Genomic DNA, 115,343 nt, shown 5'->3' with positions numbered 1-115,343 from the left:
GCTGGCCGGGCGCACGATCACCGTGGTGCCCGTCGCCGCGTCGTTCGCGGGGCGGCCGGTCGACCCGGCGGGCCCCCGTATCGCCGCGGCCTTCGAGGGCCGGCAGCGCACCGTGCCGGAGCTGCCCGCCGGGCTCACCCCGACCGCAGTCTCGGTCGGCGATGCCGGCGTGACGCTCCACGCCCGCGCGAAGGACGTCCGGCTCACTCCGGGCGGGTCCGGGCCCTGACACACATCGGGCCATGCCGGGCGAGACGGCCCGGCATGGCCCGATGGATGGTGCGAGGGGAGCGTGCCGTTACTTGGCGACGTCCGCGTACTCGCGAGTGGGCGCGGCGGTGAGCTGCGCCTTGCGCGACTTCTTCATGAAGGCCCAGCCGATGGCGAGCGCGACGGCCCAGCCGGCGCCGACGTACAGGCTCACGCGGGAGTCCGGGTCGTACGCGATCAGGCCGGTCACGAAGAGCAGGAACACCAGGGCGATCCAGCTGCAGACCGAGCCGCCGGGGGCCGGGAACGAGGAGGCGGGCAGCCGTCCGGCCTCGACCGCGCGGCGGTAGCGGATGTGGCTGACGAGGATCATGATCCAGGTCCAGATGCCGGCCGCGGTGGCCACCGAGGTGACGTAGCCGAACGCCTTCTCCGGGACGACGTAGTTGAGGAGCACGCCGATGCCCATGAGGGCCACGGAGACGGTGATGCCGATCGCCGGGGTCTTGCTGGCGGCCAGCTTGCCCAGGACCTTCGGGGCCTCGCCGTTGGAGGCCAGGTCGCGCAGCATACGGCCGGTCGAGTACATGCCGGAGTTGCAGGACGACAGGGCCGCGGTGAGGACGACGAAGTTGACGATGGCCGCACCGGCCGGGATGCCGATCTTGGCGAAGGCGGCGACGAAGGGGCTCACGCCGGGCGCGAACTCCGTCCACTTGACCACGCACAGGATGACCGTGAGGGCACCGACGTAGAAGAGGGCGATCCGCCAGGGCAGCGAGTTGATGGCCTTGGGCAGGGTCTTCTCGGGGTTCTCGGACTCACCTGCGGTGACGCCGACCAGCTCGACGGCGAGGTAGGCGAACATCACGCCCTGCAGGGTCATCAGGCTGGAGCCGATGCCCTTGGGGAAGAAGCCGTCGAAAGCCCACAGGTTGGAGACGGCGGCGGTGTCACCCGCGGCGCTGAAGCCGAAGGTCAGCACACCGAGACCGATGACGATCATGCCGACGAGCGCGGTCACCTTGACCATCGAGAACCAGAACTCGATCTCGCCGAAGAGCTTCACCGAGATCAGGTTGGCGACGTAGAGGACGACCAGGAAGACCAGGGCCGTGACCCATTGCGGGACCGAGGGGAACCAGTAGTTGATGTAGATCGCGGCGGCGGTGAGCTCCGCCATGCCGGTCACGATCCACATCAGCCAGTACGTCCAGCCGGTGACATAGCCGAAGAACGGGCCGAGGAACTCCCGGGAGTACTCCGCGAAGGAACCGGAGACCGGCCGGTAGAGGAGCAGCTCGCCGAGCGCCCTCATGATGAAGAAGATGATCACGCCCGCGAGGGCGTACATGAGGATGAGGCTGGGTCCGGCCTTCGCGATGTTCGCTCCGGCTCCCAGGAACAGGCCCACGCCGATGGCGCCGCCAATGGCGATCATCTGGACCTGGCGGGGACCGAGCCCACGCTCGTATCCCTCGCTCGAAGTTGCCGCGGCCTCATTGCCGTCATGCTTGTCGACCCGCGCTGAGGTCATGGATGCTGCGCCCTTTCTCCATGCTGACCCGCGCCGACTGCGTACGGCTGCGGATCAGGTCCTGATCCCCCCGGATGTGGATGGAGTGCCACCGGCGGTCTGCCGGTCGAAGCGCACCCGGGAACAGGGGTGGCGTCCCCGGGCGGTCGTGAAGATTTATCACGGCCGCAACATTGATCCATTCAGGGCGATGTGACGCACCGCACAGGAAGAAGCGGACAAAACTCATCTGACGCGGCAAAGCGGGGCGAGTGAGTGACGCGATCGTTATCCGGATTTGAGTGTCCGTTGAGCGAACATCGCCGGGCGTCACCGTGGCCCTACGGCATCAGCGTCTCGACGAGCGTCTCCTGGAGCGCACCGAGCCAGAGGTACGCCATCACCATCGGCTTGCGCGGGTCGGAGTCCGGCAGCCGGTACAGCTCGCCGCCCTCGTCCTCGTCGGTGACCTCGAGCCGGGTGCCGATGGTGAGCCGCAGGTCGTTCAGCGCGCCGAGCCAGTGCTGGGAGTCGCCGGCGGTCAGCTTCAGGACCGCGCCGCCCTCGCCCGTCGAGGTGAGCGCATCGAGATTGCGGACGACCGCGAGGGCGTCGCTGCGCTTGCGGTCGCGCAGATCGTTCTCCGTGAAGCGCCGGAACTCGGCGGAGAACTCACGGAGTTCATCGGCGTTGTCGGCGCCTTCGCCCTCCGGGCCGCCGTACGCGTCCGGGAAGAGACGGGCCAGCGCCGGGTCGGAGGGCGGCTCGCTCGGGCCGTCCGCGAAGAGCGCGGCGAGCGGGTCCTCCCCCTTGGCGGGCTCGTCGCCCGGGCCGATCAGCTCCAGCAGCTGGACGGCGAGCGAGCGGAGGATGGAGATCTCGACCTCGTCGAGAGCGACGGCGGCGCCACCACCGGGCAGCGCTTCGAAGTGTCCGGCCATCACTTACGTTCCTGGGAGAGCGTCGCCCACAGTCCGTAGCCGTGCATCGCCTGCACGTCACGTTCCATTTCTTCGCGGCTGCCGCTGGAGACGACCGCGCGGCCCTTGTGGTGGACGTCCAGCATGAGTTTGTGGGCCTTGTCCTTGGAGTAGCCGAAGTAGGCCTGGAAGACGTACGTGACGTAGCTCATGAGATTGACCGGATCGTTGTGGACGATCGTCACCCAGGGGACGTCGGGCTCGGGTACGGCGAAGGTCTCCTCGGCCGACTGGGTCTGCTCGATCTCTAGAGGCACAGTCACTCCACCCATGCTGCCACCCGAGGGGCGCTGTCGCACAAACGACCCCGCGCGTTTCGCGGACATCTCGTCACTCTGACGAGATTGGGGGTAGCATCCTTTGCATGGCTGCGATCCCCGGGGGCCGACCTCCTGTCCCCCGGCTTGCCCGATCGGCGGCTCAAGACGAGAGTGCGAGGTTGACCGTTGTGAACGTTGCGGATCTGGGCCTGCCGGTGGACGTGCCGTCGACCGCGCTCTTCACCGACCAGTACGAGTTCACGATGCTCCAGGCGGCGCTGAAGGCCGGGACCGCCGATCGCCGCTCGGTCTTCGAGGTCTTCACCCGGCGGCTGCCCGAGGGCCGCCGCTACGGCGTGGTCGCGGGCATCGGACGCGTCCTGGACGCCGTGGAGAACTTCCGGTTCGACCCGGGCGTGCTCGGCTTCCTCCGCGACCGGCGGATCGTCGACGAGCCGACCCTCCAGTGGCTGTCCGACTACCGCTTCAGCGGCGACATCTGGGGCTACCCGGAGGGCGAGGTGTACTTCCCCGGCTCGCCGATCCTGCGGGTCGAGGGCTCCTTCGCCGAGTGCGTGCTGCTGGAGACCGTGATCCTCTCGATCCTCAACCACGACTCGGCGATCGCGGCCGCCGCCTCCCGTATGTCGTCCGCCGCCGGCGGGCGCAGGCTCATCGAGATGGGCGCCCGGCGCACGCACGAGCTCTCCGCCGTCGCCGCCTCGCGCGCCGCGTACGTCGGAGGCTTCAACTCCACCTCCGACCTCGCCGCGGGGTTCCGCTACGGCATCCCGACGGTCGGCACCAGCGCACACGCCTTCACCCTGCTGCACGACACCGAGCGGGACGCCTTCCGGGCCCAGGTGGAGTCACTCGGACGGGGGACGACCCTCCTCGTCGACACGTACGACGTCGCCGAGGCCGTCCGTACCGCCGTCGAGGTCGCCGGTCCGGAGCTCGGTGCCGTACGCATCGACTCCGGGGACCTGCTGCTGGTCGCCCACCGGGTACGGCAGCAGCTGGACGAGCTGGGGGCGCGGAACACGAAGATCGTCGTGACGTCGGACCTCGACGAGTACGCGATCGCCTCGCTGGCCGCGGCGCCCGTGGACGCGTACGGAGTGGGTACCCAGCTGGTCACCGGCAGCGGTCACCCGACCTGCTCCATGGTCTACAAGCTGGTCGCCCGCGCCGCCTCCGGCGACCCGCAGGCCCCGCTCACCCCGGTGGCGAAGAAGTCCCTCGGCGGGAAACTGTCCGTGGGAGGCCGCAAGTGGGCCGCCCGCCGGGCCGACGACGAGGGCGTCGCCGAGGCCGAGGTGCTGGGCACCGGACAGGTCCCGGACGCGCTCGCGGACCGGCAGCTGCTGGTGGAGCTGGTCAAGGGCGGCGAGGTCGTCGCCCGTGAGCCGCTGGACGCGGCGCGTGAGCGGCACATCGCGGCGCGTGCGGCGCTGCCCATGTCGGCGGTCCAGCTGTCCCGTGGCGAGCCCGTGATCCCCACGGAGTACCTGTAAACCGCATGAACACCGGATGACCCAGGAGGCAACGACAGCGGTATTAGCAGGCAAATGCCCCCTCCCGCAAGGCGGTTGAAGTCTCTACCCTCAGAACATTGCCGCCGGACCGTCTCCCCTCCTCACCCTCCACCGAAGGACACCCGCCATGCACCGCGCATTGATCGTCGTGGACGTTCAGAACGACTTCTGCGAGGGGGGCAGCCTCGCGGTGGCGGGGGGTGCGGATGTCGCCGCCGCCATCACCGACCTGATCGGTGCGGCCCAGCCCGGCTACCGCCACGTCGTGGCCACCCGCGACCACCACATCGATCCGGGCGACCACTTCTCGGAGCACCCCGACTACGTGGACACCTGGCCGGCCCACTGCGTCGCCGGTACGGAAGGGGTCGGCTTCCACCCGAACTTCGCCCCGGTGGTCGCCAGCGGGGCGATCGACGCGGTCTTCGACAAGGGGGCGCACGCGGCGGCGTACAGCGGCTTCGAGGGGACCGACGAGAACGGCTCGACGCTGGCGGAGTGGCTTCGCGCCCACAAGGTCACCGAGGTCGACGTCGTCGGGATCGCGACCGACCACTGCGTGCGTGCCACGGCCCTGGACGCGGCCCGCGAGGGCTTCCGCACGCATGTGCTGCTCGACCTCACGGCCGGGGTCTCCGAGGAGACGACGGACCGGGCGCTGGAGGAGCTGCGGAGCGCGGGCGTGGAGCTGTCCGGGAAGCCGGTGGTGTAGCCCCCGCGCCTCGGCCCCGGACCGGCTCCAGTGGCCTGTCCGGGGGCCCGGGGCGAAGTCCCTGAGGGAGCTCGAGGACACGGCACGAGGCCGTACGGGGGGTCTGGGGCCTGCCCCCGGTCACGCCCCGCCCGCGGGCTTCAGCAGCGCGCGTATCGGGTGCCACAGCTCCTGCGTCGTGAGGCCCTCGTGCGTGCGCCAGACCAGGCCGTCAGGATGGTGCAGCACCGCCGTGATCTCGTCCGGCGTCGGCGGTTCCGCGTTCCCCCGCAGATAGACCGCCCGCAGGCCCAGATTCCGCAGCCGGGTCAGGGCGCGGGCGCGGTTCGCCGCATGGACCAGGATCCGTACCGTGCCGCCGTCGCCGGCCGGACTGGGCAGGCCTATCGCGACCACGACACTGCCTCCTGGCAGTTTGCAGAAGCCTCCGCCGGGCATGCCTCACGCTCCCCCGTACTCACTGTCAATAAGAACTTCGGTCAGACGCACCTAAACACGATCGGCCGCCGCCCGCTAGAGGGCGACGGCCGATCACGTTCTGACCTGCGACGATGCGCGTTACTTCGCCGAGGGGCCGACCTTCACGGTGATCGTCTGGCCGTTCTTCGGCTCGTTGACGATCGATATCCGAGTGTTGGTGTCAGCAACCTTGACACCGGCGGTCGCGGTCTCCTCGTACCAGTAGACACCCTTGCGGTCGTCGAAGACCGGGTTGCCCTTGTGCGAGCCGATCTTCAGCGCCTCGTCCGCCTTGTGCAGCGTGAAGGCGTCCGAGCGGAAGGTGCTGAAGGTCGAGTCGTACGACTGGATGCGGTTGCGCAGCAGGGTGCCGTCCGCCCACTTCATCGGCTTGGCGTTGGCGTCGATGGGGAGGACCAGGCCCTGGCCCGGGTGCTGGCTGGTGTTGTTGTCCTTCTGGGAGGTGTCCCAGAGCCAGATCAGCAGACCGTTCTGGTACGGGTAGTGCTCGACCCAGCCGTCCTTCGGCGCCTTGAAGCCGAAGTTGTACGGGCCGACCTTCAGGGTCTGGTCGTACGAGACGTACTGACGGTTCTCGGCCAGGTAGTACTGCTCGTACTCGTTGGTGAAGGACTCACCGATGCGGGAGAAGCCCTTCGCGGTCCAGCCGTTGTCGTCACCCTCGGCGTTGTCCGAGAACAGCGGGGCGCCGTCGGCGTTGACGGTGATCGCGTCGGCCGTGAAGCCCTTGCCGCCCGCGCCGCCGTCGGTCTGGTAGCGGAAGCGGACGTCGACCTTCTTGCCCGCGTAGGCGTCCAGCGAGTAGACCAGCTTCTTGTTCCCTCCCGAGGCGCCGGTCAGGGCCGGGGCGTCGCTCGCGTCGCGCGGGATCGCCGTGCCGTCGGCGGTGCCGTCGACGGCGGTCCAGGTGGCGCCGCCGTCCGTCGAGACCTCGGCGTAGAGGAAGTCGTAGTCGGCCTCGATGTCCCACCAGCCCGAGAGCTCCAGGGACGCCTTGGACTTGCCGGTGAGGTCGACGGAGCGGGTGAGGGTGTTCTTGAGGTCGTCACCCATGTTGCTCCACCACTGCTTGGAGCCCTCGGCGGGCTTCACGATGGTGGTGGTGACCTTCTTCTTCGGCAGCTCGACGACGAGGGCCTGCGGGTTCTTGGTGTTGTACTCGGCCACACCCAGCTTGTGGGTGGACTTCGTCGCCGCCTTGCCCTTGGTGTAGTTGAGCCAGCCCAGCTGCAGCTTGTCCCAGGCGGTCATGTCGCCGGGCATGTCACCGATGGAGTCCTGGCCGGTGCCGAGCCACGAGCCGGACGACATCAGGGTCCAGAAGCCGGTGGAGTTGTCACCGCCGCCGGAGGTGTCGTAGTGGTCCGGCAGACCGAGGTCGTGGCCGTACTCGTGGGCGAAGACACCGAGGCCGCCGTTCTCGGGCTGCATGGTGTAGTCGCCGACCCAGATGCCGGTGCTGCCGATCTGGGTACCGCCGGCCTTGTTGTTCGCCGGGCCGGTCTTGCCGGCGTCGGTGCCGTACGCGTACCAGCGGTGGGCCCACAGGGCATTCGCGCCCTCGACGCCGCCGCCCGCCGACTCGTCCTCGCCCGCGTGGACGATCTGGAAGTGGTCGATGTAGCCGTCGGCCTCGTTGAAGTTGCCGTCGGCGTCGAAGTCGTAGCGGTCCCACTGGTCGTACTGGGACAGCGCGGCCTTGATCTGCTCGTCGGTCTTGCCCTTGGCCTTCTGGTCGGCCGTCCAGGCGGTGACGCCGTCCTTGACCGCGTCCCAGACGTTGTTGCAGTTGGACTGGCCGCAGTAGTTCGAGCCGTAGCGGGCCTCGTTGTAGTCGACCTTGACCCAGTCGGAGACCGTGCCGTCGACCGAGTACCGGCCGGAGGAGGTCCGCTCGTAGTAGGTCTTCAGCGAGTGCTTGGGGTTCCCCTTCTTGTCCTTGCCCTCGCCGAAGTACAGGTCCTGGAAGTGCGCCTGGTTGAAGTCCTTCTGCCAGGCGGTGGAATTGTCCACCTTGCGGTCCGGCTCGGCGATCTTGTTGTGCAGCGGGCCGGGCGTACCGCCGTACTTCTTGACGGGCGGCTTCGGGCCCGCGCCGTCCGGGTCGAACATCGTGGTGTCGTCGACCTTGTCGCCGAACTCCACCAGGATCGTGAAGATCTTGTCGGTCTTCTCCCGTCCGAGCTCGACGTACTTCTTGTTGTCGAGCTTCACGACATTGGACGCGCCGCGCTTCTGCACGGTCGCGTCCCCGGATATGACCTGCTCCAGCGCGGCCTTGCGCTGCTGCTCCTGCTGCTTGCTGAACGGGCCCTCGAGGTCGTGGTCGACTCGGGCCTGGTCGTGGCCCTTGTCGTGGCCCGCGCCGGGCGCCGGGTCATGGCGCTCGACGCCGGCGGAGCCGGAGGGCTTGTTCTCGGCCTGGGCCGTGGTGAAGGCTCCGGCCGTCGCGCCGGTCGCGGCCAGAGCCACGAACACCGCGGACGCTCTGATCGCCCGTCGTCTGCTGGTCACTTGATGGTGTCCTCCCCCGCGCGCCGACGAAACCGCGGACCAACGGATGTGGGGTGGGATCCGCGCGCGGCAGCGCGTGCACAAGTGACGACATTTGACCGGAGTTAACGGAGAAAAGACAGACCTTGACTTGCGCAGGCCAACTGCACTATGCAGGAGCGCAGTTCCGGATATCGGACGCGTCTCGGACACACGGCCACATACTCCCCCGGCGACCCTCTCGCGCGCTTGCGATCCGGTCAACAGGCGCACCCAGCAGGTCAGTTCATGAGACGAGTGACTCGATGCGCCCCCAGTGCACCGGCACCGTGGGTTAGGTCACGCTTACTACCGGTTCCTCTCGGGCATCCACCGTCGTAGAGTCGCCAGACAGTGCGACCCGTTGCGACACCACCGAATTGATGCTTCGAGGGACGGAAACCGTCATGCCGCGTCCGACTGCCGCACAGCTCGCCTACGGTTCGGCCACTGTCGTCGTCTCGACCGTCGCCATGCTTCTGCTCTCCCGCACCACGACGGGTATCGGCGTCGCGGTGATCGGGGTCTCCGCCCTCGCGCTGGGCCTGCTGGTCGCCGTGACCGTGCCCCTGCCCACAAAGGCGAAGGCGGCGCGCACGGTCCCTGTGAACCATGCCGCCGCCCTCGCGGGTCCCGCCCGCACCGCGGACGCCTCCGCGGATTCCGCCGCCCGGGTGCCCGTCGCCCACGCCGGGGCCGAGCCCCGCGTCGGCGAGCATTCGCTACGCCGCTGACACCTCCACGGTCTTGGCGGCCTTGTCGTGCAGCCCCTGCTTGTACGGCTTGTCGACCAGGATCATGATCAGCAGGATGATCAACCAGACGAGGCCGACACAGTACGGAATCATGGTCGGCAGCCAGAAGACCACGGCCCGCATCAGCGCGGAGCCGGTGTCCGGAGTGCTCCCGTCGTTGAGCATCGCGACGCGCAGGTTCATCACTTTCTTGCCGAGGGTCTGACCGTTCCGTCTGACCATCAGGGTGTCGTAGGCGACATACGCCACGAGCGAGATGAACCAGAACCCGAACGCGGAGACGGTGAACACATCACCAACGCCGTTTTCCCAGTCGTCAGTATCGGGCCCCGTGGCGAAGAACAAGACAACCCCGAGGATCGCGAGCGGGATGCTGACGATCAGCCAGTCGAGGAAGCGGGCGAGGATGCGCCTGCCGGAGTTCGCGAGCGGCGGCATGCCACGGAGCGGATCGGCCCCGCCGTAGGGGTCACCACCGTAGGCGCTCGCATCGTACGGCGGAGGCGGCGCACCGCCGCCGTACGGTGGACCGTACGGGGACCCCGCTCCTGGAGGAGGAGGCGGAGGTGCACCGTACGGAGGACCCCCACCCGGCGGAGGCCCGCCGGGGGGCGGCTGGCCCCAGGGTGGCGGGCCGCCCGGAGGCGGCGGGGGCTCCTGCGGTCCCTGCGGCTCCTGCGGCCTCTTGCGGAACGGGTCTTCCTCGGGCGGCGGGCCGGGCGGCTGATCGTTGCTCATGGGGGCAGTGCACCCCGCCCGGCCGGGTCTCGCAACGGCTCGGTGCCGTTCGGGGGACCCTCGGGGCCAGAGGGCTGACAGGGCGTCAGCCGGAGTGCGGCCCAGTACGTCAGCCGGCCACGAACGTGTGCGCCGCCTTGTCGTGCCAGCACTGCCGCCACGGCCGGTCGAAGAGGCACCAGAGCACATTGACCACGCCGATGAGGAGCACGCCCAGCACCCCGTGCACCAGCCAGCGGCGCAGCGCGGCGCCGAACTGCGGGGGCCCGTGCGACTCGATGTCCCGCACCTCCAGGCCCAGCAGCTTCTTGCCGAGCGTCCAGCCCCATTTCGCGGTCGGCAGTGCCTCGTACAGCGCTCCGAGTACGAGCAGCACGGCGAACGCGATACCGAACTGGGTGGCGGTCGTACCGTCGAGCAGCCACACGGTGACCGTCTCGCCGGACATCTTCGCCGCCTGGATCTTGTCGTCGATGTGCGTCAGCGCCTTGGAGACGAACGGGAAGGACACCGCTCCGGCGAGCGCGCCCAGCACGACCGTGTCGATCAGCCGGGCCACGAACCGCTTGCCGAGGCCGGCCGGGCGGGCCGCGGCCTGGGCCTGCGCTGCCTGCAGGAAGGGGTCGTTGACCGGGGGCTTCCACGGCACGACCGGCGGTTCATCGGTCTGCTGCTGCGCGAGACGGTGCACCTGCTGGGCCCACGAAGCGGATCCGCCGCCCGCCCCGGCGGACAGCGGCGGCTGCTGCTGCGCGGGGACCTGAGGCTGCGCCTGCTGCTGGACCTGGGGCTGGGCCTGCTGCTGCGGCTGCGGGGGCAGCTGCTGAGCCTGGGGCTGCTGCGGAGCCTGCGGCTGCGGCTGCTGCGGCGTCATCGTACGGATCGCCATCGTGCCCTCGGCTGGCGGCGTACCGCCCTGCGGGCGCTGGGCGCGGATGGTGACGGTGCCGTCGGTGACCGGCTGTGCCTCATCGGCCCCGGCCCCGGACCCGCCCACGCTGCGCACGCCCGGGAGCGCGCCCCCGGTCGGGTCCGCCTGCGCGGCGTCGGAGCGATCCGCCGCCTGGCCGGCCGCTCGGTCGAACCGGACCCCGGGCGTGCGGTCCGCGGCCGGGCCCGCCGTGCGCGGGTCCTGCGCCGCCGCCGCGCCGCCTGCGCGGGAGTCCGGGCGTCCGCCCGCCGCCACGTCTCCGGGCAGCCGGTCCCAGGCCTGGCCGGCGGCCGGGGCCGAACTGTCCGTGCCGACTCCCGGCGCACCGCCCGCGCGGGGGTCCTGCGCAGGTGAGCCCCAGGAGACACGGCGGTCGCGGTCGCCGCCGAAGCCGGTCTGGCGGGAGGCGTCGGCCTGCCAGGCGGAGGAGGGCTCGGGGCGGACGTCGGCAGACGGCTCCGGGTCCTCGTCCAAGAAGACTGGCCCGGTCTCCTCGACCGACGGGACCGACGGAGCAGCCGGGACGGCTGGGGCGGCCGGGGTGCCGGCCGCCACGGCCGAGGGCGGCGGCGACGGCATCGCCTCGCCGTCCTTCGGCGTCGGTCGGCTCGTACCCGGCACCCAGGAAGCACCGTTCCAGTAACGGACATATCCGGGGATGGACGGATCGGGGTAGTAGCCGGGCGTGGGGCTGCCATCGCCGGTTGCCGGGGTTGGGGCACTCATCACCGTGGTCCCGTATCTCCTGGAAGGCGTCGAGGGTATCGAGGGCGTCGACTCAAGGGTCCACATCTATCAGACCGTCGCACGCACCTGGGCCCATCCCGTCCTAAGGACCACTTTCCGGTAACGCTGTGCCCCACCGGCACGCTCATGTGCCATGTCACTGAGAAGTTGATGGCGAAAGTCGCGTAATAGTCGGCGGGGAAGGCGCTCTCTCCCTGCGTGGCCCGCTCCAGGGCCTCGTACCAGGAAAGGAAGTCGCACTCTCATGCACACCGTGGTGGAACGCGAGCTGGAACTCAAGCTGGTGCTGTCGCCGGAGCACAGCACCTCTGTACCGGCCAGGCTGACCTACCGCACGGACGATCCCTACGCCGTGCACATCACCTTTCATGTCGGCTCCGAGCACCCCGTGTACTGGGCCTTCGCCCGTGAACTGCTGGTCGAGGGGATCTTCCGGCCGTGCGGGCACGGCGACGTCCGTATCTGGCCGACCAAGGTCGAGGGCCGCAGCGTCATCCTGATCGCGCTGACGTCACCGGACGGCGACGCCCTGCTGGAGGCACCCTCCGCGCAGGTGTCCGCCTGGCTGGAGCGGACGCTGCGGGCGGTGCCCCCGGGGACGGAGTCGGAGCAGCTGGGGATCGACGACGAGCTGGCGGAGCTGCTCGCGCCGACTCCGGCGGACGATCTGTATCTGCGTGAACCGTGGCCGTCCGACGAGGCTCAGGACGGCGAGGCCTAGTCACGACGGGTCGGACACGGACCAGACGTGATCAGACGTGGATCAGACGTGGATCAGACGTGGATCAGACTCGGGTCGGACGTGAATCGGACTCGGGTCGGACACGGGTCAGGCACGGGGTCGGGCTCGGGTCAGGCAGGTCAGGCAGGTCAGACGTAGGTATGAGTGATGAATTCGATGGAGTGGCCGTCGGGGTCGTCGACGTACACCCCGCGGCCGCCGAAGAGGTGGTTGATCTGCTGCGGTTCGGCGTGCATCGGGTCGGCCCAGTACGGGAGTTCCCGCTCCTTTATCCGGCCGAGGATCTCCTCGAACTCCTCGTCGGAGACGAGGAACGCCAGATGCTGGGAGACGATGTCCGTCTCCGCCCCCTCGTCGAGGTAGTCGAGCGTGACTCCGTTGGCCAGCGGGACGCTGGCGAAGGGGCCGAAGGGTTTCGGCTCGGGTGCGTCGATCAGCTCGGTGAGGAAACGGGCCCCGGCGAAGCGGTCGCGGCTGTGGACGATGGTGTGGTCAAGGCGTGCGGACACGGCTCCTCCTTCTTCATCGTGTCCTTTCACGCTATGCGGGGAGCTGCGTCCGTACCATCGGGCGTTGGTCCTGGTCCGGAGGTCTCAGAAGATCTTGCCCGGGTTGAGGATGCCGAGGGGGTCGAAGGTCTGCTTGATGCCGCGCTGCAACTCGATGCCCACCGGGCCGAGTTCGCGGGCGAGCCACTCCTTCTTCAGTATGCCCACGCCGTGTTCGCCGGTGATCGTGCCGCCGAGCTCCAGGCCGAGGGCCATGATCTCGTCGAACGACTCACGGGCGCGGCGGGATTCATCGGGGTCGGTGTGGTCGAAACAGACGACGGGGTGGGTGTTGCCGTCGCCCGCGTGGGCGCAGACGCCGATGGTGAGGTCGTACTTCTCCGCGATGGCCGCCGTGCCGTCGAGCATCGCGGAGAGCTGGGAACGCGGTACGCAGACGTCGTCGATCATCGTCGCGGATTTGACGGTCTCCAGGGCGGTGAGCGAGAGCCGACGCGCCTGGAGCAGCATTTCGGACTCGGCCGCGTCCTCGGCGGGGACGACCTGGGTGGCTCCCGCCGCCGTGCACAGCTCGCCGACCGCGGCCAGGTCGGGAGCGGGGTCGGGGGTGTCGAAAGCGGCGAGCAGCAGCGCCTCGGTGGTGTCGGGGAGGCCCATCTGCGCCATCTTGTTGACCGCACGGATGGTCGTACGGTCCATGAGCTCCAGGAGCGAAGGGGCGTGGCCGCGCTCCATGATCGCGCAGACGGCTTCGCAGGCGGCGGCCGCGGAGGGGAATTCCGCGGCGAGTACGAGCTGCTGGGGTGGTTGCGGCTTGAGCGCGAGGACGGCTTTGACAACGATGCCCAGGCTGCCCTCGGAGCCGACGAAGAGACGGGTGAGGTCGTATCCGGCGACCCCCTTGGCGGTGCGGCGGCCGGTGCTGAGGAGGCGGCCGTCGGCGAGGACGACGTCGAGGCCGAGGACGTACTCGGCGGTCACGCCGTACTTGACGCAGCACAGTCCACCGGAAGCCGTGCCGATGTTGCCGCCGATGGTGCACATCTCCCAGCTGGAGGGGTCCGGCGGGTAGTACAGACCGTGCTCACCCACGGCACGGGACAGTGTCGCGTTGATGACTCCGGGCTCGACGACCGCGATCCGGTCCACCGGGCTGATCTCCAGGATCCGGTCCATTTTGACGAGTGAGAGCACGATGCAGTCGTCCGAGGCGTTGGCGGCGCCGGACAGTCCGGTGCGGGCGCCCTGCGGGACGACCGGGACGCGCAGGGCGGTCGCGGTGCGCATGATGTGCTGGACCTGCTCGACCGTGCGCGGCAGGACGACGACGGCGGGGGTGCCCGCGTCGCAGAAGCTCGCCATGTCGTTGGCGTACGAGGCCGTGACGTCCGGGTCGGTGATCAGCGCTTCGGCGGGCAGACCCGTGCGCAGCCGTGCGAGGAGTTCTTCCATGATCCCAGCCTGGCACCCGGGGCCATCGGTGTGAACCCGTCCCCGATACGCGTCGCGCCGCCGAGTGTGCTCTTCGTATTGACGGACGAGTGGCGCACAGTGACGCCATGAAGACGCGATATGCGCCAAACATCCGGAATGTCATGGTCGCCTCGTTGGTCGCCGGGGCGCTGGTCGGCGGGGTCATGGTGTTCGGCCCCGACCGGGATGACGACGCCTCACCGCCCGCGGGGGGCGCTGCGGCGCGGGCGATGCTCGCGGCGAGCGTCGGGGCGCCGGCGTCGCTGAGCGAGCTGTCGGCACTGATCGGGGAGCAGGAGAAGTGGCTGCGCAGACACCCGGGCGACGACTACTCGTGGGCGGTCCTCGGTTCGGCGTATGTGGCGCGGGCGACGCTGGCCGGGGACTCTTCGTACTTCCCGAAGGCCCGCAAGGCGCTGAAGCGTTCGCTGACGGCGCTGCCGGGCAACCAGGGCAACGTCGACGCGCAACTGGGGATGGCGGCGCTGGCGAACGCGGAGCGGGACTACCGAGCGGCCAAGCGGTGGGGCGAGAGTGTGCGGGCGCGGGCGCCGAAGCGGTGGACCGCCTATCCGGTGCTGATCGACGCGTACAACGGGCTCGGCGAGTACCCGGCCGCGCAGAAGGCCACGGACAAACTGGTGGCGCTGCGGCCCTCCGCCGCCCCGGCCTTGGCGCGCCGGGCCCAGGTGTACCGCGACCGCGGCCGGCCGGAGGACGCGGCGGCCATGGCGTACGACGCGATGACGCACTCGGGCAGCCCGGCGGAGAAGGCGATGTCCCTGCACCGGCTGGGCGAGCTGGCGTGGGAGCGGGGCGAGCCGGCGGAGGCGGTCGGGTACTACGACTCGGCGCTGCGCATCGATTCCGGGCACCATCCGTCGCTGGCGGGGCGGGGGCGGGCACTCGCGGCGCTGGGTCGCAAGGGCGAGGCGTTCCGGGACTACCAGGACGCGCTGGAGAAGCTGCCGCTGGCTGAGTACGCGCTGGAGGCGGGTGAACTGTACGAGTCGATGAAGCTCGACGGTGACGCGCGTACGCAGTACGCGAACGTGCGCAGGCTCGCGCGGGAGGCGCGGAAGAACGGCGCGAGCGAGGAGCTGACGCTCGCGCGGTACGAAGCGGACCACGGGGACGCGAAGGCTGCGGTGGCCCGGCTCGGGCGGGAGTGGAAGCGCGGGCACCGGAGTGTGTACGTGTCGGACGCACTGGGATGGGCGCTGTACCGGGCGGGGCGGGCGGAGGAAGGGCTGAAGTACGCGAAGCGTGCGGCCGCCGCGCTCGACATGCGGAACGCGCTGTTCTTGTACCACCGGGGCGAGATCGAGCGCTCACTCGGCCAGGACGGCCCGGCCCGGCGGCATCTGGCGGCGGCGCTGCGCGTCAATCCGTACTTCTCCCCGCTGCTGGTGGGGCCGGCGAAGCGGACTCTCGCGGCGCTGGGCGAGCCCGCGCCGGGCGGCCCGGTGGACGTCGAGGGCGAGCCCTGGACGACGACGGAGCCCTCGGAGGACGAGGAGTCCGCGGAGTCCGAGGAGGGGGCGTCCGAGGAGTCTGCGGAGCCTTCGGAGGACGAGGCGTCCGAAGAGGAGTCCCGGGAGGGGGAGGAGGGGGAGTCGTCGAGGGGCTCCGAGTCCCCTGAGGCCGCCGAATCCACGGAGACTTCCGAGTCTCCCGAGTCCTCGGAGTCCGAGTCGTCCCCGACGCCGTCGGCGCCGGATCCGTCGCAGGGCTGACGAACACGTGCCCCCGCCCCGGGGAATGCGGGGCGGGGGCACAGCGCCGACCCCGTCTTGGCGGGGCGCCCCCACGCCCCCGACCCCGCACGCGGGCGGGGCACGCTGCTGTCGGGGTATTCCTCCCGAGCCCCGGACGCGGGCGGGGAGACACGCCGGCCCGAGGGCACGGGGAAGCGCCGGGGAGCTTCCTCCCCAACCTCCGAACCCAGAGACACGCCGGCACGAGGTCGCCGGAATGTGCCAGGAAGCTTCTTCCCAACCCCGAACCCAGACCGGCGAACCCACCGACCCGAGGTCGCCGGGGGGCGCCGGGGGGTATTCCTACCCCCCCGGCGCCCCCCGGCATCGTCACAGCACCGCTGTGCCGATGAGGGCGTTGCGCGGAATGAGCGCGGCGAGTGCGGCCTCGTCCAGGTCCTCCGTACCGGCGGGGCGGACGGGGAGGACCATGTAGCGGGTCTCCGCGGTGGAGTCCCAGACCGTGATGCCGGTGGTGGCCGGGAGCTGGAGGCCGAACTCCGCGAGCACGGCGCGGGGCTCGCGGACCACGCGGGACCGGTACGCCTCGCTCTTGTACCAGCTGGGGGACGGGCCGAGCAGCCGGACCGGGTAGCAGGAGCAGAGCGTGCAGACGATGACGTTGTGGGTGTCCGGGGTGTTCTCGACGACGCGCAGCCGCTGTGGCTGGACTCCGCCGGCGGACAGGCCGAGTTCGGCAACGGCGGAGGTGCCATCGGCGAGGAGACGGGCGCGGAAGGCGGGGTCGGTCCAGGCGCGGGCGACGACACGCGCGCCGTTCGCCGGGGAGGCGCCCGTCAGGAACGCGTCGAGCACCTCGTCGAGCGCGGCGCCCGCGACGAGGCCACGCTCCTCCAGGAGCGTCTCCAGGCGGCGTACCCGGCGGGAGATCACCGCGTCGGTGTGCTGGCCGGTCACGACTGGTCGTCCTCCAGATAGCTCTCGAACAGGTTGAGTACGACGTCGTGGTCGCCCGCGCCCCACAGGTCCCGGGCGGCGAATCTGACCGCGTACACCTGTTCCCGGGGCGCGTCGCCCGTCCCGCGCGCGTTCCGGTCGGCGAGGAGCGCGGGGCCCTCCGGCTCGACGACGGTGCCGTGTTTCCCGCGGGCGTAGCGCGGCAGGCGGGTGTGGTGCGGGGGGTCGTGGTGGACGGTGCGTACGCGCGCGCCGGTGCGGAAGCGGTCAGTCATCGAGCTCGCCCGCCTCGATGACGCCCTTGCGTTCCAGGAGCGTACGGATCGCGAAGAACCAGCGCTCGTAGTACGACGCCGCCAGATACTCGGCCGGTGCCATGGACTCGGCCGCGTCGCGGAACTCGTCGAGGTTGTACACCTTGCGGGCGATGAGCGCGGAGTTGAGCGCGAAGACCCGGGCTTCCCAGTCGGCGTGGAAGGGCTCGGTGTCGTCGGCAGTGTCGATGGGCCCGAAACCCTGCAGGCCTCCGACGTCATTGATCCTGGCCATACGCCGACCATAACGGCCTGCGGCGGTGCGGGCAGGAAAAGCCGTCGGCCTGCTGCTCCACGGGGTCAGGACCGTGGAGCAGCAGGCCGGTGAGGGACCCGGTGCGGGTCAGCGGATCAGCGGGTCACAGGTTTCCGCGCTTCTCCTGCTCGCGCTCGATCGCCTCGAAGAGCGCCTTGAAGTTGCCCTTGCCGAAGCCCATCGAGCCGTGCCGCTCGATGATCTCGAAGAAGACGGTCGGCCGGTCCTGGACCGGCTTGGTGAAGATCTGCAGCAGGTAGCCGTCCTCGTCGCGGTCGGCGAGGATCTTCAGCTCGCGCAGGGTCTCGATCGGCACGCGCGTGTCGCCGACCCACTCGCCGAGCGTGTCGTAGTACGAGTCGGGCGTGTCCAGGAACTGGACCCCGGCCGCGCGCATGGTGCGTACGGTCGCGACGATGTCGTTCGAGGCGAGCGCGATGTGCTGGACACCGGCCCCGCCGTAGAACTCCAGGTACTCGTCGATCTGCGACTTCTTCTTCGCGATCGCGGGCTCGTTGATCGGGAACTTCACCTTGAGTGTGCCGTCCGCGACGACCTTCGACATCAGCGCCGAGTACTCGGTGGCGATGTCGTCGCCGACGAACTCCTTCATGTTGGTGAAGCCCATGACCTTGTTGTAGAAGGCCACCCACTCGTTCATCCGGCCGAGCTCGACATTGCCGACGCAGTGGTCGATGGCCTGGAAGGTCCGCTTGGCCGGGGGCTCGACGATCGGGTCGGCGGCGACGAAGCCGGGCAGGTACGGGCCGTCGTAGCCGGACCGGTCCACGAGGGTGTGGCGGGTCTTGCCGTACGTGGCGATGGCGGCGAGGACGACCGTGCCGTGCTCGTCCTTGATCTCGTACGGCTCGGTGAGGCCGCGGGCGCCGTGCTCGGTCGCGTACGCGTAGGCGGCGCGGGCGTCCGGCACCTCGATGGCCAGGTCGATCACGCCGTCGCCGTGCTCGGCGACATGGTCGGCGAGGAAGCGGCCCCAGTCGGTGGCCGGCTTGATGACGGAGGTGAACACGAAGCGGGCCGCGCCGTTGGTCAGGACGTACGAGGCGGTCTCACGGCTGCCGGTCTCGGGTCCCGCGTAGGCGACGAGCTTCATACCGAAGGCCGTGGAGTAGTAGTGCGCGGCCTGCTTGGCGTTGCCGACGGCGAAGACGACCGCGTCCATTCCCTTCACCGGGAAGGGGTCGGCCTGCCGGGCGGTGTGAGGGGTGTGATCCAGGGTCTCTGTCATGGCGGCAGACTCCCTCCCTTCCACAAGCTGCGCAATAGTTTGTGTATCGACTGGGCAACCTGCTCAGCGTGCATCCGATTTGTTCGGGCTATCTGTACAGGATGACTACTTGTGAGGCTGCTGTGGCGATCGATCATCTGGACGGCAGGCTCATCGTGCTGCTCGCGCGGGAGCCGAGGATCGGCGTCCTGGAGGCCTCCCGCCGGCTCGGGGTGGCCCGCGGCACCGTCCAGGCGCGGCTGGACCGGCTCCAGTCGAACGGGGTCATCCGGGGCTTCGGCCCCGACGTCGATCCGGCGGCCCTCGGCTATCCGGTCACCGCGTTCGCGACGCTGGAGATCAAGCAGGGGCAAGGCGCCGACGTACGGGCCCATTTGGCCACCGTGCCCGAGGTGCTGGAGCTGCACACGACGACCGGCCACGGCGACATGCTCTGCCGGCTCGTCGCCCGCTCCAACGCCGACCTTCAGCGGGTGATCGACCGGGTCGTCGGCTTCGAGGGCATCGTGCGGGCGTCCACAGCGATCGTGATGGAGAACCCGGTGCCGCTGCGGATCATCCCGCTGGTGGAGCAGGCCGCGGAGGACGCCGGCTGACACAAAGTTGCAAAGAACTTGCTGCAACGCTTCCTTTGCAAGGCTTCCTTTGCAGCACTACCTTTGCATCATGCCGGAGCCCGCAGAGCCCACATATCGCCCGCTCGACCCGCGCTCCCTGCGTGGCCTCGCCCATCCACTGCGCATGCGGCTGCTGATCACGCTGCGCCACGACGGGCCCGCAACCGCCTCCCAACTGGCCGACCGGCTGGGCGAGTCCAGCGGTGCGACCAGCTACCACCTGCGCCAGCTGGCCGCACACGGATTCGTCGAGGACGATCCCGGGCGCGGCAAGGGCCGGGAGCGCTGGTGGAAGGCGGCCGACGAGGGGACGAGCATGGACGACGCCCTGTTCGACGACCCCGACCCTGCGGTGCGCGGGGCCGCGCAGCTCCTGATCCACGAGATCGCGACGCTGCACACCCAGGAGGTCGGCACCTGGCTCGGCACCGCACGCGACTGGCCGGAGGACTGGCGCCGGAGCTCGGAGATAAGCGACTTCACCCTGCGGCTGACCCCCGCGCTCGCCCTCGAGCTGAGCGGGCAGCTGCATGAGCTCATCGAGAGCTACCGGGAGCTCGCACCCGCCCCCGGGACCGAGGACGCCGCCCAGGTCCGAATGCATCTGCACTCCTTCCCGCGCGCGGCCGACTGAGCGCCCGACGACACGACCGGCTGACGTGACCGACCGACACGACCGGCTGACGCGACCGACCGAAGGGACCCACCGTCATGCATCCCTACGTCCATCTGCAGTTGCACTCCATACGCGTCGCCGAGCTGGGGTGCGAGGCAGCCGAGTACGCCCTGCGTCCCCGACATGCCCCGATCCGAACGCTACGTGACCGGAAGCTCGTCGAGTCGGGCCTGCGTCTGGTGCAGCAGCAGCCCACGCAGACCGCGCGCATCGCATGAGGGAGCCGGGGGGACGCGGGCCGCTCGCCGGGGTGCTGGCCGCCAACGCCGTATCCATCACCGGGAATTCGCTCACGCTCGTCGGCGTGCCGTGGTTCGCGCTCCAGACCACCGGCAGCCCCGCCAAGGCCGGGCTCGTCGCCTTCTGCGCGACCCTGCCGGTCGTCGTCTCCGCGCTCACGGGCGGCCCGGTCATCGACCGGATCGGCCGCCGCCGCGTCAGTATCGTCTCCGACCTGGTCTGCGCGCTCGCGATCGCCGCGATCCCGCTGCTGCACTACGTGGACGCGCTCGCGTTCTGGATGCTGTGCGCACTGATGGCCGTCACCGGTCTGTTCCACGCACCCGGCGAGACGGCGCGCTCTGTCCTCGTCCCCGACCTCGCAAAGGCTGCGGGCACATCGCTGACCCACGCGAGCCTCTTCGACGCGGTCTCGCGCGGAGCGCGGATGGCCGGGGCGGCGCTCGCGGGCCTGCTGATCGCGTTCACCGGCGCGGAGGCGGTCCTGCTGCTGGACGCCGCGACCTTCTGCGGCTCCGCGCTGCTGGTCTTCGCAGGCGTACGCAGTCTGAGCGCGGCCGATCCACGACCGGCTGCCACGCCGGTCTCACTCGCGGCCTACCGTGCCGAGTTACGGGAGGGCTACTCCTTCCTGCTCGGCAGTCGGCTGCTGCTCGCCATCACGGTCATGGTGATGCTCACCAACGGCCTCGACCAGGGCTGGAGTGCGGTGCTCCTGCCGGTCCACGCCAAGGAGAACCTCGGCGGTGCCGGCCATCTGGGCCTGCTGGTGGCGGTGATGGCGGGCTGCGCACTGCTCGGCGCGCTGCTCTACGCCGCGGTCGGGCACCGCTTCCCGCGACGGGTGCTGTTCACGGTGGCGTTCCTGCTGGCGGGGCTGCCGCGCTTCGTGGTGGCGGCGTTCACGGACAGCACGGTCCCTCTCGCCGCGACGATGGCGGTGGCCGGACTCGGCGCGGGCATGCTCAATCCGATCCTCACCACGGTTCTCTACGAACGGATCCCGGACGGACTGCGCAGCCGGGTCGCGGGCGTGACCACGGCCGGAGTGCTCCTGACGACCCCGCTCGGCGGCCTCGCCGCGGGTTACCTCATCGAACAGACGGGCCTGCCGACGGCGCTGCTGGCGCTCGGCGGGCTGTACTTCGCGGCGACGCTCGCACCGGCCGTGTTCCCGTGCTGGCGCGACATGGACGCGGCTGCGGACGCCACGTCGTCCGAGGAACGCAACGGGACCGACGGGCCCGACAGGACCGACAGCACCGACAGCACCGACAGCACCGACACGCTCAACAGACTCAGCAGGAAGGAACCTTCCCGCCCTTCTCCAGCGCCTTGAGCGAGGCCACGGCGTCCTTCAGCTCCGTGACGGGGATCAGCCGCAGCCCGTCGGGGAGCTCGGCGTCGGCCGCAGCGCACTCGGCCTTCGGCACCAGGAAGACGGTCGCTCCGTCGCGCGCCGCCGCCTGCGTCTTCAGGGACACCCCGCCGACCGCGCCGACCTTGCCGTCGGCGTCGATCGTGCCCGTACCGGCGACGTTGCGGCCGCCGGTGAGATCGCCGCCCGCGCCGTCGCCTTCGAGCTTGTCCACGATGCCGAGCGAGAACATCAGACCGGCGCTGGGCCCGCCGACGTCCGCGAGGTTCAGCGTGACCTTCACGCTGTCCGGATTCTTCTTGAGGTAGCCCAGGGCGGCCTGCACCGCGCTGTCCTGGGACTTCTCCATCTCGGCGGTGTTGTGCTTCTCGATCTCCTCGTCGGACTGCCCGGAGGGGTAGACGGAGTCGTGCGGCAGCACCGCACTGTCCGTACGGAACCAGGCGTCCACCACGTCCCCGAGATCGACGTCCACCGACGGCCCCGTCGCCAGGATCGTCGTCATCCGCAGCGCCCCGTCCGTCTTGCGGACGGGCGCCCCGGTGATCGTGATCACCGGCTTCCCCTTGTCCGTCCCCAGCACATTCGTGGTCTGCCCCGGCTGGGCCACGGTGAACGGCAGCGGCGCGAGCCCCGCGACCATGAGCAGCGCGCCGACGGGCAGGGCGCAGACGGCGAGAGCCCGGGGGCGCGAGAGACGATTGAGGCGAGAGAACACGGTGTCAATGTATCGGTCCCCCCGCAGGGCCCGAACCGACCCCGGTCACGACCAGGACCGGCCGCACCGTTCCAGGCGGGCCCAGGCCGCACCCGGGCCCGAAGCGGTGCCGCGCCCGAGTCCGAACCACGCACTGGCCCCGGGACTCGTCCCGGTCGGGCCGGAGCCCGCCCGGACTCCGTGGATCGCTTGGGGCCAAGGGACGGTCACGGCCCCTCGTACGTACGGGCCCGCACGGGTCCCGGGGCAGCCCTGGGTCAGGTGCCGGTTCCGGGGCCGGGAGCCCGGAACGTCAGCGCAGCGCGTCCGCGACCTCGCGGGCCGCGTCGACGACGCGGGGGCCCACGCGCTCGGGGACGGAGTCCGCGAGCATGACCACGCCCACGCTTCCCTCTATCCCCGTCACCCCGATGAGCGGCGCGGCCGCACCGCTCGCGCCCGCCTCCAGTTCGCCGTGGGTGAGGGTGTACGCGGGCTCGGTGAGACCGCCCTGACGGGCCGCGAGGATCGCCTTGCCCGCCGCGCCCCGGTCCAGCGGATGACGGAATCCGGCCCGGTACGCGACGTGGTAGTCCGTCCAGGTGGGTTCGACGACCGCGACCGCGAGCGCCTCCGCCCCGTCGACCAGCGTGAGATGGGCGGTGGCGCCGATGTCCTCGGCGAGTGAGCGCAGCGCGGGCAGCGCCGCCTCCCGTACCAGCGGATGCACCTGCCGGCCCAGGCGGAGCACGCCGAGCCCCACCCTGGCCCGGCCACCCAGGTCACGGCGGACCAGGGCGTGCTGTTCCAAGGTGGCGAGCAAACGGTAGACGACGGTCCTGTTGACACCGAGCCGGTTGGACAACTCGGTGACGGTCAGGCCGTGGTCGGTGTCGGCGAGAAGTTTGAGGACACGCAGTCCCCTGTCGAGCGTCTGGGAGGTCTCCGCGGTCACGACGCCCTCTCTTTCGAGGTGAGTGACGGCGACGCTCTCGCGGTACAGCGGCACCGGTCCCATCGGCGACGCACGGAGAGGCCGCCGGCAGGCCATGGCACACCGGCTGCGCTCCGCGGCGGCGCTGCCACGGGGCGTTTCATTGCGAGGGAATGTAGCGAGCCTGGTCCGCTCAGCGGAAGACCTCGTCCAGAATCCGGGCGCCAGGACCGTTTGGCACCCTTCTGCGGGCCGTAAGTCCGGATGACCGGGGCTTCACCGGGACCTTTTGGCGTCGGATATAGGCGTCGGATACAGGGGCCCTGCACAGGTGTCCGGTACAGGCGTCCGTGTCCGGTGTCCGGTACAGGCGTCCGCCATGCCGGGAGGGCCCGGACGCGGTCGCGTCCGGGCCCTCCCTCACAGTCGGCGTGGTCACAGCCGGCGTGGTCACAGCCGGCGTGGTCACAGCCGGCGTGGCGGCGTCACCGCATCCGCGTGGCCCACTCCTGCACCTTCTTGATCCGCTCCCGGATCTGCCCCGCCGTCGCCTCCGCGCTCGGCGGTCCCCCGCACACCCGGCGCAGCTCGGTGTGGATCACCCCGTGCGGCTTGCCGCTCTGATGGACGTATGCGCCCACCATCGTGTTCAGCTGCTTCCTCAGCTCCAGCAGCTCCTTGTGCGAGACCACCGGCCGCCGCTCGGCCGGCAGCTCCAGCAGGTCCGCCTCCTCGTCCGGCTTCTTACGGCTGTGCGCGATCTGCCGCGCCTGCCGCTTCTGCAGCAGCAGCTGCACCTGGTCCGGCTCCAGCAGCCCCGGGATACCGAGGTAGTCCTGCTCCTCCTCGCTCCCCGGGTGGGCCTGCATGCCGAACTCGGCGCCGTTGTACATCACCCGGTCGAAGACCGCGTCGGACTCCAGGGCCTCGAAGGGCAGCATGTCCTGCTCCCCGGTGTCCTCGTCCTGCTCCTTGTTCGCCTCGTCCATCTCCTTCTCGGACTCGGCGTACGGGTCCTCGTCCCCGTCCTTCTTCGGCCGGTCGAGCACGTGGTCGCGCTCGACCTCCATCTCATTGGCGAAGCCGAGCAGCATCGGGATGGTGGGCAGGAAGACGGACGCGGTCTCGCCACGCCGCCGGGACCGTACGAAACGGCCGACGGCCTGGGCGAAGAAGAGCGGCGTCGAAATCGTCGTGGCGTAGACGCCCACCGCCAGCCGCGGCACGTCGACGCCTTCGGACACCATGCGGACCGCGACCATCCAGCGGTCCTCGTTCTCGCTGAACTCGTCGATCCGCTTCGACGCTCCCGCGTCGTCGGAGAGCACGACGGTCGCCTTCGTACCGGTTATCTCCCGGATGAGCTTGGCGTACGCGCGGGCCGAGTCCTGGTCGGAGGCGATGACGAGGCCACCCGCGTCCGGGATCCCCTTCCTGACCTCGGTCAGCCGCTGGTCGGCGGCGCGCAGCACGTTCGGCATCCAGTCACCGCGCGGATCGAGGGCGGTGCGCCAGGCCTGCGAGACGGCGTCCTTCGTCATCGGCTCGCCGAGCCGGGCGGCGATCTCGTCGCCGGCCTTGGTGCGCCAGCGCATGTTGCCGCTGTAGCTGAGGAAGATGACGGGCCGGACGACGCCGTCGCCGAGGGCGTTCCCGTAGCCGTACGTGTAGTCGGCGGCAGACCGGCGGATGCCGTCGTTCCCCTCCTCGTACGTGACGAAGGGGATCGGGTTCGTGTCGGACCTGAAGGGCGTACCGGTGAGGGCGAGGCGACGGGTCGCCGGCTCGAACGCCTCCAGGCACGCCTCGCCCCACGACTTGGAGTCACCGGCGTGGTGGATCTCGTCGAGGATGACGAGGGTCTTGCGCTGCTCGCTGCGGTTGCGGTGCAGCATCGGGCGTACGCCGACGCCGGCGTAGGTGACGGCGACGCCGTCGTACTCCTTGCTCAGCGGACCCGCGCTGTAGTCCGGGTCGAGCTTGATGCCTATCCGGGCCGCCGCGGCCGCCCACTGCTTCTTCAGATGCTCAGTCGGCGCGACCACGGTGATCTGCTGCACGACGTGGTGGTGCAGCAGCCAGGACGCGAGGGTGAGCGCGAAGGTCGTCTTACCGGCGCCGGGGGTCGCCACCGCGAGGAAGTCACGGGGCTGCTCCTGGATGTACTTCTCCATGGCGCCCTGCTGCCAGGCACGCAGCTTGCCGGCCGTACCCCACGGGGCACGGCCGGGGAAGGCGGGTGAGAGATGGTGGGAGGCGGTAGTAGTCACGGTCTCCGGTTCGAGGCAGGGCTACGGCGTTACGTACGACAACCGGGCCACCTTACCGGTGCGGCCGCCCCCGCACGGGCCTCACGGGGCCGGTCCGGGACGGGGTGAGACCCGCCTCACAGCCTCCGCCCACGCCGTGGACGGCCGGGCTCACAGCGTGCGCAACACCGCCCCGATCGCCGCAGGATCGGTGAGCTCCCCGGCCGCGACGGCGACGACCAGGTCGTACGCCCGGTCCTGGTCGACGCCCGCCGGGTCGGCGCCGTTGAGGGCGAGGAAGACGGCGGCCGACAGCCAGGCCGTGCGCTTGTTGCCGTCGACGAACGGGTGGTTCGCGGCGATGGCGTGCAGCAGCGCGCCGGCCTGCTCGTACAGATCCGGGTACGCGGCGACCCCGTACATCCGTGCCCGCGGCCGGTGCACCGCCGACTCCAGCAGGCCGCCGGCCCGTAGCTCGGGCGGATGCCCGCCGAAGGCGATCCGGGCGATGCCGGTCACCTCGCTCACGGTGAGATGACGCGTCTGGCTCGTGGTCTGGTGGGTCATTCGCCAAGCCTCCTCAGCAGACCCGCGTGCTGCTGCGCCAGCCGCCCGGCCAGCGCGGCCAGCCGGTCGCTCTGCACCCGCAGATAGTGATGCACCGCATCGTGCGCGAGCTCCTCCGCGCTCCGGTCCTGTGCGTCCGCGAGATCGTGGAGCGTGTCGCGTTCGGCATCGGTGAGGATGATCGTGAGCTCGTGCATGGCCCGATGCTAAGCGCGGCCCCGCGCCGCCGCGCGGCGAGTTCCGCGACGGGCGCGGTGACGTACTCGGTTGCCAGGGCCTGTCTTTTGGATCGGGCCGGATCAGCGGGTGCGGTGGTGGAGGCGCGTCGCCACCCATGCGCCGAGCAGCGCGACCGCCGCCATGGGAAGGAACACCGCGGCGAAGGCGGCCGGGTGGGACGCGGTCGCGGCGGCCGCCGTACGGGCGCCGGCCGCCCCGCCGCCGAGGGCTGCGAAGGCCGCGCCGCCCGCGGCCAGGAGCAGGACGTTCGACAGGCCGTCGGAGATCTGGAGGGCGGCGGAGTTGGTGCCCGCCTCCTCCGGGGCCGACAGCTTCAGCAGCAGGACGCTTGTCGACGACATGACCAGGCCCATGCCGAAGCAGCCCCAGCCCCACGCGACGCCGACGATCCACACCGGAACGGACGCGATCAGCACGCTGGGCGCGGCCGCTATCGCCGCCGCGACGAGCAGCATGCCGGCCACCACCAGCCGCTCCCGGTACGGCTCCAGTCGCGGCCTGGACTGGACGAACGACCCCAGCGCCCAGGTCGCCCCGCCCACCGCGAGCGACAGCCCGGCGAGCGTCGGCGACAACCCTCGCTGGGCGACCAGCATCAGCGGTACGAACGACTCGGCCGCGATGAACGACCCGGCCGCCACGCCCCGCAGGAGCACCACCGACGGCAGCCCGCGCGCGGCGCGGTACGTGCCGCGCGGCAGCAGACCCAGTGCCGCGGGTACCAGGAGCGCGGCGCCCAGGGCCCCGGGTACGAGCGACAGCCACCGCAGGTCCTGGGCCGCGTACTGCAGCAGCCCGGCGCCCAGTGAGATCCCGAGGGCGAGCCGGATCCGCCGCGCGTCGAACGGCGCCGGGGGCGCCGTCGGGTCCACGGGCCCGGACGCCCGCCGCCGTATCGCGGGCAGCGCGAGCGCGAGCGGGACGACGACCAGGACCGGGATGCCGATGAACACCCACCGCCAGCCGAGCTGTTCGGTGACCGTTCCGGATGCGAGCGGCCCCACCACGGACGGGATCACCCAGCTCGCGGCGAATGCCGCGATGATCGGCGGCCGCAGCCGCTCCGGGTAGGCGCGGCCGATGACGACGTACAACGCGACGATCACCAGCCCGCCGCCCAGCCCCTGGATGGCGCGTCCGCCGATGAACTGCCACATCGTCGACGCCGCCCCGGACAGCAGCAGCCCGGCGGCGAACGCCGAGATCCCGGCGGTCAGCGCCCCGAGCGGCCCGCTCCGGTCGGCCCACTGCCCGGACAGCACCATCGCGAACAGGCTGGTCGTGAAGTACGCGGAGAACGCGAACGCGTACAGCCCCACCCCGTCCAGCTCCCGCGCCGCCACCGGCATCGCCGTCCCGACGGCGGTCGCCTCGAACGCGATCAGCAGGACGACGGAGACGATGCCGATGCTGAGGGCCCGGTAGCTGCGACCGAGGACGCCGCCGTCGTCAGCGGGGTCGTCGACGCTGACGTCGAGGTGGCGCGGTTCGAGGGCTGTCATGCCCCCAGAGTAAGGGGCGTCGCGCTGGTTGGCCCCTGTCGCGGGGCGGGGCCCGGGTCGTCCCTTGGTCCTACCGCCGCTGGCTTACGACCACGGACAACGACCCATGACCTGCGAGCCATGACCACGGTCACAGGCCACGGTCACGGGTCACGGGTCACGGGTCACGGGTCACGGGTCATGGTCACGGGTCACGCCGACGGGCGCGGCTACGGGCCACCGTGAACGGCGTATGGCAGTCGTATTGCAGCCCTGGCGCCGCCCTTTCGCGGGGCCCGGGCCGCCCCTACGGTCAATGCATCGAGGAACACACGACCGTGTGCCCGAGTGGTTGAGGGGCTCGCCTGCAAAGCGAGTTACGTGGGTTCGATTCCCGCCACGGTCTCTGACGCGGCCCCCACCCCCAGGCCCGCAACTGACGACAGCAGGCCAAGGGGCGCCGTGCCGCCGGCCCCTCCCCCGCCCGCGCACCCGCCCGCACCCGCCTCAGCAGCCCCTCAGTAGGCTCCTGTTGCTCAACAGCAACAGAGGGGGATTCGCACATGGAACGACCACGCCTGAACTCACCGCGTGGTATCGGCCCGTATGCGCTCCTCACCCGTCTCGATCCTCCGGGTCCGTACGATGCGTACGTCCCTCACCGTCGCTTCATCGCGCGACGCACCGACGGAGAGCGCACCGTCCTGCTCAGCACTCCGCTCCCGGGCGCGGATCCGGCCCGCTTCGCGGTCGAGGCCGAGGCGTCGCAGCGCCTGTTCGGCCCGTGGGTCTCGCCGGTGGCCGAGCTCGCACCGCCGGGAGAAGCCCCCTGGTACGCGTCCCCGTACCTGCCCGCGCTGCCCCTGCCCATCGCACTCGCGGTCCACGGCGGGCCCCTTCCGGAGCAGTCGGTGCGCGCGCTCGGCGCGGCGGTGGCCGAGACACTCGCCACCGCCCACGCCCAGGGCCTCACCCATGCCGGTGTCTCCCCGGCCGCCGTGCTCCTGACGGGCGACGGCCCCCGGCTGACCTGCTTCGGCGCGGTACGGGCCGCCGCACCCGACGGTGAGCCGCGCGCCGGTCTGCCGGGACTGGAGCCCGGCAGCCTCGCCCCGGAACAGGCGGCGGGCGGCCGCCCCCGCCCACCCGGCGACATCTACGCCCTGGGTGCGGTGCTCGCGTACGCGGCCACGGGCCACACCGTCCCCGAGCGCTCCGAACTCCCCGCAGCCCTCCGCCCCTTGGTCTCCGCCTGCCTGACCAGGGACCCGGCGAACCGCCCCACCGCGCCCGCCGTCCTCACCGAGCTGGCACCCCCCACCCCGCACGCCACCGTGCTCACGTCCGCGGGCCCGCTCCTCACCCCCGGCTGGCTCCCCGGCCGCATCGTCGCCGCCCTCGCCCGCCAGTCCGCGGAGATGCTCTCCACCGAAATCAGGACGCCCTGACCATGCTCTCCCCACTCACCCACGACGACCCCCAGCACCTGTCCGGGTATCTGCTGACTGCCCGCCTCGGCAGCGGCGGCATGGGCACGGTCTATCTCGCCCGGTCCTCAAGCGGCCGCACCGTCGCTCTCAAGACCATGCACGCGGCCATCGCCACCGACCCCGCCGCGCGGACCCGCTTCCGCCTGGAGACCGACGCCGCCCGCATCATCGGCTCCCAGCACGGCGCCGCCGTCGTCGACGCCGACCCGCTGGCCGAAACCCCCTGGCTCGCCACGGAGTACGTACTCGGCCCGCCCCTCGACGAAGCCGTCTCGCTCTGCGGTCCCCTCCCCGAGCCCACCGTCCGCGCCCTCGGCGCCGCGCTCGCCGGAGCGCTCGGCCAGCTCCACTCCTCCGACGTCGTACACCGCGACCTCAAGCCCTCGAACGTCATGATCACGGCGTACGGTCCCAAGGTCATCGACTTCGGCATCGCCCGCGCGGCCGGCGACGACCGTCTGACGCGCGTGGGCGCGGCGGCGGGCACCCCCGCGTTCATGTCTCCCGAGCAGGCCACCGGCCAGGAGCACACCCCCGCGGGCGACGTCTTCGCCCTCGCCGGCGTCCTGGTGCACGCGGCCACCGGCCACGGCCCCTTCGGCGCCGGCCAGGCCGCGGACCTCCTCTATCGCGTGCGCTACGCCGACCCGGACCTGACGGACGTACCCGCGTCTCTGGCGCCGCTGCTCCTGCGCTGCCTCGCCAAGGACCCTTCGCAGCGCCCCACCACGGCGCAGCTCGCCGCCGGACTCCACGACGGGCGCGGCGAGTTCGCGGATCACCTGCCGGACGCGCTCCTCGCGGAGATCGCCCGGCGGGCGACGGAGGTCTGGCAGTACGCCCCTTACCGGCTCCCGGCCCCGGACGTGGCGCCGCTCCCCGAGACCGTCCCGGACACCGGGTCAGCCGCCATGAGCCGGCGCAGGCTGCTGACCGTCTCCGGCGGATCGGCCCTCGCGCTGGTGGCCGCCGGCGCCGGCGCCTGGTCGTGGCTCCGCGGCCCCGGGGACCGAGGAGGCGGACCCGGCGGCGGCTCCGGCGGCGGCACGGCGCTTCCCACGGGCGCACCGTCGCCGGACCCCCTTCCGACGACTCCCGCGGTCGAGCGCCAGGCCTGGGGCAGGCGCGTCACGCGCACGAAGGGCAGCCAGGCGGTGCTCGCGCCGCTTCCGGCCGGTGAGATCGTCGCGATGGCGACAGGCGACGGACTGCTCGGGCTTGCGGCATTGAGCGGTGAGCGCCGCTGGCGCGTGGGGGCGGTGAAGGATCCCCGGCACGTCCACACGGACGGCAAGCGGATCCACGTACTGCTCCCCGGCGGCGCACACGGTCATCGGCTGTCGCTCCACACCGTCGATCCCGTCGGCGGCCGGACGTCCCCCGCCGCCCCGTTCGCGAAGTCCGCCGCACCCGTGCAGCAGGCCGCGCTGCTGAGGGTCGCCGACGGCACGGCGTATCTCGCCGCGGCAAGGGCGGGGAGCACGGGGAGCTGGAGCGTCGCGGCTTTCGACGTCCGTACGGGCAGGGAGAAGTGGAGCTCGCCCCTGCGTGCGTACGACCTCGGGAGCGCCGACGACCTCATCGTCACCGCCCTCGCCGGCGGCCGGCTGATCCTGCGCCGGCCGGCGCAGAACGGCGGCGGCCTCGACGTCAGCGCCCTGGACGTGCGGACGGGCAGACGGCTGTGGGCGACGACGGTGCCCGGGGAGAAGACCGGAGACGCCGCGCTCGCGCCGAACAGTCTCGCCGCGGACGACAAGCACGTGTACGTGGGTGGCCGCCGCCTCCAGGCGCTCCGGCTGAGCGACGGCGCCGTCGCCTGGACGTTCGGAGCGGGCCGCCCGGCGGGCTCGTACGGCACGCCGGCCCTGCGAGGAGGAGTGGTGTACGCGGCGGAGAAGGACATGGGCGTCGTGGCTGTGGGCGCCGCCGACGGGAAGCTCCGGTGGGCGGCGGAGACCGGAAGGGCTCCCGAGCCGACGGTCCCGCCCGCCGTGAACGGCGAATACGTCTTCGTCACGGCCGGCGGCAGCGTCAGCGTCGTCAACCTCCGCACCCACGCTCAGGAATGGGCCTTCTCCAGGAGCTCACGGAGCCTCACCCTCCACGAGTCCGCCAAGCGCCTCGTCCTCACGGACGGCGAGGAGGTCATCGCCGTCAACCTCACCTTCAAGTACCCCGCGAACCCCTCATGAAGGACTCTCGGATGAACCCTCTCGGCCCCGGCGACCCGCTCCGGCTCGGCCCCTATCGCCTCGTCGGAGTGCTCGGTGCCGGGGGCATGGGCAAGGTGTACTTCGGCCACGACAGCCAGGGCCGGGCCGCGGCCGTCAAGGTCCTGTTGCCCCAGCTCGCCCATGACCAGCACATGGTGCAGCGCTTTCTGCGCGAGGCGGAGGCCGCTCGGGCCGTCACCGGCCAGGGTGTCGCACGGGTCCTGGCCGCCCAGACCGAGGGCGGCCGTCTCTGGATCGCCTCGGAGTTCCTCGCGGGACCGACCCTGGAGCAGGCTGTCGCCGCCTACGGGCCGCTCCCCGACGAGGCCCTGCGCGCCCTCGCCGCCGCTCTCGCCGAGACACTCCGGACCATCCACGCCACCGGCCTGATCCACCGCGACCTCAAGCCCGCGAACATCGTGCTGACCTCTTCCGGCCCGCGCGTCATCGACTTCGGCATCGCGCGACCCGAGCACGGGCTCACGCTCACCACCACGGGCCAGGCCCCGGTGACGCCCGGCTTCGGCGCACCCGAGCAGGTGCTGGGGCAGCGCGTCGGTCCGGCCGCGGACATCTTTTCCCTCGGGGCCGTCCTGGCTTACGCGGCAAGCGGTGTACGGGCGTACTCCGGTGGCCATGTGGCCGCCGTGCAGTACGAAGTGGTCCACGGGGAGCCGGACCTGAGCCGGGTCCCGGAACCGCTGCGCCCGCTCATCGGCCCGTGTCTGGCGAAGGATCCCGCGTTGCGGCCCTCCCCCGATCAGATCCGTGCGGCCTTCGCTCCGCCGCGGCGCCCCGAACGGATCTGGCGGCAGGGCCCGTTGGCCACCGACATCAAGCAGCGGGAGACCGGCGCACAGCAGTGGTCGACGCTCCCCGGCACGGTCGTCGCAGAGCCTCCCGGCCGCCGCAGGTTCCTGACCGGGCTCGCGGCCGGAGCCGCCGTAATGGCCGCCGGAGGCGGCACGGCCGCCTGGCTGATGAGCGGCGAGGAGGAACCGAGCGGCCCGTCACCGAAGAACAGCGCGAAGGCGGCTCCCGCGGGAACACGCGCCTGGGGTCCGCTGGCGGTCGCGGATCCCTGGAGCCCTCCCGCACTCGCCGTCGACGACGTCGTGGTCTTCGGAGCGAAGGACGGAGGACTCGTCGGCCACGGGGCGGGCGACGGCCGGAAGAAGTGGGAGTCGCCGGACATCACCCCGTCCTCGGAGTTCTTGGTACTGCCCGGCGGTCAGATCGTGGCGGGAGACGCCGGCGGCGCGGTGCACGCCCTCAGCCCGTCGTCCGGCAAGGAGCAGTGGTCCGCGGAGATCGAGGCCGCCACGCTCCTCGCGGCGAACGACGAGACGCTGTACGTCCTGACGCGCGGCAAGAAGGTCCGCGCCCTCGACACGAAGACCCGCAAGGTCCTGTGGACCGTCCCCACCGTGTTCGGCTTCGGCTATGCCACCGCGAGCGGGAACCACCTGATCCTTCACTCGCACGAGGGGCACATCACCGCACTCGACGCCCGCTCGGGACGGCAGGTCTGGGAGCGGCGCAAGGCGGGCGGCTACGGCGCGATGCCGGTGATCCACGGCGACACCGTCGTCCTGGGCGGCGGACCGCTGCGGGTGGTCCGGCTCCAGGACGGCAAGGACGTGTGGACGGTCCGCGCCGCGCCCGACGGCTCCGACTGGTCCACTCCCACCATCGACGGGGATCGCCTGTACGTGGCCGCATCGTGGACGCTGCACTGCCGCCGCCTCAGCGACGGCGCGAAGATCTGGGCGACCGACATCAGGGGCGTCCCCCTGCTCAGCACCGGCCCCCAGATCCTCGGGGACTACGTCTGCGACGTCACCGGCAAGGACCCCAAGTCGTTCGACGCCGTGGCCCTCCACAAGGACACGGGCAAGCAGGCCTGGACCCACCCCCAGCACAGCACCAAGTCCCTGAAGCTGACGTCGGACGGCAAGCGGCTGTTCCTGCTGCAGAACGAGACCGTGACGGCGGTGACGGGAGGCGTGTGACCGTTGCGGGTCGTAGGGGTGCCCCCCGGCCCGTGCCAAGACGCCACCGGCCGCGGCTCGAGCCGCAACGCGGATCTCCCGCTACGCGTTCGGCGCAGCCACCGCCGCCTGTGGCCGGATCGGAAGCCGGTTGACGGGCCGGCCCGTCGCCGCGCGGACCGCCGAGGCGACGGCGGCCGGGGAGGTGACGACCGGGACCGCGCTCGCGGCCTTCGCACCGAAGGGGGCCACCACGTCGCGTTCTTCGACGAGTTTGACGATGCGGATGTCCGGTGCGTCCAGGGAGGTCGGGAGGGCGTAGCCCGTCAGGTCCGGGTGGCGGACCAGGCCGCGGGCGGTACGGAGGTTCTCGGTGAGGGCCGCGCCGACGCCCTGGGTGATGCCCGCCTCGATACGGGTGGCGAGCTGGGCGGGGTTGAGGACGCGGCCGACGTCCTGGGCGACGGCCATTTCGACGACGCGTACGGAGCCGAGTTCGATGTCGACGTCGACGACCGCGCGGATCGCGCAGAAGGCGAGGCCGACGAAGGCGTCGCCCTGGCCGTGGTCGTCGAGCGGCTCGGTGGGGTGGGGGCGGCACTGGGCGGTGGCCCAGAGTTCCTTGCCGTCCATCGCCTCGGTGACCGTCGTGGAGAGGACACCGTCGTACGAGGTGATCTTGCCGTCGGTGATCTGCAGCAGCTCGGTGGACATGCCGAACTTGTGGGCCAGGGGCTGGAGGAGCTGAGTGCGGACCATCTTCGCGGCCCGCTCGACCGCGCCGCCCGAGACCCAGGTGTGACGGCCGTGCGTGGCCGGTCCCGCCGGGGGCTGGTCGGTGTCGACCGAGGCGACGTGGACCTCGTCGATGCCCAGCGTCTCCTGGACGATCTGGCGGGCGAGGGTGGCGAAGCCCTGGCCGGTGTCGACGGCCGCGCAGATGACCGTGGCGACGCCGTCGTGGACCTTCACAGTGGCCGTGGAGACCTCGTCCGTGCCTTCCGCGCCGAGCATGTGGACCATGCCCAGCGCGTAGCCGACGCCGCGGCGCACCGCGCCCGGCTCGCCCGCGCCCTCGGGGCCGCCGGGCAGGAGCCAGGCCTCTTCGGGGGCGTCCTTGGGCAGGGCGGGTAGCGGGAAGTCGCGGACGGCCTGGAGGAGTTCGGCGACCGGCGCCGGGCAGGTGACGGTCTGGCCGGTGGGGAGGATGTCGCCGGTCGCGAGGACGTTGCGGAGGCGGACCTCGGTGGGGTCCAGGCCCAGCTTCGCGGCCAGTTTGTCCATCTGGGCCTCGTACGCCGCGCACACCTGCATCGCGCCTTCGCCGCGCACATGGCCGGAGGGCGGGTTGTTGGTGCGCACGGCCCAGCCCTCGATGAAGGCGTGCGGAACGACGTACGGTCCGCAGGCGAAGGCGACGGCGGCGGCGAGGGACTCGGAGGAGGAGTCGGCGTACGCGCCCGCGTCCAGCAGGATCTGCGCCTCCACCTTCACCAGGCGGCCCTCCGCGTTCGCGTGGTGGCGGTAGCGGAGCAGGGTGGGGTGGCGGTGGGCGTGGCCGAGGAAGGACTCCTCGCGGGTGGCGGTGAGTTTGACCGGGCAGCCGGTGCGCAGGGCGAGCAGCCCGAGCGGGATCTGGAAGCCCGGGTCCTCGCGGTCGCCCGTCGCGCCCGGGACGCCGGTGACCACCACCTTGACCTGTTCCGGTGAGAGTCCGAAGCAGGCCGCGGCCAGGTCCCGGTCCGTGTGGGGGTCGGTGGAGGCGGTGTAGAGCTCGACGCCGCCGTCGGGGCGGGGCACGGCGAGGCCGGCCTCGGCACCGATCGGGGCGGGGTCCTGGCGGCCGATCCGGTAGAGGCCCTCGACGACGATCTCGCCGGCCGCGTCCGGGTCGCCGAAGCTCAGCGGGATGTGGCGGATCAGATTGCCGTCGGGGTGCAGCGGCTCGGCGGCGAAGGCCTTCTCGGGGTCGGTGACCGGTTCGAGGATCTCGTACTCGACCGAGATCGCGGCCGCGGCGAGACGGGCCGTGTCGGGGTGGTCCGCGGCGACCGCCGCGATCGCCTCTCCGTGGTGGCGGACGGTGTCGGACGCGAAGACGGGGCGGTCGGCGATCCGGCGGCCGTACGCCGCGTCGCCCGGGACGTCGGTGTGCGTGATGACGGCCCGCACGCCCGGCATGTCGGCCGCGGCGGAGGTGTCGATGGCGGTGATCCGGGCACGGGGGTGCGGGGAGCGCAGGATCGCGGCCCACAGCAGGCCCTCGGCCCACAGATCGGAGGCGTAGGGGAACGTGCCCTCGGTCTTCGCGCGCGCGTCCGCCGGGGGGAGGGAAGCGCCGAGGCCGTGAGCGATCGGGGCCTCACCGCCGAAGGCAGGGGAAGGTTCCTGCTGGGGGCCGTCGACCGCCGGGGTCGCGGTGGCCGCGTCGTTGCTCACGCCATGCCTCCGTCATGCGGGTGGGGCTGCACACTACCGGCGCCCGGAGGTGCCTGGTGCGGGATGCGGGCCCCGTCATGAGTCGCTTCACGGGCCTCGTCGCCGCTCTCGGCGGCGGCTGCCGCGCTCGCCTCGCGCTCGGCGACGACTTCGCGTACGGCGTCGATGGCGCCTCGGTAGCCGGAGCAGCGGCAGAGGTTGCCGCAGAGGGCCTGGCGGGTCTCGAGTTCCGTGGGGGCGTGGTTGCCCTCCAGCAGATCGTGGATGGTCATGGCCATGCCGGGAACGCAGAAGCCGCACTGGACGGCTCCGCACCTGGCGAGGGCCCGCTGGACGTCGGACGGTTCGCCGTCGGTGGCCAGGCCCTCGACCGTACGGACCTCGGAACCGGCCGCGGTGGCCGCGGGCACCAGGCAGGAGGCGACGAGCCGGCCGTCGACCTGGACGTTGCACGCGCCGCACTCGCCCTGCGAGCAGCCGTCCTTGGCACCGGCGAGACCGAGGCGCTCGCGCAGCACGTACAGCAGCGACTCGCCGATCCAGGCGTCCGTGACGGGGCGGTCCGCCCCGTTCACGCGCAGGACGTACGAGGTGTGGGGGTGCTCGTCGTTCGGGAACCCGGCGGGGGCGGCGGGAGCCTCCGCGGTGTCCGGCGCCGCGTCGGGGGTTCCGGGGGCCGGCATCGCGGCCTCGGAAGCCGGTCCGGGGGCCGGCGCGGGAGCCTCTTCGTGCTGCTCCGGGGCGGGTACGGCGTCCGGCGCGGCGGCCTCCGGCTCGGCGGCGGGCTCCGTCACGGGCTCCGCGACCGGCTCGGCCGGCGCCTCGGGCGCGGCGTACGTCCCCGTCGCCCCCGTGGCCCAGGGCGCGGGCGCGCCGCCCGGCAGGGTCGCGGGGTAGGCCACGTCCGGGATGGGCGTACCGGCGGCGGGCGTGGCGCTTTCCGGAACGGTCGGCCGCGGCGTCGTCGCCCATGGGGCCGTCGCCCCACCCGGCAGTGTGGCCGGCGGAGTGCCACCGCCCCACTGGGACGCCAGCGCGGAGGTGGTGAACTCGCCCGACTCGTCGGGGATGTCGCCCTGGGCGACCGGGATCGTCCACTGCCCGGTGAGTTCGCCCGGTGTACCGGCGGCCGGGGCCGAGCCGGGGACGAAGGTGGCGTCCGCGGCCGGGTCGACGGCCTCCGGGAACGTCCACTGCCCTGTCGCACGGGGGTCGTGGGTGGTCTGTGCGTCGCTCCGGGACTCCGGCGCGGGCTGCGGCTCCTGCGCGGGCTCGGGCCAGTGGTGCACCTCGCCGCCCTGCGACGCCTGCGGCGGCACGGTCCAGGTGCCCGTCGCCGTGGGGTCGGCCGCCGCACCCGGGGTCAGGGGCGGGATCTGGGGCGGCACATAGCCGTGCCCGGGCGCCGCGAGCGGGGCGTCCAGCGCGTCCTCGGGCGGCAGCTGGACGAAAGCGGTGGCGTCGGCGTCGTACTCCCCGCCCGGGATCGGCTGCCAGCCACCGCCCTGCGGAGCGGGGTTCCGCGACGCGTTCTCTTCGGAGCTCATGACAGCGCCCTCCCCAGTGCTCGTCGGGCCAGTGCGGCGACCACGCGCCGCAGATGCAGGACGGCGGGCGGCAGCTGCTCCTCGCCCTGTGGGTCGGGGATGCAGGCGGCCGCCACGTACTCCCCGAACGCCGCCAGCGCCTCCGGCGCCAGCCCGCGCTCGCCGTCCCAGTCGATCAGCGAGGCGATCCAGCGCTCGGCCTCCAGCGGGCGCAGCGGCATCGGCGCGATCGCGCCGACCGCGCAGCGCACCCCGCGGCGCGCCGGGTCGAGGACGACGGCGACGGACGCCGAGGCCCGGCCGGGGCCGGTGCGTCCGGTGGCCTTGAGAAACACCTGCGGGGCGTGCAGCAGCGGTACGCGTACGAAGCCGATCAGCTCGGCCGGGCCGAGCATCTCCCGGCCGGCCAGCAGGTGGGAGACCGGGATCTCACGACGGGCGCCGCCCGGTCCGGCGATCACCAGGTCCGCCTCCAGGGCGGCGAGCACGGGCAGGGTGTCGCCGGTGGGGGCGGCGGTGACGATGTTGCCGCCGAGCGTGCCGGCGTTGCGGATCTGCGGCGGTCCCGCGGCGCGCGCGGAGGCGGCGAGCGCGGGGATGAGCGCGGCGAAGTCGGGCCGGCCCATCCGGGAGTGGGTCAGGCCGGCGCCGAGGAGCGCGTGACCGTCCTGGTACTGCCAGCCGCGGAGGTCGTTGATACGGCCGAGACCGACGAGACCGGCGGGCCGCAGCCGGCCCTTGTTGACGGCCGCCATCAGGTCCGTACCGCCCGCGACCGGCACGGCGGCAGGCATGGCGGTGAGCGCCGCCACGGCCTCGTCGAGCGAGGCCGGCAGCGTCACGGACTGCGCCGCCTGCGGTGCGTGAGTGGTCAACCCAGCTGCCCCTTCCCGGTGTCCCGGCTGTCCCCCTGTGATGCCGTACCGTACGTGCTCACAGCCCGGACTTGGCAACTCTGGCACATCTTCCGGGCGGACCGATGCGAGGGTCCACGAAGGACGCATCCGTCCCGGACATCCCTACGAAGGGGAATCGTCCGTTTTGCTACGGCGTAGCAGTCACGTGCGGATTGCCGCTTTTATGCATTCCTTGTGTGACTTTCCCCTGTGGCCCACCACAGTCCCAGGGACCCGCCCGCGGGACATCCCCTTGCGGCCGGGCTCACACGTTTGGGGGCGCCCCCTCGATCGGGCGTCCGAGACAGCCTGTCATTCCTTTGGGGGCGGGGCGCATCTGCCACGGCAACGGGCCCCCCGGTGGCCGGTAGTCGACGCCCAGCGCGTCAAGCCGCTGGTAGTGGGACGACATCCGCCGCTCGAAATCGGCGAAATCACGGTCTGCCGGGGCGGGGAGCGCGGACCAGGCGACCTCGGCGAAGGCGGCGAGGCGAGGGAAGACCTGGTAGTCGATGCGGGAGCGGTCCTGCATGACCTCGGTCCAGACGTTGGCCTGGGTGCCGAGGACATGGGCGGCCTCGGCCGGGGTCAGCTCCGGCGGGACGGGCTCGAAGCGGTAGACGTCCTCCAGCGTGCGGACGTAACCGATCGGCATGGGTTCGTCGGCACCTGAGGCTTGGCGGTGGTCGAGGTAGACATGCTGCTCGGGGCACATGACGACGTCGTGACCCGCCCGGGCGGCGGCGATCCCGCCGCCGTATCCGCGCCACGAGGAGACCGCGGCGCCTTCCGCGAGCCCGCCCTCCAGGATCTCGTCCCAGCCGATGAGGCGGCGGCCGCGGGCGCCGAGCCAGCTGTCGAAGTGCCGGATGAACCAGGACTGCAGCTCGTCCACGTCGGCGAGGCCGAACTCCTCGATGCGGGCCTGGGCGGCCGGGGAAGCCTTCCACTGGTCCTTCAGGCACTCGTCGCCGCCGATGTGGATGAACGGGGAGCCGGCGGCGGGGAAGAGGTCGAGCACCTCCTCCAGCACGCCCTCGTAGAAGCGGAGGGTGTTGTCGGTGGGGGCGAGGACGTTCGGAGTGACGCCCCAGGTGTCCCAGACGGACAGCCCGGCCGTGTCGATGACGTCGGTGTTGCCCAGTTCCGGATACGCGGCGATGGCGGCCTGCGAGTGGCCCGGGATGTCGATTTCCGGAACGACGGAGATGTGCCGCTCGGCGGCGTACGCGACGATCTCGCGGATGTCGTCCTGTGTGTAGTAACCGCCGTGCGGTTTCTCGTCCCACAACTCGGAGGCCCGGTGGCCCCATTTCGTACGGGAACGCCACGCGCCGACCTCGGTGAGGCGCGGATGGCGCTTGATCTCGATGCGCCATCCCTGGTCGTCGGTGAGGTGGAAGTGGAAGACGTTGAGCTTGTGGGCGGCGAGGAGATCGAGGTAGCGGAGGACGTCGTCCTTGGGCAGGAAGTGGCGGGCGACGTCGAGCATGAGGCCGCGCCAGCGGAAGCGGGGGGCGTCTTCGATGACAACCATCGGTACGTGCCACTCGCGCCGGGGTGTGACCGGTGCCCGGCGGAACGCCTCGGGCCCCAGCAGCTGACGGAAGGTCTGAGCACCCCAGAAGACACCGGCCGCGCTGCCGCCCTCGATACGGATTGCGTATCCGTCGATGAGGATGCGGTACGCCTCGGGTGCGAACCCGGGGGCGATGCTCAGCACGATGCGGTTGTCGCTGTCGCAACCGTCCGGCAGGGGTAGCCCGGTGGCCGCCACGACCGTGGAGCGCAACCAGCGCGCGACGCCCTCCGTACCGGACTGCGCCTCGATCTCGGTCTCCGCGTCGAGTGGGTACAACCCGGGGCCGGGCGACACCCGTTGGAAGCTTTGCGGGGCCGGAACCAGATCCATCTCTTTCAGCCTTTCGCCGCACGGAATATGACACCCGCTTCCCTTCGGTCTCCAAGCGGAAGCCGGGGCAAGGCGCCAGAAAGCTGGGGTCCGAGCTGGGACAAGCCTCCCTACCACGGCCCCCTGTTCACCGAGCAGAGATCTGCAACCTATCGCGCATTCGTGTGTACGTACGGCTATCGCAGCAGCATTCGCACAGCACGCAAGTAACGTGACACAGCAAGTCGAGGCCGAAGCAGTGATACGAGCCGACCGCCTCGACATCCGATTCCCCACAACGCGGGAAAGCACAAACCCCTTCGGCATGCCGGGACCACCCACATGCCTGCGTCTCAACCACTCTGTCGCACGCTCACGGACCCGCCCTTCGGCCTCCTGTAGGGGGTGTGGGCCTTGTGTGACCAGCCCGAGTCGTCACGATCACAGATCAGAAGGAGGTGCAATCGATGACTACGTTCGATGCAGGACAGAAGACCCACTCCGGGGTGCTTCCTCAGCCCCGGACCCTGGAACCGGCGTCAGCAGACTTTCCTGGGAGCAGGAACGAACGGGGCGCCGGGGTGCGGGCGACTGCACACCCGGTGTCGGACATGGGCGAGGGGAGATCCCGCAGACCGGCACCCGGTCTGCGGGGCGTCACCCCGGCACGCACGTGCCGGGCGAGGGCCGTGAGGCCCATCCCGTCGTGTTCGTCCTCGACAAGCACAGCACACCGCTGCAGCCCACCACCCGGCAAGGGCCCGCAAGCTCCTCAAACAGGGCCGGGCCGTAGTCGCCCGGCACACCCCGTTTGTCATTCGTCTCAAGGATCGCACCGTTGCCGACTCCCAAGTCAACGGCGTGGAAATAGGTATCGACCCCGGCAGCAAGCGCACCGGGATCGCCGTCTTCACCGCCCGGCACGGCACTCGGCGGGGTCTGTACGCGATCGAACTGACCCACCGGGGCAGACAGATCCGGGACAAGCTCACCGCCCGTGCCGCCTACCGGCGCGGGAGACGCTCCCGAAATCTGCGCTACCGAGCGCCCCGCTTCCGCAATCGCACCCGCCCCAAAGGCTGGCTCCCGCCGTCCTTGCGGCACCGGGTGGAAACGACGATGTCGTGGTGCACACGGCTGGCTCGCTGGGCGCCGGTGACGGCGGTACACGTGGAACGCACTGCGTTCGACATCCAGGCCATGGCGGCCGGAAGGCCCCTTGAGGGAGTCGAGTACCAATACGGCACGCTCCATGGAACGGAGGTGCGCGAGTATCTCCTCGCCAAGTGGAGGCGCAGATGTGCCTATTGCGGTGCCACCGGCGTGCCGCTGAACATCGACCACATTCACCTGAGATCGAAGGGGGGCTCCGACCGCGTCTCCAACCTCACCCTCGCCTGCGTCTCCTGCAACCAGACCAAGGGCAACCGCCCCATCGAGGACTTCCTCGCTCACCGACCCAGGCTGCTGGCCAAGATCCTCTCGCAGGCCAAGGCGCCCTTACGAGATGCCGCTGCTGTCAACTCCACTCGCTGGACGCTGTGGCGGTCGCTCGAGTTTGCATTCCCCACGGTCAACGCGGCCTCCGCGGACGAACCAAGTGGAACCGCACCCGAACCGGCCTGCCCAAGACTCACACGCTCGACGCCCTGTGCGTCGGCCACCTCGACGCGGTGCACCAGCATCCCCGCGCGCTGCTTGTCATCGAGGCCAACGGCCGAGGACGCTACCGACGCACCGACCCTGACCGTTTTGGCTTCCCGCGCAAGACCGACCCTCGCACCAAGCAGATACACGGCCACGTCACCGGCGATCATGTTCGCGCGGCCGTCCCCACAGGAAAGTACGCCGGAGCCCACACGGGCAGAGTCCTGGTCCGCACCACCGGAAAGTTCGATATTCGCACGCCTCGCGGGCGAATCCAGGGAATCCATCATCGTCACATCCGCACCCTCCAGCGCGGCGACGGATATGCCTACGGCGTCCGCCGCGAGGCCGAGCATTGAGTAGAGGGAGCGCAGTGCTTCCAAACCGCAACGGCCCCCGGGGCGCGCCGCAGCGCGCCCCGGGGGCCGTCCCCGACGGGAAGGACCGGTTACTTGTCCTTGCCGCCCTTGTCCTTGTCGCCACCAGGGCCCATGGACTCGTAGATCTCCTTGCACATCGGGCAGACCGGGTACTTCTTGGGGTCGCGCCCCGGAACCCAGACCTTGCCGCACAGCGCCACCACGGGAGTGCCGTCGAGGGCGCTCGCCATGATCTTGTCCTTCTGGACGTAATGGGCGAAGCGCTCGTGGTCGCCGTCGCCGTGCGACACCTGCGGTGTCGGCTCTACGAGGGTGCCCGTACCTGTCCCGCGCTCGGGCTCAAGAGTGCTCATAGGTGCCAAGGGTACTGAAGGGCGGCGGGATCAGTTCAGCGAAGGGTCGTCCGGATACGTCGCGACCATCGCGAGCTCACTGCGCTGCCGCCGCAGGACCGACCGCCACAGCGATTCGGGCCGCGGCGAGGACACGTCACCGGGCTCGGACTCGACGACGTACCAGGCGCCCTCGGTCAGCTCGTCCTCCAGCTGGCCGGGGCCCCAGCCCGCGTAGCCGGCGAAGATCCGCAGCGAGCCGAGCGCCGCGGCGAGCAGCTCCGGCGGGGTCTCCAGGTCGACGAGCCCGATCGCCCCGTACACCCGCCGCCAGCCCAGTGGCCCCTCGTCGCCGGGGATGACGGCGAGGCCGAGCGCCGAGTCGAGCGAGACGGGGCCGCCCTGGAAGACCACGCCGGGCTCGCCGGCGAGGCCGGCCCAGGGCTCCAGGATGTCGCCGACGCCGACCGGCGTCGGCCGGTTCAGGACCACGCCGAGTGAGCCCTCCTCGTCGTGGTCGAGCAGGAGCACCACCGCGCGGTCGAAGTTCGGGTCCGCGAGGGCCGGAGTGGCGACGAGCAGCCGCCCTGTGAGGGAGGACACCTCGGTCATGCGACACATGATCCCGCATCTTCGCCCTCCGCGGGGAGCGGGCGGCGGAGTGTGAGCCGACGCAGCTCAGGGCGCACCGCGGCAGCGGGAGCGCGCGGCGGGTCCGGACGGGCGGATGGTGACCGTCCGCACGTGCACCCAAACGGAGCGTATTGTGCCTGATTCATTTCGCACGAGGGTCCCCCCTTGGCCTTACGGGAGTGGGGTAGTCGCCCCTTACGCTTAGCCCCTGGCCCCTGCCCGACCTCCCCCTCGCTCCGCTGGGGGGGACCCCCTCCGGAACGCGAGATACATGACCGGCACAGACGATGTACTGCTTGTCCACGGCGGAACCCCGCTCGAGGGCGAGATCCGCGTCCGAGGCGCCAAGAACCTGGTGCCCAAGGCTATGGTCGCCGCGCTGCTCGGCAGCGAGCCGAGCCGGCTGCGCAACGTTCCCGACATCCGCGACGTGCGGGTGGTGCGGGGGCTGCTGCAGCTGCACGGTGTGACGGTACGCCCCGGTGACGAGCCCGGTGAGCTGGTGCTCGACCCGACGCACGTCGAGAGCGCCAATGTCGCCGACATCGATGCCCATGCGGGTTCCTCGCGGATCCCGATCCTGTTCTGCGGCCCGCTGCTGCACCGGCTCGGCCACGCCTTCATCCCCGGTCTCGGCGGCTGTGACATCGGCGGCCGGCCGATCGACTTCCACTTCGACGTGCTGCGACAGTTCGGCGCGAAGATCGAGAAGCGGGCGGACGGACAGTACCTGGAGGCTCCGCAGAGGCTTCGCGGTTGCAAGATCCGGCTGCCGTATCCGTCGGTCGGCTCGACCGAGCAGGTGCTGCTGACGGCGGTGCTGGCGGAGGGCGTCACCGAGCTGTCGAACGCGGCGGTGGAGCCGGAGATCGAGGACCTCATCTGCGTACTGCAGAAAATGGGCGCGATCATTTCCATGGACACCGACCGGACGATCCGGATCACCGGTGTCGACCGGCTCGGCGGCTACACCCACCGGGCGCTCCCGGACCGTCTCGAGGCCGCGTCCTGGGCCTCGGCGGCGCTCGCGACCGAGGGCAACATCTATGTGCGCGGCGCGCAGCAGCGCTCGATGATGACGTTCCTCAACACGTACCGGAAGGTCGGCGGCGCCTTCGAGATCGACGACGAGGGCATCCGCTTCTGGCACCCGGGCGGCTCGCTCAACGCGATCGCCCTGGAGACGGACGTGCACCCCGGCTTCCAGACCGACTGGCAGCAGCCGCTGGTGGTGGCCCTGACCCAGGCCGCGGGCCTGTCCATCGTGCACGAGACGGTGTACGAGTCCCGGCTGGGCTTCACCTCCGCGCTCAACCAGATGGGCGCGCACATCCAGCTGTACCGCGAATGCCTGGGCGGCTCGGACTGCCGCTTCGGCCAGCGCAACTTCCTGCACTCGGCGGTCGTCTCCGGCCCGACGAAGCTCCAGGGCGCGGATCTGGTGATCCCGGACCTGCGCGGCGGCTTCTCCTACCTGATCGCCGCGCTGGCGGCGCAGGGGACCTCGCGGGTCCACGGCATCGACCTGATCAACCGGGGCTACGAGAACTTCATGGAGAAGCTCGTCGAACTGGGCGCGAAGGTGGAGCTCCCGCGCGGCTCCGTCGTCTGAGCCAGGCTCCGTCTCCCCGGGGCGAGCCCCCGGCCTTCTTCACCCGGCAAGCGCCGGACGGCCCGGACAACCGGGCGGTCCGGCGCTTGCGGCGTATTCGGGGCTCCGTCCCCGTGCCCCCGTGCCCCGTGCCCCGTGCCCCCGCCGGGGCTCCGCGCGGGACCCGGCGCCCAAAACGCCAGGCGGGGCCGGATTCGGGGCCTGAGCACACGGCCGAAGCCCGTACAGGCCCGCCGGAGGCGGCCGGGGCCCGCACAATCGCCGTACGGCTCATTTGAGCCCCTCCGGCGATCGAGTGGGTCCCCCACGCCCGCCAGGGCGCAGGGCGAGACCGAGGCGCGGGGGTTCGGGGGCAGAGCCCCGGGAAAACGAAGGGGCGGCCACCCCGGTCCGGGTGGCCGCCCTGTCGCTCATGGACTTACTTGCCCTTGGCGGCTTCCTTGAGCTTCGAGCCCGCGGAGACCTTCACGCTGTAGCCGGCCGGGATCTGGATCGGGTCGCCGGTCTGCGGGTTACGAGCGGTGCGAGCGGCACGGTGGGTGCGCTCGAAGGTCAGGAAGCCGGGGATGGTGACCTTCTCGTCGCCCTTGGCGACGATCTCGCCGACGGTCTCGGCGAGAGCGGCCAGCACGGCGTCGGCGTCCTTGCGGGTCACCTCGGCGCGGTCGGCCAGCGCGGCCACCAGCTCACTGCGGTTCATGTTGTTACTCCCGTGTTCTTCTTGCCTGTGAGGCGTGAGATCGAAGCCGATGCTGCCAGGGCCCTCGGACAGTCCCCGGACCCGGGTCTGCTGTCAGACCCTCGCGCCCAATTGAGCATCCTGCCCCCACCAGCGGCGGGAAAGCCAATCCGGCACCCTCCGGAGTCACACGAAAAGCGCCACTGCCTCGTCGTGGTGACGTTCCGTCGACTCCATGGAAACTCCTCGGAGCCAGAGGCCGCCGTCCGTGCTGCGCGGCCGGGCGGTCGCGGGCTCATGGTCCGCCACCCTAGAGGGGCGTTCCTGACCCCGCGACTCGCGACGCGCCGCCGTCAGGCGGACGTGGGGCCCGTCACAGCTGCGCCCGCCGCCCTTGCGGCGTCCCGTACGGCTCCGGCGACCGCGCCCGCGACCTTTTCGTTGAAGACCGACGGGATGATGTAGTTCGGGTTGAGCTCGTCCTCGGTGACGACGTCCGCGAGCGCCGCGGCCGCGGCCAGCATCATCTCCGTGTTGACCGTACGGGACTGGGCGTCCAGGAGTCCGCGGAAGACGCCCGGGAAGACCAGCACGTTGTTGATCTGGTTGGGGAAGTCGGAGCGGCCGGTCGCGACAACTGCCGCCGTCTGGCGAGCGATTGCCGGCTCCACCTCGGGGTCCGGGTTCGCAAGAGCGAACACGATGGCGCCCTCCGCCATCGCCGCGACGTCGTCGGCACCCAGCACGTTCGGAGCGGAGACGCCGATGAAGACGTCCGCGCCGCGCACCGCCTCCCGCAGGGTGCCGGTGACGCCCTCGGGGTTGGTGTTGTCGGCGATCCAGCGCAGCGGCGACTCGGCCGCGGCGTCGACGAGGTCCGCGCGGCCCGCGTGCACGACACCGTGGATGTCGGCGACGACGGCGTGCTTGACGCCCGCCGCGATCAGCAGCTTCAGGATGGCCGTACCCGCGGCGCCGGCGCCGGACATGACGACCCGTACGTCGCCGACCGCCTTGCCCACCACACGCAGCGCGTTGGTCAGGGCGGCGAGCACGACGATCGCGGTGCCGTGCTGGTCGTCGTGGAACACGGGGATGTCGAGGGCCTCACGGAGCCGCGCCTCGATCTCGAAGCAGCGGGGCGCGGAGATGTCCTCGAGGTTGATGCCCGCGAAGCCGGGGGCGATCGCCTTGACGATCTCGACGATGGCGTCGGTGTCCTGGGTGTCCAGGCAGAGCGGCCAGGCGTCGATGCCCGCGAAGCGCTTGAAGAGGGCCGCCTTGCCCTCCATGACGGGCAGGGCGGCCTTCGGGCCGATGTTGCCGAGGCCGAGGACGGCGGAGCCGTCCGTCACGACTGCGACGGAGTTGCGCTTGATGGTGAGGCGCCGGGCGTCCTCGGGGTTCTCGGCGATGGCCATGCAGACGCGCGCCACACCCGGCGTGTAGACCATGGAGAGATCGTCACGGTTGCGGATGGGGTGCTTGGACTGCATCTCGATCTTGCCGCCGAGGTGCATCAGGAAGGTCCGGTCGGAGACCTTGCCGAGGACGACGCCCTCGATGCCGCTCAGCTTCTCGACGATCTCGTCGGCGTGCGTGGTGGAGGTTGCCGCGATGGTGACGTCGATACGGAGCTTCTCGTGGCCGGAAGCAGTGACGTCGAGTCCGGAGACCGAACCGCCGGAGGACTCCACGGCCGTGGTGAGCTGCGAAACGGCGGTTCCGCTCGCGGGCACCTCCAGCCGGACCGTCATCGAGTACGAGACGCTGGGCGCCGTTGCCATGGCCGAGTTCCTCTGCTTTCCCTAGCTTCGTTGCTGCGCCGCCCCGGCGGTGGCCGGGCAGGGCCCTCCGATGTTCGCACCTACCTGCGAGTAGCAGGTAATAGTGGTCGTTTTGTTTCTGGAAACTGTTTTCCACCATACGAGAAGTTGCGGGGAAACAGAAGAGGAAACAGAAGAGGTCCGCGTCGCCGATGGGCGACACGGACCTCTTCTTCACACGAACTGGGTGGCACCGACCCGCCATGCTCGCCTCGCGGCAAGTGGTCCCTCTAAGGGACGAAGGTTGGGCCCGGGGGCTTGGATCGAGCCGGTGCCACACACAGGCTAACAAAGACTCCCAGAAGGTGATTCCCGTACGGCGAGTTGACCGCGGATCGGTCCCGGCGGCGGGCCCGGTCAGTCCCGCAGCAGGTCCGGGATCCCGTCCGCGTCCGGCTCGTCGCGCTTCCCCGACACCACCGTCAGCTGCTGGGTGGCGCGGGTCAGCGCCACGTACAGCACCCGCAGCCCGGCCGGGGACTCGTCGGCGATCTCCGCGGGCGAGACGACGACCGTCGCGTCGTACTCCAGGCCCTTCGCCTCCAGCGAGCCGAGCGCCACCGCGCGGTCACCGAGGTCCGCGAGCCAGCGGGCGGCCTCCGCGCGCCGGTTCATCGCGACGACGACGCCGACGGTGCCGTCGACCTCGTCCAGCAGGCGCTGGGTCTCCTGCCGCACGGTCCGCTCCAGATCGTCGCGTACGACGGTGAAGCGCGGCCGCAGACCCGTCGAACGGACCGCACGTGGCGCGTCCATGCCGGGCATCGCGAGCATCAGCACACGGGCGGCGAGCTCCGCGATCTCGGAGGGGTTGCGGTAGTTGACGGTGAGGTCGAAACGGCGGCGCGGGCGGGTGCCGAGCGCCTCGTCGCGCGCCTCGGCCGCCTCGTCCGGATCCGACCAGGACGACTGCGCCGGGTCGCCCACGACCGTCCACGTGGCGTGCCGGCCGCGGCGGCCGACCATGCGCCACTGCATGGGCGTGAGGTCCTGCGCCTCGTCGACGATGACGTGGGCGTACTCGGTGCGCTCCGCGGCCAGCCGCTCGGCCCGCTCGCGCTGGGTCTCCTCGCGCTGCGGCATCAGCTCCTCCAGACCGGTGAGATGGTCCAGCGGATCGAGTTCGCGCTTCTTCTTCGGGCGGGCGGGGGTGCCGAGCAGTGTCTGCAGCTCGTCCAGGATCGCCACGTCGTGCACGGACAGACCGTCGCGTCTCAGGCTGCGCGCGACCCTGCGCACCTCGCCGGGGTTGAGGATGCGCCGCGCCCACCGGCCGAGCCGCCTCTCGTCCGCCATCGCGTCGAGCACACCCCGCGGGGTGAGCTCGGGCCACCAGGCGTCCAGGAACGCGAGGAACGCGTCCTCGGAGGTGACGTCCTCGTCGAAGGACGAGCGCAGCTCGGCCGCGAGCTCGGGATCCGTGTGCCGGGTGGCGGCGCCGGACTTGGCGTACAGGGCGTCGAGCAGAAGCCTGCGGGCACGCGGACGCAGCAGGTTGACCGGCGCGGTGCCGCTCAGTGCGTTCTGCCGGATGCGCCGCAGCTCGTCGGCCTCCAGCTCCAGCCGCCGCCCGAAGGCGACGACCCGCAGCCGGTCGGTCGGCCCTGCGGGCGACGCACCGCCGGTGCCCGCTCCCCTCGGCTCCTCACCGAAGGCGAGCTGCCCGTCGGCGCGACCGGCGCCGCGCCGCGCGTCCCCGGGCTCCAGCGCCCCGCGCGCCGCCTTGCGCAGCACCTTCAGCATCCGCGAGGAGCCCTTGACTCGGGCGACCGCGGGTTCGTCGTACGTCGTGGCCTCGGCCCCGTCGACCAGGGATCCCACCGCGCGGATGGCGACCTGACCCTCCTCCCCCAGCGAGGGCAGCACGCCCTCGGTGTAGGCGACCAGCAGCGGCGTCGGGGAGACGACCAGGATGCCGCCCGCATACCGCCGCCGGTCCTGGTAGAGCAGATACGCGGCGCGGTGCAGGGCGACCGCCGTCTTACCGGTGCCGGGCCCGCCGGACACCTCGGTGACGGATGCGGCGGGGGCCCTGATCACCAGGTCCTGCTCGGCCTGGATGGAGGCCACGATGTCCCGCATGGTGTGGCTGCGGGCCTGGCCGAGCGCGGCCATCAGCGCGCCGTCGCCGATGACGGGCAGCTCCAGACCGCCCAGGGAGGCCTTGAGTTCGGGGCGCATCAGATCGTCCTCGACACCGAGGACCCGGCGGCCCTTGGAGCGGATGACCCGGCGGCGCACCACCCGGCCGGGGTCGACCGGGGTGGAACGGTAGAAGGGTGCGGCGGCCGGGGCGCGCCAGTCGATGACCAGCGGCGCGTAGTCGGAGTCGAGCACACCGATGCGGCCGATGTGGAGGGTCTCCGCGATCTCGGCCGTGTTGTCGTCCCGTACGGCGTCCTCGGCCGGCTCCACCGAGGTGTACGCGCCGTCGGGGCCCTTCTTGCCGTGCTTGCCGCGCAGCAGGTCGATACGGCCGAAGAGGAAGTCCTCGAACTCGCTGTTGAGCCGGTTGAGGTGGACACCGGCCCGGAACACCTGGGCGTCCCGCTCGGCCAGCGCGCCGGGCGTACCGACCTGGCCGCGCTTGGCGGCGTCGTTCATCAGGAACTCCGCCTCGTGGATCTTCTCCTCGAGGCGGCGGTACACCTGGTCCAGATGTTCCTGCTCGACACCGATCTCGCGGTCACGGACCGTGTCGGCTGTGGTACCAGCGGCTTCCTGCGCGGCCACCGAGGCCCCCTTCTGACGTGCACTGGGCAGCCGTCAACCGTACGCGAAGGGGGCCGTTATGTCAGGCGGCAGGACCGGGGCCTTGTCTCAGGCGCCGACCTCCACCAGGCGCTTTCCGTCGAAGGTACGGACCTCGAAGTGATCGATCTCGTTCCGGTCCATCGCCGCTCCGCCATGGATGTACAGGGGATTCTTGCCCTGTTTGTCTGTACTGTCCGGAATGCCGTAGCCCCACTTCGGGACGGCCCAGGAGGTGACGACCTCCTCCTCGCCGGTCTTGGAGACGGCGATCAGATTGCACTTGAGCGGACCCTTGACGTTCTTGAGCTCCAGGACGGTGTGGGTGCCCCAGCCCTTCTTCTCCATCCCGACCGTCGCGCTGACCTTGGTGACCGCGTCCGTGGCCTGGACCTTCTCCTCCATGTGGTTGAAGAAGGCGTCCTCGGCGGGGCTGGTCGGGTGGGGATCGGCGACAGTGCTGCCGTGGTCGTCTCCCTGGGTGGCCACCACGGCGACGGCCGGGCCACCGATGATCAGGGCCACCGAGGCCGCGATCATGTACATGCTGCGTCGGCGCTTCTGAGCGCGCTTGACGGCCACCTCGTCGACGAGCCGGTCCAGCAGCTGGGGGCTCGGCGCGGTCGGAATCACCGGGGCAGGCCGGCGGGACGGCGGCTCCATGAGAGTGCTGGTGAACGGCAGAACGTTCGGGTCCGGCGGCGCCGACCGCTGTCCGGGCGGTTCGGCGAGCATCGCCAGCATCGGCTCCATGCCCGCGAACTCTTCGAGGTGGGCGGCGCAGATGTCACAGCCCGCCAGATGAGCCTCGAAGGCGGTGGCTTCCGCGTCGTCGAGAATGCCGAGGACGTACGCCCCCGCGGTTTCATGGACCGAGCCCTCTTCGGACTGTCCGAACTGGTCCTGCCTGTTCATGCCGTGACCCCCCTCTCCTCAAGAGCGAGCTTCATGGAACGCAATGCGTAGAACACACGGGACCGGACGGTCCCGCTGGGTATGCCGAGCGTCTCGGCCGCCTCATTGACGGTACGCCCTTTGAAATACGTCTCGACGAGTACTTCCCTGTGCGCAGGGGTCAAATCATCGAGCGCATCCGATAGCGTCATCAGCCACAACGCCTTGTCGATCTCGTCCTCCGCGGGCATGACCTCCAGCGGCGACGGGTCGACCTCCTGCGGCCGGGCCTGCCGGCTGCGGTGACCGTCGATGACGATGCGCCGTGCGACCGTCACCAGCCAGGGTCGGACAGAGCCGGTGGCCCGATTGAGCTGACCGGCGTTCTTCCAGGCACGGATGAGCGTCTCCTGCACCACGTCCTCGGCCCGCTGGCGGTCGCCGGCGACGAGGCGCAGCACGTAAGCGAGGAGGGGGCCGGCGTGCTCCTGATACAACGCGCGCATCAACTCCTCGTCGGGAACGGAGGTGCTGGTGCGCGGCGTAACAGCTCGATGCCGGGCCCTGCCTGAACGGTCATCGGCCACGGCGGCATCCTTGCGCACCTGAACCTCCCGGTCGAGACCTTGTCTGATGTCTGACTGCTTCCTGTCTTCCATCTCTACGGAGCCAGCCGGAGATCCACTCAATGCGACCGGGAAATTTTTCAAGATCTTTCAGGGCGGTCCGCGGACGGGCCGGGGGACGGGACTGCGGAGGGCCCGCCAGGGGCGTCCTCACATACGGGCAACTGCCGTGCGGCGGCGGTGCCTTGCGACCCGCTCGCGGTTGCCGCACACCTCGCTGGAGCACCAGCGGCGGCGGCGTCCGCGGGAGGTGTCGAGATAGACGCGCCGGCAGTTGTCGCCCTCGCAGCGGCGCAGCCGGGCGCGGGCGACGGGGTCTGTGAGCAACTCCACAGCGTCGCGGGCGACTGCGGCGAGCATTGCGGCGCACTCGGGCCGGGCGAGCGGGGCGCGGACGAGGACGCCGTCGTCGTCGCGCACGGCCCTGAGGGCGGGCGGGGCGGAGTCGGCGGCGAGCGCGTTGAGCCGGTCGAGCGCGGCACCGGGGATGCCGGTCGGCCCGGTGTCGATCTGTTCGTGCACCAGGAGGCTTACGCAGTCACGCAGTTCGGCGAAGCGGTCGACCCAGTCCTGGCCGACCGGGTCGAGCGGCGTGCCCGCGGGCAGCAGTCCGGCCGCCGTCAGCCACTGGCCGAGCCGCTCGGGCCGGTCGAGCGGTCCCGGGCCCGCGGCGGGCTCTGCCGTCGCCACCAGGTCCAGACATACGCGCCCGGAATCGAACCGCCACTCGTACGAGCCGATGCCCATGAGTTCAGAGTGCCCCCGACGAGGCGCCGTCGGAACCCCTCAGACCGGAGGTGGATCGTCATGCAGGATCCGCTGGAACAGCCGGTGGTCTCGCCACTCGCCGTCGATGTGGAGATACCGGGCGGCGATCCCGATGACCTCGAACTGCGCCTTCGCGAGGACGCGTTGCGAGGCGGCGTTCCCGAGCAGGGTCGCGGCCTCGACCCGATGCAGCCCGAGCTCCTCCCGGGCGGCCCGGCACACCTCCTCGACCAGCCGCGTGGCGAGGCCTCGTCCGGTGTACTCGCCGTCGACCCAGTACCCGAGATGCGCACTGCGGAACGGTCCGAGCGCGACCCCCGAGAGCGTCGCCTCCCCGACGATCCTGTCCCCGTCGAACAGATGCCACCGGTACGCCCTCGGGTCGGCGAGCCGCGCCGCCTGCGCCGTTGCCGTGTAGAACGACTCGGCCCTGCGCGGCTCCCACGGCCTCATGTACTCCCGATTACGCGCGAAGGCCTCGGCGAGCGCGGGCGCACGGTCACCGGCGCCCGCATCGGCCGCCCCCACGGCGCGGATCTCGATCATGCTCGTACGGTAGCCCCGAACGCGCCCGACGGCGTGCCCGGTGGACAGCCGCGCCACGTGCGCGTGCCGCCGCGGCCTCGGCACGGCGGCGGTACGAGGCGGCACCGCGGCGGTGCGCACGTTGCCGCGGCGCCGGTCAGGCGTCCGCGTACTTGGTGTCGGCCACCGGGTCCAGGGCCAGGCGGTAGCCGCGCTTCACCACCGTCTGGATGAGGTTCGGCGTGCCGAGGGCGGTGCGGAGGCGGGCCATGGCCGTCTCGACGGCATGTTCGTCGCGGCCCGCGCCCGGGAGGGCGCGCAGGAGGTCCGCACGGGAGACGACCCAGCCGGGGCGGTGGGCGAGGGTGTTCAACAGGGACATCCCGGCCGGCGGGACGGGACGCAGCTCGCCGTCGATGACGACGGCGTGGCCACGGATCTCGACGCGGCGGCCCGCCACCGGCAAGGACCTGGCCCGCGAGGGCAGTTCGACGCACAGCAGCTGGACGAGCGGGCCGAGACGGAAACGGTCCGGCTGGACCGTGTCCAGGCCGTGCGCCTGGAGCGGCAGGGCGGTGACCGGGCCCACGCAGGCCGGCAGGACATCGTGGCGCAGGGCGTCCAGCAGTTCCGGAAGCAGCCCGCGGTCCTCGGCACGCGAGAACAGCGAGGCCGCCGCCGGGGCGCTCGTGAACGTCACCGCGTCCAGCGCCCGCGACACCGTGGCGTCGAGCAGCCGGTCCAGCGGACCCAGCTCCTCCGGCGGCATCCACCGGTAGACGGGTACGACGACGACCTCCGCGCCTCCGGCCCGCAGCGACTCCACGAACCCGGGGAGCGGTTCGCCATGCAGTTGCAGGGCCACCCGCCGGCCCGCGACACCCTCCGCGAGAAGGCGGTCGAGCACCTCGGCCATCGACTCGGAGTTCGGCGACCACTCCTCCGTCAGCCCCGCGGCCCGGATCGCGCCCTTCACCTTCGGCCCGCGGGCGAGCAGTTCGACGCCGCGCAGACAGTCGAGCAGGTCCTCACCGCAGCCCCACCCGTCCGCCGCCTCCACCCACCCGCGGAACCCGATCGCGGTGGTGGCGACGACGACGTCCGGGGCGTGCGCGATGAGCTCCTTGGTCGCGGCGAGAAGCTCGCCGTCGTCCGCGAGCGGCACGATCCGCAGGGCGGGGGCGTGCAGCACGGCCGCGCCGCGGCGCTGGAGCAGCGCACCCAGTTCATCGGCGCGCCTGGCCGCCGTGACGCCGACCGTGAAGCCCGAGAGCGGAGCGACCGCTGCGATGCCGTGCTGTTCGTCGTACATGCCGACCGAGCCTGGCAAGGAAGCGTGACAGGCTCGGTTCGGCTGCATTTCCTCGTCGTTACGAGGCACTCCAGGTCACACCTCGGCGTAGCTGAGCTGCGGCTTGGTCTCCGCGGCCGCGGTGGGCGGCGTCGCGGGCGCGGGCCGGCGAAGGTATACCGCCCAGGTGACCGTGAAGCACACCCCGTAGCAGGCGAGGAAGGCGACGAACGCCCCCGTACCCGTACCCGCGGTCAGGAACGACTGGCGGAAGGCCAGGTTGATGGCGAGCCCGCCGAGCGCGCCCACCGCACCGATCAGCCCCATCGACGCCCCGGACAGCCTGCGTCCGTACGCCTCCGCCGCCTCGCCCGTCATCCCGAGGGCGAGCGCCTTGGCCTTGAAGATGCCGGGGATCATCTTGTATGTGGAGCCGTTGCCGAGTCCGGAGAGGATGAACAGCCCGATGAAGCCGACGAGGAAGACCGGCAGCGACTCGATCACAGAGGCGTAGATGACGACACCGGTGGACGCGGCCATCGCGGCGAACGTCCACAGCGTGATCCTGGCCCCGCCGAAGCGGTCCGCGAGCGACCCGCCGATCGGCCGGATGAGCGAGCCGAGCAGCGGCCCGATGAAGGTCAGCGACGCGGCCTGCAGCGGGGTCCGCCCGAACTGGGTCTGCAGCACCAGGCCGAAGGCGAAGCTGTAGCCGATGAAGGACCCGAACGTCCCGATGTAGAGGAACGACATGATCCAGGTGTGCGGGTCCTTCACCGCTTCCTTGGCCGCTCCGGTGTCGTTCTTCACGGGCGCCAGGTTGTCCATGAACAGCGCGGCACACAGCGCGGCGATCGCGATCAGCGGGATGTAGACGCCGAGCACGATCCGCGGGTGCATGGCGCCCGCGGTGCCGATGACCAGCAGCCCGACGAGCTGCACCACCGGGACGCCGATGTTGCCGCCGCCCGCGTTGAGCCCGAGGGCCCAGCCCTTCTTCCGCAGTGGGAAGAAGGCGTTGATGTTGGTCATGGACGAGGCGAAGTTACCGCCGCCGACACCGGTGAGCGCGGCGACCGCCAGGAAGGTCCCGTACGACGTTCCGGGCTCCATCACCACGTATGCGGCGCCTGCCGGCAGCAGCAGCATCAGCGCGCTGAAGATGGTCCAGTTGCGGCCGCCGAAGCGGGCGACGGCGAAGGTGTACGGCACCCGGACGACGGCTCCGACCAGGGTGGCGGTCGCGATCAGGAAGAACTTCCCGGCCGGGTCCACTCCGTACTGGGGCCCCATGAACAGGACCATGACCGACCACAGGGTCCAGATGGAGAAGCCGATGTGCTCGGAGAGCACGGAGAAGATCAGATTCCGCCGGGCGATCCGCTCCCCTTCCTCCTTCCAGAAGGTCTCGTCCTCGGGGTCCCACCGCTCGATCCACCTGCCGGCCATGGCTCGCCTCCACTGCTGCTCCGGGTAGTGGATCCGACGCTAGGGACGGCGGGTTTCAGCGCCGTGCCGTGAGGTGACCGGTGTGGAACCTTGCTCTCACCCGGGGCTCAGGCGGGCTGTGAGCGCTTTTCCCCGCGGGGTGCGCCGTTCGGCCAGAGCCGGGGCTTCCGCTTGGCCGCGAGGTCCTCCGCCCAGCCGAAGAGAACGATGCACACCGCGATCAGCCCCCAGGCGAGGATCAGCACCGGCACCCAGCTCTCCAGCAGCCAGGGGACACGCTGCTCCAGGACGCCGATGCTCCAGAGCTGGTCCCACATGGTCGCGGCGATGAGGATGCAGACGTTGTGCCAGAGGTAGACCGTGACCGCCCGTGAGTTGAGCAGCGTGATCGTGCTGTCCCAGCCGCGCAGCTTCGCCGGCCATTCGGACCAGGACGGGCTGATGTGCAGCAGCAGGAGCACCGAACCGAAGGACCACAGCGCCTGCGCGAGCGGAATGCTGTCGAGGTCGAAGTCTGTGCGGAAGCCCTCGTGCAGGGCCCACCACAGGCCGACGGCCATGATCGCGGGCGCGATGGAGGGGACGATGTAGCGGGGCAGCCGGCGCAGGATGCCTTCCTGGTGGGCCATGCCGAGGATCCAGCAGGCGCCGAAGGTGCTGAAGTCGGTGAGCGCGGAGCCGATCCGGCCCGGCACGGAGATGTACTCGAAGGCGAGGGCGGCGGAGAGTGCGAGCGGCGCGAGCAGGGTTGCCCAGGGGAGCTTCCGCAGCGCCCACAGGAGCAGCGGCGACAGCATGACGTACCAGAGGTACGCGCGGATGTACCAGAGCGGGCCTGCGAGGTCCTCGGCCCACGACTCGCCCAGGAAGCCCGGGACGCCCGCGAGCTCACCGGCGAACGGCGGGTCGCTGACGGGGATGATCCAGAACAGCAGATGGGTCCACCACCAGCCGGGGTGCCCTTCGGAACCGGGCCCCCAGCCCTGCAGCACCATGCCGGTCACACCGAACGCGCCCAGCACCCACAGCGGGGGCAGCAGACGGCGCATCCGGCCCCGGATCACCTGGACCGCGGGGCGCTTGAGGGAGCGGGCCATCAGGTTGCCCGCGAGCGCGAACATCACGCCCATGGACGGGAAGACCAGCGGCAGCCAGGCCCAGCCGACCAGGTGGTAGAGGACCACCCGGAAGAGGGCGAGGGCGCGCAGCAGGTCGAAGTAGCGGTCGCGTCCCGGCGCGGCGGCAGGGGCCGCGGCCTCCGGGGGCTTCCTCCTGTGGCGGGCGGGATGGAATTCGGTCGTTCCGGTCGTCACGCGACAGGCCTCCGGTCTTCACTGCTCCGCCGGGGGCTCGGTATCGAGCCCGGCGCCTCCACCGCTCCCGTCCGGCGGAGCTTCTGCCAGCGAAGCCGGCCGCCGGTGAGTGCGGTGATCCAGGACTGCAGCAGCACCACGTACATGAGCTGCCGGTAGAGGATCTGCTGGAGGGGCAGCGAGACCAGATGCGTCATGCGTTCCTTGTCGAGCCGGAACGCGTACGCGGCGCAGACGACCTGGACGGCGAGGACGCCGAGCCAGGCGGCAATGGTCTTCTGGGTGGGGCCGAAGACCAGTCCGTACAGCAGGAAGACATCGATGAGCGGGGCCAGCAGCGGGAACAGCACCATGAAGAGGGAGACCAGCGGCAGACCGACGCGTCCGAAGCGGCCGGACGGGCCGCTCTCGATCACGGCGCGGCGGTGCTTCCAGATCGCCTGCATCGTGCCGTACGACCAGCGGTAGCGCTGGGACCAGAGCTGCTGGACGGACTCGGGGGCCTCGGTCCAGGCGCGGGCCCGCTCCGCGTAGACGACGCGCCAGCCGTCGCGGTGCATCGCCATGGTGATGTCGGTGTCCTCGGCGAGGGTGTCGTCGCTCATGCCGCCGACCCGTTCGAGCGCCGAGCGGCGGAAGGCGCCGACCGCGCCCGGAATGGTGGGCATGCAGCGCAGCATGTCGTACATGCGACGGTCCAGGTTGAAGCCCATCACGTACTCGATGTGCTGCCAGGCGCCGATGAGGGAGTCGCGGTTGCCGACCTTGGCGTTGCCCGCGACCGCGCCGACGCCCGGGTCGCCGAAGGGCTGCACCAGTTCGCGCACGGTGGACGGCTCGAAGACCGTGTCGCCGTCCATCATCACGATGATGTCGTGGCGAGCGTTGCGGATGCCGTTGTTGAGGGCTTCGGGCTTGCCCGAGTTGACCTGGCGGACGACGCGGACATTGGGCAGCCACATGTCGTCGACGAGGTCCGCGGTGCCGTCCGTCGAGCCGTCGTCGATGACGATGACCTCGATCGGATGGTCGCTCTCCATCAGCGAGCGCACCGTGTTCTCGATGCACTCCTTCTCGTTGTACGCCGGGACCAGCACCGTCACCGGTTCGGTGACGGCCGGCCCCCAGCGGAAGCGGCGCCGACGCACCTTGCGGGCGTGCCCGAAGGAGAGCAGCAGCATCAGCCCGAAGCGGGCGAAGACCAGCACACCGATCACGGCGAGGCCGACGGTCAGAGCGGCGGTGGTCTGCTCCGAGAAGGCGACGGCGGCGACCCACGCCTTGCCCTTCCACAGCTCGGGGCCGGTGACGGGGGTGTGGGCGCTGGGGGCGCCGAGGGCCTCGGTCAGATTGGCGAACGTGTAGCCGCGCTTCTGCATGTCGGGCAGGAAGCGGTCGAGTGCGGCCACGGTCTGGGAGCGGTCACCGCCGGAGTCGTGCATCAGCACGATGGAGCCCTTGGTGCCCTGGGGCGTGGCGCGCTTGATGATCGCGTCGACGCCGGGGCGCTTCCAGTCCTCGCTGTCCGTGTTGTTGAGCGCCGTGATGTAGCCGCGGCTGCCGATGTACTGGGTGACCGGCCAGGACTTGTTGTCGAGGGCGGCCGAGAACGACGAGTACGGCGGCCGGAACAGCGATGTCCGGATACCGGCGGCACCGGCGATCGCCAGCTGGTTCTGCGACAGCTCCCAGTCGATACGCCCCTGCGTCTGGTACGCCAGATCGGGGTGGTTGAAGGTGTGCAGCCCCACCTCGTGGCCCTCCGCGACCATCCGCTCCACCAGATCGGGGTGGCGGGAGGCCATGGTGCCGGTCACGAAGAAGACGGCGTGCGCGTTGTACTCCTTCAGTTTGTCGAGGACCTTCGGCGTCCACACCGGGTCGGGGCCGTCGTCGAAGGTCAGCACCAGGTTCTTGTCGGGGACGCTGAGCGCCTTGGGCGCGCCCGGGGTGCGCGCGTCGATGACCGGGCCGCCCTTGAGGATCTGCCGCGGTACCTGTTCGCTGCTGTCCGGGGGCCGTACGCGGTGGTCGGCGAGGATCTCACTGTGCACGTACCCGCGCAGCATCAGCATGGCGAGCAGCGCGACCAGGAACACCGAGGGCAGCAGGTAACGCATGGGGAGCCTGCGCCGCACGGTGACCGGTCTGCCGCCGGGCCGCTGACGGGCCCGCCTCCCGGTGGGGGTCATCTACGGTGCGCCTTCCCCGGCCAGCTGCTGGCCGCCTTGCTCCACCGGTGGGCCGGTGGGTTCTTCCGTCGGTGCTGTCGCGCTGTCCGTGGGCTGGGGGGCCGACGGCGTGGGCTCCTGCCCCCCGGGGCCCGGCGGAGGGGCGGACACGGTGGGCTTCGGGTCGGTTGTGGCGCCACCGGCGCCGCCGGTGGTGGTCGCCGCGCTGCTGCCCGGATCGGCCGTGGTGCTGGGCCGCCCGCCGGTGAGCGGGTCGCCGGGGGAACCCGTGGGCCGCGACGGGATCAGGACGCCCGCGGTGTCGGTGGGCCCGGGGGCGCCGGGTGTGCCTCCGGGTACGGCCGGATCGGAGGACGTGCCGGTGGGGCCGGGCGACTCCCCGACGACGCCGCTGTTCTGCTCGTCCGCGGGGCCGGGGATCAGCAGCCACGGCGCGTCCGAGTTGCCGCCCATGAGGGCGACGAGGAGCGTCACGGCGTAGCCGGCGCAGGCGATCGCCAGAACCCATCCGATACGGCGGAACTTCTTGCTGCGCCGACCGCTCTCGTCGACGAACACCGGTCCGTCGGAGCCCTCTTGAGGGGCCGGCTGGGCCGGGAGCTCCGAGAGCAGACGCCCGAGACCATCGAGCTGAACGGTGACCTCGTTGGGCTCGTGGCTGTGCCCTGTATGGGCGTTTTCTCGCCAGTTTTCCACTGCAGTACGCACTTCCCCCACGGAACGGAGAGCGGGTGCGCGCACGACTGAACCGGACACTTGCCGTCGGACCGGGCCCCCACCCGACCCAAGCGCCCCCAACCACGATGCACCCGGGCCATGAATGTAGCGCACCCCGATGACTGCCGCGTCCCGATGTCAGTTGTTGTCCGGCATGAGACACCGGACCGTGACAAGAGACCGGTCCGGATCGGGAAGCCAGCTGCCGGGGGGCATTTCCAGCCAATCCTCTGCCGCGGCCAGTTCGCCCGCGGCGGCCCGCAGGGCGTCGAGGCCGGGGTGCTTCAACCCCCGTCGCCACACCAGCGACACCGGTGACAGCGGTACGGGGTCGACCAGGGGCCGTACGACCATGCCCGGCACCGGGAGGAACTCCCTGCTCGCCAGCACCGACCACCCTCGTTTGTGCACGACCCGCACGAACTCCTCCTGCCCGTTGATCTCCGGGAAGGGGTCGGCCATGACGATGCCCCGGCCCTCGAACAACCGGGCGGCCAGATCGGTCCACTCCGCGGTCGCCGCGTTGCCCGCGCCCGCGTAGAGGGTCTCCCCCGCCAGTGCGCCCAGGGGCACTTCAGCACGTGAGGCGAGCGGATGGTCTTCCCGCAGCAGCACGGCCATGCGTTCGTACCGCACCGGCTCGTGCGCCAGATCGGCGCGCACCGCCGGGTCGAGCCCCGCGACCCGTCCGTAGGAGACATCGAGCCGTCCGGCGAGGATCTCGGCGGCGGCGCCGGTGAGGCCGCTGAGGTAGCGGGCGACGAACTCCAGGCCGGGGGCCGCCCGTCGGGCCTCCGCCAGCACCCGGTAGCCGGTCCCCACGGGGGCGCCGACGTCGACCAGCAGCGGCCTGGCCGGATCCGCGAAGGCGGCAGCCAGCTCGTCGTGGGCGTCGAGGACCCGACGGGCGCACGGCAGCAGCCGCTCGCCGTCCGCCGTGAGCGTCACCTGCCGGGTGGTCCGTACGAACAACTCGGCGCCCAACTCGCGCTCCAGCCGCCGGATGTCACGGCTGAGGGCCTGCTGGGCGACGTACAGCCGAGCCGCTGCGCGGGTGAAGTGCAGTTCGTCGGCGACGGCCAGGAAGGCACGCAGCAGCCGGGGTTCGAGGTCTCGGGACACGGACACGGCGACGAATTTACAACAGGGGTGCGTCAATGGGCTCCGAACAGGTGTTGGACCCGTACGGGCCCCCGCGGCGAGCCTTGATCCATGCCGCAGAACACCTCACCCACGATGGCCACCACCGGTGGGACCCTGGTCCTGGCGCCGGGCTTCCAGGAGCCGGACCACCCGCGCCCGCCGGGCCCGTACACCCGTCTCTTCCGCACTCCCGGAGCGCGGGCCTTCACCGCGGGGAACCTCATCGCCCGCCTCCCCATGGGGATGTTCAGCGTCAGCGCCGTGATCATGATCGCGGGGGCGCGTGGCTCGTACGCGCTCGCCGGGGCCGTCACCGCGACCGGCCTGGCCGCCACGGCCGTCGTCGCCCCATGGACGGCGCGGCTCGTCGACCGGTACGGCCAGGCCCGTATCGCCGTCCCCGCCACCGTGCTCGCGGTGCTCGGATCGCTCGCCCTGCTGCTGTGCGTGCGGTACGACGCGCCCGACTGGACCCTGTTCGCCGCGTACGCCGCCACCGCCACCACACCCAACACGGGCGGGATGTCCCGGGCCCGCTGGGCCCACCTCCTCAAGCGCGACCCCGGTGCCCTGCACACCGCGAACTCCTTCGAGCAGGCCGCCGACGAGCTGTGCTTCATGCTCGGCCCGGTGCTCGCGGCCCTCCTCTGCTCGGCGCTGTTCCCCGAGGCCGGCACGCTCGTCGGTGCCGTACTCCTGCTCACGGGCGTCCTGGTGTTCGCGGCCCAGCGCGGCACCGAGCCACCGGTCGCCCCGCGCGTCCTCGTGGGCTCGCCCGTCCGTACGCCCGGAATGGCCCCGATGCTCGCCGTCTTCCTCGCGACCGGCGCGGTCTTCGGCTCGATGGAGGTCGTCACGATCGCGTTCGCGGACGGCCCGGCGGCGGGCCCGGTGCTGGCCCTGCAGGCCGCCGGCTCGTGTGCGGCGGGGCTGGCGTACGGCAGGGCCCGCCGCGGCGCCGGACTGCGGACGTGCCTCGCCGCGATGACGGCGCTGATGGGGCTGCCCCTGCTCGCGGCGACCGCGACCGGCTCGCTCGTCGCCGTCGCGGGTGCGCTGCTGATCGCGGGGATGGCGACGGCTCCGACGATGGTGACCGGGATGGGCGTGATCCAGCGGCTCACCCCCGAGGCCCGGCTGAACGAGGGAATGACCCTCGCCGTCACCGCGCTCCTCGGCGGTATCGCGCTGGGCTCGGCGACCGGCGGCTGGACGGTGGAGCACGCGGGCGCGGCGTACGGCTACGGGATCCCGGTCGCCGCGGCGGCCACCGCACTGGCGCTGGCGAGCATGGCGAAGGCCCGGCTGCCGTGACGGCTGCCGGGCCTTCGCCCACATGGGGTGCGGGGGTCCGTGGGCACACCCACGGTATTCCTCCGTTTGTGGAGATGGCGGGAATCGAACCCGCGTCCAACGGTGCAGAATCAGGGCTTCTCCGTGTGCAGTTCGCTGCGATTTTCTCGGCCCCGGAGATCACGCGAACAAGTCTCCGACGGGCTCAGCCACTGTTTGATTTCCCTCCAGGCCCCGTGACCGGGCTTAGAGGTTTAGTTCCCTAGCTGATGCCAGGATCCGGGTCGGGAACAGCCCCGGGCTGACACTTCGCAAGTCGCTACTTAGGCAGCGAGGGCGAAGGAATCGCGCTTGGTGTTGGCGATTATTGGTTGCGACATATGGTTTACGAGATCATTGCCGCTTCCTCGACACGCTTCCCCTGCTTCGACAGCCGCTGTCGAAACCGATCATCCCCATGTTGAGTTAACAAACGTGCCCCCTCTGGGAGGGCACTTGCCATCGTACGTGACCAACGCACGAGGGTGCCAGCCTATTCCCCGCGACAGGGGAGGTCAGGCCAGGGTCGGGCCACGGTCAGGCGCGCTGACGGCGCCGTGCCGCCGACATCGCCCGGTCCGCCTCGCGCCGGTCCTGCTTCTCCCGCAGGGTCTGCCGCTTGTCGTACTCCTTCTTGCCCTTGGCGAGCGCGATCTCGACCTTCGCGCGGCCGTCCTTGAAGTACAGGGCGAGCGGCACGATGGTGTGGCCCGTCTCCTGGGACTTGGCCTCCAGCTTGTCGATCTCCACCCGGTGCATGAGCAGCTTCCGCTTGCGCCGGGCGCTGTGGTTGGTCCACGTGCCCTGGCTGTACTCCGGCACGTGCACGTTGTGCAGCCACGCCTCGTGCCCGTCGATCTGGACGAACCCGTCCGCGAGCGAGGCCCGGCCCTGGCGCAGCGACTTCACCTCGGTTCCCATCAGCACGAGACCGCACTCGTAGGTGTCGAGGATGTGGTAGTCGTGCCGCGCCTTCTTGTTCTGCGCGATCAGCTTGCGCCCTTTTTCCTTAGCCATAGTGCGGTCATTTTCGCACTACGAGCCGGTGCCGAGGCCACTCAATACTGTCTGGGCCCGTTCCTCGGCCCGCTCGCCGACCGAGAGGTCCGGCGTGATGCCCCGGCCGTCGACGTCATGACCCGCCGGCGTGCGGTAGTGACCGACGGTGAGCTCGGCCACGGACCCGTCGGGCAGCCGCTCCGGCATCTGGACCGAGCCCTTGCCGAAGGTGCGCGAACCCACGGTGACCGCGCGGCCACGGTCCTGGAGGGCTCCCGTGACCAGCTCGGCGGCGCTCATCGTGCCGCCGTCGACGAGGGCGACGACAGGCCGCTCGGTGTCCCCTCCCGGCACGGCGTACAGCGCCTTCTGCTCACCGCGCACCTCGTACGTGGCGACCAGGCCGCCGTCCAGGAAGGCGGAGGCGGCGGTCACGGCCTCGGAGACCAGGCCGCCGCTGTTGCCGCGCAGGTCGAGCAGGACGCCGGCGCCCGCAGGGGCATCCCTGACGGCTTCCCGCACCCGCGCGCCGGTGCCCTTGGTGAAGGCCGCCACCTTGATCATCACGGCGCCGGCCGTGCCGTCGCCGATGCTCCGGACGGTGACGGCCTCGGTGGCGAGCCTGGCCCTGCGCAGGGTCTCGTTCCAGGCGCGCTCGCCGCGCTGGAGGCCCAGCACCACGGACGAGCCGGCCCCGGCGGCCTTGCCGTCCCCGCGCAGCAGGGCGACGACCTCGCTGACCGGGCGTCCGTCTATGGCCGCGCCGTCGATCGTCCGCAACTGGTCGCCGGTCCTGATCCCGGCCCTGTCGGCGGGCCCGCCGCGCTGCACACGGGCCACCTCGACCCGCCCGCCGGCGCCACGCCTGGCCGACAGCCCGACGCCCGTGTACGCACCGTCGAGCGCCCGCGCGAACTCCTCGTACTCACTCTTCTCGTACACCGCGCCCCAGCGGTCGCCGCTGCGGCTGACGACGTCCTCGGCGGCCTTGGCGCCGGACTTGCCGTCGGCCATGGCTTCGGCGGCGGCCCGCGCGACCTCGTCCCGGTCGACGGTCGCAGCGGCCGCACTGACACGGGACGGGGGCAGTTCGTCGCCCACGCGGGGCAGCAGATCGGTGGCCGCGGCAGTGGCGAGGACGCTCGCGAAGACCAATGTCAGGGCCGCTCCGTGGCGGGATCCACGGGGCATCAAGGGTGATTCGGGGCCCGGCATGGCGACCACTCTAGGACAAGCGAAGGGCGCCGTACGGCGGTTGACCGTACAGCGCCCAGGGCGCTTGTCACACCTTCAGGTACTTGCGCAGAGCGATAAATGCGGCCATGGCGGGCATCAGCAGACCGATCGCGAGCACCAGCGGAAGCTTGGTGATCACGGCGTCCCAGCCGATGAAGTTGACCAGTTGCATCTTCTCGGAGAGCGCCAGACCGTTGTCGATCAGGAAGTACCGGCCGACGAGCAGCATCACACAGGCCACCGCACCGCCGAGCAGCCCCGCGAAGGCGGCCTCCATGATGAACGGCATCTGGATGTAGAAGCTGGACGCGCCGACGAGCCGCATGATTCCGGTCTCACGCCGACGGCTGAACGCAGAGACACGCACCGTGTTGACGATCAGCATCAGCGCAATGACCAGCATCAGCCCCATCACGAACAGGGCCGCGATGTTCATGCCGTTCATCAGGTCGAACAGGTTCTGCAGGATGTTGCGCTGGTCCTGGACGGACTGCACACCGTCCCGGCCGGCGAAGGCGGTGGCCACCACCTTGTACTTCTCCGGGTCCTTGAGCTTGACCCGGAACGATTCCTGCATCTGGTCCGGGGTGATGGTGGCGGCGATCGGGGTGTCGCCGTACTGCTCCCGGTAGTGCTTGTACGCCTCGTCGGCCGTCTCGTGATGGATGGCCTCGACGATGTCCATCTTGTCCAGGTCGGCCTTGATCTGCTCCTTCTGCTGAGCAGTGACCGCGCCCTTCTGGCACTTGGCAGCACCGGCACCGGACTCCGCGTCGTTCTTGTTGCAGAGGAAGATCGAGACGTTGACCTTGTCGTACCAGAAGTCCTTCATCGTGCTGACCTGCTCACGCATGAGCAGCGCACCGCCGAAGAGGGCGAGCGACAGGGCGACGGAGACGATGACGGCGAAGGTCATCGTCAGATTACGGCGGAGACCGACGCCGATCTCCGACAGTACGAACTGGGCGCGCATGGGGAGTCGTTCAGCCTTTCAGTGCTGGTAGCCGTAGACGCCGCGCGCCTGGTCGCGTACGAGACGGCCCTGCTCGAGTTCGATCACGCGCTTGCGCATCTGGTCCACGATGTTCTGGTCGTGGGTGGCCATGACCACGGTCGTACCGGTCCTGTTGATCCGGTCGAGCAGCTTCATGATGCCTACGGAGGTCTGCGGGTCGAGGTTGCCGGTCGGCTCGTCCGCGATCAGCAGCATCGGGCGGTTGACGAACGCCCGCGCGATGGCGACACGCTGCTGCTCACCACCGGACAGCTCGCCGGGCATACGGTCCTCTTTGCCGCCGAGACCGACGAGGTCGAGGACCTGCGGCACAGCCTTGCGGATCTCGCCGCGCGGCTTGCCGATGACCTCCTGCGCGAACGCCACGTTCTCCGCGACGGTCTTGTTCGGCAGCAGGCGGAAGTCCTGGAAGACCGTGCCGAGCTGGCGGCGCATGTGCGGGACCTTCCAGTTGGACAGTCGCGCGAGGTCCTTGCCCAGGACATGCACCATGCCGTGGCTGGCGCGCTCCTCGCGCAGGATCAGCCGCAGGAAGGTCGACTTTCCGGAACCGGACGAGCCCACGAGGAAGACGAACTCCCCCTTTTCGATCTCCAGGGAGACGTCACGCAGGGCGGGGCGGTTCTGCTTGGGATAGCTCTTGGAGACGTTGTCGAATCGGATCACGGGTGCACCACGGTCGGCCGGGAGTAGGTGTGCGTGACATTACGCGACTGGCGAAGGCGAGCGTAGTCACCGTACGGAGTTGCGCGTTTTGTCCGTTCCGAGGATCCTCCCGGACGCCTTACGGAACGGGTGCAATCCGGCGGGGCGCGCCGAAACGCGCGGGAGCTGGCACAGTGGTACGGGAACGGATGCGTTTCCCGGAGCGTTGCGCGGAGAGGAACGCAGAGCAACACCAAGGAACGCCGAGAGAGCGGACTCTGCGGCGGCTCCGCCGCGCGGGAGGAGGAGAGCGCATGACCTATGACCGACTGGTGTGCGCCAACTGCGCGGCGCCCGTCACGGAGGGCCGGTGCCCCGTATGCCGAGCCAACCGGGAGCGCCTGCAGCAGGAAGGCCCCCTGGCGGGCCTGAGCCCTGCGGCGCTGCTGACGCTCCTGGTGGTCCTGGTGGCCGCGGTGGCCCTGCTGGCCCACCAGACCGCGTAGCTCCCCTCACAGGGGCGGTACAGGGCCTTCACGGCCCACAGGGACACACAAGGGCCCGGGGTGCCAATGGCAACCCCGGGCCCTTGTTACGTACTGCTACCGCCTGGTCACACGGCGGTGCGGCCGCCGCTCACGAGACGCGGCAGCATCCGGAACCCGATGCCGCCGGCGATCATCGTCGCGGCACCGACCAGCAGGAACGTGGTCTCGGCGGCGCCGGTCTCCGCCAGCTCCTCCTTGGCCGCGCCCTGCTCGACCGGCTTCGAGCCGGCGTTGTCCGTGTCGGTGTTGTCGGCGCACTCGGCACCGTCGAGGTCGACGGTGCAGGTGTCGGCGTCGCCACCGCCGGTGGCGACGGAGCCGCCCGTGGCACCACCAGTGGCGGTGGAGCCGCCCTGGTCGCCGCCACCGGAGTTGCCGTTGCCGCCGCTGTTGCCATTGCCGCCGGAGTTGCCACCGGAGTTGCCGTTGCCGCCGGAGTTGCCGCCGGAGTTGCCGTTGCCGCCGGAGTTGCCGTTGCCGCCGTCGGTCGTGCCACCGGAGGTGGTCTCACCCGTGGTGGAACCACCGGAGGTGGTCTCACCGGTGGTCGAACCGCCGGACGTGGTCTCACCCGTGGTGGAACCACCCGACGTGGTCTCACCGGTGGTCGAACCACCGATCGAGACGGAACCGCCGATCGTGGTCTCACCCGTCGTCGAGCCGCCGGACGTGGTCTCACCCGTCGTGGAGCCACCGGTCGTGGTCTCACCCGTCGAGCCGCCGGACGTGGTCTCACCGGTGGTGGAGCCACCCGTGGTCTGACCGAGGGTGTCATTACCCCCGGCGTCCTCGCCCTCACGGATACCGAGACCGATCTCGGCACCCTCCTCGTTGACCTCGGCCTTGGCGCCGATGCCCGCGACGTTCACGTCGATGCCGACGGCCGAAGCGGCGCCCGCGGCGGTCAGGGACGCACCGGCGGCGATCACCGCACCAGCGGCTATCCGCGCAACGCGGACCCGCGTCTTCTTGGTCATCTGCCTGCTACCCCCAGTAGCTGATTCGTCTGTAGTGCAGCGTCCGGGGCTGTAGCCGCTGAGGGTCGTCTTCCGTTTCCCCCGCTCACACGCGCCCCAGAGAAACGCATGCCGCGCGTCAGCCTTCCCATTTTTCGCGAACACGTCAAGGTCGTTGCGCGTGCGATGCCCGGAATAAGGGGAGTTGACCAAGGTACGGGCCTGCAACTGTGACGTAAACCCGGAACTGGCGCCTCGTACAAGCCAGTTCCCTTGTCGACAAAGCGAGCTGACGCATCGCATTCCGCTTGCGTCAGCGAATCCGGCGCGCTCGTCGTGTCGTACGCAAAAGGTGCCGGACCCGTGAAGGGCCCGGCACCTTTCCGTCAGGAACGCGAGGTTACTTCTCCTGCTGCTTGCGCCAGCGGATCCCGGCCTCCAGGAAGCCGTCGATCTCGCCGTCCAGCACCGACTGCGGGTTACCGACCTCGAACTCCGTACGGAGGTCCTTGACCATCTGGTACGGGTGGAGGACGTACGAACGCATCTGGTTGCCCCAGGAGTTGCCGCCGTCGCCCTTGAGGGCGTCCATCTTGGCCTGCTCCTCCTGGCGGCGCCGCTCGAGGAGCTTCGCCTGGAGGACGTTCATGGCGCTCGCCTTGTTCTGGATCTGGGAGCGCTCGTTCTGACACGAGACGACGATGCCGGTCGGGATGTGCGTGATACGGACCGCGGAGTCCGTCGTGTTGACACCCTGGCCGCCCGGGCCGGACGCGCGGTAGACGTCCACGCGCAGCTCGGACTCGTCGATCTCGACGTGGTCGGACTGCTCGACGACCGGGAGGACCTCGACGCCCGCGAAGGACGTCTGGCGGCGGCCCTGGTTGTCGAACGGGGAAATGCGGACCAGGCGGTGCGTGCCCTGCTCCACCGAGAGCGTGCCGTAGGCGTACGGCGCCTTCACGACGAAGGTGGTCGACTTGATGCCGGCCTCTTCCGCGTACGAGGTCTCGTAGACCTCCGTGCCGTAGCCATGGCGCTCGGCCCAGCGCAGGTACATGCGCTGGAGCTGCTCGGCGAAGTCGGCGGCGTCGACGCCACCGGCCTCGGCCCGGATGTTGACGAGCGCCTCGCGCTCGTCGTACTCGCCGGAGAGGAGCGTGCGGACCTCCATCTCGTCCAGCGCCTTCCGGACGGCTTCCAGCTCGGCCTCGGCCTCGACGCGGGTGTCCGGGTCGTCCTCGGCCTCGGCGAGCTCGAAGAGCACGCCCAGGTCGTCGATCCGCCCGCGCAGCGCCTCCGCCTTGCGGACCTCGGCCTGCAGGTGCGAGAGCTTGCTGGTGATCTTCTGCGCCGCCTCGGGGTCGTCCCACAGGGACGGCGCCGCCGCCTGCTCCTCGAGCACGGCGATATCTGCCCTCAGCTTGTCGAGGTCCAGGACGGCCTCGATCGACCCCATGGTCGAGGAGAGGGACTTCAGCTCTTCGGATACATCGACGACTGCCACGGGTCCAGCGTAACGGCTGTCCGCGACACGCCGTCGCGTCCGTCGACAGCCAGGGCCGCGAGCGGCCCCCGAACAGGGCCGCGACGGCCCGGAAGCCAGGGCTGCGTGCGGCCCCCGAACAGGGCCGTGAGGGGCCGGAAGTCAGGGCCGCCGGGGCGCCGGACAGGCTGGGTCCTGGGGCTGCCTGGTCCCGGGGCTGGGTCCTGGGGCTGGGTTCTAGGGCTGTGAGGGGGCCGACTGCTTGGAGTCCTGCGGAGCCGCGTCCTCGTCGCCACCACCCACCGCGAGCCAGCCCCCGACCCCGGCCGCGGCGGCCAGCACCAGTCCCGCGACACCGAGCGTGATCCGGCGCCTGCGCACCGCTTCCGCCTTGTGGCGGGCGGAGCCGGGGCGGCGCTGGCCGGGGGTGCGGGGGGCGCGGGCCGTGCCACGGGCGCCGCCCGCGAGCTCGTCGGGGCCGGGGACGCGCATGGAGGTGTGGGTGTCCCGGTTCGAGTCGGTGGCCGAGCCGGGGACCAGCGGGACGGCGGCCCTGCGGGGCGCGGTGGGGAGGGTCGCGTAGTCCGGTTCGTCGTACGGCTCGGACGAGGGCGCTGCGTCCGCTGCGTACGGCTCGTCCACGTCGAGCGGCGGCATGCCCGCCAGCAGGGGCAGCAGGTCGTGCAGCCGGGTGGCCAGCTCGGAGGCGCGGAGCCGGGACGCGGGCGCCTTGGCCAGGCACTGGACGATCAGCTGCCACAGCTCGTCCGGGATGCCGGGGAGCGGGACGACGGTCTCCGTGACATGGCGGCGCAGGACCGCGCCCGGGTGGCCACCGCCGAAGGGTGTGAAGCCCGCGAGCAGCTCGTACAGGACGGTCGCGAGGGCGTAGATGTCGACGGCGGCGCGCGGCGGCAGCCCCTCGACGATCTCCGGGGCGAGATAGTCCGGCGTCCCGATGATCTTCGTGGCCTTGGTGCGGCGCGGGGTGTCGATCAGCTTGGCGACGCCGAAGTCGGTCAGCAGGGCCGGGTGGGCGCCGCCGGGGCCGAGCGGGCCCTCCATGTCCAGCAGGATGTTCTCCGGCTTGACGTCGCGGTGGACGACGCCGGCGGCGTGCGCCGCGGCCAGGCCCTCGGCGACGTCCGCGATGATCGCGACGGCGGCCTCGGGGGCGAGCCGGCGCTCCCGGTCGAGACGGGTGCGCAGATCGGTGCCGCGGACCAGGTCCATCACGAGGGCCAGGTCGTTGCCGTCCACGACGAGGTCGCGGACGCCGACGACGCGGGGGTGGTCGAGTCCGAGCAGGGCCGTACGCTCCTGCACGAAGCGTCCGACCAGCTCCTGGTCGGAGGCGAGGTCCTCGCGCAGCAGCTTGATCGCGACGGGGCCTTCGGGCCCCTCGCCGAGCCACACCGTGCCCGCGCTGCCCCGCCCCAGGATCTGGTGGGCCGTGTACCGGCTGCCGATATTCCGTGCCAAGACTGCTCCCTCAGCGGCTGGCGTTGCCCATCAAAGTACGCGGGCGTCGGGGTGTTGAGTGCCCCGGATGGCGCCAACCGTCACTTCTGCGGGGCTTTTTCCCCCGCAGAAGTCGACATAACGACAGAGTGATCGCTCTCCGCGGAGCGATCGCCAGCTACTGACCGGTGCCAGTACCAGTACCAGTACCCGTGCTCGGGTCCGTGTTCCCGGTGATCTCCGAGACCCAGCTGCTCACCGAGTCGACGGCGTCCCCGATGGCCTCCAAGTAGCTCTTGCCCTCCGCGATCCAGCCCTGGAGCGGGGTGAGCTCCCAGATCAGCCAGCCCGCCACGAACATCAGGACCAGAGTGAACAGGCAGCCCTTGAGGCAGCCCAGGCCCGGGATCCGCATGGGGTTCGCGCTCCGCTGCCGGGGCTGGCGCGGCGCGGGCTGCTGGGGCGGCGGCTGCGGGGGCGCGTACTGCTGCCGCTGCGGAGGCTGCGGGGCGTACTGCTGCTGGGCCGGCGGGGCTGCGTACGGCTGCTGCTGCCGAGGCTGCGGCTGGGGCCGCTGCTGCCGCTGAGGCCGCTGTTGATACGGCTGCTGCTGGTACGGCTGGGGCGCCGACTGCCGCTGCGGGCGGCGCCGCAGCGGGTCCTCGCTCGGGTCGAGGTACTGGACCTGGGTCTGCTCGTTGCGGTCCCGGGCCGCCTGCAGCTGGGACTGCCAGGGGTGCGGGTCCTCCGGCCCCGGCGGGCCGTCGGGGCGCGGCGGCACCGGCGGCATGACCGCGGTCGGGTCGGCGGCGGCGCCGCGCGGCAGCACGCTGGTGGGGTCCGCGGCGCCGGCGGGGCCGCCGGTCTGCGGCATCACACTGGTCGCGGCGCCCGGGTCGTACTGCGACGCATTGCTCTGCAGCACCTGCGTGGGGTCGGCCGCGCCCGGGACACCAGGAACGCCGGCGGGCGCCGGGTCGGGCGCGAGCAGCGCGCCCACGCCCTCCGCCGCCTCGATCTGGTCGGGCGTGGCGTGCACACCGATGCCCGCGGCGACGGTACGCAGCCCACGGGCGAGGCTCTCGGCGCTGGGCCGCTCGCCCGGCTCCTTGCGCAGACAGCGCTCTATGACCGTCCAGAGCGGGCCTGGGACGGACGACGGGCGGCGGGGCTCCTCGCTGAGGTGCTGGTGAAGGACCTCCAGGGCCGTGGCGCCCGCGAACGGCGGACGGCCGGTGACCAGCTCGTACAGCATGATCCCGGCGCCGTAGATGTCGACCGCGGAGGTCTGCGGACGGCCCTCCGCCGACTCCGGCGCGACATACGCGGGGGTGCCGACGAACTCGTGCGTACGGGTCAGGCCCGGGGAGTCCGCGAGGCGCGCGATGCCGAAGTCGGTGAGCATCGGGTGCATCTCGCCGCCCCGCTCGGCGAGCAGGACGTTGGCGGGCTTGAGGTCGCGGTGGACGACGCCGTCGGCGTGGCTGGCGGCGAGCGCGTCGGCGATCTGGGCGGTGAGGAGGGAGGCCGCGACCGGGGAGAACGGGCCGTTCTCGCGGATGTAGCGGTGCAGGTCCGGGCCCTCGACGAGGTCCATCACCAGGGCGAGGACATCACCCTCGACGACCAGGTCGCGGGTGCGCACGATGTTCGGGTGCGTGAGACGCAGCAGAACGGAGCGCTCGCGCAGGAAGCGCATCACGATGTCCGCGTCGTTCGCGAGCTCCTCCTTGAGGACCTTGATCGCGACGGTCTCGCCGGGCTGGCCGGGCACGGCCGCCTCGGCGCCCGCGGTCTCCCGCTGGCGGGCTCGCCAGACGGTGCCCGTGGCGCCGCGGCCGAGCGGCTCCTCGAGCAGGTACTTGCTGCCTACCGGCCGCACGTCATGCGCTCCCTGCTGATCGTGGTTCTGATGGTCCCGGGCGTCATGGTTTCGACGTTCCCGGGTTCATAGTTGGACCCTCCTGGGTGTCCGACCCACTGTAGTGCCGCCGATCGGGTCACCGGTGTGGTCACCGGATTGGCCGGTAAGACGTCAGAGGCGCACCGATGGTTGCCGAACGGCCGTGCGGAGCGCGGCAGAGGCGATCCCAACCAGGCACTTTTACGTCCAGAGCCGACCAATCAAGATCACTTGATGCTGGCCCCCGGGCGTGTTGTCAGTGACGGATGCGAGGATGCCTCCAGCACGGAGTTGTGGGGTCGGGAGAGCCCTGCGCCGTGCCGACCTGCCGGGTGGGGGGAATCACAGGGCGGCTCCCCTGCCGGGCACCCCGCGCAGAAGGGACCGCTGACGGCGATGCAGATCCGGCTGACCGTCCTCGCGCCGCGCAGCGGCCAGTCCGTCACCGCGGCCTCGGCCGCGCAGGCCGGCGGGCGCGTGTGCGATGTGCTCGTCACCGCCCCTGCCGGGACGGCGCTCGCCGCGGTGGCCTCCGGGCTCGCCGCAGCCGTGTCGGGACCGGACGCGCCGTCCGGGACGGTCGTGCTGTACGCGGGCCGGGAGCGGCTCGACGCCCAGCGGTGCGCCCTGGGCGAACCGCCGCTCGTGGACGGCGCGGTGCTGTCGCTCCAGGTCCCCGGTGAGGACGAGACGGCCGACGACGACGGCGGAGGCGTGCACCCCCAGCTCCATGTGGTCGCGGGTCCCGACGCGGGCGGGGTGCATCTGCTGCACGGCGGCCGGATCCGGGTCGGCCGCTCGGTGGAGGCGGATGTTCCGCTCGATGACCCCGATGTGTCGCGGCTGCACTGCGAGGTGACGGTCGCGGACGACGGCCGGGTCACGGTGGCGGACCTCGGCTCGACGAACGGCACGGCGCTGGACGGCGTGGAGGTCGGCCCCCGCCCGGTCCGGCTGGCCCCTGGCGCGCTGCTGCGCCTCGGCGAGTCCACCCTCCGGCTGACGGCGCCGGCGGGCGGCGCATCGCGGCTGTCGACGACCCCGGACGGCGAGGGCCATCTGCGGGTGCGGCGCGACGGGTCCGGCACGGGGGCTCATGACGACACCGCCCCCGCGGAGCCGGGCAGCCCCGACCACGGCCGGGCGCGCCCGGCGGACAGGATCCCGTCCTGGGCCCGCCGGCGCGACGCGGACGCTTCGCAGCCGTCCGGGCCGGGCGGGGGCGACCGCGTATCGGCGCAGCGTGCGCCCTCGGAGCCCGGCGGCCGGCCGGGCGGCGGTGGTCCCTCCTGGACCACGACCGAGCGCCCGGGCGGCGCGTCCCAGGACCCGCCCTCGGAGTCCGGCGACGACGGCACCCCGAGCCACGGGCGGGCCGGGGCGTACGGGCACGGCACCCGAGATCCGCGGCCGGCCGCCCCCGGCGGCGGGACGGAGACGTACGGGCTCGAGGTCCGCGGCGGACACGCGCCCGGGGCCGGCACGGGCACGGGCAGTGGCGGCGCAGGCCAGTGGGACGCCCCGGGCAGCCGCGGGAGCTCCGCCGGGTACGGGCAGGCACCGGGCAGCGGCGCGACTCCTCATGGCGGCACGGGCACCCGCACGGGCACCGGCGTGGCCACGGGCGACACGGCACACGGCGCGGACCAGTGGGCCGCCCCGGGCAGGCACGACGGCACTCCCGGTGGTGGACGCGGCACCGGCCACACGCGCGCCGGCAGCGCTGACGCAGCCAGTGGCGACGTCACACACGGCGCGGGCCACCGTACGGACGCGAGCCGGTCCCGCGAGGCGCACGGCGGCGCGGTCGGCGACGGCGCCGGCCACGGCGGGCCGCGAGCCGACGGCACCAGGCCGGCCGGCGGGGACACTACACACGGGGGCGGAGCCGACGCCCGGACCGGCGCCAACCGAAGCGGCGCAGGCCGGGGCGGCACAGGCGGATACGACACCGGTCAGGGCGGGACAAGCGCACACGGCACCGGCCAGGGCGACACAGGCGCAGACGGCACGGGACACGGCGAGGCGCGCGCGGCCCGCGAGGGCGGTGGCACGTCCGGCGCAGGCGCCGGGCGGCGTGCCCGGGGCGAAGGCGGCGCGCGCAGGCGTGGCATAGGCGCCTGGGCGCGACGGCTCGCCGGGGCCAGGGAAGAGGCCCACGACGAGGGCGCCGCAGGCGCGGAGCCCATTGGCGCCGCCACGGCACCCGTCGTCGAGACCTGGCCCGATCCCGCCGCCGTGCTGCTCACCGCCCTCGGGCCGGGGCCGCGGCTGTGGGAGCGCGGGACCGGGCACCCCGAGGCGCTGGTCGTCCGGCTCGGCACCGCGGACCGCGCGGACACGCCCGCCGTCCCCGTCACCGTGGGGCTGCGCGAGGCAGGGTCGCTCGGGCTCGCCGGCCCTCGCGCGCGGCTCGCCGGTCTCGCCCGGTCCGTGGTGGCGCAGCTCGCCGCCCTGCACTCTCCCGCCGACCTGGAGATCGTGCTGATCAGCACGGACCGGGCCAGGCCGCTGGAGGAGCGCAAGCACGAATGGGGCTGGCTCGGCTGGCTGCCGCATCTGCGGCCCGCGCACGGCCAGGACTGCCGGCTCCTCGTCGCGTACGACAAGGACCAGGCCACCGCCCGTGCCGCCGAGCTGACCCGGCGGCTGGACGACGGGCCGCTCGGCCCCGGCTGGCCCAGCGCGGAGCGCCGCGCGGTCGAGGAGACCGCGGCCAGGTACGCGGGGCCGCGGACGCTGGTGATCCTGGACGGCGATCCGGGTTCCGCCGCGCTGCGCGAGACCACGGCGAGGCTCGCCGGAGCGGGCGCCGCCGGGGGTGTCCATGTCCTCTGCCTGGCCGAGACCCCGGCCGCCTCACCGCTCTCCCCGGTGGCGGCGACGTACGAAGAGGCCTGCGCGGCGTCGCTCGCGTTCCGGGAGTGCGGGGCCGTCGCGCTGCTCAGCGGCGATGTGGCGACGGCGCTGCGGCTGCTGCGTACAGCCGCGGGACAGCCGGCCGGCCATGGCACGGTCGCCGCCGTGGACGCGGTGTCAGCGGCGTGGGCCGAGCGGTTCGGGCGGGCGCTGGCTCCGCTGCGGGCCGACGCGGACGGCGCGTCGGCGGCCGGCCGGGCCATGACCGCGCCGCTGCCCCAGTCGGCCCGGCTGCTCGACGAGCTGGGTCTGGCCCGGGCCACCCCCGCCTCGCTGATGGCCCGTTGGGCGTCCGCCGCGGACGGTACGGCGGTGCTCGGCGCGGACGGTACGGCGGTGCTCGGCGCGGGCCCGCGCGGCCCGGTCGCCGTCGATCTCACCGCGGAGGGCCCTCACCTGCTGATCGAGGGCCCGGCGGGCAGCGGCCGTACGGAACTGCTCCGCTCGATCGCCGCGTCGCTGGCCGCGGCCGGCCGGCCGGACCGGCTCGGGCTGCTGCTGGTCGACGGCGCGGGCGGTGAGCGCGGCGAGGGCCTCGCGGCGCTCACCGAGCTCCCCCATGTCACCGAGCACCTGGTCGCCTCGGACCCGGTCCGGATGCGGGAGTTCGCGCAGGCGCTCGGGGCGGAGCTGAAACGGCGGTCCGAGCTGCTCGGCAGGGAGAGCTTCACCGAATGGCACACACGGCGCGAGGTGTCCGAGCGGCTCGTCGGGCAGCGGCCGCCCAGCCCCGGGGAGTCGCGCGGCGATCTGGAACCGTCCGCCGGCGGCACGCTCAGGCTCCGCCCGGCCGGTGCCCGTACGAAGGCGGAGGCACCGCCGCCGCTGCCCCGGCTCGTCGTGCTCGCCGATGACTACGACGCCCTGATCGCGCCGGCGCTCGGCAGCCCGGGCCGCCCGGCGGCCGGTTCCGTCGTCCGGGCGCTGGAGGCCGTGGCCAGGGACGGCGAGCGGCTCGGCGTGCATCTGGTCGCGACATCCGCCCGGCCCGACCGGACGGCGGACACGGAGCTGGCGCACGGGGCGCGGCTGCGCGTCGTGCTGGACGCGCCGCCGGTGGCTCCCGGACCGGAGGACCCGGCCCCCGGCCGCGGCAGGCTGGGACATCCGGACGGCCGGGTGACCCCGTTCCAGGGCGGCCGGGTGACGGGCCGCATCCCCCGTACGGCGACCCAGCGGCCCACGGTGGTGGAGCTGGAGTGGGAGCGGATGGGCGACCCGCCGGCCCGGCGCCCGGTCCGTGAGCTCGGCAACGGGCCGACGGACCTGGCGCTGCTGGCCAGTGCGCTGGACCGGGCGGCCCGCTCGGTCGACGCGGCCCCGCTGCCGCCCCTTACCCCGGCCCGCTCCTGACCGGGCCACGGCAAGTCCCGGGCCCCTGAACCCGGCCCGCTCCTGACCGGGCCACGGCAAGTCCCGCCCCTGACAGCACGTCACGAGGCCATCACGATCACCCAGTTGACAGCGAAGGTGCTATTGCCTCGCCCCTCCCCCGGGCGTAGACCTGACCGCACGGGACGGGAGCGGCGCTGCCTACGTCACGGCTGCGTCCCTCCACACGCGCGGGAGAGACGGGGCAGTGATGCGCACAACTCGCACAGCTCGCACGACTCGTACAGCTCGTACGACCGGTGCAGGTCGTAGGACCGGTGCAGGTCGTAGGACTCGCAGCAGAGCCGTCGTGGCGCTCGTCGCACTGGGCGCGCTCGGCCTCGCCGGCTGTGGGGGCGACAAGGACGGCGGCGACGGAGGCGCACCGGACGCGACGAAGGGCACACAGTCCGCGCCCACCGTCCAGCTGCCCAAGCTGGACGGGCAGAAGATCGAGGTCGCCGCGGTCTGGACGGGTCCCGAGCAGGAGAACTTCACGAAGGTTCTGAAGGAGTTCGAGAAGCGCACCGGGGCGACCGTCACCTTCGTGCCCGCGCAGGACCCGATCGTCAACTTCCTCGGCACGAAGATCGCCGGCGGGAGCCCGCCCGACGTCGCCATGCTGCCGCAGGTCGGCGCCGTCCAGCAGGCCGTGGCGAAGAAGTGGGCCAAGCCCGTCGGCCCGGAGGCAAAGGCGCAGCTCGCCAAGAACTACGCCAAGGGCTGGCAGGATCTCGGCTCCGTCGACGGCACCGCGTACGGCGTGTACTTCAAGGCCGCCAACAAGTCCCTCATCTGGTACAACAACGCGGTCTTCGAGAACGCCGGCGCCACGGTCCCCAAGACCTGGAAGGAATTCCTGACGACGGCCGAGACGATCTCCGCGTCCGGAGTCACACCGGTGTCGGTCGCCGGCGCGGACGGCTGGACGCTCACCGACTGGTTCGAGAACGTCTATCTCTCGCAGGCCGGACCGGAGAAGTACGACCAGCTCGCCAAGCACGAGATCAAGTGGACGGACCCGTCCGTCAAGCAGGCCCTCACCACGCTCGCCGAGCTGTTCGGCAAGCCGGAGCTGATCGCGGGCGGCGCGGACGGGGCCCTGCAGACGGAGTTCCCCAAGTCCGTCACGCAGACCTTCACCGGTGGTGACCAGCCCAAGGGCGCGATGGTCTTCGAGGGCGACTTCGTCACCGTCAACATCGCCGAGACCGGGGCGAAGATCGGTACGGAGGCCAAGGTGTTCCCGTTCCCCGCGGTCGGCGCCGAGCCCCCGGTGGTGACCGGCGGCGACGCGGCGGTCGCGCTGAAGGACTCCAAGGGCGCGCAGGCGCTGCTGACCTTCCTCGCCTCTCCGGACGCGGCGAAGATCTGGGCGGAGTCCGGCGGTTTCATCTCCCCGAACAAGTCCCTGGATGTCGCCGCGTATCCGAACGACGTCCAGCGCGACATCGCCAAGGCGCTCATCGCCGCGGGCGACGACTTCCGCTTCGACATGTCGGACCAGATGCCGCAGTCGTTCGGCGGCACGCCCGGCAAGGGCGAGTGGAAGGCCCTCCAGGACTTCCTGAAGAACCCGAAGGACGTCGCCGGCACCCAGCAGCGGCTGGAGGCCGACGCGGCCAAGGCGTACAAGAACTGATGCCGCGATGACGCCCCCCAAGGCCTCTCCAGGAGCGGCGGAGGGCACCGCGCCCGCCGCCGCCAGGGGCGTACGCAAGAGTGTGACCGGCACCCGCCGCCTCGTCGCGGCCGGCTTCCTGCTGCCCGCGCTGGTGCTGCTCGGCGCGCTCGTGGTCTACCCGATCGGGTACTCGCTCTACCGGTCCTTCTTCGACCAGTCCGGCAGCGGTTTCGCCGGTTTCGGCAATTACGTGGAGATCTTCTCCGACGACACCATCCTGACCGCGGTCAAGAACAACGCGATCTGGGTGGTCGTCGCACCGACCGTCGCGACGGCGCTCGGGCTGATCTTCGCCGTGCTCACCGAGCGGGTCCGCTGGGGCACGGCGTTCAAGCTGATCGTCTTCATGCCGATGGCGATCTCGATGCTCGCCGCGGGCATCATCTTCCGGCTGGTGTACGAGCAGGACCCGGAGCGCGGGGTCGCCAACGCGGTCTGGGTGGGCGTGCACGACACGTTCTCGGAGTCGGCGGGCTTCACCCGGGCGCGTCCTCTTCCCGTCCATCCGCTGGAGGCGGCGGGCGGCGGGGCGTTCATCACCAAGAAGCCGGTCACGCCGGGCACCGCCGTCCAGCTCCCGCTCGTCGGGGTCGCGCCCGCGAAGATGCCGGACGACGCGAAGCCGGCGAAGGCCCCGGCGACGGATCCCGGCAAGGTCACCGGCACCGCCTGGCTCGACTTCACCCGGGGCGGCGGCGGAAGGCCCAACGCCATCGACGCCAAGGAGCTGGGCCTCAAGGGCATCAAGATCGAGGCGGTCAAGGACGGCAAGGTCGTCGCCACGACCACCGCGGCCGCCGACGGTACGTTCTCCCTGCCCGAGGAAGCCGACGGCGCCTTCCTGCGGCTCCCCGGGAGCAACTTCCGCGAGCCGTACAACGGAGTCGACTGGCTGGGCCCGTCGCTGGTGACCCCGGCCATCATCGGCTCGTACGTGTGGATGTGGGCGGGCTTCGCGATGGTGCTGATCGCGGCGGGCCTGGCGGCTGTGCCGCGCGAACTCCTCGAAGCGGCACGGGTGGACGGGGCCAACGAGTGGCAGGTCTTCCGGAAGGTGACCGTTCCGCTGCTCGCGCCGGTGCTCGCGGTCGTGCTCGTCACGCTGATGATCAACGTCCTGAAGATCTTCGACCTGGTGTTCATCATCGCGCCCGGTTCGGCGCAGGACGACGCGAACGTACTGGCGCTCCAGCTCTACCGCTCCTCGTTCGGCACGGACGCGCACCTGGGCGTGGGCAGCGCCATCGCCGTACTGCTCCTGCTGCTGGTGATCCCGGTGATGCTGTTCAACATCCGGCGGATGCGAAGGGAGACACGCCGATGAGCACCGACAGCGCCGTCAAGGCGAAGCCGTCGCTCGCCGCCCGCATCGCCGCCCGCACGGGTGGCGGTGTGATGCGGGTCTTCCTCGTGCTGGTCGGGCTGTTCTGGCTGATGCCCACGATCGGACTGCTGCTCTCCTCGCTGCGCTCGCCCGCCGACATCAACGCGAGCGGATGGTGGGAGGTGTTCACCGCACCCGCGCAGCTCACGGCCGAGAACTACTCCCGGCTGCTGCAGAACGAAACCATCACTCACTCGCTCCTCTCCACGGTCCTGATCACCGTCCCCTCGACGGTCCTGGTCGTCGTGATCGGCTCACTCGCCGGGTACGCCTTCGCGTGGATGGAGTTCCCCGGCCGCGACTGGTGGTTCCTGGTCGTCGTCGGGCTGCTCGTCGTCCCCGTGCAGGTCGCGCTCGTTCCGGTGTCCAAGCTGTTCGGCGCGATCGGGATCTTCGAGACGACCGTCGGCGTCGTGATCTTCCATGTCGCCTTCGGCCTGCCCTTCGCGATCTTCCTCCTCAGGAACTTCTTCGCGGAGATCCCGAGGGAGCTGCTGGAGGCCGCCCGGCTCGACGGGGCGGGCGAGGTACGGCTGTTCACGCGTGTCGTGATGCCGCTCGGCGCTCCCGCGATCGCCTCGCTCGGCATCTTCCAGTTCCTCTGGGTCTGGAACGACATGCTGGTCGCGCTGATCTTCGCGGACTCCGAGTCCCCGCCGATCACGGTCGCGCTGCAGCAGCAGGTACGGCAGTTCGGCAACAACATCGACGTCCTGGCACCGGGCGCGTTCGTGTCCATGGTGATCCCGCTCGCCGTGTTCTTCGCGTTCCAGCGGCAGTTCGTGTCCGGGGTGATGGCGGGCGCGGTCAAGTAACGAGCCCACACAACGCACACGCGCGGCGGCGTCAACGGGACGCCGCCGCGCGTCGTCCCCCAGGCCTGTCCGGTGCCGATGTCCGCACACACGGTCGTCGTGCTCGACCGTGCGTGCGGCACTCCCGGGAGCGCCTCACGGGCAACATCCGCTCCACACCCGCCCGCAATCGTCCCGACATGTGCGACCACTACGACCGGGTGCATGGCTTTCGTCGACTCCCGCCCCGCGCCGGAGCGGCGCCGGCCGTCCGTCAGGACCACGTCCATCGCTGAGTCCCGAGAGAGAAGACACCCATGTCAAGGACGAGTGCACAGGTGCAGTCCCCCGCAGAGGCCGCCGGCGCCGCCGCGCCTCTCGGGGGCGAACTTCCCAGGCCCGCCCGGCTCGACGACGTCAAGGGCTGGTTCCGTCCGGTCGACCAGCTGCTCTTCGACTGGTTCCTGACCCACCAGCGCGATCACGGCCACGAGGGTGATCTGCTCGAACTCGGCGCGTACATGGGAAAGAGCGCGATCTTCCTCGGCCAGTACCTGCGGGACGGCGAGGAGTTCACCGTCTGCGACCTCTGGGACTCGCCCGCTCCCGACGTCTCCAACAGCGCCGAGATGAACCGGTCGTACGCGACGCTCACCCGCCGGGCCTTCGAGACCAACTACCTCTCCTTCCACGACGAGCTGCCGACTCTCGTCCAGGCCCCGACCTCGGTGATCGCCTCCCGGGTCCGGGCGGGCAGCTGCCGCTTCGTCCACATCGACGCCTCGCATCTGTACGAGCACGTCCACGGCGACATCGAGGCCGCCCAGGAGCTCCTCACCCCGGGGGGAATCGTGGTCTTCGACGACTTCCGGGCCGAGCACTGCCCGGGTGTCGCGGCCGCCGTCTGGGGAGCGGTCGCCACCGTGCGGCTGCGGCCGGTCTGCATCACCGGCACCAAGCTGTACGGGACGTGGGGCGACCCGGAGGAGGTGCGGGAGGCGCTGCTCGGCTGGCTGGAGAAGCGGACGGACCTGTGGCACGGGGTGGAGGAGGTGGCGGGGGCGCCGCTGATCCGGATCGACGGCAGGAAGGCGAAGGCACCGGCGCATCCGGACTCCCGCCACCGGGCCGGGACGCCCGCGGCCGGGGCCCGGGAGCAGCGCGCCACCCCCACGCCACGGCGACGGCGTGCCCCGCGGACCCGCCGGCTCGTACGTGACCTGCTGCCGCCGCTGCTGACCCGGGCTCTGGTGCGTGCGCTCCGCTAGAGCCTGTCGTTCGGAACAGGCTGGACAGCAAGATCCACCGGACAGGCGCCAAAGCTTGGCCCCGGACCCGGACCCTGGCCCTGGCTCCCGGCCGGGGGCGGGCGGCGCAGGCCGACCGGGGTGACGGCGACGACGAGTTCGCGGGTCCCGTCGGCGGCCACGTTCAGCCGGTACGGGCGCAGTCCGCGCAGCCCGTGGGCCCGGTGGGGCGGGGCGCCGGCCACCACGGTGGCGGGGTGCTCGGTGCCGAGGAGGGCGGTGCGCAGACCGACCCTGGTACGGCCGGGCGGGAAGGCCTCGGCGGGGATCCGCACCTCGATCTCCGTACCGGCCCCGTCCGCGGCGGGCCGCAGCTCGATGCGGCAGCTCTCCGGGCCGGTATGTCCGACCGGGCCGGTGACTCCGACCGGCGTCGCGTCGAGAGCGGCAAGACCGGGCAGCGGGCTGCGGGCGTTGACGACGAGGGTGTGGCGGCCGGGGCCGGTGCGCCGCCAGGCGGCGGAGACCAGGTCGGTGCGCAGGGGCGGTACGCCGTGGGCGGCCTCGTACCGGATGACTGACAGGAGCCCTGGCAGGTCGTCTGTGCGTACGTAGGACAGGCGCAGCCGCAGTCCTGGCCGCAGCCGGGCGAGCACGGCCTCGCTGAGGTGATCGGTGACCATGCGGCGCAGCCCGGCGAACACGCGCCGCCGCACTGGTTCCGGCGCGGCCAGGAGGCCGGGGCCGGTCATCGCGGCGGCCTCCTCGGCGAAGTGGCGGTGGTGGAAGCCGTCGCGGACCGGACCGGGCCCGGTGAAGCGGGCGGTCACGGCCATCGCCGCGGCCGTCCCGCGCAGCAGGTCCTCGATCCCGGGGGCCGCCGGGTTCGGGTCGGTCGCGGCGAAGCAGTAGTCGTAGTCGGCCCGTACGGAGACGCGGCCAGCCCGGAAGAGTGCTTCGAGGGCGAAGGCCTGCCGGGCGAGGGCTTCAGGGACGTCCTCGCGAAATCGCAACTCGTGCCGCTGGAGCAGGTCCCGGCGGAACAGCTTGGTGGTGGACAGTTCCCAGGGCAGCCCGGGATGGTCCAGCGGCAGGTCCGGCTCGGTGCGGGTGAGCAGGGACGGGGACGCGGCCGCGATCTTGGCGTGGACGACGTCGGAGCCGTGGATGTCGGCCGCGTCGACGAGCCGCTCCAGTGCTTCGCGGCCGAGGAAGTCGCCGGCTTCGAGGAAGAACAGATAGCGGCCGCGGGCGCGTTCGACGGCCTGGCTGGCGGTGCCGGGACGGAGCAGGGTGCACAGGCCGGGGTGGCGCGCGGAGAACCGTTCCAGCTCCGCCACCCGGCCTCTGTCGGGGGACCCGTCGTCGACGGTGATCACTTCGATGCGGTCCTCGCCGATGGTCTGCCCGGCGAGCGAGTCGAGGCACCGGGTGAGGCACGGCACCTCGCCCCGGACCGTGACGACGACGGTGACGTCGGGGACTTCGGGGACTTCAGGGACGTCCGCCGTGGCCGGTGAGCTCATGGGGTGCCCTCCGCTCGCCTCGGGCGCGCCGTCCGCCCGCCCGACACAGCAACGACCCCCTGTCGGCGCGGGCTACGCACCGGCGGCGGCCGTTCACCCGCTCGGCCCAGCGCGCCGGCCCCGCGAGGGGCCGTCAGCACGTGCGGGTCAGCTCCGTGTCATCGCCGCCACCGCCGAGGCGGCCAGGTCGTCCAGGTAGCCCTTGGGCAGGTCGCTGCGGACGACCACCAGCCGCCAGTACAGCGGGCCGATGATCAGGTCGAGAGCGCGGTCCGGGTCGGCCGTCCCCGGCAGCTCGCCGCGGGCGACCGCGTCGCGTACCACCAGCGCCGCGACACCCTGCTGGGGGTCGAGCAGGGCGGCCTTGATGGCGTCGGAGATCTCCGGATGGCGGGCGGCCTCGACCAGGAGGTCGGGGATGACCCGGGAGGCCACGGGGTGGCGCAGGGCGTGCGAGGCCACTTCGAGGAGAGCGCGGACGTCCCCGTACAGCGAACCGGTCGACGGTGCGGGCAGCCCCTGCGCGGCGAAGGCCGAGACCAGGTCGAGGACGAGTGACAGCTTGGACTTCCAGCGCCGGTAGACCGCGGTCTTGCCGACGCCCGCCCGGCGCGCGATTCCCTCGATCGACATCCGGGCGAAGCCGACCGCCGCCAGCTCCTCGAAGACGGCTGTGCGGATCGCTTCGGTCACGTCCTCCCGGAGCACTGCGGCTCCCGCGGGGGCGCGTCGTGGGGTTCCCGGGTCCGTGGTCATGCCCAGGAGCATACCCATCACGACGAGACGGTTGCGTTGCGACGTAGATCCGTCCTACCCTCGCCGTAGCGACGATACGGGTCCGTCCCATCGCCAGCGCTTCTCTGCACCCGGCGAAAGCGAGCGAGTGACCAGCGTGAGCAGCAGCATGAGCAGCGTGCCGGCGACCCGGCCCACACCACCCGTGGAAAGCCTCGGCGAGCTCGCCGCCCGGCACGGACTGACCGTGAGCGGGGCCCGCCCGACGCTCGGCGCGTACATCAGGCAGCTGTGGGCGCGCAGGCACTTCATCACCGCGTTCGCCACGGCCCGCCTCACGGCCCAGTACAGCCAGGCGAAGCTCGGGCAGGTCTGGCAGCTGATGACCCCGCTGCTCAACGCCGCGGTCTACTACTTCATCTTCGGCGAGCTGCTCGACACCGCCCGCAACGTGCAGGACTTCGTACCGTTCCTCGTCACCGGCGTCTTCGTCTGGACCTTCACGGCCAACTCGATCACCGCCGGCACCCGCGCCATCTCGGGCAACATCGGGCTCGTACGGGCCCTGCACTTCCCCCGTGCCGCGCTCCCGATCGGTCTCGCCCTGCAGCAGCTCCAGCAGCTGATGTTCTCCATGGGCGCGCTGGTCGTGATCCTGATGTGCTTCGGGAAGTTCCCGCAGCCCTCCTGGCTGCTCGCCGTCCCGGCCCTGCTGCTCCAGGCCGTCTTCAGCACCGGCATCTCGATGGTCGTCGCCCGGCTCGCCGCGCGCACCCCCGACATCGCCCAGCTGATGCCGTTCCTGCTGCGCACCTGGATGTACGCGTCGGGCGTGATGTGGAGCATCCCGGCGGTGCTCGCGCACCGGCACCCGCCGCACGCGGTGATCCTGGCCCTGCAGTGCAATCCGATCGCCGTCTACATCGATCTGATGCGCTTCGCGCTCATCGACAGCTACACCTCCGCCCAGCTGCCGCCGCATGTGTGGGCGGTCGCCCTCGGCTGGGCCGTGCTCTTCGGAGTGGGCGGATTCCTGTACTTCTGGAAGGCGGAGGAGCAGTACGGCCGTGGCTGAGACAGCAACCATGAACGACGCAGCGAGCAGGACACCGACCGTCGTCGTCGACGGCGTCCACATCACCTACAAGGTCAACGGCGGAAGGACCGGCCGCGGCGGCGCCACCGCCGCGCTCAGCCGGATCATCTCCCGCAAGCCCGGCAGGAGCGGCGGCCGAGAGGTGCACGCCGTCAAGGGCGTCAGCTTCGCCGCGTACAAGGGCGAGGCGATCGGCCTGATCGGCTCCAACGGTTCGGGCAAGTCCACCCTGCTGAAGGCGATCGCGGGGCTGCTCCCGACGGCCGAGGGCAGGATCTACACCCACGGCCAGCCCTCGCTGCTGGGCGTGAACGCGGCGCTCATGGGCGATCTGACCGGTGAGCGCAACGTCGTCCTCGGCGGGCTCGCGATGGGCATGTCCCGTGACGAGATCCACCAGCGCTACCAGGAGATCGTCGACTTCTCCGGGATCAACGACAAGGGCGACTTCATCACCCTGCCGATGCGGACGTACTCGTCCGGCATGGGCGCCCGGCTCCGGTTCTCCATCGCCGCGGCCAAGAGCCATGACGTGCTGCTCATCGACGAGGCGCTGGCGACGGGCGACGCCAAGTTCCAGCGGCGCAGCCAGGAGCGGATCGCCGAGCTGCGCGCGGAGGCCGGCACGGTCTTCCTGGTCAGCCACAGCAATTCGGCGATCACGACGACCTGCGACCGTGCGCTCTGGCTGGAGTCCGGCACACTGCGGATGGACGGTCCGGCGAAGGAGGTCGTCGCGGCGTACGAGGCCTTCACGAAGAAGAAATAGCCACAACTCCACATGGATCTGCATGGATCCGTATGGAGCTGAACAGAACGGACTAGGGTGCGGGTCGATGACGACCCAGCGGGCCGCCGCGCCCGAGCCCTCTCCGTCCCCCGCTCCCGCGTCCTCCTCCCCTTCCGCATCGCTGCCCGCACGTCTCGCCCTCGGCGCCGTCTGGACCGCGAGCCGGCTCGGGATGCTCGCCCTGCTGCTGCGGGACGACCTCGGCTTCGGAGGCGTCTCCCGCGAGGTGCACGTCCTCTACACCCGCTGGTACGAGGAACTCGGCCGCGGCACGTTCCCCCTGGGCGATCCGACCTGGCAGTACCCGCCGGGCGCCGGGGCGGTGATCCTCTCCCCCGCCCTCCTCCCCTGGCTGAGCTACTTCCAGGCCTTCGTGGCGCTGACGCTGCTCGCCGACGCGGCCGTCACCCTGGCCCTCGCCCGGGCCGGCGGAGCCCGTGGCGCCGGTGCCTGGATGTGGACGTGCGGTCTGCCCCTCCTGCTGCACATCCCGCTCGCCCGCTACGACGTCCAGGTCACCGCCCTGGCCGTACTGGCACTCCTCGCGCTGCACCGCCGCCCGTGGCTGGGCGGGGCGCTCGCCGCACTCGGCGCGCTGGTCAAGGTGTGGCCGGCGCTGACACTCCTGGGCACCCCCCGGGGCCGTACCACCCGGGCGGCCTGGACCTCGGCGGCCACCGCTGCCGTCGCACTCCTCGCCGTCCTCGCCCTCGGCTTCTCCCACCCCCTGGGCTTTCTGCGCCAACAGGGCGGCCGCGGCGTCCAGATCGAGTCGCTGGGCGGCACCGCGCTGGCACTGGCCCGGCTGTTCGGCAGCGGCGGACGGGTCGTGTACCGCTACGGGGCCTTCGAGTTCACCGGCCCGTATGTGACGGGCGTGGCCCGCCTCTCCCTCCTGCTGACCGCCGCCGCCTTCTGCTGGCTGCTGCTGTGGCGGGTACGGGCAGGGCGTGGCCAGCGGTCGGAGGCCACGCCGTTCGACGCCGCGCTGTGCGCCGTCCTCCTCTTCACCGTCACCAGCCGGGTCATCAGCCCGCAGTATCTGATCTGGCTGCTCGGCCTGGTCGCGGTCTGCCTCACCTCCCGGCACACCACCCAGCGCCCGGTCGCCCTGCTGCTCCTGCCGGCGACCGCGCTCAGCTCACTCGGGTATCCGGTGCTGTACGAGGACGTCATCGGGGCCACCCCGCTCGGCTGCGCGCTCGTGCTCGTACGGAACGGCCTGCTCCTCGCCGCGGCCGTGCTCTCGGCCCGTCGGCTGTGGGTCGCGACGGCAGCGCACACCGGAGATAGCGCGCGAAAGGGGCGCGCACCGTGATGGTGCGCGCCCCTGACTCACATCAGAGCGTCAGCGTCAGCTGTGCGTACGCAGCAGCTGGCGCATCGTCCGCATCGCGACCGACAGGTTCGCCAGGTCGAACGTGTCCGAGCTCTGGATCTCCTCCAGAGTCGTCCGCGCCCGGCCCAGGATCGCCGCGTTCTTGTCCTCCCACGCCTTGAAGCGGCGCTCCGGCGTCGAGGAACCGTTGCCCACGGAGAGCACGTCCGCGGTGAGCGCGGCGTGCGCGGCGTACAGGTCCTCGCGGATGGAGGCACGGGCCATGGACTGCCAGCGGTCGGCCCGCGGCAGCTCGATGATCCGGTCCATCAGCTCGGTGATCCGCAGCCGGTCGGCCAGGTCGTAGTAGATCTCGGCGACGGCCAGCGAGTCCTTGCCCGTACGGTCCGCGATGGCCACGATGTCGAGCGTCGGGAAGGCGGACGAGAATCCGGCGACCCGCATGGCCAGGTCCTCCGGGACCCCCGCGGCCGTGAACTCCTCCAGCAGCCCCTGGTACCAGTCCAGGTCGGCGCCGCGGAGCATCTTCGGCAGCTCGGCCCACACCTGCTCGACGCCCGAGGCGAAGAAGTCGATCGTCTCCGTCAGCTCCAGCGGCTGCGGCCGGTTGCCGAGCAGCCAGCGCGTGCCGCGCTCGACGAGACGGCGCGAGTGCAGCCGCATCCGCGTCTGCACGTCGGCGGCGACCTTGTTGTCGAGCGCCTCGACGGCGTCCCACACCTCGCCGAGACCGAAGATCGCTCGGGCGGCGGTCTGCGCCCGGACGATCTCCTCGACCGACGCCCCGGTCTCCTCGCGAAGCCGGTGCAGGAAGGTCGAACCACCGGTGTTGACGGTGTCGTTGACCAGAACCGTCGTCACGATCTCGCGGCGCAGCGGGTGGCCGTCGACCGCCTCGGTGAACGTCTCCCTCAGCGGCTTGGGGAAGTACGCGTGCAGCAGACCCCGCAGATACGGGTCGTCCGGCAGCGAGGTGCCGATCAGGTCCTCCGCCAGCGTGATCTTGGTGTAGGCGAGCAGGACGGCCAGCTCGGGCTGGGACAGGCCCCTGCCGGAGTTGAGCAGCTCACGGATCTGACGGTCGTTCGGCAGGAACTCCAGCGCCCGGTCCAGCGCGCCGTCCCGGCCGAGCCGGCGCATGAAGCGCTGGTGGGCGTGGAGCAGGCTGGGCGACTGGGCGACGGCGTTGGTCAGGGCCACGTTCTGCGCGTAGTTGTTGCGCAGCACGAGCTTGCCGACCTCGTCGGTCATCTCGGCGAGCAGCTTGTTGCGCTGCTTGACCGTCATGTCGCCCTCCGCGACAAGGCCGTTCAGCAGGATCTTGATGTTCACCTCGTGGTCGGAGGTGTCCACGCCCGCGCTGTTGTCGATGGCGTCGGTGTTGACCCGGCCGCCGCCGCGTGCGAACTCGATGCGGCCGAGCTGGGTCAGGCCCAGGTTGCCGCCCTCGCCGACGACCTTGACCCGCAGCTCGTCGCCGTTGACGCGGATGGCGTCGTTGGCCTTGTCGCCGACGTCGGCGTTGGACTCGGCGGAGGCCTTGACGTACGTGCCGATGCCGCCGTTCCACAGCAGGTCGACCGGCGCCTGCAGGATCGCCTTCATCAGGTCGGCCGGGGTCATCTTCGTGACCCCCTCCTCGATACCGAGAGCCTCGCGGACATGCGCGTTGACCGGGATCGACTTGGCACTGCGGGGGTGGATGCCGCCGCCCGCGGACAGCAGCTCCTTGTCGTAGTCCGCCCACGACGAGCGGGGCAGCTCGAACAGCCGGCGGCGCTCGGCGTACGAGACGGCGGAGTCGGGCTCCGGGTCGATGAAGATGTGGCGGTGGTCGAAGGCCGCGACCAGCCGGATGTGCTCGGAGAGCAGCATGCCGTTGCCGAACACGTCACCGGACATGTCGCCGACGCCGACCGCGGTGAAGTCCTCGGTCTGGGTGTCGTGGCCCAGCTCGCGGAAGTGCCGCTTCACGGACTCCCAGGCACCGCGGGCCGTGATGCCCATGCCCTTGTGGTCGTAACCGGCCGAGCCGCCGGAGGCGAAGGCGTCGCCGAGCCAGAAGTTGTACGAGAGCGCGACCTCGTTGGCGATGTCGGAGAACGTCGCGGTGCCCTTGTCGGCGGCGACGACGAGATACGTGTCGTCCTCGTCGTGGCGCACCACCTCGGCCGGCGGCACGACCTCGCCCGCCACCAGGTTGTCGGTGATGTCGAGCAGCGCCGAGATGAAGGTCTTGTAGCAGGCGATGCCCTCGGCGAGCCAGGCGTCACGGTCCACGGACGGGTCCGGGAGCTGCTTGGCGACGAAGCCGCCCTTGGCGCCGACCGGCACGATGACGGTGTTCTTCACCATCTGCGCCTTGACCAGGCCGAGGATCTCGGTACGGAAGTCCTCGCGCCGGTCGGACCAGCGCAGACCGCCGCGCGCGACCTTGCCGAAGCGCAGGTGCACGCCCTCGACGCGCGGCGAGTACACCCAGATCTCGTACGCCGGGCGGGGCGCCGGCAGATCCGGGATGGCCTGCGGGTCGAACTTCATGGACACGTAGGCGTGCGGCTCGAAGCCCTCGGCCTCCTGGAAGAAGTTCGTCCGGAGGGTGGCCTTGATGAGCGTGAGGAAGGAGCGGAGGATCCGGTCCTCGTCCAGGGAGGCGACCTGGTCGAGGGCCGCGTCCAGCTCCTCCAGCAGGGCGTCGATCAGCTCGGTGCCGGCGCGCTGGCGGTCCGGCGCCATACGGGCCTCGAAGAGGTTGACGAGCAGCCGGGTGGTGTGGACGTTGTTGAGGAGGGTGTCCTCCATGTAGTCCTGGCTGAAGGTCGAACCGGCCTGCCGCAGGTACTTGGCGTAGGCGCGCAGCACCACGGCCTCGCGCCAGTTGAGCCCGGCGCGGAGAACGAGCGAGTTGAACGTGTCGTTCTCCGCGGCACCGGTCCACACGGCGGAGAAGGCCTCCTGGAAGCGCTCACGGGCGTCGTCGCCGAGGTAGTCGCCGCCGTTGCCGCTCGGGGTCGGCATCCGCAGACCGAAGTCGTAGATCCATGCGTGCGTGCGGTCCGCGCAGCGCAGATCGTACGGGCGCTCGTCGAGGACCTCGACGCCGAGACGGTTCAGGACCGGCAGCACGGAGGAGAGGGAGACCTGCTCGCCCGGCCGGTAGATCTTGAAGCGGCGCTCGCCGGGCGCTGCGCCCACCGGCTCGTAGAGGGAGAGCGAGAAGCCCATGCCGGAGAGATCGAGCTGCTCCAGGTGGACCAGGTCGGCGACCGCGGCGCGAGGCGTGTGGTCGGCCTTGTAGCCCTCGGGGAAGGCGTTGCCGTACTTGCGCAGCAACTCGGCCGCGTGCTCCTCACCGAGCTCGGCGTTGAGCGCCTCGGCGAAGCCGTCGGCCCACGACCGGGCGGCCTCGACGAGCCGGGCCTCGAGCCGCTCCTTGTCGGAGTCGGTGAGGTGGGTCAGCTCGGTGCCGGGCGCCACGCGCACGACGAAGTGCAGCCGGGTGAGCACCGACTCGGTGCTCATGAGGGTGAAGTCGACGCTGGTGCCGCCCAGCTCCTCCTTGAGGATGCCGGTCAGACGCTCACGGACGGTGGTGTTGAAGCGGTCGCGCGGCAGGTACACGAGGGCCGAGTAGTAGCGGCCGTACTCCTCCTGGCGCAGGTACAGCCGCAGCCTGCGGCGCTCCTGCAGGTAGAGGACGCTGGTGACGATCTCGCGCAGCTCGTCGGGCGGGGTCTGGAACAGCTCGTCGCGCGGGTACGTCTCCAGGATCTGCAGCAGGTCGCGGCCGTCGTGGCTGTGCGGCGAGAAGCCCGCGCCGTCGAGGACCTCGGCGACCTTGCGGCGGATGACCGGGACGCGGCGCACCGACTCCGTGTACGCGGCCGAGGAGAACAGACCGAGGAAGCGCCGCTCACCGGTGACGTTGCCCTCGGCGTCGAACTTCTTCACGCCGACGTAGTCGAGGTACGACGGGCGGTGGACGGTGGCGCGGCTGTTGGCCTTGGTCAGGATCAGCAGCTTGTGCTCACGGGCCTTGGCGCGGGCATCGGCGGGCAGCCGGTTGAAGGAGGGGCTCACGGGGTGGCCGTGGGCGTCGTCGCCGCTGTGGTGCGGGTCGGAGCGGAGGATGCCGAGGCCGGTGCCGGGGACCGCGGCCAGCGCGTCGCCGTCGACGAGGTTGTACTCGCGGTAGCCGAGGAACGTGAAGTGGTCGTCGGAGAGCCAGCGCAGCAGCTCGCGGGCCTCGTCGACCTCCTCGTCGCGGAGGTCGTCGGCGGTGGGCTCGCCGGGCAGCTCCTCGGCGATGCGCAGCGCCGCGTCGCGCATCTTCTCCCAGTCCTCGACGGCCTCGCGGACGTCGGACAGGACACGCAGCAGGTCGGACGTGATCTGCTTCAGATCGGCGCGGTCGGTCTCGCGGTCGATCTCGACATGGATCCAGGACTCGACGAGCGCATCGTGCGGCAGCTTGGCGCCCTTGCCGTTGCTGCCGTCACCGGTGGCGTGACCGCTGGAGTCGCCGCTGAGGACCTCGATGAGCTTGCCGGTGACGTCACGGCGCACGACGAGCTGCGGGTGGATCACGACATGGATGCCGCGGCCCTGGCGGGACAGCTCGTTGGTCACGGAGTCGACGAGGAAGGGCATGTCGTCGGTGACGACCTCGACGACGGAGTGGCTGCACGTCCAGCCGTTCTCCTCGACGGTCGGGGTGTGCACCCGGACGTTGGCCGTGCCCTGCGGGCGGTTCTCCGCCAGCCGGTAGTGCGAGACAGCTGCGCCGAAGATGTCGACGGGGTCGCGGTCGGCGAGGTCCTCGGGGGCGGTGTGCAGGTAGTAGCGCTGGAGGTAGGCGAGGAGGGCGTCCTGGTCAGGACGGTCCCCGCTGTCGGACCCAGTCGGAAGTTGTCCCCCGCCCGGGCTGTGCTCAGCTACCCGCGCGGCCCTCTCGAGCAGCTCGGCCTTGGCTTCGTCCAGCTTGGTCTGCATGTCCTCTGGCTCCTGTCGCGCGCCGTTGCGTGACGTAGGTGGAAAAGATGGCACAACGCCACGACGCGGGGTGTCCGGTCGGGGTCGACGCTATGCCGGGATGAGAGATGTCCGGGCCGATATCGGCCAATGTGGGAGACGGGCCCGGCAGGTGACCGCGACGCGGTACACGCGGTTCACGCGATCCGTACGATCCATGCGGTTCACCCGGTCCGGAAAGGGGCCCGGGTCCACAGGGAAGATCAGCTCGCACCCGGCCGCTGTGGCGTACCGGGCGCAGGCCGGGGGCTTCGCTGCCCCCGCGGCATATCGCGCTGATCACGGGTCAAGGCTATCGCTCCGCCCCCCTGACCCGTCATGAGCCGTATGTGTACAAAAGCGGGGCCGGAAGTTTGACACTCTGGACAGCGACACATGCCCTCTTGGCAAACAGCCGCGGGGGAGGCAGGTTGGCGTGGGGGGGCCGAAGGCCGACAAATCGATACAGACAAATCGATACAGGGGAGCAGTAGCCATGAGCGCGAAGATCCTGATCGTCACCGGCGACGCAGCCGAGTCCCTGGAGGTCCTGTACCCGTATCAGCGGCTGCGCGAGGAGGGGTACGAGGTCCACATCGCGGCCCCGGCCCGCAAGAAGCTCCAGTTCGTGGTTCATGACTTCGAGCCGGGCTTCGACACGTACACGGAGAAGCCGGGCTACACCTGGCCCGCCGATCTGGCCTTCTCGGAGGTCGATCCGGGCGACTACGCCGCGATCGTCATCCCGGGCGGCCGGGCCCCGGAGTACCTCCGCAACGACCCCGAGCTCCGCAAGATCCTCAAGTCCTTCTTCGACGCGGACAAGCCCGTGGCCCAGATCTGCCACGGCCCCCTGCTGACGGCCGCCACCGGCAGCCTCACGGGCCGCAGGGTCACGGCCTACCCGGCCCTCGAACTCGACATGCAGGCAGCCGGTGCATCCTTCCAGGACACCGAGGCCGTGGTCGACGGCACCCTGGTCTCCTCCCGCGCCTGGCCCGATCACTCCGCCTGGATGCGCGAATTCCTCACGGTCCTCCGCGCGAAGGCACCGCTGAGCTGATCCGGCGAAGGGGGCTTCGGCCCGGACCCCAAGTACGGGGCTCGGGTGCGGTGGGCGCGGCCGGCCCCGAACCGGGGGCTGACACCGTGGTTTGTGGACAGTCGTTCCGCATGGCCTCCCCCAGGACGGAGTCCTGGGGGAGGGACGGGCCCACGCACGAACGACGAACCCCGGACGGGAGACGGCCCGCCCACCCCCGGTCCGCGGACGGGAGACGGCCGGTGGCGGGGCCGTGCAGGGCCGGCCCCGCAGGGACCGCGCCGAAGGCCTACGCGGCCAGCTCCTCCGCCACCATCACCGCCTCCGCGAGGCTGTCGACGACCGGCACCCCCGCCGACGCCAGGCTCGCCCGGCTGTGTGATCCCCCGGTGTACAGCACTGCCCTCGCCCCCACGTGCGCCGCCGCGACCGCGTCGTCCACCGCGTCGCCGATGACCACGACCCGCTCCGCCGGCACACCGACCAGGGCGGTGAGATGCCGCACCATGTGCTCCGCCTTGCCTGTGTGCGACGAACCGATCCGGCCGTCGACCCGCACGAAGCGGCCCTCGATGCCGTGTCGCCGCACGATCGGTATCAGATGCTCGTGCGGGGCCAGCGAGAGGAGCGACTGCGTACGCCCCGACGTCTGCCGCTCGGCCAGCAGCTCCGCCGCCCCGGCTGTGAGCCCGCACGCGTCGGCCAGCTGCCAGTAGTGCTTGTGAAAGACCGCGTCCATGATCGCCCACTCGTCGTCCGTGGGCAGTCGTCCCATGAGCCGCTCGTAGAACCGCGGCACCGGCACGCAGTACAGCTCCCGATACCGCTCCAGGGTGATCGGGTCCAGCCCTATCTCCGCGAACGACGCGTTCGTCGCCGCGATGACCGTGTGGATGTCATCGAGCAGTGTGCCGTTCCAGTCCCAGACCAGATGCGCGCTGTGCTTCCCCATGCCGAGCAACGGTACCGGCCGGGTCTGACAACCACCGGGTCGGACAACCGGACGCGGCCCGCAGCCGGAGCCGTGAGCCGCGCCGCGCGGCACCGCGTCAGCCGTCAGCCGTCAGCCGTCAGCCGTCAATCATCAGCCGATGAGCCCGGGGATCTCCTGCACTCCGTACCAGAGCAGCTCATGGTCCTCGGCACCGTCCACGACGAACTGCGCGTCGTCGTCCCCGTGATCCGCCGCGCCCAGCGCGTCCGCCGCCGCGGCCACATCGGCCTCGGCCTCATCGGAGTCCACGTGCACCGCCGCCGCCTTCGACAGCGGCACCGGGGACGCGATCCGCACCTCGCCGAGCGACGCGGACCCGAGCGCCTGCCCCGGATCCGCGGTCGCGGCGTTGTCCGGTACGTCGACGGCGACGACGACCCGGCGCCGTGCCGCGCCGGGGTCCCCGGCTAGCAGCCGCAGCGACGACGCCGCGGCCCTGCTCAGCGCGGCGTACTCGAGCTCCTCGATGTCGTCGGAGAGGTACCACTCGCGGAGCGCAGGCGTCACTGCGTAGGCGGTCAGCGGACCGGGACCGAGCTCGCCCGCCTTGTGCGCCTCTGCGAGACCGGGAAGGGTCAAAGGGACGTAGACGCGCATGGCTGGCCGCTTTCGTAGTCGGGTGAGCACTTAAGGATACGTGCGGAGTCCCCCATCGGGGTGTCCCGGCGGCCCCGTCCCGCGTCGCCCCTGAGCGTCCGTGGATCCGCCCGGCGCAGGCCCTGCACGCCCGCCCGTCACCCGGATAGGTGATCCTCGGCGCCCCTTTCGGCACGGCTCGGCGGTCCTTGCGGCCCGGCCTCCCCCGCCCGTACAAGATCCCCACCGAAAGTTACTTGTGGGTATCGAAGGGGCGGCAGCCATGCACAACACCTCGGCCAGGACGCGTACGAAGCCCGGAGACCGGCATGACAGCCGCGGCCCCGGCCGCATGCCGCAGCGCACCCCGCGGCCCTCCTCGCCGCCCGCCGGGGGCCGGTCTCGCCTCCCCCGCTACTGGTTCGCCGAGCGCCTGCTCTCGGTCCTCAGCGGCAACCGCCCGGTCCACTGGATGCTCGGCCACACCATCGGCGACGCCTACGAACACCTCGTACGCCTGGCTCCGGGCAGCCCGCTCCGTACGAGCGGACTGCGGCCGGTGGTACGCCACTGCGACGAGTACGTGCCCCGCCCGGGCGTCATCGAGGCCTTCGCCCGCATCGCAGCCGGCGACCAGGTCCGCGCCATGGCCTTCCGCCTCGAACAGGGACCGGACCTGCGCTGGCGCTGCGCGGCTGTGGAACTCGGCGGCGAGCGCGTCATCGTCGACGCATGACGGTCGAGGGAGCGATCGAGGGACGACGGTCGAAGGGCGACGGACGAGGGGCGAGGGACGAAAGACGGCGGTCGAGGAAGCGACGCCGAGGCATGCACGACGCACGCCACCGTCACTCCATCGTGTGCGCCCGGCGAGGCCCACGAGCGCCCCGGCCACGGCCAGGACCTCGACTCGGCGGCGACTCGGCCCGCGCAAACAGGCCGCGTACACGAGCCAGCGCACACGGCGCGCACACGAGCCGCGCACCTGGGCCGCGCACACGACGCGGGGCCGCGACACCTTCCGGTGCCCGGCCCCGCGGTCCACGCGCCTGTGGCGCTACTTCTGCGCGCTACTTCTTGCGGCGCCGGCCGGCGCCCTTCTGCGCCTTGCGGCGCTCCGCGCGCGTCAGGCCGTCCGACTCGGACCGGGACGGCACTTCGCCGTTCGTGAAGTCGCCCTCGACGATGGTGCCCTCACCGTCGACCTTCGGCGCGGTGAAGTGCAGCCGGTCCGGCCGCTGCGGCGCGTCGAGCCCCTTGGCGCGGATCTCCGGACGGCCCGCGCCCGCAGGCACCGCGTCCTCCTTCGCCAGCGAGGTCTTCTCGGCCGCGTCCTGCACCGGGATCTCCTCGACCTGCTGCTCGACCTGGACCTCCAGGTTGAACAGGTAGCCGACGGACTCCTCCTTGATGCCCTCCATCATCGCGGTGAACATGTCGAAGCCCTCGCGCTGGTACTCCACGAGCGGGTCCTTCTGGGCCATCGCGCGCAGGCCGATGCCCTCCTGGAGGTAGTCCATCTCGTAGAGGTGCTCACGCCACTTGCGGTCCAGGACGGACAGCACCACACGCCGCTCCAGCTCACGCATGATGTCCGAGCCGAGCTGCTTCTCGCGCTCGTCGTACTGCTCGTGGATGTCGTCCTTGACGGTCTCGCCGATGAACTCGGAGGTGATCCCGGCCCGGTCGCCCGCCGCCTCCTCCAGCTCCTCGACCGTCACCTTCACCGGGTAGAGCTGCTTGAACGCGCCCCACAGCCGGTCGAGGTCCCACTCCTCCGCGAACCCCTCGACGGTCTCCGCCTGGATGTACGCGTCGATCGTGTCGTCCATGAAGTGGCGGATCTGCTCGTGCAGGTCCTCGCCCTCCAGGACGCGGCGGCGCTCGCCGTAGATGACCTTGCGCTGCCGGTTGAGCACGTCGTCGTACTTCAGGACGTTCTTCCGCGTCTCGAAGTTCTGCTGCTCGACCTGGGACTGGGCGGAGGCGATGGCGCGCGTCACCATCTTGTTCTCGATCGGGACGTCGTCCGGGACGTTGGCCATGGCCATGACCCGCTCGACCATCTGCGCCTTGAACAGTCGCATCAGGTCGTCACCGAGCGAGAGGTAGAAGCGGGACTCGCCCGGGTCGCCCTGACGGCCGGAACGACCGCGCAGCTGGTTGTCGATACGCCGCGACTCATGGCGCTCGGTGCCCAGCACGTACAGCCCGCCGAGCTCCTTGACCTCCTCGAACTCGGCCTTCACGGCCGCCTCGGCGCGCCCCAGCGCGTCCGGCAGGGCCGCGGCCCACTCCTCGACGTGCTCGACGGGGTCCAGGCCGCGCTGACGCAGCTCCGCCTCCGCGAGATCGTCGGGGTTGCCGCCGAGCTTGATGTCCGTGCCACGGCCGGCCATGTTCGTCGCGACCGTGACGGAGCCCTTGCGGCCCGCCTGAGCGACGATGACGGCCTCACGCTCGTGCTGCTTGGCGTTGAGCACCTCGTGCTGGATGCCGCGCTTGTTGAGCTGCTGCGAGAGGTACTCGGACTTCTCGACCGACGTCGTACCGACGAGGATCGGCTGGCCCTTCTCGTGCTTCTCGGCGATGTCGTCGACGACCGCCGCGAACTTGGCGACCTCGGTGCGGTAGATCAGGTCCGACTGGTCCTTGCGGACCATCGGCCGGTTCGTCGGGATCGGCACGACGCCGAGCTTGTAGATCTGGTGGAACTCGGCGGCCTCGGTCATGGCCGTACCGGTCATTCCGGAGAGCTTGCCGTAGAGGAGGAAGAAGTTCTGCAGGGTGATCGTCGCGAGGGTCTGGTTCTCGTCCTTGATGTCCACCCCTTCCTTCGCCTCGATCGCCTGGTGCATGCCCTCGTTGTAGCGGCGGCCGGCGAGGATACGGCCGGTGTGCTCGTCGACGATCATGACTTCGCCGTCGATGACGACGTAGTCCTTGTCCTTCTTGAAGAGCTCCTTGGCCTTGATGGCGTTGTTCAGGTAGCCCACCAGCGGAGTGTTCACCGACTCGTAGAGGTTGTCGATGCCCAGCCAGTCCTCGACCTTCGAGACACCGGCCTCATGGATCGCGACGGTCCGCTTCTTCTCGTCGACCTCGTAGTCGCCGGTCTCCTCGATGCCCTTCAGCGGATTGCCCGGCTCACCCTTGGTGAGGCGCGTCACCAGCTTGGCGAAGTCGCCGTACCACTTGGTGGCCTGGTCGGCCGGACCGGAGATGATCAGCGGCGTACGGGCCTCGTCGACGAGGATCGAGTCGACCTCGTCGACGATCGCGAAGTTGTGGCCGCGCTGGACGAGCTCGTCCTTGGACCACGCCATGTTGTCGCGCAGGTAGTCGAAGCCGAACTCGTTGTTCGTTCCGTACGTGATGTCGCAGGCGTACTGCTCGCGGCGCTGCGCGGGCGTCATGTTGGCGAGGATGCAGCCGACGCTGAGGCCGAGGAACCTGTGAACCCGGCCCATCATCTCGGAGTCACGCTCCGCCAGATAGTCGTTGACCGTGATCAGGTGGACACCCTTGCCCGAGAGCGCGTTGAGATAAGCGGGCAGAGTGCCGACGAGGGTCTTGCCCTCACCGGTCTTCATCTCGGCGACGTACCCGAGGTGCAGCGCCGCGCCGCCCATCATCTGTACGTCGTAGTGGCGCTGGCCGAGCACACGCTTGGCGGCTTCGCGGACGGTCGCGAAGGCCTCGGGGAGCAGGTCGTCGAGGCTCTCGCCGTCGGCGTAGCGCTCCTTGTACTCATCCGTGAGCGCCCGCAACTCGGCGTCGGAGAGGTTGACGAAGTCCTCTTCGATGGAGTTGACCTGGTCCGCGATGCGGTGCAGTTTGCGCAGGATCTTGCCTTCGCCTGCACGCATGAGCTTGTTGAAGACGGACACTGAGGCTGGTCTCCTTGCCGGTCGGGCCTGGCACTGGGTCGTGGTGGACACTGGCGCGGGCACGGCAGGTGGACCCCACCGCAACGGCCATCGTAAGCGAGGACCCGGCCGCGCCGGGAGGTCCACCGGGACGCATGGCCGACTGCCGCGCATACGGAGAACGTACGGGAGGCGCGGAAGGTGCCGCCGATCCCGAAAAGTGTTGGCATCGAAGACGCACAGTTACCAGAATCTCGCTATGGAACCCGTCACCCTCACCACCGAGCGTCTGCGGCTGCAGCCCTTCACACCGCATGACGCCGAAGAGGTCCGCGCGGCGTGTCAGGACCCCGACATCCAGCGCTGGGTTCCCACCATCCCCGTGCCGTACGAGCAACAGCACGCGGAAGAGTTCGTCGGCCTGACCGTGCCGGACGGCTGGCGCAGCGACACGGCGTACACGTTCTCCGTACGTCCGCGAGAGGGCGGTCCGATCGTCGCCTCGGCGAGCCTCCACCATCCGCGCTCGGGCACCTGGGAGGTCGGCTTCTGGACGGCCAAGGAGCACCGGGGCTGCGGCTACGCGACCGAGACGGTCCTGGCCATGGCGCGCTGGGCCTTCACCGAGCTGGCCTGCACCCGCCTGGAGTGGCGTGCGATTGTGGGCAACACGAGCTCGCGCGCCGTCGCCGAGAAGGCGGGCTTCACGGTCGAGGGCGTCCAGCGCGCGGGCCTCCACGGCAGGGGAACCCTGCGGGACTGCTGGATCGCCTCACTGCTCCCGTCGGACCTCGGCCTGCCGTGCCCGGTCCCCTATCTCCCCGCGAAGGACTGACCCCGAGCCTCCCCGCGAAGGACTGACCCCGAGCCTCCCCGCGAAGGGCTGATCCCGAGCCTTCCCGCGGAGGACTGACCCCGCGTCCTCCGGCGAAGGAGATCTGCCTGGCTGAGCCGGCTGTCAGTACCTCCCTCTATGGTGCGGAGCATGACGACCGCACCGCCTGCCGCCGAGCTGTCCGCCGACGAAGCCCGCCGCATAGCACTACGCGCCCAGGGGTTCCTCGGCGCTCCGGACCGCCGGGGCGGCGTGCGGGGAGTGCTGCGCCATCTCGGAGCCGTCCAGCTGGACACGATCTCGGTGCTGGCGCGCTCGCACGAGCTGATTCCGTATGCCCGCCTGGGCTCGGTGGGCCGTAAGACGGTCGAGGACGCGTACTGGACCGAGGCTCATGCCTTCGAATACTGGTCGCACGCGGCGTGCATCCTCCCCGTCGAGGAATGGCCGCACTTCGCCTTCCGCCGCCGCGCCTACCGCGACCGCCCGCACTGGTACCACGACCTTCCGGACGGCGCTTACGACACGGTGATCAAGCAGCTACGGGCCGAGGGACCGCTCACCGCCACCGAGCTGGGCGGCGCGAAGAACGGCGGGGAGTGGTGGGACTGGTCGGCGGCGAAGGTCGCCGTCGAGCGGGCGCTGATGTACGGCGAGGTGGTGTGCACCGAGCGGCGCGGCTGGAAGCGGGTGTACGACCTCGCCGAGCGCGCGATCCCGGACGCGCTGCTCCATGACGACCTGGATGACAGGGAGTGCCTGCGCCGGCTGGTGCGCCTGGCCGGACAGTCCCTGGGGGTGGGCACGCGCGCGGACATCGCGGACTACCACCGCCTCAAAGGCGAGCAGTTCGACGCGGTGATCGCCGACTCCGGTCTCGTACCGGTCCATGTCCAGGGCTGGGACAAGCCCGCGTGGGCGGACCCGGAGGCACTCGCGAGCGAGCCCCGCGGCCGTCACCGTACGACGCTGCTGTCGCCGTTCGACTCGCTGATCTGGGAGCGGGCGCGCACCGAGCGGATCTTCGGATTCACGCACCGTCTGGAGGCGTACGTCCCCAAGCCGAAGCGGGTGTACGGCTACTTCGCGATGCCGCTGCTGTCGGGCGGCAAGCTGCTGGGCCGGGTCGACCCGGCGCGCGAAGGCACCACTCTGGTGGCCAAGCAGGTCTCGCTGGCCACGCCGAAAGCGGTGCTGCCCATGGCCCAGGCGCTGCTGGAGGCGGCCCAGTGGGTGGGTTGCGACTCGGTCCGTGTCGAGCGCGTCGACAGCCCCGAACTGACGGCGCCCCTGGTCGCCGCCCTCGCCTGACCAGGCTCGGTCCGCGGTCTGCCCACACTACGGGGTCGCTGCCGGCGTGCCCCCTACCGGATCTCCAGGATCTTCTCCCGCATCGCGTAGACCACCGCTTCCATCCTGGAGTGGAGCTGGAGCTTCTCCAGGATGTTGCGCACGTGGTTCTTCACCGTGTTCTCGGAGATGAACAACTCCTTGGCGATGTCACGGTTGTTCATCCCCGTCGCCACCAGCTTGAGCACCTCCAGCTCGCGGTCGGTCAGCCGGGGAGCGGGCACCAGCCGACGCTCGTCGGTGCGCTGGATCATCGACTTGAACTCGGTGAGCAGCTTCGACGCCATGGACGGGCTGATCTGCGACTGCCCGTCGGCGACCGCGCGGATCGCCGTGGCCACCTCGTCCGTGGAGATCTCCTTGAGCAGATATCCGGTGGCACCCGCCTTGATCGCGTCGTAGAGGTCCGCCTCCTCGTCGCTGATCGTCAGCATGATGATCTTCGCGCTGGGCGCCACTTCCTTGATGGAGGTGCAGGCTTCGATCCCGCCCCGCTTCGGCATCCGGACATCCATGAGCACGATGTCGGGCAGCAGATCGGCCGCCTTGTCGACCGCCTCCGCCCCGTCCCCGGCCTCACCGACGACCTGGATGTCCTCCTCCTGGGCGAGGACGATCTCCAGCCCGCGGCGGAAAAGGGCGTGATCGTCCACGACGAGCACCCGGATCGGCTCCTTGCGGGACATGCCGGTCTCCGCACCGCCCGCACCGCCCGTGACCTGGGCGTCTTCCGCGTCATGCACCGGTCCGAAGCTGTCCGCCATCGTTCCTCCCCCTGAAGGCCGTGGCCTGGTTCATCTGTGGTCTGCCAACCGCAGTCCACAGCGCACCGGTTGGCTCGGATCGCCATGATTTCATGCCCGCACGGCGGTGGCGCGGTCCCGTGGTGGCACAAGGGTGCCCCTGGGGGCGCACGGAGCACTCCAGGGGCACCAATGGAGGAGCGGGATCAGCCGCCGAGCGCTCCGCCCGCGCCGCCCGCCTCGCGCTCGGCGAGCGGGTCGGTCGTCAGGTGGATGACGCCGTAGTCATAGGCGTGCCGTCGGTAGACGACACTGGGTTCCTTCGTCTCGGAGTCGACGAACAGATAGAAGTCGTGCCCGACCAGCTCCATCTCGTAGAGCGCCTGGTCGAGCGTCATCGGGGCGGCGACGTGGGTCTTCTCGCGGACCACCAGCGGTCCTTCACCCTGCACTTCGAGCGAGCCGATCCTGGTGGTGGGAATGGAATCCGAGGCTTCCTCGGAGACAGGCTCACCGCTTCCGTTCAACTGGGCTACGCCAGGAACGACATCGGCGACCTCTGCTGCCGACAGCCGGCCGTTGCCCCTGCGGGTGTGACGCTTGTCGTGCTGCTTGCGCAGCCGAGCCTCCAGTTTCGCCGTGGCCAGGTCGAGCGCCGCGTACGGGTCCCCAGCCGCTGCTTCTGCCCGGATCACCGGGCCACGCGAAAGAAGTGTGATCTCCACGCGGTCGGAACGGTCGGCCTGCCGCGGATTGTGCTCCTTGGACACCTCGACGTCGAGGCTGATCACCTTGCCGTCGAGCTTCTGGATCTTGTCCAGCTTCAGCTTCTCGGCCACGTGCTTGCGGAACCGCTCGGGCACCTCGGTCTTGCGGCCCTTGACGACGATGTCCACGCAGAACTCCGTTCCCGGATCGCTCCGCACTCGACGCGGAGCATCTCCCTCTTGCACCAGGCCCCGGTGTGCACCGGAGCCTCGGACTTGGCGACTTTCACCTCCTCCTCCCCCAACGGCAAGATCCCCACCCCACCAACTTCGAGGTTCTGGGCTGCTTCATGAATACCTGGCCGTAACCCAATCATGCATTCGATGAAGCACGGCGTTCACCGTTTCTCACAACCGAACATAGCTCGCCCGGACGGTTGTCGGCACCCGCTACCAGCGCGTACGTCCATTCAGGGGATATCCGGTTCTTGCTACCTGCAACGTTGCTCCTACCCGGTCAGTTCCGGCCTATTTCGAACGACAGCGGGGGTGCGGCGACGACAGCGGCACTCACGCGCACGTATCCGGAACAACGCGCGGCGGTCGCGGCACGCAGTGCCCGGGCAGCCTCCACGAGCGAGGCACCCGTGGTCATCACATCGTCCACCAGCACCGCTCTACGGCCCTCCAGGAGCCGCTCGGCACCATCGGCCACCTCCAGGGCCCCCGCCATGTTCAGCAGCCTTCTCCGGGCTGTGAGGCCCGACTGGTCGGCCACCGGCCGGCACTGCCTCAGCACCGGCAGCGCCCGGGCGTACGTCCCCGTGCGCCGCAGTGCCGCGGCAGCGGCCACGGCGATACGGCGCGCCGCATCATGCCCCCGCGCCCGCACCGCCCGCCGCGCCGACGGCATGGGGATCAGCAGCAACGGCTCCGGCCCGCCCAGAGCCTGCGGCACCGCTGCCCGTACGGCCCCGGCCAGCGCCCGGCCGATCGGCCCCGCCAGTCCCAGCGCACCCCGCTCCTTGTGCGCCAGCAGCACCGCCCGTACCGCGTCCTCGTACCGGGCGGCAGCGAACACCACCGGCAGCCCCACCGGCTCGGGCCGCGGTCTCGCCCGCCCCGGCGAGGGACCGGCCAACTGCCGCGCGCACTCCGTGCACAACGGCGTACGAGGACGTCCGCAGCCCGCGCAGGCGACCGGCAGCACCAGCCCGGCGATCTCGTGCCACCACCCCTGCATGACCACCACTGTGCTCCTGCCCGAAAGGCGCGGCCACCCCTGTGGAAAACTCCCGTGAGCACCCTGTGGAAAACCCCGCCGGGACAGGCCCGTGCCCTACCCCGGGTAGACCGGCGACGAGCCCTTCTCGATCATCGTCTGCCAGTTCGCGTTGGGCACGAGTCGCACCAGCCCGTCGTCGGAGACCGCCACCAGATACTGTTCCTCGTCCTCTGTGGCGGCCACAGCCGACACCTTGTTCAGACCCGGCAGGCCACCGGCGGGCGTGAGGGAGCCGTCGGTCTGTATGTAGCGCACCTGCTGCACACCGCCGGCCTCCTTTCCGACCACGACAAGGCGGCTGGGGCCTGCCCAGGACAGGGCTGTCACCGTCTCCAGCCGGGGCGCCGCGGCCTGCAGTTCCACCACCGAGACTGCCGAGTTCCCCGTGGCGTCCGTGTGCCGCTCGATCCGGCCGATCTTCAGGGTGCTCCTGCCGTCCTTGGCGAGCAGCATCGCTATCCGCACACCATCGGCCGACACCCGCAGCGACTCGATCCGAGCGCCGTCGAGCCCGTCGACCTTGACCTCCTGCTCCTTGCCCTGGCCGTTCGCCAGGCGCAGCAGTCGCGGATGGGCCGGATTCCGGTCGGCGACCCACAGATCGTTCCGGTCCCAGCTGGGCGCCGACAGCCGGTCCGTGGCCTTCGGAGCCTGACTCTGCACGAGCGGATCGGGCAGTGTCTCGTCGGACATGATCGACGCCGTATAGAGGGACTTCCCGTCGTGCGAGACCGCCGCCGCGCGCTGCAGATTCCGGGCCACGGCAACCGTGCTCAGGCGCAGCTCACCATTGCCGAACGGCCCCGGCACCAGGGTCTTGTCGGTCTTCCTCGGCTTTGCCCCCACCACGGCCATCCGGCCGGCGCCGTCGACGAAGTAGACGTTGTCCGGGCTCGCCGTGGAACGCGACGGAGCGTACGCCTCTGCCTGATCGGAGTTGAGCACACACAGCTGAGACCCGTCGGCGCGCTGCAGCTCGACCTGCTCGACACGGGGCGACGTCAGATCACGCAGGGTGAGAAGAAGCTGTGTGGCCATCTTGTTGCACACGGTGCGCCCGACATTCGACGCCTTGTCGTTGAGGGGCACCTTCAGGGCGTTCTGATCGTCGGGGGTGAGGGACGTGATGCCCTTCTTCAGCCCCGTACCCGTGGGGAACGGGGCCTCCACCACCGGCTTCAGCCAGTCCGTCGGCCCTTCGAACAACGCCGACACCGTCTGTGAGACCGGGTCCATCCGCGTCACCGGATCCTGCCGCTGCCGGATGTACACCGGGTCGGCGACCACCGACTGCTGCCCCGACGCGAAGTAGTACTTGTTGACGGAGCTGTAGTTGCGCAGGAAGTCGCTCTCCCCGAGCACCAGGCCCTGAGGCGCCGAGTCGATGCGCCATTCCTTGCCCTTGCCCTTGCCGTCGGGCCCGCTCTGCCGCACCAGGCGCAGCGTCCCGCCGTACTGGGTGGGCACCACGGACTTGTAGGCGTGCTGGTCCACCGTGGCGATCAGCTCGCCCGACAGCGGATAGCTGCGCTTGCTGTCGCGCTCGCCCACGGCCGGCGCGCCTGGGTCCGGGGCCTCGGTCAGCACCGTGACGAGCTCTTCCGGCCGCCATTCCTTGGACGCCCGCTTCGTCAGATATTTGCGAGCCGTCGCGAAACTCGGATCATCACTGGTCATGGCCTCCAGGAAGCCGCCGACGATCTCCTCCGGGCTGGCACCGTCGCGGGGCGGGACCGCGTAGACACGCACCTGCGAGTCCGCGCCCTTGGTGGCCTTCACCTGCTCCACGTCGCCACTGTCCGGCATCGACGCACACCCGGTCAGCAGGACGGCCGCGCAGACGAGCAGCGCCCACGCCCGTATGGCGCGCCTGTGGCCGTACCGACGAGCCTCAGCGCCCACGAGTCGTGTCCTCCCGCTCCGAAACCTGTCCCGGGACGGAGCCCACCGTCCCGTCTTCACCCGCCCGCTCGCCCAGCGGACGGGCCACCACGCGGGCACCGCTGCCCGGCAGTGCTGCCGGATCCACCGCCGCCTGCGGGGCGTGCGGCGGCACCGGGGGCCGAGCCGGAACGGGCAGCCTCGACCGATCCGCGCCAGGCTGCGCCGGTACGGTCGACAGCCGCAGCGCGCTCTCGTTCGCCGCCTCGGCCGCGGCACGCTCACGGGCCCGCCGGGAGTCCTCGGGCTCCAGCGGTATCGGCGATCCGCGCAGCGGCTCGTCCGCGGTCCGCGGCAGGGTCAGCCGGAACTGCGAACCGCCGCCCGGCTCACCCCATGCCTGCAGCCAGCCGCCGTGCAGCCGCGCGTCCTCGACCGCGATGGACAGGCCGAGGCCCGTACCGCCGGTCGTACGCGCACGCGCCGGGTCGGCACGCCAGAAGCGGTTGAACACCCGGGTGGCCTCGCCGGGCTTGAGCCCCACCCCGTAGTCACGCACGGCCACGGCGACCGCGCCGCCCGCTGCCGCCAGCCGCACCACCACGTCGCGTCCCTCGCCGTGCTCCACGGCGTTGACCACCAGATTGCGCAGGACGCGCTCGATCCGCCGGGCATCGGCCTCGGCCACCACGGGCTGCTCGTCCCCGACCACCCGGATACGGGTGCCCTTGCGCTCGGCCAGCGGCTCGGCGCCGCCGATCACCCTGCGCACGACCTCACGCAGATCTATCGGCTCGGCCTCCAGCGCCGCCGCACCCGCGTCGAAGCGGCTGATCTCCAGCAGGTCGGCGAGCAGCGACTCGAAGCGGTCCAGCTGATCCCCGAGCAGCTCGGCGGAGCGCGCGGTCACCGGATCGAAGTCACTGCGCGCCTCGTGGATCACATCAGCCGCCATCCGGACGGTCGTCAGCGGCGTACGCAGTTCGTGCGAGACGTCCGAGACGAACCGGCGCTGCATCCTGGAGAGCTCCTCCAGCTGCTGGATCTTGTGCTGGAGGTTCTGCGCCATCTTGTTGAAGGCCTCGCCCAGCCTGGCGATGTCGTCCTCGCCGGTGACCTTCATGCGCTCCTGGAGCCGTCCGGCGGACAGCCGCTCGGCGATCCCCGCAGCCATCCGTACCGGTGTGACGACCTGCCGGACCACCAGCCACGCGATGGCCCCGAGCAGGACGACCACGAACAGTCCGGCCGTCGCCAGCGTCCCCTTGACCAGGCTCAGGGACTCCTCCTCCTGCGTCAGCGGGAAGAGGTAGTAGAGCTCGTAGGAGTTGCCCGCGACATCGTTGAGCCGTTTGCCGACCACCAGCCCGGCCTCCGGCTCCTTCGGAACCGAATACTTGATCTTGGCGTAGGTCTGGAACGTCCCCGTGCCCTGGGCGACCGAGCTGCGCAGAGCTTCGGGAACGCTGGTCACATCCACCTCGCCGGACGCCCGGGGAGCACGGCTCGGCCCGGCGTCCTGGGAATCAGGACTCAGCGCCACCACGTGGTACGCACCCTGGCCGCCACTGGCCAGATGCTTGACCAGCTCGGACCGCCAGTTCACGGAGCTCCGGCCGGGCCTGCCGTCCGTCGCGTCCCCGTCCTGCCCGCCGAGGGCGGACGGTCCGCTCGCGTCCTGCGCCGCCACGAATCCGCCGGCGGCCTGGCTCAGCGCCGCCTGTTCCTTGGCGTCCAGCAGACCATTGCGCACCTGGCCGATGACAACGAGCCCGAGCAGCAGCACCACACCGAGCGACATCAGCAGTGTGCCCGCGACGACCCGCAGCTGAATGTTCCGCCGCCACAGCCGGACGGCGGGCAGCAGCGGACGGCGGACCCAGCGCACGACCAGCCGGAGCACCGGCCCACCCGGTGCCCCGTCCTGCAACAGCCGTCCACCCTGGAACAGCCGGCCGGATCGCCAAGACCCACGCCCGGGCCCGGCAGCCCGCCCCGTACGGACTCCCGGCCCCCCGGGCTTCGGAGCAGTGCTGCCCACGGCCATGTCAGCTCGGTCCGGCCTTGTAACCGACACCACGGACGGTCACCACGATCTCCGGCCGCTCCGGGTCCTTCTCGACCTTGGAGCGAAGCCGCTGCACGTGCACGTTCACCAGCCGGGTGTCAGCTGCATGCCGGTACCCCCAGACCTGCTCGAGCAGCACCTCGCGGGTGAACACCTGCCACGGCTTACGGGCGAGCGCGACGAGCAGATCGAACTCGAGCGGGGTCAGCGCGATCGACTGCCCGTCCCGCTTCACGGAGTGACCGGCCACATCGATGACCAGGTCCCCGATCGCGAGCTGCTCGGGGGCCGGCTCCTCCGACCTGCGCAGCCGCGCCCGGATCCGGGCCACCAGCTCCTTCGGCTTGAACGGCTTGACGATGTAGTCATCGGCACCGGACTCCAGTCCGACCACCACATCGACGGTGTCGCTCTTGGCCGTCAGCATCACGATCGGTACACCCGACTCGGCCCTGATGAGCCGGCACACCTCGATGCCGTCACGGCCCGGCAGCATGAGATCCAGCAGCACCAGGTCCGGCTTGGCCTCCCGGAATGCGGCAAGTGCCTTGTCGCCGTCCGCTACGAACGACGGCTCGAACCCTTCACCACGCAGCACAATCCCGAGCATCTCGGCCAGTGCGGTGTCGTCGTCGACGACAAGGACGCGTCCCTTCATATTCGACATCATCCCATTAGCTAATCGTTACCTGGCGTGACCTGGCACACAGATCCACTATCGCTGCCCTCGTGACCGGGGAGATCGCCCCTTCTTCGGTGACGATCGCGGTCACGAGTTCGGGAGGCGTGACATCGAACGCAGGGTTGTACGCCTGGGTTCCCAGGGGGGCCACCGGCAGCCCGGCGGCATCGGCACCCGCCGCCGCGGCACCCAGTGCCTGCATTTCCGTCACTTCCTGCCCCGATCGCTGTTCCACCTCTATCGACGCCCCGTCCGCCGTCCGCAGATCCACCGTCGTGGTCGGCGCCACCACGATGAACGGCACATGGTGGTACTTGGCCAGCACCGCCAGCGGATAGCTCCCCACCTTGTTCGCCACAGAGCCGTCCGCCGCGATCCGGTCCGCCCCTATCAGGACCGCATCGACCTCTCCCGCCGAGAAGAGTGAGCCGGCCGCATTGTCCGTGAGCAAGGTGTAGGCCATCCCGTTTCTGGCCGCCTCGTACGCGGTGAGCCGGGCACCCTGCAGCAGCGGCCGCGTCTCGTCCACCCACAGCTTGCGCAGCCGGCCCGCCCGGTGCGCGGCGAGCGCCACCGCGAACGCCGTGCCCTCCCCGCCGGAGACCAGCCGCCCCGTGTTGCAGTGCGTCAGGATCCGATGACCGCCGCCCGGCAGCAGCTCGTCGAGCAACGCCAGTCCGTGCCTCGCCATCCGCTCACTGGCCTCGGCGTCCTCCCGGTGCAGCTCCCGTGCCGCAGCGAGCGCGGCGCCCGCCGCCTCTTGCGCGTCGGCGCCCTTGCCGACCGCCTCCTGGTAGGCGGCGGCCGCCAGCCGTACGCCGTACCCGAGATTGACCGCGGTGGGCCTCGCCTGCTCCAACAGGGACGCCGCCTCGGCGACGTCGTACCCACGCGCTGCGGCCAGCGCCACACCGTAGGCACCGGCGATCCCGAGCAGGGGCGCCCCACGCACAGCAAGAGTCCGGATCGCCCGCACCAGCCCCGGCACGTCCGTACAGACGAGTTCGGCCTCTTCGGCGGGCAGCCGGGTCTGGTCGAGCAGGACCAGCACAGGGCCTTCCGGTGGCTCGTCCCAGCACAGCGACGGCAGCCTTGGCGGCCCCTCAGCGGCCGGGGTTTGTGCGTAGTGATCAGCCATCTGCACAGTCTGCCCGTTGAGACACCGACAATGAAGGTGAGAAGGAGATCCAGGGCCCGGCCCACCAGGGAGCGGCGCGTGGCACGATGGCTGCCAGCCGTCCGCCCCGATCCGTGGACGGGCTCCGTGACCGAACCGGCCTTGCGAGCCGGCCCCGCGACCAATCCATGAGGTGGACAACCGTGAACAACACTCCGGGCTGGACCTCGCCCGGGTCCGCCCCCTCCGACGGCCAGGGCTCCGAAGCGCCCGAACCTGCTGACGCGACCGGTCCCTCCTCGAAATGGTCCAAGGAGCAGCCGCCTGTCGGCCAGTGGGCTCCGCCGGCCTCTCCGGGCGACCGCCCTGTGCCTCCGGCACCCCAGCAGGGGTGGGGCGGCGGGCCGCAGCGGGGCGGCTGGGGACAGCCGCCCGCCGCAAAGCCCGGGGTCATCCCGCTGCGCCCCCTGGGCGTCGGCGAGATCCTGGACGGCTCGGTGTCGACTCTTCGCGCGCATTGGCGCACGGTGCTGGGCATCACGATCACCGTCTCGGTCATCACCCAGATCTGCGACATCCTCGTCCAGCGCTACCTCGTCCCGCCGGTACCCGCGGTGGACCAGAACGCGAGCCCCGAGGAAACCCTCCGGCAGACAGTGGACCAGCTCAACGCGACCCTCGTCGGGCTGGCTCCCGCCATGGCGATCACCTTGATCGCCACGCTCTTCACCACCGCACTGCTCACTGTGGTGATCAGCCGCTCGGTGCTGGGGCGCCCCGTCACCCTCTCGGATGCCTGGCGCGAGGCACGGCCCAGGCTCCCGCATCTCCTCGGCCTGACCTTGCTGCTGCCGCTGATCGCCGCTGTCGTGATGACCGTGGGCATCCTTCCCGGACTGCTGCTGGGCTCCGCGCGGGGCGTCGCCCTCACCATCCTGGGCGGAATCGCCGGTGTCGTCGTCATGCTGTGGCTGATGGTCCGGTTCGCCCTCGCATCGCCCGCGCTCATGCTGGAGCGGCAGGGAGTCGTGCAGTCCATGCGCCGCTCCGCCAAGCTCGTGCGCGGAGCATGGTGGCGGATCTTCGGCGTACTGACCCTCACGCTGGTGCTGACCCTCCTCGTCTCGATGATCATCGCCATTCCGTTCACGCTGATCGCCTTCGCTGTCGACGGCGACGGCCTCAGCGGACTGCTGTCGGGCACCGCACCCGATTACGGCTGGCCCTTCCTGATCATCACCGGCATCGGCGCGGTGATCGGCTCGTCCATCACCTACCCGATCTCGGCCGGCGTCACGGTCCTCCTCTACGTGGACCAGCGCATCCGCCGCGAGGCCCTCGATCTGGAACTGGCCCGCGCCGCGGGCGTCCCCGGCTACGGCTCTGCGGCACCGGGCGACGAGGCCTCCAGGAGCTGACGCAGTGTCCATCACGGGGGGCACGACCGCGGCGCGGCTGATGGTCCGCGCGAACGACGACGTACCGGTGGACATCCCGCGCGTACCCGCCCGGGAGGCGGCGGAGCGCGAGCTGAGCAAGCCGATGTACCACGAGAACGATCCGAACCTGCTCCAGCGAGGTCTCGACCGTTTCTGGGAGTGGGTCGGAGACATCCTCGACGCCGCATCGGGCGCCGCCCCCGGCGGTCCGCTGGGACTCGTCGTCATCGTGCTGATCGTGATCGCCCTGGGCGCCGCCCTGTGGTGGCGGCTCGGCACCCCGCATCGCACTCCCACCACCGGCGACTCGCTCTTCGACGACCGCCCTCGCAGCGCCGCCGAACACCGCACGGCCGCCGAGACACACGCCGCCGCCGGTCGCTGGAACCAAGCGGTCCAGGATCGAATGCGCGCCATTGTCCGCTCCCTCGAGGAGCGGGCTCTTCTCGAGCCACGCCCAGGCCGCACCGCCGACGAGGCCGCCGCGGAAGCCGGTCGCTCCCTGCCGGGCCACGCCGACGCGCTGCGCATCGCTGCCCGCACCTTCGACGACGTCACATACGGCGGCCGCTCGGCCGACCAACAGGCGTACCTGCGCCTGAAGGACCTCGACGCCGATCTTGAGCGCGCCAGACCCCGTCTCAGCAACGCGGCCCAGGGAGCAGCCGAATGACCGGGGCCACGGCCGGCGCCGCCACCTCGGCGTCCCTCACCTCCCGTCAGATCTGGGCACGCACCCGCGGTGTACTGCTCGTTCTGGTCCTGCTCGTCGCCGCCAGCATCGCACTGGCCGCCGTACGCTCCGGGGAGCAACACGGGCGCCTCGACCCGCGCTCTGCCGACCCCTACGGCAGCCGCGCCGTAGCCGAACTCCTCAAGTCCCAGGGCGTCTCCACCCGCGTCGTCACCAGCCTCGACGAAGCCACCACCGCCGCCACGGGCCCCGACACCACGCTCCTGGTGGCCGCTCCCGACTTGCTGACAGATCCTCAACAGGATGCTCTGCGCACGGCGATGGTCCCCTCGGGCGGTCGCATGATCCTGGTCGCCCCAGGCCCGCCCTCCGTCGGCACACTCGCCCCCGGCGTACGGGCGGACAGGCCCACATCCGTCTCGGCCCGCGAACCGCGCTGCACCTTTCCTGCCGCCCAGCGCGCAGGAAGCGCCGACCTCGGTGGTGAGCGCTACGCCACCGACGACCTCCCCGACGCCGAGGCCTGCTACCCGAGCGACGGGCTCCCCAGCCTGCTCAGGATCGAGAACTCCGGCGGCGGCGACACCGTCCTGCTCGGCTCCTCCGACATCCTCCACAACGAGCGTCTCGGCAAGGAGGGCAATGCCTCGCTCGCCCTCCAACTCCTCGGCTCCCGGCCTCATCTCGTCTGGTACCTCCCCTCGCTCAGTGATGACTCCGCACCGGACAACGACACCGGTGGCGGCGAGAGCGGCTTCGCCGAACTGATCCCTTCCGGCTGGCTGTGGGGCATCCTCCAGCTCGCAGTCGCCGCCGTGCTCGCCGCTGTGTGGCGAGCCCGCCGACTGGGACCACTCGTGGCCGAACGGCTGCCTGTCGCCATCCGCGCCTCCGAGTCCGCCGAGGGCCGCGCCCGCCTCTATAGCAAGGCCAACGCCCGCGACCGCGCCGCCTCCGTACTCCGCCAGGCCGCCCGTACCCGGCTCGCCCCTCTCCTGGGCGTCGCCCCCGCGGACGCCCATTCCCCCGATGCCCTCCTCCCGGCCGTCTCCGCGCATCTCGCCGATGGAGACCGTGACCTCAGGACTCTGCTCTTCGGCCCGGCACCCGCGGACGACGCCGCTCTCATCCGCCTGGCTGACCAACTCGACGCCCTCGAAAGAGAGGTACGCACTTCATGAGCGCCCCGACCCCCGAGACCGCTGGGAACTCGGACAACGCACGCGCTTCCCTGGAGGCCCTGCGCACCGAGATCGCGAAGGCCGTGGTCGGCCAGGACTCCGCAGTCACCGGACTCGTCGTCGCCCTCCTCTGCCGTGGCCACGTTCTCCTCGAAGGAGTCCCGGGCGTCGCCAAGACGCTCCTCGTCCGTGCCCTCGCCGCGTCCCTCGAACTCGACACCAAACGCGTCCAGTTCACCCCCGACCTCATGCCCAGCGACGTCACCGGTTCGCTCGTCTACGACGCACGGACCGCCGAGTTCTCCTTCCAGCCGGGTCCCGTCTTCACTAACCTGCTCCTCGCAGACGAGATCAACAGGACGCCGCCGAAGACGCAGTCGTCGCTCCTGGAGGCAATGGAGGAACGCCAGGTCACCGTCGACGGAACTCCGCGCGCCCTCCCAGACCCGTTCCTGGTCGCAGCGACGCAGAACCCGGTCGAGTACGAAGGCACGTACCCCCTGCCCGAGGCCCAACTCGACCGCTTCCTGCTCAAGTTGACGGTCCCGCTGCCCTCACGCGACGACGAGATCAACGTCCTCGCACGGCACGCCGAGGGCTTCAACCCCCGCGACCTCCAGGCCGCCGGGATCCGCCCCGTCGCCGGCCCCGCCGACCTCGAGGCCGCCCGCGCCTCCGTCGCCAAAACCTCGGTCTCCAGCGAGATCGCGGGCTACGTCGTCGATATCTGCCGTGCCACTCGTGAATCCCCCTCGCTCACTCTCGGTGTCTCCCCCCGAGGCGCCACCGCGCTGCTCTCCACCGCCAGAGCCTGGGCCTGGCTGACGGGCCGGGACTACGTGATTCCGGACGATGTGAAGGCTCTGGCCCTTCCCACTCTCCGGCACCGCATCCAGCTCCGCCCCGAGGCCGAGATGGAAGGAGTCACCGCTGACTCCGTCATCACCGCGATCCTCGCCCATGTCCCCGTCCCCCGCTGAGGCAGTGATCTGATGGCTCTCACCGGACGAACGGCTCTCCTCGCCGCCCTGGGCTCCATCCCCGTCGGTGTCTTCGCACCGAGCTGGGCGGGGATGCTTGCCGTCAACGCACCGCTCTCAGTAGCAATTCTGTGCGACTACGCCCTGGCAGCACCAGTACGAACGCTCCAGTTCACTCGAAGCGGTGAAACAACCGTTCGACTCGGTGAGAGCGCAGAAGTTCAGCTCACCATCACCAACCCGTCCGGTCGACGGCTGCGCGCCCGCCTCCGGGACGCCTGGCCGCCCAGCAGCTGGGTCCCGGGCACGGAGCAGGCCGCCTCGCGCCACACCGTGACCGTGCCCGCCGGCGAGCGCCGCCGCATTTCCACGATCCTGCGACCCACCCGCCGCGGGGACCGCCACGCGGAACGCGTCACCGTCAGGTCGTACGGCCCGCTCGGCCTGGCCGCACGCCAGGGGAACCACCACGTGCCCTGGACGGTGCGCGTCCTGCCGCCCTTCACCAGCCGCAAGCACCTCCCCTCCCGGCTTGCCCGGCTACGCGAACTCGACGGCCGTACCAGCGTGCTCACTCGCGGCGAGGGGACCGAGTTCGACAGCCTCCGCGACTATGTGCCGGGCGACGACACCCGTTCCATCGACTGGCGCGCGACCGCTCGTCAGACAACCGTGGCAGTGCGCACCTGGCGCCCCGAGCGGGACCGTCACATCCTCGTCGTGCTGGACACAGGCCGCACATCGGCCGGCCGCGTCGGCGACGTCCCGCGGTTGGATGCCGCCATGGACGCCACGCTCCTCCTCATCGCGCTCGCCACTCGCGCAGGTGACCGCGTGGACCTCCTCGCGTACGACCGCCGCACCCGAGCCCAGGTCCAGGGCCGATCGGCAGGGGACGTACTACCCGCAATGGTCGACGCGCTCGCCCCGCTCGAACCGGAACTGGTGGAGACGGACGCCCGCGGCCTCAGCGCCGCCGCGCTCAAGCACGCACCGCGTCGCTCCCTGATCGTCCTGCTGACCAGCCTGGACGCCGCTCCGATCGAGGAGGGCCTGCTACCCGTCCTCCCACAGCTCACTCAGCGCCACACGGTGCTGGTCGCCTCTGTGGCCGACCCTCACATCGAAAAGATGGCCGGCGGTCGCGGCGCCTTGGACGCGGTGTACGACGCCGCTGCCGGCATCCAGGCGCAGACCCAGCGCCGCCGCTCGGCCGAACAACTTCAGCGCCACGGTGTGACCGTTGTCGACGCCACTCCGGAGAATCTCGCGCCGTCCGTGGCCGACGCCTATCTGGCGCTGAAGGCCGCGGGACGTCTGTAGGACAGCTCGTCGTCTCGAGCGAGCTCAAGCGGAGGAGGTTCGCTCTGAGAGGGAAGGGCCCAGAACGCAGAAAAGCCCCGGGCTACAAGGCCCGGGGCTTTCCCCAAAGATTGTTCGGCGGCGTCCTACTCTCCCACAGGGTCCCCCCTGCAGTACC

General features: G+C 71.0%; 93 protein-coding genes, 1 tRNA gene, 1 other RNA gene and 1 pseudogene (1 of these 96 running past the window's edge). 36 read left to right on the top strand and 60 right to left on the bottom strand.

Annotation, left to right across the window (positions count from 1 at the left end; genetic code table 11):
* On the top strand, nt 1-229 hold the final stretch of the coding sequence (locus AC0699_RS19445; RefSeq protein WP_478661645.1) for an LmeA family phospholipid-binding protein. It extends 500 nt beyond the left edge of the window; only the last 229 of its 729 coding nucleotides appear in the window; the start codon falls outside the window, past its left edge; the stop codon is at nt 227-229.
* 69 nt (nt 230-298) lie between these two features.
* Here AC0699_RS19445 and AC0699_RS19440 read toward each other — a convergent pair whose 3' ends face one another.
* The 3 genes from AC0699_RS19440 to clpS form a co-directional block, all read right to left on the bottom strand.
* On the bottom strand, nt 299-1,747 hold the full coding sequence (locus AC0699_RS19440; protein ID WP_478661643.1) for an amino acid permease: 1,449 nt from the start codon (nt 1,745-1,747) through the stop codon (nt 299-301).
* Nucleotides 1,748-2,067: 320 nt separating this feature from the next.
* Complete coding sequence (locus tag AC0699_RS19435) at nt 2,068-2,667, bottom strand: DUF2017 domain-containing protein (protein ID WP_478661641.1); 600 nt, start codon at nt 2,665-2,667, stop codon at nt 2,068-2,070.
* Complete coding sequence (gene clpS, locus AC0699_RS19430; protein WP_478661639.1) at nt 2,667-2,978, bottom strand: ATP-dependent Clp protease adapter ClpS; 312 nt, start codon at nt 2,976-2,978, stop codon at nt 2,667-2,669. Before clpS ends, AC0699_RS19435 begins: the two co-directional genes overlap by 1 nt.
* A 176-nt stretch (nt 2,979-3,154) precedes the next feature.
* Between clpS and AC0699_RS19425 the strand changes: the two genes are divergently transcribed.
* The gene (locus tag AC0699_RS19425; protein ID WP_478661791.1) at nt 3,155-4,483 is read left to right on the top strand and encodes a nicotinate phosphoribosyltransferase; all 1,329 of its coding nucleotides are present in this window, start codon (nt 3,155-3,157) and stop codon (nt 4,481-4,483) included.
* Between the two features lie 148 nt (nt 4,484-4,631).
* Nucleotides 4,632-5,216 (top strand): isochorismatase family protein, encoded by a 585-nt coding sequence (locus AC0699_RS19420; RefSeq protein WP_469770043.1) that lies wholly within the window; start codon nt 4,632-4,634, stop codon nt 5,214-5,216.
* Nucleotides 5,217-5,336: 120 nt separating this feature from the next.
* On the opposite strand, the gene AC0699_RS19415 is transcribed toward AC0699_RS19420, so the two are convergent.
* Together AC0699_RS19415 and AC0699_RS19410 are read right to left on the bottom strand one after the other, a co-directional pair.
* On the bottom strand, nt 5,337-5,654 hold the full coding sequence (locus AC0699_RS19415) for a hypothetical protein (protein WP_469770044.1): 318 nt from the start codon (nt 5,652-5,654) through the stop codon (nt 5,337-5,339).
* Nucleotides 5,655-5,774: 120 nt separating this feature from the next.
* Nucleotides 5,775-8,210, bottom strand: coding sequence for an immune inhibitor A domain-containing protein (locus AC0699_RS19410; RefSeq protein WP_478661635.1), 2,436 nt, complete (start codon nt 8,208-8,210; stop codon nt 5,775-5,777).
* Between the two features lie 425 nt (nt 8,211-8,635).
* On the opposite strand from AC0699_RS19410, the gene AC0699_RS19405 reads away from it, so the two are divergent.
* Nucleotides 8,636-8,962: a hypothetical protein gene (locus tag AC0699_RS19405; RefSeq protein ID WP_478661632.1), complete on the top strand. Its 327-nt coding sequence runs from the start codon at nt 8,636-8,638 to the stop codon at nt 8,960-8,962.
* Here AC0699_RS19405 and AC0699_RS19400 read toward each other — a convergent pair.
* Both AC0699_RS19400 and AC0699_RS19395 read right to left on the bottom strand, forming a co-directional pair.
* On the bottom strand, nt 8,951-9,721 hold the full coding sequence (locus AC0699_RS19400) for an RDD family protein (RefSeq protein ID WP_478661630.1): 771 nt from the start codon (nt 9,719-9,721) through the stop codon (nt 8,951-8,953). The genes AC0699_RS19405 and AC0699_RS19400 overlap by 12 nt on opposite strands.
* Before the next feature lie 109 nt (nt 9,722-9,830).
* Complete coding sequence (locus AC0699_RS19395) at nt 9,831-11,378, bottom strand: RDD family protein (protein WP_478661628.1); 1,548 nt, start codon at nt 11,376-11,378, stop codon at nt 9,831-9,833.
* 265 nt (nt 11,379-11,643) lie between these two features.
* Between AC0699_RS19395 and AC0699_RS19390 the strand changes: the two genes are divergently transcribed.
* Complete coding sequence (locus AC0699_RS19390; RefSeq protein ID WP_478661626.1) at nt 11,644-12,120, top strand: SsgA family sporulation/cell division regulator; 477 nt, start codon at nt 11,644-11,646, stop codon at nt 12,118-12,120.
* Nucleotides 12,121-12,269: 149 nt separating this feature from the next.
* Here AC0699_RS19390 and AC0699_RS19385 read toward each other — a convergent pair whose 3' ends face one another.
* Both AC0699_RS19385 and AC0699_RS19380 read right to left on the bottom strand, forming a co-directional pair.
* On the bottom strand, nt 12,270-12,650 hold the full coding sequence (locus tag AC0699_RS19385) for a VOC family protein (protein WP_478661624.1): 381 nt from the start codon (nt 12,648-12,650) through the stop codon (nt 12,270-12,272).
* Nucleotides 12,651-12,734: 84 nt separating this feature from the next.
* The gene (locus tag AC0699_RS19380; protein WP_478661621.1) at nt 12,735-14,102 is read right to left on the bottom strand and encodes an FAD-binding oxidoreductase; all 1,368 of its coding nucleotides are present in this window, start codon (nt 14,100-14,102) and stop codon (nt 12,735-12,737) included.
* Between the two features lie 107 nt (nt 14,103-14,209).
* On the opposite strand from AC0699_RS19380, the gene AC0699_RS19375 reads away from it, so the two are divergent.
* Nucleotides 14,210-15,859: a tetratricopeptide repeat protein gene (locus tag AC0699_RS19375; protein WP_478661618.1), complete on the top strand. Its 1,650-nt coding sequence runs from the start codon at nt 14,210-14,212 to the stop codon at nt 15,857-15,859.
* A gap of 351 nt (nt 15,860-16,210) precedes the next feature.
* On the opposite strand, the gene nthA is transcribed toward AC0699_RS19375, so the two are convergent.
* From nthA to hppD, 4 genes are all read right to left on the bottom strand, one after another.
* Complete coding sequence (nthA, locus tag AC0699_RS19370; RefSeq protein ID WP_478661616.1) at nt 16,211-16,798, bottom strand: nitrile hydratase subunit alpha; 588 nt, start codon at nt 16,796-16,798, stop codon at nt 16,211-16,213.
* Nucleotides 16,795-17,073 carry an SH3-like domain-containing protein gene (locus AC0699_RS19365; protein WP_478661614.1) on the bottom strand — a complete coding sequence of 93 codons (279 nt, stop codon included), beginning with the start codon at nt 17,071-17,073 and terminating at the stop codon, nt 16,795-16,797. The genes nthA and AC0699_RS19365 overlap by 4 nt, the downstream gene beginning before the upstream one ends.
* Nucleotides 17,066-17,347, bottom strand: coding sequence for a hypothetical protein (locus tag AC0699_RS19360; protein ID WP_478661612.1), 282 nt, complete (start codon nt 17,345-17,347; stop codon nt 17,066-17,068). The genes AC0699_RS19365 and AC0699_RS19360 overlap by 8 nt, the downstream gene beginning before the upstream one ends.
* Nucleotides 17,348-17,471: 124 nt before the next feature.
* A complete protein-coding gene (hppD, locus tag AC0699_RS19355; RefSeq protein WP_478661610.1) occupies nt 17,472-18,617 on the bottom strand; it encodes a 4-hydroxyphenylpyruvate dioxygenase in 1,146 nt (381 codons plus the stop codon).
* A 122-nt stretch (nt 18,618-18,739) separates the two neighbouring features.
* Here hppD and AC0699_RS19350 point away from each other — a divergent pair, with 122 nt between their 5' ends.
* The 4 genes from AC0699_RS19350 to AC0699_RS19335 all read left to right on the top strand — a co-directional run bounded on the left by AC0699_RS19350 (nt 18,740) and on the right by AC0699_RS19335 (nt 21,489).
* The gene (locus AC0699_RS19350) at nt 18,740-19,213 is read left to right on the top strand and encodes an Lrp/AsnC family transcriptional regulator (RefSeq protein WP_453668213.1); all 474 of its coding nucleotides are present in this window, start codon (nt 18,740-18,742) and stop codon (nt 19,211-19,213) included.
* Nucleotides 19,214-19,283: 70 nt separating this feature from the next.
* Nucleotides 19,284-19,868, top strand: a complete 585-nt coding sequence (locus tag AC0699_RS19345; protein ID WP_478661607.1) for an ArsR/SmtB family transcription factor — start codon at nt 19,284-19,286, stop codon at nt 19,866-19,868.
* A 77-nt stretch (nt 19,869-19,945) separates the two neighbouring features.
* A complete protein-coding gene (locus AC0699_RS19340; RefSeq protein WP_478661605.1) occupies nt 19,946-20,128 on the top strand; it encodes a hypothetical protein in 183 nt (60 codons plus the stop codon).
* On the top strand, nt 20,125-21,489 hold the full coding sequence (locus tag AC0699_RS19335; RefSeq protein WP_478661604.1) for an MFS transporter: 1,365 nt from the start codon (nt 20,125-20,127) through the stop codon (nt 21,487-21,489). The genes AC0699_RS19340 and AC0699_RS19335 overlap by 4 nt, the downstream gene beginning before the upstream one ends.
* Here the strand turns inward: AC0699_RS19335 and AC0699_RS19330 are convergent.
* The 6 genes from AC0699_RS19330 to AC0699_RS19305 form a co-directional block, all read right to left on the bottom strand.
* Nucleotides 21,449-22,246, bottom strand: a complete 798-nt coding sequence (locus AC0699_RS19330; protein WP_478661601.1) for a S16 family serine protease — start codon at nt 22,244-22,246, stop codon at nt 21,449-21,451. The two genes, AC0699_RS19335 and AC0699_RS19330, sit on opposite strands and share 41 nt — an antisense overlap.
* Before the next feature lie 292 nt (nt 22,247-22,538).
* Nucleotides 22,539-23,180: an IclR family transcriptional regulator gene (locus AC0699_RS19325; RefSeq protein WP_266373770.1), complete on the bottom strand. Its 642-nt coding sequence runs from the start codon at nt 23,178-23,180 to the stop codon at nt 22,539-22,541.
* A 464-nt stretch (nt 23,181-23,644) separates the two neighbouring features.
* A complete protein-coding gene (locus AC0699_RS19320) occupies nt 23,645-25,429 on the bottom strand; it encodes a DEAD/DEAH box helicase (protein ID WP_478661598.1) in 1,785 nt (594 codons plus the stop codon).
* 150 nt (nt 25,430-25,579) lie between these two features.
* Nucleotides 25,580-25,975: a type II toxin-antitoxin system death-on-curing family toxin gene (locus tag AC0699_RS19315; RefSeq protein ID WP_478661595.1), complete on the bottom strand. Its 396-nt coding sequence runs from the start codon at nt 25,973-25,975 to the stop codon at nt 25,580-25,582.
* Complete coding sequence (locus tag AC0699_RS19310) at nt 25,972-26,172, bottom strand: hypothetical protein (RefSeq protein ID WP_453668838.1); 201 nt, start codon at nt 26,170-26,172, stop codon at nt 25,972-25,974. Before AC0699_RS19310 ends, AC0699_RS19315 begins: the two co-directional genes overlap by 4 nt.
* A gap of 102 nt (nt 26,173-26,274) precedes the next feature.
* Nucleotides 26,275-27,717 (bottom strand): MFS transporter, encoded by a 1,443-nt coding sequence (locus tag AC0699_RS19305; protein ID WP_478661591.1) that lies wholly within the window; start codon nt 27,715-27,717, stop codon nt 26,275-26,277.
* Between the two features lie 313 nt (nt 27,718-28,030).
* Between AC0699_RS19305 and AC0699_RS19300 the strand changes: the two genes are divergently transcribed.
* The 4 genes from AC0699_RS19300 (at nt 28,031) to AC0699_RS19285 (ending at nt 33,414) form a co-directional block, all read left to right on the top strand.
* Nucleotides 28,031-28,102: transfer RNA gene (locus AC0699_RS19300), tRNA-Cys, on the top strand.
* A 157-nt stretch (nt 28,103-28,259) separates the two neighbouring features.
* Complete coding sequence (locus AC0699_RS19295) at nt 28,260-29,144, top strand: protein kinase family protein (protein WP_478661588.1); 885 nt, start codon at nt 28,260-28,262, stop codon at nt 29,142-29,144.
* A 2-nt stretch (nt 29,145-29,146) separates the two neighbouring features.
* The gene (locus AC0699_RS19290) at nt 29,147-31,381 is read left to right on the top strand and encodes a serine/threonine-protein kinase (RefSeq protein ID WP_478661586.1); all 2,235 of its coding nucleotides are present in this window, start codon (nt 29,147-29,149) and stop codon (nt 31,379-31,381) included.
* 11 nt (nt 31,382-31,392) lie between these two features.
* Nucleotides 31,393-33,414 (top strand): serine/threonine-protein kinase, encoded by a 2,022-nt coding sequence (locus AC0699_RS19285; RefSeq protein ID WP_478661583.1) that lies wholly within the window; start codon nt 31,393-31,395, stop codon nt 33,412-33,414.
* 81 nt (nt 33,415-33,495) lie between these two features.
* Here AC0699_RS19285 and AC0699_RS19280 read toward each other — a convergent pair whose 3' ends face one another.
* The 4 genes from AC0699_RS19280 to AC0699_RS19265 all read right to left on the bottom strand — a co-directional run bounded on the left by AC0699_RS19280 (nt 33,496) and on the right by AC0699_RS19265 (nt 40,187).
* Nucleotides 33,496-35,832, bottom strand: coding sequence for a xanthine dehydrogenase family protein molybdopterin-binding subunit (locus AC0699_RS19280; protein WP_478661581.1), 2,337 nt, complete (start codon nt 35,830-35,832; stop codon nt 33,496-33,498).
* Nucleotides 35,829-37,379, bottom strand: a complete 1,551-nt coding sequence (locus tag AC0699_RS19275) for a 2Fe-2S iron-sulfur cluster-binding protein (protein WP_478661579.1) — start codon at nt 37,377-37,379, stop codon at nt 35,829-35,831. Before AC0699_RS19275 ends, AC0699_RS19280 begins: the two co-directional genes overlap by 4 nt.
* Nucleotides 37,376-38,254 (bottom strand): FAD binding domain-containing protein, encoded by an 879-nt coding sequence (locus AC0699_RS19270; RefSeq protein WP_453665372.1) that lies wholly within the window; start codon nt 38,252-38,254, stop codon nt 37,376-37,378. The genes AC0699_RS19275 and AC0699_RS19270 overlap by 4 nt, the downstream gene beginning before the upstream one ends.
* A 286-nt stretch (nt 38,255-38,540) precedes the next feature.
* Entirely contained in the window at nt 38,541-40,187 is a 1,647-nt protein-coding gene (locus AC0699_RS19265; RefSeq protein WP_478661576.1) for a beta-N-acetylhexosaminidase, read from the bottom strand.
* A 780-nt stretch (nt 40,188-40,967) separates the two neighbouring features.
* Here AC0699_RS19265 and iscB point away from each other — a divergent pair.
* Both iscB and AC0699_RS19255 read left to right on the top strand, forming a co-directional pair.
* Nucleotides 40,968-41,675: pseudogene (iscB, locus tag AC0699_RS19260) on the top strand (RNA-guided endonuclease IscB); the annotation flags it as partial.
* 32 nt (nt 41,676-41,707) lie between these two features.
* Nucleotides 41,708-42,172, top strand: coding sequence for a hypothetical protein (locus AC0699_RS19255; RefSeq protein ID WP_478661574.1), 465 nt, complete (start codon nt 41,708-41,710; stop codon nt 42,170-42,172).
* Nucleotides 42,173-42,261: 89 nt separating this feature from the next.
* Here AC0699_RS19255 and AC0699_RS19250 read toward each other — a convergent pair whose 3' ends face one another.
* Both AC0699_RS19250 and AC0699_RS19245 read right to left on the bottom strand, forming a co-directional pair.
* Complete coding sequence (locus AC0699_RS19250) at nt 42,262-42,546, bottom strand: DUF3039 domain-containing protein (protein ID WP_030010729.1); 285 nt, start codon at nt 42,544-42,546, stop codon at nt 42,262-42,264.
* Nucleotides 42,547-42,576: 30 nt separating this feature from the next.
* The gene (locus AC0699_RS19245; RefSeq protein WP_478661568.1) at nt 42,577-43,137 is read right to left on the bottom strand and encodes a YqgE/AlgH family protein; all 561 of its coding nucleotides are present in this window, start codon (nt 43,135-43,137) and stop codon (nt 42,577-42,579) included.
* Nucleotides 43,138-43,429: 292 nt separating this feature from the next.
* On the opposite strand from AC0699_RS19245, the gene murA reads away from it, so the two are divergent.
* Nucleotides 43,430-44,770 (top strand): UDP-N-acetylglucosamine 1-carboxyvinyltransferase, encoded by a 1,341-nt coding sequence (gene murA, locus AC0699_RS19240; protein ID WP_478661565.1) that lies wholly within the window; start codon nt 43,430-43,432, stop codon nt 44,768-44,770.
* 418 nt (nt 44,771-45,188) lie between these two features.
* Here the strand turns inward: murA and AC0699_RS19235 are convergent, their stop codons facing one another.
* The 13 genes from AC0699_RS19235 to AC0699_RS19175 all read right to left on the bottom strand — a co-directional run bounded on the left by AC0699_RS19235 (nt 45,189) and on the right by AC0699_RS19175 (nt 60,923).
* Complete coding sequence (locus AC0699_RS19235) at nt 45,189-45,470, bottom strand: HU family DNA-binding protein (RefSeq protein WP_003954777.1); 282 nt, start codon at nt 45,468-45,470, stop codon at nt 45,189-45,191.
* Between the two features lie 332 nt (nt 45,471-45,802).
* Nucleotides 45,803-47,236, bottom strand: a complete 1,434-nt coding sequence (locus AC0699_RS19230; RefSeq protein WP_478661560.1) for an NAD-dependent malic enzyme — start codon at nt 47,234-47,236, stop codon at nt 45,803-45,805.
* 396 nt (nt 47,237-47,632) lie between these two features.
* Complete coding sequence (locus AC0699_RS19225) at nt 47,633-50,008, bottom strand: HelD family protein (RefSeq protein WP_478661558.1); 2,376 nt, start codon at nt 50,006-50,008, stop codon at nt 47,633-47,635.
* A gap of 87 nt (nt 50,009-50,095) precedes the next feature.
* Complete coding sequence (locus tag AC0699_RS19220; protein ID WP_478661554.1) at nt 50,096-50,941, bottom strand: anti-sigma factor family protein; 846 nt, start codon at nt 50,939-50,941, stop codon at nt 50,096-50,098.
* Nucleotides 50,938-51,579: a sigma-70 family RNA polymerase sigma factor gene (locus AC0699_RS19215; RefSeq protein ID WP_453664053.1), complete on the bottom strand. Its 642-nt coding sequence runs from the start codon at nt 51,577-51,579 to the stop codon at nt 50,938-50,940. The genes AC0699_RS19220 and AC0699_RS19215 overlap by 4 nt, the downstream gene beginning before the upstream one ends.
* A 117-nt stretch (nt 51,580-51,696) precedes the next feature.
* On the bottom strand, nt 51,697-52,293 hold the full coding sequence (locus tag AC0699_RS19210) for a CGNR zinc finger domain-containing protein (protein WP_453664052.1): 597 nt from the start codon (nt 52,291-52,293) through the stop codon (nt 51,697-51,699).
* Between the two features lie 39 nt (nt 52,294-52,332).
* Nucleotides 52,333-52,860, bottom strand: coding sequence for a GNAT family N-acetyltransferase (locus tag AC0699_RS19205; protein WP_478661549.1), 528 nt, complete (start codon nt 52,858-52,860; stop codon nt 52,333-52,335).
* A 136-nt stretch (nt 52,861-52,996) separates the two neighbouring features.
* The gene (locus tag AC0699_RS19200; protein WP_478661547.1) at nt 52,997-54,151 is read right to left on the bottom strand and encodes a uroporphyrinogen-III synthase; all 1,155 of its coding nucleotides are present in this window, start codon (nt 54,149-54,151) and stop codon (nt 52,997-52,999) included.
* Nucleotides 54,152-54,226: 75 nt separating this feature from the next.
* The gene (locus tag AC0699_RS19195) at nt 54,227-55,579 is read right to left on the bottom strand and encodes a nitrate/nitrite transporter (protein WP_478661544.1); all 1,353 of its coding nucleotides are present in this window, start codon (nt 55,577-55,579) and stop codon (nt 54,227-54,229) included.
* 107 nt (nt 55,580-55,686) lie between these two features.
* Nucleotides 55,687-56,892 carry an acyltransferase family protein gene (locus AC0699_RS19190; protein ID WP_478661542.1) on the bottom strand — a complete coding sequence of 402 codons (1,206 nt, stop codon included), beginning with the start codon at nt 56,890-56,892 and terminating at the stop codon, nt 55,687-55,689.
* Nucleotides 56,889-59,012 carry a bifunctional polysaccharide deacetylase/glycosyltransferase family 2 protein gene (locus AC0699_RS19185; protein ID WP_478661788.1) on the bottom strand — a complete coding sequence of 708 codons (2,124 nt, stop codon included), beginning with the start codon at nt 59,010-59,012 and terminating at the stop codon, nt 56,889-56,891. The genes AC0699_RS19190 and AC0699_RS19185 overlap by 4 nt, the downstream gene beginning before the upstream one ends.
* Nucleotides 59,013-59,084: 72 nt before the next feature.
* A complete protein-coding gene (locus AC0699_RS19180) occupies nt 59,085-59,780 on the bottom strand; it encodes a hypothetical protein (RefSeq protein ID WP_478661540.1) in 696 nt (231 codons plus the stop codon).
* A gap of 159 nt (nt 59,781-59,939) precedes the next feature.
* Complete coding sequence (locus AC0699_RS19175) at nt 59,940-60,923, bottom strand: LysR family transcriptional regulator (protein WP_478661787.1); 984 nt, start codon at nt 60,921-60,923, stop codon at nt 59,940-59,942.
* A gap of 114 nt (nt 60,924-61,037) precedes the next feature.
* On the opposite strand from AC0699_RS19175, the gene AC0699_RS19170 reads away from it, so the two are divergent.
* Nucleotides 61,038-62,258, top strand: coding sequence for an MFS transporter (locus tag AC0699_RS19170; RefSeq protein ID WP_478661785.1), 1,221 nt, complete (start codon nt 61,038-61,040; stop codon nt 62,256-62,258).
* 66 nt (nt 62,259-62,324) lie between these two features.
* Here the strand turns inward: AC0699_RS19170 and ssrA are convergent.
* The 5 genes from ssrA to ftsE all read right to left on the bottom strand — a co-directional run bounded on the left by ssrA (nt 62,325) and on the right by ftsE (nt 66,192).
* Nucleotides 62,325-62,694, bottom strand: a transfer-messenger RNA (tmRNA) gene (gene ssrA / locus AC0699_RS19165).
* Between the two features lie 119 nt (nt 62,695-62,813).
* Entirely contained in the window at nt 62,814-63,293 is a 480-nt protein-coding gene (smpB, locus tag AC0699_RS19160; protein ID WP_478661538.1) for an SsrA-binding protein SmpB, read from the bottom strand.
* 18 nt (nt 63,294-63,311) lie between these two features.
* A complete protein-coding gene (locus AC0699_RS19155) occupies nt 63,312-64,466 on the bottom strand; it encodes a S41 family peptidase (RefSeq protein WP_478661535.1) in 1,155 nt (384 codons plus the stop codon).
* Between the two features lie 91 nt (nt 64,467-64,557).
* Nucleotides 64,558-65,484 carry a permease-like cell division protein FtsX gene (ftsX, locus tag AC0699_RS19150; protein ID WP_478661533.1) on the bottom strand — a complete coding sequence of 309 codons (927 nt, stop codon included), beginning with the start codon at nt 65,482-65,484 and terminating at the stop codon, nt 64,558-64,560.
* 18 nt (nt 65,485-65,502) lie between these two features.
* Nucleotides 65,503-66,192 (bottom strand): cell division ATP-binding protein FtsE, encoded by a 690-nt coding sequence (gene ftsE, locus AC0699_RS19145; RefSeq protein ID WP_242337182.1) that lies wholly within the window; start codon nt 66,190-66,192, stop codon nt 65,503-65,505.
* A gap of 293 nt (nt 66,193-66,485) precedes the next feature.
* On the opposite strand from ftsE, the gene AC0699_RS19140 reads away from it, so the two are divergent.
* Entirely contained in the window at nt 66,486-66,677 is a 192-nt protein-coding gene (locus AC0699_RS19140) for a hypothetical protein (RefSeq protein ID WP_469770082.1), read from the top strand.
* Nucleotides 66,678-66,784: 107 nt separating this feature from the next.
* Here the strand turns inward: AC0699_RS19140 and AC0699_RS19135 are convergent, their stop codons facing one another.
* From AC0699_RS19135 to AC0699_RS19120, 4 genes are all read right to left on the bottom strand, one after another.
* The gene (locus tag AC0699_RS19135) at nt 66,785-67,696 is read right to left on the bottom strand and encodes a hypothetical protein (protein WP_478661529.1); all 912 of its coding nucleotides are present in this window, start codon (nt 67,694-67,696) and stop codon (nt 66,785-66,787) included.
* 379 nt (nt 67,697-68,075) lie between these two features.
* Nucleotides 68,076-69,182 (bottom strand): peptide chain release factor 2, encoded by a 1,107-nt coding sequence (gene prfB, locus AC0699_RS19130; RefSeq protein ID WP_469770084.1) that lies wholly within the window; start codon nt 69,180-69,182, stop codon nt 68,076-68,078.
* Between the two features lie 216 nt (nt 69,183-69,398).
* On the bottom strand, nt 69,399-70,643 hold the full coding sequence (locus AC0699_RS19125) for a serine/threonine-protein kinase (protein WP_478661527.1): 1,245 nt from the start codon (nt 70,641-70,643) through the stop codon (nt 69,399-69,401).
* A gap of 157 nt (nt 70,644-70,800) precedes the next feature.
* Nucleotides 70,801-72,504, bottom strand: a complete 1,704-nt coding sequence (locus AC0699_RS19120; RefSeq protein ID WP_478661524.1) for a serine/threonine-protein kinase — start codon at nt 72,502-72,504, stop codon at nt 70,801-70,803.
* Between the two features lie 417 nt (nt 72,505-72,921).
* Here AC0699_RS19120 and AC0699_RS19115 point away from each other — a divergent pair, with 417 nt between their 5' ends.
* From AC0699_RS19115 to AC0699_RS19095, 5 genes are all read left to right on the top strand, one after another.
* Nucleotides 72,922-76,797, top strand: a complete 3,876-nt coding sequence (locus tag AC0699_RS19115) for an FHA domain-containing protein (RefSeq protein WP_478661522.1) — start codon at nt 72,922-72,924, stop codon at nt 76,795-76,797.
* A gap of 229 nt (nt 76,798-77,026) precedes the next feature.
* Nucleotides 77,027-78,457, top strand: a complete 1,431-nt coding sequence (locus AC0699_RS19110) for an ABC transporter substrate-binding protein (RefSeq protein ID WP_478661520.1) — start codon at nt 77,027-77,029, stop codon at nt 78,455-78,457.
* 7 nt (nt 78,458-78,464) lie between these two features.
* The gene (locus AC0699_RS19105; protein ID WP_478661517.1) at nt 78,465-79,823 is read left to right on the top strand and encodes a carbohydrate ABC transporter permease; all 1,359 of its coding nucleotides are present in this window, start codon (nt 78,465-78,467) and stop codon (nt 79,821-79,823) included.
* Complete coding sequence (locus AC0699_RS19100; RefSeq protein ID WP_478661514.1) at nt 79,820-80,698, top strand: carbohydrate ABC transporter permease; 879 nt, start codon at nt 79,820-79,822, stop codon at nt 80,696-80,698. Before AC0699_RS19105 ends, AC0699_RS19100 begins: the two co-directional genes overlap by 4 nt.
* 296 nt (nt 80,699-80,994) lie before the next feature.
* Nucleotides 80,995-81,945 carry a class I SAM-dependent methyltransferase gene (locus AC0699_RS19095; RefSeq protein WP_478661510.1) on the top strand — a complete coding sequence of 317 codons (951 nt, stop codon included), beginning with the start codon at nt 80,995-80,997 and terminating at the stop codon, nt 81,943-81,945.
* Here AC0699_RS19095 and AC0699_RS19090 read toward each other — a convergent pair.
* Together AC0699_RS19090 and AC0699_RS19085 are read right to left on the bottom strand one after the other, a co-directional pair.
* Complete coding sequence (locus AC0699_RS19090) at nt 81,942-83,450, bottom strand: glycosyltransferase family 2 protein (protein WP_478661508.1); 1,509 nt, start codon at nt 83,448-83,450, stop codon at nt 81,942-81,944. The two genes, AC0699_RS19095 and AC0699_RS19090, sit on opposite strands and share 4 nt — an antisense overlap.
* A gap of 147 nt (nt 83,451-83,597) precedes the next feature.
* Nucleotides 83,598-84,206, bottom strand: coding sequence for a TetR/AcrR family transcriptional regulator (locus tag AC0699_RS19085; RefSeq protein WP_478661505.1), 609 nt, complete (start codon nt 84,204-84,206; stop codon nt 83,598-83,600).
* Between the two features lie 148 nt (nt 84,207-84,354).
* Here AC0699_RS19085 and AC0699_RS19080 point away from each other — a divergent pair, with 148 nt between their 5' ends.
* The 3 genes from AC0699_RS19080 to AC0699_RS19070 all read left to right on the top strand — a co-directional run bounded on the left by AC0699_RS19080 (nt 84,355) and on the right by AC0699_RS19070 (nt 87,389).
* On the top strand, nt 84,355-85,260 hold the full coding sequence (locus AC0699_RS19080; protein WP_478661502.1) for an ABC transporter permease: 906 nt from the start codon (nt 84,355-84,357) through the stop codon (nt 85,258-85,260).
* Nucleotides 85,261-85,270: 10 nt separating this feature from the next.
* Entirely contained in the window at nt 85,271-86,050 is a 780-nt protein-coding gene (locus AC0699_RS19075) for an ABC transporter ATP-binding protein (RefSeq protein ID WP_478661783.1), read from the top strand.
* 67 nt (nt 86,051-86,117) lie between these two features.
* Nucleotides 86,118-87,389, top strand: a complete 1,272-nt coding sequence (locus AC0699_RS19070) for a glycosyltransferase 87 family protein (RefSeq protein WP_478661500.1) — start codon at nt 86,118-86,120, stop codon at nt 87,387-87,389.
* Nucleotides 87,390-87,425: 36 nt separating this feature from the next.
* Here the strand turns inward: AC0699_RS19070 and AC0699_RS19065 are convergent, their stop codons facing one another.
* Entirely contained in the window at nt 87,426-92,402 is a 4,977-nt protein-coding gene (locus AC0699_RS19065; protein WP_478661497.1) for an NAD-glutamate dehydrogenase, read from the bottom strand.
* Between the two features lie 514 nt (nt 92,403-92,916).
* On the opposite strand from AC0699_RS19065, the gene AC0699_RS19060 reads away from it, so the two are divergent.
* Nucleotides 92,917-93,483, top strand: a complete 567-nt coding sequence (locus tag AC0699_RS19060) for a DJ-1/PfpI family protein (protein WP_478661495.1) — start codon at nt 92,917-92,919, stop codon at nt 93,481-93,483.
* A 268-nt stretch (nt 93,484-93,751) separates the two neighbouring features.
* Here AC0699_RS19060 and AC0699_RS19055 read toward each other — a convergent pair whose 3' ends face one another.
* The gene (locus AC0699_RS19055) at nt 93,752-94,414 is read right to left on the bottom strand and encodes an HAD family hydrolase (protein WP_478661493.1); all 663 of its coding nucleotides are present in this window, start codon (nt 94,412-94,414) and stop codon (nt 93,752-93,754) included.
* 132 nt (nt 94,415-94,546) lie between these two features.
* On the bottom strand, nt 94,547-95,053 hold the full coding sequence (locus AC0699_RS19050; protein ID WP_478661492.1) for a DUF6912 family protein: 507 nt from the start codon (nt 95,051-95,053) through the stop codon (nt 94,547-94,549).
* 262 nt (nt 95,054-95,315) lie between these two features.
* Between AC0699_RS19050 and AC0699_RS19045 the strand changes: the two genes are divergently transcribed.
* A complete protein-coding gene (locus AC0699_RS19045) occupies nt 95,316-95,768 on the top strand; it encodes an Rv3235 family protein (RefSeq protein ID WP_478661490.1) in 453 nt (150 codons plus the stop codon).
* A 334-nt stretch (nt 95,769-96,102) separates the two neighbouring features.
* Here AC0699_RS19045 and secA read toward each other — a convergent pair whose 3' ends face one another.
* Nucleotides 96,103-98,922, bottom strand: coding sequence for a preprotein translocase subunit SecA (gene secA, locus AC0699_RS19040; protein WP_478661488.1), 2,820 nt, complete (start codon nt 98,920-98,922; stop codon nt 96,103-96,105).
* 238 nt (nt 98,923-99,160) lie between these two features.
* Here secA and AC0699_RS19035 point away from each other — a divergent pair, with 238 nt between their 5' ends.
* Both AC0699_RS19035 and AC0699_RS19030 read left to right on the top strand, forming a co-directional pair.
* On the top strand, nt 99,161-99,736 hold the full coding sequence (locus tag AC0699_RS19035; RefSeq protein WP_478661486.1) for a GNAT family N-acetyltransferase: 576 nt from the start codon (nt 99,161-99,163) through the stop codon (nt 99,734-99,736).
* 150 nt (nt 99,737-99,886) lie between these two features.
* The gene (locus AC0699_RS19030) at nt 99,887-101,047 is read left to right on the top strand and encodes a winged helix-turn-helix domain-containing protein (RefSeq protein WP_478661484.1); all 1,161 of its coding nucleotides are present in this window, start codon (nt 99,887-99,889) and stop codon (nt 101,045-101,047) included.
* Nucleotides 101,048-101,100: 53 nt separating this feature from the next.
* On the opposite strand, the gene AC0699_RS19025 is transcribed toward AC0699_RS19030, so the two are convergent.
* The 7 genes from AC0699_RS19025 to mtnA form a co-directional block, all read right to left on the bottom strand.
* Nucleotides 101,101-101,850 carry a response regulator gene (locus AC0699_RS19025; RefSeq protein WP_478661481.1) on the bottom strand — a complete coding sequence of 250 codons (750 nt, stop codon included), beginning with the start codon at nt 101,848-101,850 and terminating at the stop codon, nt 101,101-101,103.
* Between the two features lie 185 nt (nt 101,851-102,035).
* On the bottom strand, nt 102,036-102,725 hold the full coding sequence (gene hpf, locus AC0699_RS19020) for a ribosome hibernation-promoting factor, HPF/YfiA family (RefSeq protein WP_453659818.1): 690 nt from the start codon (nt 102,723-102,725) through the stop codon (nt 102,036-102,038).
* A 328-nt stretch (nt 102,726-103,053) separates the two neighbouring features.
* On the bottom strand, nt 103,054-103,779 hold the full coding sequence (locus AC0699_RS19015; protein ID WP_478661478.1) for a ComF family protein: 726 nt from the start codon (nt 103,777-103,779) through the stop codon (nt 103,054-103,056).
* A 96-nt stretch (nt 103,780-103,875) separates the two neighbouring features.
* Nucleotides 103,876-105,723: an LpqB family beta-propeller domain-containing protein gene (locus AC0699_RS19010; RefSeq protein ID WP_478661476.1), complete on the bottom strand. Its 1,848-nt coding sequence runs from the start codon at nt 105,721-105,723 to the stop codon at nt 103,876-103,878.
* Nucleotides 105,713-107,749, bottom strand: a complete 2,037-nt coding sequence (gene mtrB / locus AC0699_RS19005) for an MtrAB system histidine kinase MtrB (protein ID WP_478661475.1) — start codon at nt 107,747-107,749, stop codon at nt 105,713-105,715. Before mtrB ends, AC0699_RS19010 begins: the two co-directional genes overlap by 11 nt.
* Nucleotide 107,750: 1 nt before the next feature.
* Nucleotides 107,751-108,440, bottom strand: coding sequence for a two-component system response regulator MtrA (gene mtrA / locus AC0699_RS19000; protein ID WP_351232597.1), 690 nt, complete (start codon nt 108,438-108,440; stop codon nt 107,751-107,753).
* Nucleotides 108,441-108,444: 4 nt separating this feature from the next.
* The gene (gene mtnA, locus AC0699_RS18995; RefSeq protein ID WP_478661471.1) at nt 108,445-109,590 is read right to left on the bottom strand and encodes an S-methyl-5-thioribose-1-phosphate isomerase; all 1,146 of its coding nucleotides are present in this window, start codon (nt 109,588-109,590) and stop codon (nt 108,445-108,447) included.
* Nucleotides 109,591-109,772: 182 nt separating this feature from the next.
* On the opposite strand from mtnA, the gene AC0699_RS18990 reads away from it, so the two are divergent.
* Genes AC0699_RS18990 through AC0699_RS18970 form a run of 5 tightly spaced genes read left to right on the top strand, consistent with a single transcriptional unit; the run spans nt 109,773 to nt 115,186 of the window.
* On the top strand, nt 109,773-110,987 hold the full coding sequence (locus tag AC0699_RS18990; protein WP_478661468.1) for a DUF7847 domain-containing protein: 1,215 nt from the start codon (nt 109,773-109,775) through the stop codon (nt 110,985-110,987).
* 4 nt (nt 110,988-110,991) lie between these two features.
* Nucleotides 110,992-111,681: a DUF4129 domain-containing protein gene (locus AC0699_RS18985; RefSeq protein WP_478661466.1), complete on the top strand. Its 690-nt coding sequence runs from the start codon at nt 110,992-110,994 to the stop codon at nt 111,679-111,681.
* Nucleotides 111,678-112,883 carry a DUF4350 domain-containing protein gene (locus AC0699_RS18980; RefSeq protein WP_478661462.1) on the top strand — a complete coding sequence of 402 codons (1,206 nt, stop codon included), beginning with the start codon at nt 111,678-111,680 and terminating at the stop codon, nt 112,881-112,883. Before AC0699_RS18985 ends, AC0699_RS18980 begins: the two co-directional genes overlap by 4 nt.
* Nucleotides 112,880-113,863 carry an AAA family ATPase gene (locus tag AC0699_RS18975; protein ID WP_469773079.1) on the top strand — a complete coding sequence of 328 codons (984 nt, stop codon included), beginning with the start codon at nt 112,880-112,882 and terminating at the stop codon, nt 113,861-113,863. Before AC0699_RS18980 ends, AC0699_RS18975 begins: the two co-directional genes overlap by 4 nt.
* Before the next feature lie 12 nt (nt 113,864-113,875).
* The gene (locus tag AC0699_RS18970; RefSeq protein WP_478661458.1) at nt 113,876-115,186 is read left to right on the top strand and encodes a DUF58 domain-containing protein; all 1,311 of its coding nucleotides are present in this window, start codon (nt 113,876-113,878) and stop codon (nt 115,184-115,186) included.
* Nucleotides 115,187-115,343: the final 157 nt, after the last annotated feature.

The sequence above is a fragment of the Streptomyces sp. NPDC043870 genome (assembly GCF_056435785.1).
Note: the sequence above shows the minus strand (reverse complement) of the source record. Positions and strands in the feature narration are given on the sequence as shown.

Excerpts from the sequence above, each read along its gene's own strand:
- AC0699_RS19440 (WP_478661643.1), bottom strand. The coding sequence starts at position 1,747 with ATGACCTCAGCGCGGGTCGACAAGCATGACGGCAATGAGGCCGCGGCA.
- AC0699_RS19435 (WP_478661641.1), bottom strand. The coding sequence starts at position 2,667 with ATGGCCGGACACTTCGAAGCGCTGCCCGGTGGTGGCGCCGCCGTCGCT.
- clpS (WP_478661639.1), bottom strand. The coding sequence starts at position 2,978 with ATGGGTGGAGTGACTGTGCCTCTAGAGATCGAGCAGACCCAGTCGGCC.
- AC0699_RS19420 (WP_469770043.1), top strand. The coding sequence starts at position 4,632 with ATGCACCGCGCATTGATCGTCGTGGACGTTCAGAACGACTTCTGCGAG.
- AC0699_RS19415 (WP_469770044.1), bottom strand. The coding sequence starts at position 5,654 with ATGCCCGGCGGAGGCTTCTGCAAACTGCCAGGAGGCAGTGTCGTGGTC.
- AC0699_RS19405 (WP_478661632.1), top strand. The coding sequence starts at position 8,636 with ATGCCGCGTCCGACTGCCGCACAGCTCGCCTACGGTTCGGCCACTGTC.
- AC0699_RS19400 (WP_478661630.1), bottom strand. The coding sequence starts at position 9,721 with ATGAGCAACGATCAGCCGCCCGGCCCGCCGCCCGAGGAAGACCCGTTC.
- AC0699_RS19395 (WP_478661628.1), bottom strand. The coding sequence starts at position 11,378 with ATGAGTGCCCCAACCCCGGCAACCGGCGATGGCAGCCCCACGCCCGGC.
- AC0699_RS19390 (WP_478661626.1), top strand. The coding sequence starts at position 11,644 with ATGCACACCGTGGTGGAACGCGAGCTGGAACTCAAGCTGGTGCTGTCG.
- AC0699_RS19380 (WP_478661621.1), bottom strand. The coding sequence starts at position 14,102 with ATGGAAGAACTCCTCGCACGGCTGCGCACGGGTCTGCCCGCCGAAGCG.
- AC0699_RS19375 (WP_478661618.1), top strand. The coding sequence starts at position 14,210 with ATGAAGACGCGATATGCGCCAAACATCCGGAATGTCATGGTCGCCTCG.
- AC0699_RS19365 (WP_478661614.1), bottom strand. The coding sequence starts at position 17,073 with ATGACTGACCGCTTCCGCACCGGCGCGCGCGTACGCACCGTCCACCAC.
- AC0699_RS19360 (WP_478661612.1), bottom strand. The coding sequence starts at position 17,347 with ATGGCCAGGATCAATGACGTCGGAGGCCTGCAGGGTTTCGGGCCCATC.
- hppD (WP_478661610.1), bottom strand. The coding sequence starts at position 18,617 with ATGACAGAGACCCTGGATCACACCCCTCACACCGCCCGGCAGGCCGAC.
- AC0699_RS19345 (WP_478661607.1), top strand. The coding sequence starts at position 19,284 with ATGCCGGAGCCCGCAGAGCCCACATATCGCCCGCTCGACCCGCGCTCC.
- AC0699_RS19340 (WP_478661605.1), top strand. The coding sequence starts at position 19,946 with ATGCATCCCTACGTCCATCTGCAGTTGCACTCCATACGCGTCGCCGAG.
- AC0699_RS19335 (WP_478661604.1), top strand. The coding sequence starts at position 20,125 with ATGAGGGAGCCGGGGGGACGCGGGCCGCTCGCCGGGGTGCTGGCCGCC.
- AC0699_RS19315 (WP_478661595.1), bottom strand. The coding sequence starts at position 25,975 with ATGACCCACCAGACCACGAGCCAGACGCGTCATCTCACCGTGAGCGAG.
- AC0699_RS19310 (WP_453668838.1), bottom strand. The coding sequence starts at position 26,172 with ATGCACGAGCTCACGATCATCCTCACCGATGCCGAACGCGACACGCTC.
- AC0699_RS19305 (WP_478661591.1), bottom strand. The coding sequence starts at position 27,717 with ATGACAGCCCTCGAACCGCGCCACCTCGACGTCAGCGTCGACGACCCC.
- AC0699_RS19295 (WP_478661588.1), top strand. The coding sequence starts at position 28,260 with ATGGAACGACCACGCCTGAACTCACCGCGTGGTATCGGCCCGTATGCG.
- AC0699_RS19290 (WP_478661586.1), top strand. The coding sequence starts at position 29,147 with ATGCTCTCCCCACTCACCCACGACGACCCCCAGCACCTGTCCGGGTAT.
- AC0699_RS19285 (WP_478661583.1), top strand. The coding sequence starts at position 31,393 with ATGAACCCTCTCGGCCCCGGCGACCCGCTCCGGCTCGGCCCCTATCGC.
- AC0699_RS19275 (WP_478661579.1), bottom strand. The coding sequence starts at position 37,379 with ATGAGCTCCGAAGAGAACGCGTCGCGGAACCCCGCTCCGCAGGGCGGT.
- AC0699_RS19265 (WP_478661576.1), bottom strand. The coding sequence starts at position 40,187 with ATGGATCTGGTTCCGGCCCCGCAAAGCTTCCAACGGGTGTCGCCCGGC.
- AC0699_RS19250 (WP_030010729.1), bottom strand. The coding sequence starts at position 42,546 with ATGAGCACTCTTGAGCCCGAGCGCGGGACAGGTACGGGCACCCTCGTA.
- AC0699_RS19245 (WP_478661568.1), bottom strand. The coding sequence starts at position 43,137 with ATGACCGAGGTGTCCTCCCTCACAGGGCGGCTGCTCGTCGCCACTCCG.
- murA (WP_478661565.1), top strand. The coding sequence starts at position 43,430 with ATGACCGGCACAGACGATGTACTGCTTGTCCACGGCGGAACCCCGCTC.
- AC0699_RS19235 (WP_003954777.1), bottom strand. The coding sequence starts at position 45,470 with ATGAACCGCAGTGAGCTGGTGGCCGCGCTGGCCGACCGCGCCGAGGTG.
- AC0699_RS19230 (WP_478661560.1), bottom strand. The coding sequence starts at position 47,236 with ATGGCAACGGCGCCCAGCGTCTCGTACTCGATGACGGTCCGGCTGGAG.
- AC0699_RS19220 (WP_478661554.1), bottom strand. The coding sequence starts at position 50,941 with ATGAACAGGCAGGACCAGTTCGGACAGTCCGAAGAGGGCTCGGTCCAT.
- AC0699_RS19215 (WP_453664053.1), bottom strand. The coding sequence starts at position 51,579 with ATGGAAGACAGGAAGCAGTCAGACATCAGACAAGGTCTCGACCGGGAG.
- AC0699_RS19210 (WP_453664052.1), bottom strand. The coding sequence starts at position 52,293 with ATGGGCATCGGCTCGTACGAGTGGCGGTTCGATTCCGGGCGCGTATGT.
- AC0699_RS19205 (WP_478661549.1), bottom strand. The coding sequence starts at position 52,860 with ATGATCGAGATCCGCGCCGTGGGGGCGGCCGATGCGGGCGCCGGTGAC.
- AC0699_RS19200 (WP_478661547.1), bottom strand. The coding sequence starts at position 54,151 with ATGTACGACGAACAGCACGGCATCGCAGCGGTCGCTCCGCTCTCGGGC.
- AC0699_RS19195 (WP_478661544.1), bottom strand. The coding sequence starts at position 55,579 with ATGGCCGGCAGGTGGATCGAGCGGTGGGACCCCGAGGACGAGACCTTC.
- AC0699_RS19185 (WP_478661788.1), bottom strand. The coding sequence starts at position 59,012 with ATGCGTTACCTGCTGCCCTCGGTGTTCCTGGTCGCGCTGCTCGCCATG.
- AC0699_RS19170 (WP_478661785.1), top strand. The coding sequence starts at position 61,038 with ATGGCCACCACCGGTGGGACCCTGGTCCTGGCGCCGGGCTTCCAGGAG.
- smpB (WP_478661538.1), bottom strand. The coding sequence starts at position 63,293 with ATGGCTAAGGAAAAAGGGCGCAAGCTGATCGCGCAGAACAAGAAGGCG.
- AC0699_RS19155 (WP_478661535.1), bottom strand. The coding sequence starts at position 64,466 with ATGCCCCGTGGATCCCGCCACGGAGCGGCCCTGACATTGGTCTTCGCG.
- ftsX (WP_478661533.1), bottom strand. The coding sequence starts at position 65,484 with ATGCGCGCCCAGTTCGTACTGTCGGAGATCGGCGTCGGTCTCCGCCGT.
- AC0699_RS19140 (WP_469770082.1), top strand. The coding sequence starts at position 66,486 with ATGACCTATGACCGACTGGTGTGCGCCAACTGCGCGGCGCCCGTCACG.
- AC0699_RS19135 (WP_478661529.1), bottom strand. The coding sequence starts at position 67,696 with ATGACCAAGAAGACGCGGGTCCGCGTTGCGCGGATAGCCGCTGGTGCG.
- AC0699_RS19115 (WP_478661522.1), top strand. The coding sequence starts at position 72,922 with ATGCAGATCCGGCTGACCGTCCTCGCGCCGCGCAGCGGCCAGTCCGTC.
- AC0699_RS19110 (WP_478661520.1), top strand. The coding sequence starts at position 77,027 with ATGCGCACAACTCGCACAGCTCGCACGACTCGTACAGCTCGTACGACC.
- AC0699_RS19105 (WP_478661517.1), top strand. The coding sequence starts at position 78,465 with ATGACGCCCCCCAAGGCCTCTCCAGGAGCGGCGGAGGGCACCGCGCCC.
- AC0699_RS19100 (WP_478661514.1), top strand. The coding sequence starts at position 79,820 with ATGAGCACCGACAGCGCCGTCAAGGCGAAGCCGTCGCTCGCCGCCCGC.
- AC0699_RS19095 (WP_478661510.1), top strand. The coding sequence starts at position 80,995 with ATGTCAAGGACGAGTGCACAGGTGCAGTCCCCCGCAGAGGCCGCCGGC.
- AC0699_RS19090 (WP_478661508.1), bottom strand. The coding sequence starts at position 83,450 with ATGAGCTCACCGGCCACGGCGGACGTCCCTGAAGTCCCCGAAGTCCCC.
- AC0699_RS19085 (WP_478661505.1), bottom strand. The coding sequence starts at position 84,206 with ATGACCACGGACCCGGGAACCCCACGACGCGCCCCCGCGGGAGCCGCA.
- AC0699_RS19080 (WP_478661502.1), top strand. The coding sequence starts at position 84,355 with ATGAGCAGCGTGCCGGCGACCCGGCCCACACCACCCGTGGAAAGCCTC.
- AC0699_RS19075 (WP_478661783.1), top strand. The coding sequence starts at position 85,271 with ATGAACGACGCAGCGAGCAGGACACCGACCGTCGTCGTCGACGGCGTC.
- AC0699_RS19070 (WP_478661500.1), top strand. The coding sequence starts at position 86,118 with ATGACGACCCAGCGGGCCGCCGCGCCCGAGCCCTCTCCGTCCCCCGCT.
- AC0699_RS19065 (WP_478661497.1), bottom strand. The coding sequence starts at position 92,402 with ATGCAGACCAAGCTGGACGAAGCCAAGGCCGAGCTGCTCGAGAGGGCC.
- AC0699_RS19060 (WP_478661495.1), top strand. The coding sequence starts at position 92,917 with ATGAGCGCGAAGATCCTGATCGTCACCGGCGACGCAGCCGAGTCCCTG.
- AC0699_RS19055 (WP_478661493.1), bottom strand. The coding sequence starts at position 94,414 with ATGGGGAAGCACAGCGCGCATCTGGTCTGGGACTGGAACGGCACACTG.
- AC0699_RS19050 (WP_478661492.1), bottom strand. The coding sequence starts at position 95,053 with ATGCGCGTCTACGTCCCTTTGACCCTTCCCGGTCTCGCAGAGGCGCAC.
- AC0699_RS19045 (WP_478661490.1), top strand. The coding sequence starts at position 95,316 with ATGCACAACACCTCGGCCAGGACGCGTACGAAGCCCGGAGACCGGCAT.
- AC0699_RS19035 (WP_478661486.1), top strand. The coding sequence starts at position 99,161 with ATGGAACCCGTCACCCTCACCACCGAGCGTCTGCGGCTGCAGCCCTTC.
- AC0699_RS19030 (WP_478661484.1), top strand. The coding sequence starts at position 99,887 with ATGACGACCGCACCGCCTGCCGCCGAGCTGTCCGCCGACGAAGCCCGC.
- AC0699_RS19025 (WP_478661481.1), bottom strand. The coding sequence starts at position 101,850 with ATGGCGGACAGCTTCGGACCGGTGCATGACGCGGAAGACGCCCAGGTC.
- AC0699_RS19015 (WP_478661478.1), bottom strand. The coding sequence starts at position 103,779 with ATGCAGGGGTGGTGGCACGAGATCGCCGGGCTGGTGCTGCCGGTCGCC.
- mtrB (WP_478661475.1), bottom strand. The coding sequence starts at position 107,749 with ATGGCCGTGGGCAGCACTGCTCCGAAGCCCGGGGGGCCGGGAGTCCGT.
- mtrA (WP_351232597.1), bottom strand. The coding sequence starts at position 108,440 with ATGATGTCGAATATGAAGGGACGCGTCCTTGTCGTCGACGACGACACC.
- mtnA (WP_478661471.1), bottom strand. The coding sequence starts at position 109,590 with ATGGCTGATCACTACGCACAAACCCCGGCCGCTGAGGGGCCGCCAAGG.
- AC0699_RS18980 (WP_478661462.1), top strand. The coding sequence starts at position 111,678 with ATGACCGGGGCCACGGCCGGCGCCGCCACCTCGGCGTCCCTCACCTCC.
- AC0699_RS18975 (WP_469773079.1), top strand. The coding sequence starts at position 112,880 with ATGAGCGCCCCGACCCCCGAGACCGCTGGGAACTCGGACAACGCACGC.
- AC0699_RS18970 (WP_478661458.1), top strand. The coding sequence starts at position 113,876 with ATGGCTCTCACCGGACGAACGGCTCTCCTCGCCGCCCTGGGCTCCATC.